Here is a 90,000-nt window from a genome sequence, read left to right on the forward strand (position 1 = left end):
GAGTACTTAGCCTTACGCGGTGGACCGCGCAGATTCACCCAGGGCTCCACGAACCCCAGGCTACTCGGGTACCCTCGCCTAGCCACCAGCCTTTCGCCTACGGGGCTTTCACCCTCTCCGGCCCCCCTTCCCAGAAGGGTTCGGCTAGACCTGGGCTTCGGCATTCGAGGGCCCCACAACCCCGCCGGGCATGCCCGACGGTTTAGGCTCGTCCCCTTTCGCTCGCCGCTACTCAGGGAGTCGATTTCTCTTTCCTCTCCTGTGGGTACTAAGATGTTTCAGTTCCCCACGTTCCCCTCCACACGCACCAGCGCGTGGATGACCCGCGTTCACACGGGCCGGGTTCCCCCATTCGGACATCCCGGGATCAACGCCCGCTACCGGCTCCCCCAGGCTTATCGCAGGTAGCCACGTCCTTCATCGGCTCGGGTGCCGAGGCATCCACCGTGCGCCCTTACTATCTTGACCCTCAAGGACGCTATCCAAACCACCCCACCTTTCAAGATCCCCCGCCGCTCAGGGAACCAACCCCCTCGCAGCGCAAGCATGAGCATAACAAACACACCCAAACCTGTCAAGCCCCTTTTGCGAACCCGGACGAGCCTGGTGAAAAGGCGCTCGCTCTTGCTCTTGGCTCAGGTGATGCCGGTGCTTTTGGCAGCGAGGATTGAAGAAAGGCCTTGGCTCCACCGCTTGGTCGCCCATCCGAAGCGGCAGCGTCTCTTCACCTTGGGGCCTCTGGCTTCGGCCCAGCCTCCTCCTGAGTTAAAAGGGGATCATCCTCAGGCTCTTCTATCGGGTGCTGGCAGAGCTGGCCGGGGGCAGGAGAGGAGGGCGAAAGTGATGAGAGGTCAGGCGAAGCTCCGCTTGACCCCCTCCTCCTACTTTCTAGAATAGATCCAGGAAGAATCCCCTCGCTTTGTGGAGGTAAGCACATGAAGAAAGAACTCGTAACGATTCTGGTCTGCGGGCTCCTCCTGCTCGGCACCACACCCACCCTGGCCGCGGAACAGCGCCCGAGCGCCGCGGTGCTCGGGCGGGGAGAGGCTGTAAACATTGTGCTGCCAGAAGGTGTTGTGCTAGATAGTGAAGATTTGGATGACGTGCAGGGGGCGCTTGGGCCATTGGGTTGGTTCGCTGTGCGCGGACTGGTTGGTGCCGCTATCGGCGCAACAGTTGCGGCTATCGACAGTTACCGCCGAAAGGGTTATGTCGACGCCAGAGATACCGCAGCGGGTGCGCTTGCCGGAATGGTGACGGCTTACGGCGGTAAGATTTTGAACAAGATTCCTTAACTCAAAACTTGCACCTCCCGCATATCCCGCATAAACCTTCACCCCCTCCCCCCGGCGGCCAGAGACCCAGGGCATAGAGCTCCCGCAGGGCGACCTGCACCACGAGCTCAGGCAAGAGAACCCGCGCCGCCCGCTCCCTGGCCTCCCGCCAGCTTCCTTCCCCCTCCATGCCCACCCAGTGGGCCAACAGGTAGGCCAGAAGGGAAAGCACCAGAAAACGGTGCACCCCCAAAGCCGTCCGCTGCCCAAACTGCCCCAGGGAGAACTCGCTTTTCGCGGCGCGGAAGAAGTGCTCTATGGCAAACCGCCTCTTTCCCCAAGTGAGCGCCGTCCGGGGCGTGGCGGGAAAGGTGGCCACCACGTACCGCCACTCCCAGCCCCCTTGGGGCAGGGGGTAGCGGTACCAGGCCACCCAGACCGGGAAGGAAAGCCCCCAAAGGTAGACCCGGCTCCCCTGCCGCCTGAGGTCCCCAAGCCTCCCCCCTCCCCGCAGCCTCCGGTCCCGCCGCATCCCCACCACCGCTTCAAAACCCAACCGCTTCACCCCGAAAAGGAACCAGGTGGTGCCAAAGGCCGCATCCGCGGCCACCCGTATCCGGAAGGCCCGGCGCATCCAGGGGGGCAGAGAGGCCAGGAGGCTTAGGGCCAGGCGGGAGAGGGCCTTCTCCCCCTTGCCCCGCCAGAGGCGGTAGGCCCAAGGGGATGCGGAGGTCTCCGTAGACGAGGTAGAGGACCACCAGATGGAGTCCCCACTTGCCGTTGAAAAAAGGAAAGGGGCAGGGCCTTGAAAACGGCCCCGCTTCTCCAGAGTGACTAGGTCCAGGACCACCAGGAGACGGGGCTTGGGGCCTTTTTTCTTTCTGGCCCGGTCCAGGGCTTTCTCGGCCTCTTTTCTTGCCAGGCGGATGAGAGCGCGGGTGGGCCAGGGGTAGCGGTTGAGGAAGCGAGAGAGGGCGGAGGGGGACTTGACCTGGCTGTGCTGGGGTCTGGCCTTGCCGTGGCCGTGGAGGAGGAGCAAGAGCAGGGCCTTGAGGGATTCCTGGAGGTGGGGGCTTGGCAAAAGGGCCAGGAGGGTCCAAAGTAGGGACAGGGCCGCTTGGGTCATGGCACCCGTCATCAGACGGGAAACCAGCGGCCCCTTTCAAGTGGTCCTGGCGCATAGGTATCCCCAGGGTGCATAAGTGCAAGTTTTGAGTTAAACTATTCGTCACCATTTCGATCTCCTCTAGAAGGATTTCAAAGGCTTCGTTAACCTCATTCCTTCGTGTGCTACTTGATCTGGACCCCCAAGATGTGAAAGAAGGGGGGTGCTATGGACTCCAACCGGGAGCACCCCCTTTACTATCTTGACGCGGAAACCCTTCTGGTGGATACCTACATCTGGGTGGATGACGAACTCAAGGCCTTGCAAGCTCAGGGCTTCAACCCCCCCCAAAGCAAAAGCACCAGAAGGCCACCCTGGCCGAGCTCCTGACCCTCGCCATCTTTTTGCTCCTCCAGGGCCAGGACCTCGCCAAAGGCTACCTGGCCGCCAAAACCACCCTGAAGGCTTACTTCCCCTCCCTCCCCCACCTCTCCCGCTTCTACCGGGTCCTTCAGAAGGCCCAGGGGCTGTTGGCCTGCCTCGCTACGCGCCTTGCTGGCGGAGAAGGACTTTTGCAGGTGGTGGACCTCAAGCCTATCCCCCTGGCCCACGGCCACCGCATCCACGGCCTCTCTCTTCCCGAGGCCGCGATGGGGGTAGGACCTCTGGGGGCTTTTGGAGGCTACGTCCTCATGCCGGTGATGAACGAGCGGGGTCTCTTCTTTCGTTGGGCCATTCTCCCCGGTAATGCCCGGAATACCTGGGGAAGGGACCTCCTGGACGGTTTACCCGCGGTCCTCGGGGACCGGGGTCTTCGCTGGGTCCAGGGGGTCAAGACGCCACCCTATCGGGTCAGGGGAGGAACGGTGGTGGAGACGGGGTGGAGAGGGTGGATGGAAAGGGTACGGAACTGGATTGAGACGCGGTTTAGCGTGATGGTGCGGTCTTTGGGGCTTCATCGGATAGAGGCCCGGTCCTACTGGGGTCTGGTGGCCCGGGTGAACCTCATCCTGCTCGTTCACAACCTCATACGTAGCCGGGTGCTTCTCAGGATGGCCGGGGTGGAGCTATGAGGTAGCATACGAAGGAATATCCTCCTAGACATCCTGGCTACGAGTTTGATCTTTGGCATTATTTATGTGCCCGTTGTTTACTGGCTTGAACGCAAGCTGCTTAGTATCCCCAGGAAATCAGCCAAAATCCTGGTTGCCGAGGTGTTGTTAATGGGACTTGTGTTCGGAATGTCATACACTTTCGTTTCCATCACACTACGCAGACTTGTTCCATAGGTGATATGGGTTATCGATAAACGTTACACAAACGATGTTTCAGGCATAACCGCAGGGATCAGTGCAGGTATCGATGTCGTCGATACCGTCAACTGTTACGCATTCGGCAACTGTAAGTGACAGGCGAACATAGCCGTTGAGAAATGCGCTTCCCTCTACCTCCTAATCCAAAAGGCGGATAGGGGAAAATCGGTGAAAAGGGCGTGATCCATGAGGAGAGAAGAGCGCATCGCCTACTCCTTCACAATCGCAGCCACAACACTGGCCCTAATAGGACTGGCCGGGGATTTGTTAGATGGCGTGCAGGCAAGGCCTATCGTCTGGCCCCTGGCCATAGCCTTCGCTCTATTGTCCCCTTTGCTTCATCGCCTACACAAGAAACCTCATCCTTAAGCTTTGTGTGTCGAAATAAAACCTTATGAAAAATGGCAGTTCCAAAGACGAAGGCCCCTAGGGCATTCTAGGCCAGGGAATCCCATCGTGGCTTGGCCAAGCACCGCCGGCGGGCCCTAGACGGGCTGGACCCGGAGTGCCCCTAATCACGCAAATCGAGTGGGTGGAGGCCACCCCCTGCCTGGCGCACTAACGCTCGACTACCGGGAGCCCAGCCCGCCAGGATGACCGGGTCGGGGGGTACCGACAACCCAGCCTCTCCAGTACAGGCGGGGATGTGGGGATGTAGGGATCGCATATCCCTCAAGCTTCTTGACGTTAGGATAATCTTACGTTTACGTTAAGGTAAATCATGCGCGAACACAAAACCGCTCGGACCTACACCATTACGGAGCTATGCGAACGCTTCGACGTCACCCCCCGCACCCTCCGCTACTACGAGGAGATCGGCCTCCTCACCCCCCAGCGCCGAGGCACCCACCGCATCTACAACGAACGGGACCGGGTTCGCCTCCAACTCAATCCTCCGCGGGCGGCGGCTGGGGTTCAGCCTCGAGGAGATCCGCGAAATCCTCGAGCTCTATGACCGGGACAAGACTGGCCGCACCCAGCTCAAGGAGGCCCTCCGTAAAGGAGAGGAAAAGCTTCGGGTCATCGAGGCTCAGATCGCCGAGCTCGAGGCCATGCGTCGCGAGCTCCAGGAACGCGCCGCTGAGATCCGGCGGATGCTCGAGGAGGAAGCATGAAGGACGTCTCGTACGCTTACGGCACGAACCATTACCGGCTGGATCCCGACCTGCGGAACGTGCTGCGCCACTACTGGCGAGAGGCTCCTCAGCACGAGGCCGAGCTCGAGCGCTGGGGGGCCTACATGGGGCGCGAGGCTTACGAGGTGGCCTACCACGTCGACCAGGACGCTCCTCCGGTCCTGGTGATGCACGACCTGTACGGGAACCGCGTGGACCGCGCGCGCCTCTCCCCCGCCCAGCGGACGGTCCTCGAGGAGCTGCGCCCGATCACGCGCCCGCCCTACGAGGGGGGGAGCTGGCACCACCACTACGCCCTCGGGTACCTCCTGGCCGACCCCGGCCTGTACTGCATCCTCACGATCACCCACCAGGTGGCCTACGCCATCCACAAGTACGCCCCTCAGTACGAGGACTGGAAACACCGGTTGCTGTATGGCGAGGCTTATGGCGCCACCTGGATGACCGAGATCCAGGGCGGGAGCGACCTCGGCGCGAACCGCACCCTCGCCCGCAAGGAGGACGGGGCCTGGCGGTTATTTGGGGGGGACAAGTACTTCGCGAGCGGCGCCGGGCTGGCCGACGTGGCCCTCGTCACTGCCCGGCCTGAAGGCGCGCCCCCCGGCCCGAAGGGCTTGGCCCTCTTCCTCGTGCCGCGCCTCAACCGGAAAGGCACGCTGAACTACCGGGTGCGCCGCCTCAAACACAAAAGCGGCACCCGCGCCGTCCCCTCCGGGGAGGTGGAGCTCGAGGGCAGTGAGGCCTACCCGATCGGTCGGCTCGAGGAGGGTATCTACTACACCCTGGAGACCCTGACCGTCTCCCGCCTCGCGAACGCGGTCGCTGCTATGGGGATCGCGCAGAAGGCGCAGCTGGAGGCGCGCTTTAGGGTGCGGGCCCGCCACGCCTTCGGGAAGCGCCTCCTCGAGCAGCCCCTCGTCCGTTATGACCTTACCGACCTCGCGGTGCGCCAGGCGGGCGGGCTGGCCCTCGCCTTCCACGCGGTCGCGGCCTTCGACGCGGCCTGGCGGGACCGCCCCCCGTACACGCCCGCTTACCACTACGCGCGCTTCCTCTCCCACCTGGCCAAGAACCGCACCGCCGACCACGCCGCGGCGATCACCCAGCGGGCCATGGAGTTGTTCGGGGGGCTGGGGTTTTTGGAGGAGTACGCGGTGGCCCGCTGGCACCGCGAGGCCCTCATCACCCCCATCTGGGAAGGGCCGAGCAACATCCAGGCCCTGGACATGCTCGAGGCCATGCAGAAAAAACACGCGCACCGGCCCTTCCTCGAGGAGGTCACGGCTACCCTAGGCGCCCAGCCGGATCCGGAGGCCCAAGCCACCCTGAAGGTCCTCGAGGCCACCCTGTCCCGCCTGAACGGCGCCCGCCCCGAGGCCGCGGCCTGGCTGGCGAAGGCGGCCCTCGAGCGGCTGGCGGACGCGGCGACCGTCGCGGCCTTGTACGCCCTGGCCGGGAGCGCCGGCGAGCGGTACGCCGTCCTCGCCCGGCTGTACGCGACCCGGTTCCTTTTGGGGGAGCCCTACCCCGAGTGGGCGCTCGCCGCCCCGGAGGTTCTCGCGCTCGAGGAGGACGCCTGATGCCATGCCTCGAGGCGCGGCGTGCGATACTGGGGGTGGAGGTGGTGCAATGGGCGTCCTTGACCGGCTCAGCCGGCTGATCCGGGCCAACCTCAACGACCTCCTGCGGCGTGCGGAGGACCCGGAGAAGATCCTCAACCAGGCCCTCGAGGACATGCGCCAGGCCCTTAAGGAGGCGCGGCTGGAGGTTGCGGGGGCCGGGGCGGAACTCAAGAAGCTCGAGCGCGAACGGCAGCGTTACGCGGAACAAGCCGCCGCCTGGAAGGCTAAGGCCGCGGAGGCCCTCAAGATCGGCCGCGAGGACCTGGCCCGCGAGGCCTTAAAGCGCAAGCAACAGGCAGAAGCCCTGGCGGAAGGCTTTCACGAACCCATCGAGGCCCAGCAACAGGTGGTGGCGCGGCTCAAGACCCAACTGCGCGCCCTCGAGGCCAAGATCGCGGAGGCGGAACGCCGCCGGAAACTCCTGCTAGCGCGCAAGAAAGGCGTGGAGGCCGCGGAGGCCGTGCGCCGCATGGAGTCCAAGGTGGACGCGCACCCGGCCCTCGAGGTCTTCGAGGAGATGGAGGCTCGCCTGCTCGAGATGGAGGACCGGCACGAGGCGCTCGCGAGCATGGACCGGGAGGTGGACCTGGAGGCGGAACTCGCGCAGCTCGGCGCGGAGCGCGAGGTGGACGAGGAACTCGCGGCCCTTAAGCGTGAGCTGGGCCTGAACCCCTAGCCTGCCCGGCGCATTGGGTACAATCAGGGCGATGGTCCTCCTGGAGGTTGTCGTCATCCTGGGGCTCGTGGGGGCGGTCCTCGCCCTTATCACCGCGCGCCCCGCGCACCCCTCGGCGCCGTACCGGGAGGAGCTCGAGCGGATCCAGCGGGCGCTCGCCGAGATTCAAAAACGCGGCCGGACCCCCTCTCCTACCTTGCGTGCGCACGTAACGGAGGCCCGGCGGATGGCGCGCACCCTCGAGCGCCTGGCCCGCAAGGGCCGGGAGGTGCGCCGTTTCCTGGCGCGAGGGCGGCTGGATCCCGAGGCGAAAGCGCGGCTCGAGGCCTATCAGCACGAGATCGAACGCAAGCTCCAGGAGGGGGTGCGGATCCTGGAGCGGCTCGCGGCCGAGCTGTTGATCTGGGAGGGGCCGGAGGCGCCCGAGGGGTTCGCGGGCCTCGAGGACTTCCGCGTCAGCCTCAGCGAGGTGTTGAAGGAGCGGCCCCGTTAGGGGCCTGAACGTATGGGGGTTCGCTGAATGAAACGCGCGTTACTGGCTTTATTCGTGCTGCTCGCGGCCTGTGCACCCGCCCCGACCACCGCGCCGGAGGCCACGCTGCGGGTGGAGGGCCCGGTCGGGTTCTACCCGGCCCGCGCCGGGCTCGAGTGGGTGTACCTCCCCCAAGGGGACCGCCTGGACGACCCGCCCTACCGCCTACAGGTGCTGGGCCCGACCGCGTGGAACGGCGTGAACGCGGTGCAGTACCGGTTCAGCGGGCGCGGGCAGGAACGCCTCTACTACCGTCAGGTCTCCGCGGACGGGGTGCGGCTTTTGGGGTTTGAGGAGGTCATCAGCGCAAGCCGCGTCACCTTCGACCCGCCCCTGCTCGAGTACCCCCCTCAGGCCTTGCTCGAGGTCGGGTATCGTTGGGGGGGGCGGACGCGGGTGCGGAGCGTGTTCGTGCTGCCGAGCGGCGTGGAGGAGCAGGCCCGGTTCGACCTGGAGTACACGTTCACCGTGATCGGGAAGGGGGAGGTCCGCGTGCCCGCGGGGGTGTTCGAGGCGTACATGATCCGTTTCAGCGGCCGGAGTTCGGACGGCGAAACGAGCGAGTACGAGGCGTGGTTCGTGCCGCACCTCGGGGAGGTGCGCACCCGCGAGGGGTTGTTGCTCGTCCGGCGTAACTTCTAGGGGAGGGGAGGCACCGGGTTTATGGGGTCGGTTCTGGATCAAGTGGATACACCGGAGGACCTGAAGCGGCTGAGCGAAGCCGAGCTGCTGCAGCTGGCCGAGGAGTTGCGCAGCGAGATCATCCGCGTTACGGCGCAGAACGGGGGGCACCTGGCCTCCAGCCTGGGGGCGGTGGAGCTCATCGTCGCGCTGCACCGCGTGTTCAACTCCCCCACTGACCGGATCCTGTTCGACGTGGGGCACCAGGCCTACGCGCACAAGCTCCTCACGGGCCGCAAGGACCGGTTCCACACCATCCGTAAGGAGGGGGGGCTTTCCGGGTTCACCAAGGTCAGCGAGTCCCCGCACGACGCGATCACGGTCGGGCACGCCTCCACCTCCCTCGCGAACGCCCTGGGGATGGCCCTCGCCCGCGACCTTCGGGGCGAAACGTACAAGATCGTGGCCGTGATCGGGGACGGGGCCCTCACCGGCGGGATGGCCCTCGCCGCCCTCAACAAGATCGGGGAGCTGCAGAAAGACCTCCTCATCATCCTGAACGACAACGAGATGTCCATCTCCCAGAACGTCGGGGCCCTGAACCGGCATTTCCGCACCCTCCAGGTGCAGAAGTGGGTGCAGGACGCCGAGCGGTTCGGCCGGGGCGTGCTGGAGCGCATCTCCCCCAAGCTCTACGAGATGGCCGACCGCGCCAAGGAAGCCGCGAAGCTGGTCCTGCACCAGGAGAACCCCTTCTACGCCTGGGGGCTCCGCTACGTGGGGCCCGTGGACGGGCACGACCTGAAGAGCCTGATCTACCTGCTCGAGCACCTCAAATCCCTCAAGGGCCCCACGATCCTGCACGTCGTCACGAAGAAAGGCAAGGGGTACAAGGTCGCCGAGTCCGACCCCGTCTACTGGCACGGCCCGCCCGGCTTCGACCCCCAAAACCCCCAGAAGATCAAGAAAGGGTACTCCTGGTCCCAAGCCTTCGGGGACGCGGTGACCGAGCTCGCGCACCTCGAGCCCCGCCTGTTCGTGATCACCCCCGCGATGCGGGAGGGCTCGGGCCTCGTCAAGTACTCCCAAACCCACCCGGACCGGTACCTCGACGTGGGAATCTGCGAGGACGTGGCGGTCACCACCGGCGCGGGTCTCGCGCTAAGGGGCATGAAGCCCGTAGTCGCGATCTACTCCACCTTCCTGCAGCGCGCCTACGACCAGGTGATCCACGACGTCGCCATCGAGAACCTGGACGTGATCCTCGCCATCGACCGCGCGGGCCTCGTGGGCGCGGACGGCCCCACGCACCACGGGGTGTTCGACATCGCGTACCTGCGTACCGTGCCGAACCTCACGATCGCCGCGCCCAAAGACGCCCTCGAGCTGCGCGCCATGCTGAAAAAAGCCCTCGAGGTCGGCGGCCCGATCGCGATCCGCTACCCGAGGGATACGGTGGACCCCGCCCCGGAAGGCGTGTGGCCCGAGATCGCCTGGGGCACGTGGGAGGTCTTGAAGGAGGGCCGCGAAGCGTACATCCTCGCCTTCGGCAAAACCCTACGCTACGCCCTCGAGGCCGCCGGAGAGGACCCGCGGGTGGGCGTGGTGAACGCCCGGTTCATCAAACCCCTGGACGAGGCGATGCTCGCCCGGCTCGCCCGGGGGTTCAAGCTCGTCACCGTCGAGGACCACCAGGCGATGGGCGGGTTCGGTTCGGCTGTGCTGGAGGCCCTCGCCCGGCTCGAGCTGAAGCCGGAAATCCGCGTGCTGGGCCTGCCCGACCGGTTCATCGAGCACGGCGGGATCCCGAGCCTGCACGCCAAGGCCGGGATCGACGCGGCGGGGATCCGCCGGGCTCTGGCCGCGCTGGGCGTGACGCTCACGGCGTCGGAACCCGCGTGAACCGCGCGCGGTGTAGAATGGGGGATCGTGACCCAAGCGGCCGTCCCCCTCCCGGAAAGCGCGTACCCTGAGCTGGCCGCGCTCACCCACCGGACCGACCCGGACCACCCCCTCGCCCCAGAGACGCTGCGCGTCGAGAAGGCGCGGTTGCGCGAAGGGGAGCGCCTCGAGTACCTGGGCGTCCGCGCAGAGGAGCGCCTGCGGGCCGCGGCCCAGGTGCGCGTTGAGCCCTCCGGCCGCGCCCAGTTCAAGCTGTACCTGCCCGAGGTCGCGTTCGGGCAGGGCCTCGAGGACGCGCTCTGGACGGCGGCCCGCCAGATCCTCGCGCGCGCAGGCGCCCGCCAGGTGGTCACCGCCCTCCCCAGCACGCGCACGGCAGCGCTCGAGTACCTCACGCGCCTCGGGTTCCGCGAAGCGGACCGCATGCACGAGTCCCGGCTGGACCTCACCCGATTCAACCCCACGGCGTTCGCGGCGGTCCTCGAGCGCGCCCAAACCCACGGGCACGCCCTCCGTTCCCTCGCGGAGTACGGGCGCGGCGAAGCGCACGAGCGCGCCCTGTACGCCCTCACCCTCCGCCTGTTGCGGGACGTGCCCTCCCGGGAACCCCTCGACCCGTGGCCGTTCGAGGTCTGGCGAAGCCGCGCCCTCGCCCCCGAAATCCTCCTGCCCGAGCTCTGGATGCTCGCGCAAACCGGCGAGCGGCTCGTGGGGCTCAGCCAGCTCCTCGCCGACCCCGCCCAACCCCAGCTCCTCCGCACCGGCCTGACCGGCGTCCTTCCCGAAGCGCGCCGCCAGGGCCTCGCCACCGCTCTCAAGGTCGCCGCGCTCACGCGCGCCAAAGCGCGCGGCTACCGCGAGGTCCGCACCATGAATCACGCGGTGAACGCCCGCATGCTCGGGATCAACCAACGGCTCGGCTTTACGCGCTGCCCCCCCACCCTCCTCCTCGCCTTGGAAGGGCCCTTCACGTGAACCTCCCGTACCTGCGGCTCGAGGGCCCCCCGCCCGCCCAAGGGCGCGCGCACGGGGAAGCCCTGAAGGACCGGATTCACCACAACCTCGAGGTCTACCGCGAGCGCTTCGCTCTGGAGGGCGCCGCGTGGCCCGGGGTGCTCGAGCGGGCCGCCCTTTACCTCCCGTACCTCGAGCGCTGCCACCCGGGGTACGCGACGGGCATGCGGGCCATCGCCACGGCGAGCGGCGCCCCGCTCGAGGCGATCGCCGCGCTGAACCTGCGCTACGAGATCCTGTACTACCAGTTCACCCGCAACCTGCTTCGCGAGGGGTGCACGAGCTTCGCGGTCCGCCCCGAAGCCACCCGGGACGGGCACCTCCTCATGGGGCAGAACTGGGACTGGTTCCCCGAGGTGGCGGGCGCGGTAGTGCGCACCACTGAACCGGACGGCCTCGAGACCCTGGGGTACACCGAGGCCGGCATCCTGGGCGCCAAGATCGGCCTCAACAGCGCCGGGGTGGGGGTGGGGGTGAACGGCCTCACCTCCACCGCGGACGCTTGGGACCGCCGCACCACCCCGTTTCACGTGCGGCTTTGGCGCGTGCTGCGCGCCCGCACCTTCAACGCCGCCGTAGCGGTCGTGACGGACAAGCCCCGCGCCTGCTCGATGAACCTCCTCATCGGGCAGGCCCCCGACCGGGTCGTAAGCCTCGAGGCGGCCCCCGACGGGATGTACCGCCTCACCTGCCGGGACGGGTGCCTCACGCACGCGAACCACTTCACCCACCCCGAAGCCCTGGGAGTCACGGAGCCGCCCGACCCCCACCGGCCGCACTCCGTCGCCCGCGAGGCGCGCCTGCACGCGCTGCTCCGCGCCGCGCGTCCCCTCACGGTGGAGAAGATCCAGCGCATCCTGCAGGACGGGGAGGGCCAGCCGTGGGATCTGTGCCGCCACGCCCTCCCAGACCTCCCCCCGGACGAGCGGTACGCCACGGTCGTCAGCGTGGTGATGGACCTCACCGCACGCACCCTGCACCTCGCGGACGGCCCCCCGTGCACCCACGCCTTCCAGACCTTCGCCCTATAGACCCCTCATGAGCCCGTGCTAGAGTGGCGGTGGATGTCGGGACGGTGGGGTGTCGCATGCATCGAGGGTTGCGTGTTCTCGCGTGGATGATCCTGATGATCTTGGCGATCGGGGCAGCCGCCCCGTTGGGGCTCGCGCAGGATAACCCGGGCAACGAGCCCCCCCCGCGCACGCGGGTCGCGGTGATGGAGTTCGCGGTCCTCACCGACGACGGGCACCTGGTCAGCGCGGAAGCCGCGCCCGCCCCGGACCTCGCCCGCCTCGCGCGGCTCCTGCCGAGCGGGATCACGGCCCGGCTGGTACAGTCCGGGCGGTTCGACGTCCTCGAGCTCGTGCCCTGGCCCGCCCCCTTCACGATCGGTCCGGACCGCGTGCCCGAGGAGGTCCGCGCCCTGATCACCAGCGGGCAGGCCGACCAGGTCATCACGGGCACCGTGAGCACGCTGCAATCCAGCGTGGTGGTGACCGCCCAGCGCTACGCGATGCGGGACGGGCGGGTCGCGCTCGTGGGCGCCGCCGCCGCGCCCGCCGCGCGCGTCACGGAAGCCATCGAGCTGGTGGACGCGCTCGTCGCCCAGCTCTTCCCCCCCGAGGCGGGCATCCTCGAGGTCGCGATTGAGCAGGTCTTCGTGGTGCCGGAAACCCTGCGCCTCGCGATCGGGGAGTCCCGCACGCTCGAGGCCTTCGCGGTGGACGCGTTCGGACGGCCGGTGGGGCAGGTGCAGTTCCTCTACCAGGCCGACAACCCCGCCCGCATCGCGGTGGACGAGACGGGCCGGGTGACGGGCCTCACGCCAGGACAAGCCACGGTCACGGTCCGCGCGGTGGGCCGCCCCACGCGCGGCACCCCCACCGCACGCACCACCGTGACCGTCGTGCCCCCGAGCTTCGGGATCCGCGCCGGCGCGCTCGTGGGTGGCACGGACGTGCACGCCCTCGAGCAGTTCCGCCTCGGCCTGCGCCTCACCCCCACCCTCGGCGCACCCCCGCCCCTCCGGCCCACACGGCAGGTTACGCAGGACATCACGAGCGCCGCCAACGACCCCCTCTCCTTCCTCAGCAACGTCTTCGCCTCCTTCTTCGGTGAGGGGCTCGTCACCTTCGAGCTCGACTTCGAGCCCGGCCACGCCCTCCTCTTCACGCTGGACGCGGTGCAACGCACGCAGAACGGGTACCTGGGGACCGGCGTGGGGTTCTCCACCCCCCTGCAGGCCGGCGGGGACCAGGGCGTGCACCTCCGCCTCACGCTGGGCACGTACGCCTTCGGGCGGCCCACCTTCCCCCTCGAACTGAACGCGGACCTGATCTTCCCCACCGCGAGCGAAGGCGGCCCCAGCGTCCGCCTCCTCCTCCTGGGCGGGGTGGACCTGTTCCGCTAAGCCGCCCCCCGCGTAGACTGAGAGGTATGGCACGCATCAAGGTCGCGCAAGGGGACATCACCACCTACGAGGGGGACGCGATCGTCAACGCGGCGAACAACTACCTCAAGCTCGGCGCGGGCGTGGCCGGCGCGATCGCGAGAAGAGGCGGCCCCAGCATCCAGGCCGAGTGCGACCGGATCGGCCGGATCGAGGTGGGCGAAGCCGCCCTCACCGGCGCCGGGAACCTCCCGGTCCGCTACGTGATCCACGCCGCGGTCCTGGGGGACCAACCCGCGAGCCTCGAGACCGTGCGCGCCGCGACCCGCGCGGCCCTCGAGCTCGCCCAACGTCACGGGATCCGCACCCTGGCCTTTCCCCTCCTCGGGACTGGCGTGGGGGGCCTCGAGGTGGAGGCGGTCGCGCGCGTGATGCTCGAGGAGATCAAGGCCGCGCCGGACACGCTCGAGGTCACGCTCTACGGGTACACCGAGGCCGACGCCGAGGCCATCCGCAAGGCCCTTTAACCCCGGAGGTCGTGCAGCACCGTGCGGTTGCTCCGCTTTCGCCAGCGCCACTTTCGTAACCTCCGCTCCAGCGAACTCACCCTAGCGGGCGGGCCCCTCGCGGTGGTGGGCGCGAACGCGCAAGGCAAGACCAACCTGCTCGAGGCCCTCTACCTCGCGCTCGGCGGGGAGGTCCGGGGCGCGTTAAGCGAACGCGTGCGGTTCGGGGAACGCGAAGCGCAGCTCTTCGCCGAAGCGGAAACCGAGCTGGGGCGGGTGCGGTTCGAGCACCGCTTCGGCCCCGCGGGCCGCGAGGTCAAGGTGAACGAAGCCCCCGCAAGCCTCCGCGAACTCGCGGAGTACCCCGGCGCGGTCTGGGTGCGGCCCGAGGACACCGCCCTCGTCCTGGGCGGCCCCGAGGAACGCCGGCGCTGGATGGACCTCCTCCTCACCCGCTTCTCCGCCCGCTACCGCTCCCTCCTCTCCGCGTACGAGCGCGCCTTACGCCAGCGCAACGCGCTCCTCAAAGGCCAAGGGCGCCTCGCGGGCCTCGCGGCGTGGAACCAAAAACTCGCCACCTACGGCAGCGAGATCCTCCAGCTCCGCCGCCGCCTCCTCACCCGCCTCGAGCCCCTCGCGCAGGAAGCGTACCGCGAACTCGCGCCCGGCACGCTCGAGCTCGCCCTGCGCGAAACCGTGACGCCCGAAGGGTACCTGGAGGCGCTGGAAACCCACCTCCAGGAGGAGCTCGAGCGCGGCGCGACCCTGTTCGGGCCGCACCGGGACGACCTCAAGCTCCTCCTGAACGGGCTCGAAGCCCCCCAGTTCGCCAGCCGGGGCGAGGCCCGCGCCATCGCGCTCGCGCTGCGCCTCGCGGAGCACCGGCTACTCTGGACGCACCACGGGGAGGCCCCCGTCCTTCTGGTGGACGACTTCACCGCGGAGCTGGACGCCCGGCGGCGCACCGCCCTCCTCGCGTACGCCCAAGCCCTACCGCAAGCGATCCTCACCGGAACCGATCCTCCCGAGGGCCTCCCGGTGGTGCACATCGAGGGGGGCGTATGGCATACCTAAGGCAAGGGAACGGAGGCAGGGCATGAACCGGCACAAACGCACGGCTCGCCCCAGCGAGCTCCTCGCCACGCTCCTCCGCAAGTACCGCCTCGAGGCCGGGTTCAAGCGGGGCCGGGTGCTTCACCTCTGGCCCCAGGTCGCGGGCCCGGTCCTCGCGGGCATCACCGAACCCCTCCGTTTCGCGGACGGCACGCTCGTCGTGCGGGTGCAGGACGCGGTCGCCGCGCACCACCTGACCTACCAGCGCCAGGCCTTCCTCGAGCGGTACGCCCACCACCTCGGGGAGGACGTGGTGCGCGAGATCCGCTTCGTCACCGGCCCGGTACGCTCCGCGCCTCCCCCCGCCCCACCCCCGCCCGAACCCCCGCCGCCCCTCCCCCTCGAGGCCGCCCGCAAACTAGAGGACCTCGCGGCTCGAGTACCGGAAGAACTCCGGCCCAAAGTGCAAGCGGCCGGCGCGCGCCTGCTCGCCCACCTCGAGGCCGCCCCCTCCCCCCCGTGCCCGGTGTGCGGCGTACCCGCGGGGCCCCAGCCGTGCCGACACTGCCAGCGGCTCCTCGCGGACCCCGTGGTGCAGCGTGAAGCGGAGCGCCTGACCCGCCGGCCGCTCGCCTCCCGGCTCGAGGGGGACCTCGAGGCCGCCGCGCGGTACCTGGCCACGGCGCAGCTCGAGGCACAACTCAACGAGCTCCTGCCCCAAGCGACGCAGCAGCCGGAGCTGCTCCCGATGCTCGCGGACATCGCGCGCCGGTACCTGCAGCTCCGCACCGGGCAAGAGAATGTAACGCCTTACCGTCACCTGCTCCCTAAACCGGCACAACACCTGCTCAAGGAAGTATGATAGGGGGGCAAGGAGGGTCATCATGGCGACCGAAACCAAGAGCAAAGGCGGCGGCGACGTTCACATCAAGGCCGGGCTGATCTGGCTCAATGGGGAGTTCGTCCCCCAAGAGGAAGCTCGGGTCAGCGTGCTCTCGCACGCCCTGCACTACGGCACCAGCGTCTTTGAAGGGATCCGCGCGTACGAGACCCCCAAAGGCCCGGCGATCTTTCGGTTAGACGAGCACGTCGAGCGCCTCTTCCACTCGGCGAAGGTGCTCCGCATGGAGATTCCCTTCACCTTCGACGAGGTGAAGCAGGCCATCGTCGAGACCGTCAAGCGCAACGGGTACAAGGCCTGCTACATCCGCCCCCTCGTCTGGATGGGGGCCCGCACCCTCGGCGTGAACCCCCTGCCCAACAACCCTGCCGAGGTCATGGTCGCGGCGTGGGAGTGGGGCGCGTACCTGGGTGAGGAAGCCATCAAGAAAGGCGCGAAGCTCATCACCGCCAGCTGGGCGCGCTTCCCCGCGCACGTCATGCCCGGCAAGGCTAAGGCCGGCGGGAACTACATCAACTCGGCCCTCGCCAAGATGGACGCCCTCTCCGCCGGGGCGGACGAGGCCCTGCTGCTGGACGACCAGGGGTTCGTCGCGGAAGGCTCGGGCGAGAACATCTTCTTCGTGCGGAAAGGGGTCGTGTACGCGATCGAGCACTCCGTGAACCTGATGGGCATCACCCGCGACTCCGTCATCCAGATCGCGCGCGACCTCGGGTACGAGGTGAAGGAGGTGCGCGCCACCCGCGAGCAGCTCTGGATGGCGGACGAGGTCTTCATGGTGGGCACCGCAGCCGAGGTCACCCCCGTCTCCTCGATCGACTGGCGACCCATCGGCACGGGCACCGCGGGCGAGATCACCCTCAAAATCCGCAAGGCGTACCTCGAGGCCGTGACCGGTCAGCGCCCCGAGTACGAGCACTGGCTCACGTACGTGCAGTAACCGCGCGTCGGCGCGTCACGCTTCCCGCACCCCCGGAGCCCCCCCGGGGGTGCGTTGGGTTCTCTTGGGTCGCGCCTCACCCCCAGACCCGCCGTCCGCCCACGTAAACCGCGCGGATGGGCGTCTCCCCCCAGCGGTAGAGCGGCTCGAGGGCCGCCGGGGCCTCCACCACCACGAAGTCCGCGGCGCTGCCCGGCTCGAGCCGGCCGAGTTCGGGGTGGCCGAGGGCCTGGGCGGCGTTCGCGGTGCCCGCCTGGAGCGCCTCCTCGAGGGCGAGGCCGCCCAACGCGATCGTAAGTTGAAGGGCGAGCCACAGGTTGTAGAAGGGGCTCGAGCCGGGGTTGTGGTCGGTCGCGACCGCGAGCGTGACCCCGGCGTCCCAGATGCTCCGCGCGTCGGGGAAGGGCTGCTTAAGGAGGAGGGTCGCGCCGGGGAGGAGGGTGGCGACGGTGCCGTGCGCGGCGAGGGCCGCCCAGTCCTCGGGGGTGGCGGCCTCCAGGTGGTCCGCGGAGAGGCCGCCGAGCTCGGCCACGCGCCGCGCGGCCCCGGTGCGGGTGAGTTGCTCGGCGTGCGCCTTGACCTTGAGGCCGTGCGCGAGCGCTGCCTCCCAGATGCGTTCAGCTTCGGCGAGGGTGTAGGCCCCGCGGTCCACGAAGACGTCCACCGCCTCGGCGAGGCCTTCGCGGGCGACCTCGGGGATCAGCTCGGTGGTGAACACCTCGAGGTACGCCGCGCGGTCCCACCCCGCGGGGATGACGTGCGCGAGCAGGGTGGGCACGACCCGCTGGGGCCCAGCCTCGGCCAGACGGCGCGCCACGCGGAGCATCTTGAGCTCGTGCGTCACCTCGAGGCCGTACCCGGACTTGACCTCGAGGGTGGTCACGCCCGTGCGCAAAAAGGTCCGGGCGCGGGCCTGGGCCAGCGCGAAGAGCTCGTCCTCGCTCGCGGCTTGGGTGGCGCGGGTGGTGTGGTGGATCCCCCCGCCGGCCTCGAGGATCTCCGCGTAGCTCGCGCCCCTAGCGCGCAGCGCGTACTCCTCGAGGCGGCTGCCCGCCCAGATGAGGTGCGTGTGGCTGTCCACGAGGCCGGGCACGACGCCGCGCCCGCCGAGGTCCTCGTGGGGCCAGGCGCGGTAGGGTTCGGGCAGCTGGGCCGCGGGCCCAACCCAGGCCACCCGGCCCTCCCGCACCGCGAGGGCCGCGCGTTCCACGCGGGTGAAGGGCGTGTACAGGTCGGTGATCCCGGTGAAGACCCGCACGGCGCTACCCCGTCTGGCTGGGGAGGTCCAGCCCCCGCTCCCGCGCGACCCGCTGGGCTTTCTCGTACCCGGCCTCGGCGTGGCGCATCACGCCAGTTCCCGGGTCGTTCAGCAACACCCGCTCCAGGCGCTGAGCGGCCTCCGGGGTGCCGTCCGCGACCGTGACCTGCCCCGCGTGGAGGGAGTACCCCATGCCCACGCCGCCGCCGTGGTGGAAGCTGACCCAGCCCGCGCCGCTCACGGCGTTCAAGGCGAAGTTCAAGAGGGGCCAGTCGGCGATCGCGTCCGAGCCGTCCTTCATGGCTTCGGTCTCGCGGTAGGGGCTGGCGACGGACCCGGCGTCCAGGTGGTCCCGGCCGATCACGATGGGGGCCTCGAGCTCCCCGCGGCGCACCATCTCGTTGAAGCGCAGCCCGGCCTTGTCCCGCTCCCCGTACCCCAGCCAGCAGATGCGCGCGGGCAGGCCTTGGAACTTGAACTTCTTCGTGCCTCGCTCGATCCAGCGGCGGAGCCCCTCGTCCTCGGGGAAGAGCTCGAGGATCGCCTGGTCGGTCTTGTAGATGTCCTCCGCCTTCCCGGAGAGCGCCACCCAGCGGAAGGGGCCGCGCCCCTCGCAGAACTGGTCGCGGATAAACGCGGGCACGAACCCCGGGTAGCTAAACGCGTCCGCGAACCCGCCCTCCTTGGCGAAGGCCCGCAGGTTGTTGCCGTAATCGAAGGCCACCGCGCCCGCGCGTTGCATCTCCACGATGGCCTGACAGTGGGTGGCCATGGCCTCGAGGACGCGCGCCCGGTACCCTTGGGGGTCCTGCTCGCGGAGGGTGTCGGGGTCCTCGTCCGCGGCGAGGGGCGGGACGTACCCGTACATGGGGTCGTGCGCGGAGGTCTGGTCCGTCACGAGTTCAGGGATGAAGCCGCGCCGCACCATCTCCGGCAGGACCACCGCGGCGTTCCCCAGCAGCCCGATCGAGAGGGGTTCGCCGCGCCGCTTGGCCGCCTCGGCCATCTTGAGGGCCTGGTCCAGGTCGTCCGTCCAGGTGTCGAGGTAGGCGGTCTCGAGGCGGCGCTGGATGCGGCGGGGGTCCACCTCGACCACGATCGCCACGCCTTCGTTCAGCGTGACCGCGAGGGGCTGCGCGCCCCCCATCCCGCCGAGCCCCGCGGTGACGGTGATCGTGCCTTTGAGGGAGCCGCCGAAGTGCTTGCGGGCCGCGGCGAGGAAGGTCTCGTAGGTGCCCTGGAGGATGCCTTGGGTGCCGATATAGATCCAGGAGCCCGCGGTCATCTGGCCGTACATGATGAGGCCCTGCCGCTCCAGGTCGTCGAACACCTCCCAGCTGGCCCAGCGCGGCACGAGGTTGGAATTCGCGATGATCACGCGGGGAGCCTGGGGGAAGGTGCGGAACACGCCGACCGGCCGGCCGGACTGCACGAGGAGGGTCTCGTCGTTCTCGAGGCGGTCGAGGACCTCGATGATCCGCCAGAAGTCCTTCCAGCTGCGGGCCGCCCGGCCCCGCCCCCCGTAGACGATGAGTTCCTCGGGGCGTTCGGCCACCTCGGGGTCGAGGTTGTTCATGAGCATGCGCTTCGCGGCCTCTTGGATCCAGCCTTTCGCGGTTCGTTGGGGCCCGCGCGGGGCCCGCACGGGTTTGTACGCCTGCACGTTACCGACCTCCTTTCCGGGTGGGGCCCGGTGTGGGTTCACCCTGGTTTTACCTCACGCGGGGCGGGGTTGTATAGACAGGTTCACCCCACGTAGCTCTCGAGGACCCGCGGGTCCTGCGCCACGCGAGCGGCGGGCCCCTCCAGCACCACCCGCCCGGCCTCCATCACGTAGGCCCGCTGGGCGTGCGCCAGGGCGCGGCGCGCGTTCTGCTCCACCAAAAGGATCGCGCGCCCCTCCCGGTGGATTCGGGCGAGCGTCTGGAAGACGAGGTCCACCGCGAGGGGCATCAGGCCCCACGAGGCCTCGTCCACCAGCAACAGCCGCGGCCGACCCATCAAGGCCCGCCCCAAGGCCACCATCTGCTGCTCCCCGCCCGAGAGGGTCCCCGCGAGCTGCCGCCGCCGCTCGGCCAGGCGGGGGAAGAGGGCGTAGACCTCCTCGAGGCCCGCGCGCACCTCCGCCTCGGGCCGGGTGTACGCCCCCGCCCGCAGGTTCTCCTCCACGGTGAGCTTCGGGAAGAGCCGGCGGCCTTCCGGCACGTACCCGAGCCCCGCGCGCGCCCGGTCCCAGGGGGGGCGGCGCGACAGGTCCCGCCCTAGAAACCGCACCGCACCCCGGTGCGGCACGAGGCCCAGCAGGGCCTTGATCAGGCTTGTCTTCCCCGCCCCGTTCGGCCCGATGAGGGCCACCCACTCCCCCTCCCGCACGGCGAGGGAAACCCCCCGCACCGCGAGGGCCTCCCCGTACCGCACCTCGAGGTCCTGCACCTCAAGCATCCGCTTCCTCCCCCAGGTACGCCCGGATCACCCGGGGGTCGCGCTTCACGGCCTCCGGAGGACCCGCAGCGATCACGCGCCCCGCGTCCATCACCACCGCGCGGTCGCACACCCCCAGCGCCAGGCGCACGTTGTGCTCCACCAGCACGACGCCGATCCCTTCCCTTAACCCCGCGATCAACTCCAAAATCCCTTCCGCCTCGCGCAGGGTCAAGCCCGCGAGCGGTTCGTCCAACAGCAGTAGCCGGGGCTCGAGGGCCAACGCCCGCGCCACCTCCAGGCGCTTCTTCATCCCGAGGGGCAGCCGGCCAGCGGGTTGTTCCGCGTGCGCCTCGAGGCCCACCCGCACCAGCAGTTCACGGGCCCGCGCGATCCGCTCGGGGCGGCGGTACGGGCCGAGCGGCAGCACACGCCGAAGCGCGGCCCGCGCGAGGGGCACCAGGACGTTCTCCAGCACCGAGAGTTCCGCCAGGGGCTGGGGGATCTGGAAGGTCCGCGCGATCCCCAGGTGGGCCCGGCGGTGCGCGGGCCAGCGCGTCACGTCCCGCCCCAGGAACCGCACGCTGCCCTCGTCCGGCAAAAGCGCGCCCGCGATGAGGTTGAAGGTCGTGGTCTTGCCCGCGCCGTTCGGCCCGATCAGGCCCACCACCTCCCCCGCGCGCACCTCGAGGTCCACGCCCGCCACGGCCTGCACGCCGCCGAAGCGTTTCTTGAGGTTCCGGGCCTCGAGGAGGGTCACGGCCGCCTCCCCAACAGCCCCTGGGGCCGGTAGCGCATGGTGAGCGCGAGGAGGAGCCCGTAGAGGAAGAGCTGGTAGTTCTGCACGAAGGCGAAGGCCTGGGCGAACCCCCCGAGGAGCACCGCGCCCGCGATCGGCCCCCAGAGGGTGCCCATCCCGCCCACCGCGACCATCGCGAGGAGGGTGACGGAGAGGGGGAAGCCGAAGTCCTCGGGGTGGATGACGCGGATGTAGCTGGCGTAAAGCCCCCCGGCGAGCCCGGCGAGGGCGCACCCCAGGGCGAACGCGGTCACCTTGAAGCGCCGCACGTCCACCCCGAGCGCGGCCGCGGCCGCCTCGGACTCCCTCAAGGCGAGGAGGGCCAGGCCGAGGTCCGAGGCGCGCACGCGCTCGTGCAGCCAGGCGGTGAAGGCGAAGGCGAGCAGGACCAGCCCGAAGAACCCGAGGGGCCCCGCGGGCCGGGGGATGTCGCTGATCCCGAAGGCTCCGCCGAAGTAGGGCAGGTAGAGGAAGGCCGCGACCGCGACGAAGTTCACCCCGATGGTGGCGATGGCGAGGAAGTCCTCCCGCAGCCGGAGGCTGACCGCGCCCAGCGCGAGCCCCACCACGCCCGCGGCGAGCACGCTGGCCGCGAGGGCCGGCCCGAACCCCACCCCGGCCTCGGTGGTGAGGTAGGCCAGGGTGTACGCCCCGACCCCGAAGAAGGCCGCGTGCCCCAGCGTGACCTGGCCGGCCACCCCGGTGATCAGGTTCAGGCTGAGCGCGAGGATCGCGAAGAGAAGCAATAGGGTCAGGACCGTTACCGCGTACACGCTACCTCCCGAACAACCCCTGCGGACGCACGAGGAGCACCACGATCAACGCTAAAAACGCCACCCCCTCCGGGGGGAAGGCGTTCCCCAGGAACGCCAGCGCCAGCGACTCCACCAGCCCGAGCAGCACCCCAGCCGCGACCGTGCCCCACACGCTCCCCAACCCGCCGAGCACCACCACCGCCAGGGCCTTGTACGCGGGCACGTCCCCCATCGTGGGGTAGACCTGGTTGTAGTACACCCCGATCAGCACCCCCGCGACCCCCGCGAGGGCCGAGGCCAACGCGAAGGCCAGCGCCGTGTGCCGCGGCGGGTGGATCCCCAACGCGCTCGCAACCTCCAGGTCCTGCGCGAGCGCGCGCCAAGCGAGCCCCAACCGGGTCCGGGCCGTAACCCCGTACACCCCCAAAAGGAGCAGGGCCGTGCCGAGAAGGACCGCGACCTGCGGGGCGGTCACCCCCACCGCCCCCAAAAAGAGGACCGGGCGCGGCTCGAGGGCCGGGAGGCTTTGCTGGTAGGGGCCGAACAGGATGCGCAAGAGATCCCCCGTGGCGAGGAACAACCCGATCGAGCCGATCAGGGGGATCAGGGGCGGCTTGCCTGCGAGGGGACGGTAGAACCACCACTCGAGGAAAAGGCCGAAGAGGGTGGCCGCGAGCGCACCCGCCGCGAGCGCGAAGCCCAGGTGCTCCGTGGCGCTATACGCGAGCCACCCCCCGTACGCCCCCACCGCGTACACCCCGGCGTGCGCCACGTGCAGCACGCGGAGCAGGCCGTAGACCAGGGTGAGGCCCAGGGCGGTGAGGGCGTAGACGCTCCCCACCGCCAGGCCGTCCACCGCGAGGTACCCGAACGTCACCCAGTCCACGCCGCCCCCTTTAGGGCTTGAGCACCTCGATCCGGTCGAACTTCATGAAGCGCCGGAACCGGCCCTCCCGCACCTCCTGCACCGTCGCGGTCTTCACCGGGTCGCCGTCCTCCGTCCAGTAGAAGACGTGCCCCACCACGGTCTCGACCTCCTCGAGCTGGGCGAGGGCCTCGCGGAGGGCCTCACCGTCGAGGCCCCCGGCGCGCTGGGCGGCCAGAGCCATCACCTGCATCGCGGCGTACCCCGAGGCCCCCACCATGTCCGCGGGGATGCCCGCCCGCTCGCGGTAAGCCTCGAGGAACCGCTGGACCGCGGGGTCCGTGCTGTCCCGGTCCAGGGTGGTCGTGATCAACACGCCTTCCGCCGCGTCCCCCGCGAGCTCGATGAACTTCGGGGAGTCGTACCCCTCCTGCCCGATCACCCGCACCTCCATCCCCAAGGAACGCACCTGCCGCACCAGGTTCGCGGCCTCGGAGAAGTACGCGCTCGCGTACAGCACCTCCGGCCGCGCGGCGCGCAGCCGGGCCAGGATCGGGGTGAAGTTCTTGTTCCCCAAGGGGTAGGTGTCGCGGTAGACGATCTCGAGACCCAGCACCTGGGCCCGCTCGCGGAACCCGGCCTCGAGGGCCCGCCCGAAGTCGTTCTGGATCGTGAGGATCGCAACGCGTTTCGCGCCGAGCTCGTGGGCGAGCTCGGCGCCCACCCGGCCCTGGACGGTGCCGAGCAGGCCCATGCGGAAGACGTACGGCTTGTCCCGGGTGATGTCCGGGGCCACCGCGTACGCGGCGATGAAGGGAATGCCCGCCTCGTTCACCACCGGCGCCGCCGCGAGCGACGCGCCGGAGTACGAGGCACCGATCACGAACGCGACCTTATCCAGCTCCACGAGGCGCCGCGCGAAGTTCACGGCTTGCTTAGGGTCGGCCTGGTCGTCGTACACCACGAGCTCAACCGGCCGCCCCAAGAGCCCCCCTTGGGCGTTGATCTCCTCCACCGCGAGCTCGATCCCGGTGAGGGCGCTCCGCCCGTCCGCCGCGGCGAACCCGGAGAGCGGCGCGAGCACCCCGACCTTCACCGGCGCCTGCGCCAGCGCCACCCCCAACAGAACCGCCAGTGCCATGAACACCTGCCGCATCACACCACCTCCCTCATTCGGCACGCTCCCCCACCCCGGCGGCCTCCGCCTGGGGGGAGAACGTGTCCTCAAACACGTACCGGTCCCCCCGCATGAAGTACTCCACCCACGTCACGGGCGTCTCGAAGGTGAAGGTCACCCGCTCCATGCGGAAGGCCGGGAAGCCCGAGGGCAACCCGAACCAACGCGCGAGCTCCCCCACGAGCTCGCTGGCCTCGAGCCGCTGCCAGACCCGCGTGAGGGGCAGCCCCAGCTTCTGCACGAGCAGCTCGTGCAGCGACTCGGCCTCGAGGTCCTCCTCGAGGACCGCGGCGCACAGGTCGCGGCGGAGGTAGCGCGTCTCGAAGAGGACGGGCGTGCCGTCCAGGTACCGCATCCGGCGAACGCACACCGCCTCGCGCGTGCCGAGCTTTTGGGCGACGGGCTCGGGGGCCTCGGCGAAGCCTGCCGAGACCAGGCGGGTGGCGGGGCGGGCGCCTTGGGCCGCGGCGTACGCGTAGAAGGGCCGCACCCGGAAGAACCCCTGGCTGAACCGCCGCTCGGCGAGGAAGGTGCCCTTGCCCGGGACGCGCAGGGCGTACCCTTCGCGCACGAGCTCCTCGAGGGCCCGGCGGGCGGTCATGCGGCTCACGCCGTACTGGCGGGCGAGCGCGGGCTCCGAGGGCAGCGCGTGCGTGTACCGGCCCGCGCGAATGGCTTGTAAGAGCTGGTCCTTGATCCGCTTGTACTTCAACGCCGCCCCCACTTGTCTATACAGGTTTCCCCCATTCTGGCCGCGCCGCCGCCCGCGTGTCAAGCACCCCCACAGGCATGGGTAGGGACGCGCCCCCGCGCTCGAGGTGGGGTGTGCAATATGCACCTGCCTCAAGCTCCTCCATTTGTAGGATGAAACCGTGGTGCATCAAGTCACCGTGTGGCTGAGGCCTTCGGAGCCCGTCCTCCTGCCGTTCACCTACCGGGAGGAGCTGCAAGGCCTGGTCTACCGCCGCCTCCCCGAGAAGCTCAGCCGCTGGCTGCACGACGAGGGTCTCCCCACCCAACGGGGACGGTTCAAGCCGTTCGTCTTCTCCCGCCTCACCGGAAAGCTGCGCCCCCAGCCAGCGTTCAAAGCCCTCCTCGCGACCGGCCCCGTCGCGTTCCACCTGGCCTCGCCGCTGCCCGAGGTGGCCCAGGGGTTCGCTCAGGGGCTGCTCACCCAACCCAGGGTGCGGCTCCACAAGGCCCGCTTCACCCTGGAGGAACTCACCCTATCCGAGGTGCCCCTCCCCCAAACCCCCGCCCTCCTCGAGGCCCGCGCCCCCATCACGGTGTACCGCAAGGAGAACGGGCAGCGCAGGTACTACACCCCCTTCGAGCCCGAGTTCGCCGCGCTCGTCCTGGAAAACCTGCGCGCCAAAGCCCAGGCCCTAAACCGCGAAACGTCGGGCACGCTGCACCTCGAGCCCGTGGGGGTGACCCCCCGCCACAAGAAGATCGAGCGGTTCCGGCGGATGATCATCGAGGGATGGATGGGCCGGTACCGGCTCACGGCCCCGCCCGAGATCCTCTGGGTCGCGCTCACCGCGGGGCTCGGCGCGCTGGGCAGCCAAGGCTTCGGGTACGTGGAGGTGGTCTCGTGATTCGGGAACTCACGCGTTTAGGCGAAGCAGTGCTCGCCAACGACGAGGCTGGGGTGCTCGAGGCGCTCATCGAGGACATTGGAAACCTGAAACCCAAGCGGGGAAACGCCCCGCACCTGGTGGTCCTCAACCTAAGCTCGGAAGGCCGCCTGGAGTGGCGCACGGAGGTGCTGGACCCCCCGCGGGCCGAAGCGTACCTGTGGCTGGGTAACCCCCGCGCGAACGCCCCCAAGGTGCGCGTGACCACCTCCAATCTGGCGTACCTCCTGGGCCAGACCTTCTACGCCCTCACCGAGGACGCGGACACGCCCCCCGAGCTCCGCGCGTACCTGGAGCGCGTCTTCCCCAAGCTGTTCTGGCACGACCCCGAGGCTCGAGGCGGGAAGCGCAAGTACGCCTACCTGCTGGACGCCCAGAAGCTCGGGTTGGACGTGGATTGGCCCGCGCTCCGCGACCTTCCCCCCAAACAACGCCCCGCGCAGCTCGCGAAAGCCCTCACCGCCCTTTTCGACCTGCCTAAACAAGGGGTGCTCTACACCCTCGCCATCGACGGCACTCCCCTGGCTCAGCTGCCCGCGTACCGCGCGTACATGCTGCGCAAACTCGTCGGGGAGCTCTTCGAGGACGCCAAAGACGGGGTGTGCCACGCCTGCGGCGCGCGTACCGCGGTCAATGCTAAATTCACGCACTTCAAGATCAAGCTCTTCATCAACGACAAACTCAGCTTCGCCTACGGCCTCGACGCGGAGAACTGGACGAAGAACCACGCCCTGTGCCAACGGTGCTACACGCGCGCCCTGAGCGGCGAACGCTACCTGGAGCGCCACCTCTCCACCCGCGTGCTGGGGACGGAAACCCTGATCGTGCCGCACCTAGACCCCACGCCCCTCTCCCAAGAAACGCTCGACGCCCTCAGCGCGCTGCTGCGGGAGACCACCTCGAGCCTGGAACGGCTCGAGAGCGTACCCGAGCTCCTGGATCGTCTCGAGCCCCACACCCGCCTCCCCCAGCTCACCCTCCTCTTCATCCGGCGCGCCCAGTCCGCGGTGAAGCTCATCGAGGCTGTGCCTGAGGTCGAACCCTCCCGCATCGAAGCGGTCCTGCGAGCCATCGGCGAGGCCAACCGGCACGCGAACACCCTCTTCGGCGCGCCGCGCACCGGAGCGTGGCTGCCCGGCCTCGCGGCGCTCCTCGACGTGCTGCCCCTCAAGCACGAGCAGGGCGCTCCGCACGCCGCGCCTGCCCTGCGCGTGCTCCGCCAGATCCTCCTGGGGGAACCCCTGTCCCGCCCACGACTCCTGCGGGAGTTCCTCCAGGTTCTCCGGTACATCCACCGGAACAACCCCGGGATCTACGCCACCCGATCCTGCCGCGCGCCAGGCGGCTACTGCCCCGAGATCGAGGACGCAATCCCCAGGATGACGGCTTTCCTGCACTTCCTGGAAGCCCTCGAGATGCTGGAGGTGAACCCGATGGAGCTCGACACCAAACTACCCGGCTACACGGAACCCATCCAAACACTCGGGCTGGACGCCCCCCGCACGGCCCTCTTCCTCCTGGGCGTGCTGCTTGCCCGCGTCGCCAGCGAGCAGTACAAGCGGGGCAAGAGCAAACCGGTCCTGGAAAAGGTCGGGTACCAGGGGATGCCCCTGGAAAAAGTGCGGCGCTTCGCCCTTGAGCTCTTCGAGAAGCTCACGGAGTACCGCCGGCTCGACGCTTCCAGCGAGGTGGTCTTCGCCACCGCCACCGAACTCCTCGCGCAACCCCGCCCCTGGCCCCTCTCGGACGAGGAAAACGCCTTTTACATCCTGCTGGGTTACGGCTTCGAGACCCGCCGCATCCTGAACGCGGGCAGGAAGGAGAAGGAGGACGACCATGAAGCTGCTTGACGGCGAGATCCTGTTCCTCTACGACGCGAAGATGACGAACCCCAACGGCGACCCGGACGAGGAGAACAAACCGCGCATGGACTACGCCACCTCGCGAGCCCTGGTCTCCGACGTGCGCCTGAAGCGCTACCTCCGGGACTACTGGCTGAGCCAAGGCCGGGACGTCTGGGTGCGCACCCTGAACGAACGCACCGTCAGCGCCGACCAGCGGCTCAGAGACCTCCAAGAAACCCACCAGCGTGAAGCCAAGGACCGCGAGTTCGTGCCGTGGCTGCTCGACCGCCTGATCGACGTGCGCCTCTTCGGGGCCACCATGCCGATCAAAGCCCGGGAGAACGAAAGCCGGGGGAGCGGCCTCACCTTCACGGGACCGGTGCAGTTCACGTGGGGGTACTCCCTCCACCCCGTGGAGATCATGGACTCCTCCACCATCTCCTCGACCTTCGCCGGACGAGAAAACGAGCACGGCACCTTCGGCAAGGACTGGCGGATCTACTACGGGCTCATCGCCTTCATGGGACGGGTCTCAACCCGCCGCGGCCAAACCACCCACTTACAGGAAACCGACCTGGACGCCCTCGAGGAAGCCCTCCTCAAAGCCATCCCCGCCGAAGCAGTAACGCGCAGCAAGTTCGGCCAGACGCCCCGCCTCTACCTCCACGTCCGCTACCGCGAAGGCGCGTACCCCTTCCCGCCCGTGGGGGACCTCCGCGACCAGGTGCGCTTCCTCCCGAGCGAAGGCCTCGAGCCCCGCAAGGTACGCGCGGTAGGGGATTACCGTCTGGACCTCACCCCCCTGACCGAAGCGTTACGGCCGCACGCGTCCCGGATCGAAGAGGTCCGGCTCTGGGTGCACCCCGAACTCCGCGTGCAGGGCCTCGAGGGCCTGCCCCACCTGCACACGCTCTAGGAGGCGCCCATGCGGGCGTTGCGCTTCGTGGTGGCGGGAAAACTCGCGCACTTCCGCCGCTTCTACACCAACTCCTCCTCCCTCACCTACCCCATCCCCCCGCCCCCCACGCTCCGGGGGCTCCTGGGCGCCGCGGCGGGGCTCGGCCCCGAGTACGCCGAGCGCTTCGCCGAGATGCGCTTCGCTGTGCGCCCCGCCGCCCCCTGGCGGTTCCTCATCCAGACCCTGAACCACCTCAAGGTCAAGCAAGGGGAAAACCACGCCGCCGGCGGGGAGCACACCCAGGTCCCCGTGCAGTTCCTGGTCCCGCAGGACCCCGCGGGACGGCTGCGCTACGAGGTGCTCGGCGGTAGGCGCCGGCGCGGAAACCCTGCTCGACGCCCTCCACGCCCCCCAATACCCCCTCGCGCTCGGGCCCGCCTTCGCCCTCGCCTTCATCGAGGAAGCCGAACTCGTGGACGGCCAACTCGAGCCCGGCCTACACGGTCCGCTCTGGGGCGCGTTCATGATCGAGGCGCTCGAGGAACTCCGCGGCCCAGGCCGGATCCTGCACGACCGTTATCCCCTGCGCCTAGCCCCGGACCGCACCCTCGTGCTGGCGAAGGACCTGGGCCTCGAGGCGGAAGGCCGCCCCGTGGAGATGCGCTACAACGGCCCGGTCTTCGTGAGCGGAGAGCGGGCCTTCGCCCTCGTGGGGTGAGGCATGCTCGAGGCCCGGCCCGGCGAACCCCTCTTGGAGCACCTGGTGCGGGTGGCCGAGCTCGCGGAGCGCTGGGCGCCCCCCCAGCTCAAGGCGGAAGCCCGGATCGCCGGGCGGGTGCACGACCTCTTCAAGGCCACCCCGTGGTTCCAGCGGTACCTGCACGCCCCCCCAAAGGAACAAGCCCAACTCAAGGCCCAGTACGGGGAACGGCTCCACCACGCCTGGGCCGGCGCGGTCTTCGGAGCGTTCGTGAGCGCGCAGCGCGGGCACGACGCCCTCGCGGTCTTCCTCGCGGTGGCGTGCCACCACGGGCACCTCAAAACCCCCACCGCCCTCCTCCCCAACAAACGCGACCTCCTCACCGGCCGCTTCACCCGCCTGGACGCCCTCGAGGCCCAGATCCAAGCGGTATTGGGGTGGGAAGAAGGCGCAAAGCTCCTGGAAGCGCTCGACCTAAAAGCGGCCTTCCTCGAGTTCGCCCGCACCGACAAGCCGCGCTTCCTCAACGACCTCCGGCAGCGCTTCGCGGTCACGCGCGGACGGTACTGGGCAGTCACCTGGTTGTTCTCCGCCCTGATCGACGCGGACAAGCACCTAGCCGCCGGAACCCCCTCCCCCGAGCGCGTCCCGCTCCCCGAGCGCGTACCGGAACCCTTCCTGAACGAGGTCAAGCGAGGCGCCCCGATCGACCCCCTACGGGAACGGCTTTACCGCGCGGTCCAGCAACGCATCCGGGAAGCGCCCCTAGACCACCTCTTCCCCGCCGCCCTCACCCTCACCGCCCCAACCGGCGCGGGCAAGACGCTCACCCTCCTCAACGCCGCGCTCGAGCTCCGCACCCGGGTACAAGCAGAACGCGGGCACACGCCCCGCATCGTGTACGCCCTGCCCTACATCAACCTCATCGAACAAAACCACGCCGTCTTCGAGGCGGCCATGCGGCATGCGGGCATCCCCGCGGAACACGCCCTGCTCGCCCACCACCACCTGAGCGAAGCCCGGGATGAGGACGACCTCACCGAAACCGAGCACCGCCTCCTCCTCACCGAGTCCTGGGAGGCCGAACTCATCGTCACCACCTTCGTGCAGGTCATCGAGACGCTCTACGGGACGCATAACCGCACCCTCAAAAAACTCCACCGCCTCCTCAACCACACCATCCTCATCCTGGACGAAGTGCAAGCCCTGCCCGCCGAGCACTGGCCGCTCCTACGCCGCCTCCTCACGGAGTTCGTCAAGCACGGAAACACCGTCATCCTCGCGACCGCCACCCAACCCGCCCTGCTCCAGGACGCCCTGGAGCTCGCGCCCCACCTCCCGGACTGGCCCACCCGCGTGCACATCCGCCGCGCCGAAACGCCCCCCACCACCCCCCCCAACCGCTCCCGCCTCATCGTGGCGAACACCGTCGCCCGCTCCCTCGAGCTTTACGCCCAACAAAAAGCCCTCGGCGGAGAGGTGCACTACCTCTCCACGAACCTCACCCCCCACGACCGCGCCCAACGCATCGCGCTCCTCAAGCAAAAACTCCCCCACACCCCCCTCACCCTCGTCGCCACCCCCATCGTGGAGGCCGGCCTCGACCTGGACTTCAGGGAAGGCTGGCGTGAACTCGGCCCGGTCGACGCCGTCATCCAAGTCGCGGGGCGCATCAACCGCTCCGGCAACCGTCCCCCCGAACCCCTCTACCTCCTCCCCGAAACCAACATGGCGCGCGTCTACGGACGGGTCCTCGCCGAACTCGCCCGAAGCTTCTTCAACACCTTCACCGAAGGCAGCGACCACGCGCTCACCGCACACCTCCCCCCGTACTTCGCGGCCCTCGAGGCCCGCCTGGCCTCCGCGCAAGCCACGGGGTTCATCGAGGCCATGACCCACCACCGCTTCTGCCGCAGCGGCTACCCCCGGCGCTGCCGGGACGGGTGCGGCCCCACAAACCCCGAAGGGTGCGACGTCTGCTGCTTCTCCCTCATCCAAGAGGAGATGATCCGCATCCCGATCTTCATCGAGCAAAACGACGAAGCGAGCGAAGCCCTCGCCGAGCTCGAGGCCGCCCTCAAGGAACCCGACCCCACCCGGAAACGCGCCCGGCTACGCCGGGTCCGCCCGAAACTCGCCCGCTACACCATCAACCCCATCGCGCGCATCGCGGCCAAGAACCTTCCCAGCCCGCTCTTCGGACGCGAGGACTACCGCCTGGTGCGCCGCGAGGAGCTCGAGGCCTACTACGACGAGGAAACCGGGTTCGTATGGGAGCTCAAGGACCAGTTCCTGTAAGCGGCACCCTGATCTGGTACTACGCCATCTGCCCCCGGGAAGCCTGGCTCATGGGGCACGCCATCGAACCCTGGCAGGACCATGAACGGCTCGCCCTCGGCCGGCTCCTCCACGAGACCGCCTACCCCAAGGCACGCCGCGAGATCACCCTGCCCGGCATGCGGATCGACCTCATCCGCCAGGAGGGAACCGCCCTCGTGATCGGCGAGGTCAAGCTCTCCCGGGGCGCGCACCACGCCCACCGGCTACAACTCGGGTACTACCTGATGCGCCTCGAGGCGGAAGGACTGCAAGCTAAGGGCGAGCTCCGCTACCCGCACGAGCGCCGCGTTCAGTCCCTCACGCTGGACGACACCCTCCGGCAAGACGTCCAAGCTGCTCTCGAAGGACTGCACCAACTCCTCACCCAACCCCAGCCGCCCGCGCTCGAGCGAAACCCCTACTGCGCTTCCTGCGCGTACTACGGGTTTTGCTGGGTGGAGGAAGCATGAAACCCATCTACATCTTCAGTTCAGGACGCCTCACCCGCCGGCAACACACCCTCTTCCTCGAAACCGAGGAAGGCAAACGCCCCATCCCCATCCAGCAGGTCTCGGAGATCTACGCTTTCGGCGAGCTGGAGTTGAATAAGCGCCTGCTCGAGTTCCTCACGCAACACCGCGTCCCCATGCACTTCTTCAACCGCTACGGTTACTACGTCGGCACCTACTACCCGCGCGAGTTCTTGAGTTCCGGGCACCTCACCCTGAAACAAGCCGAGCACTACCTTAACCCCCAGCTTCGGCTGGACCTGGCGCGCCGCTTCGTGCGCGGAGCGTTATGGAACCTCGTGCGGGTCCTGGCCTACTACGCGCGCCGCGACGCGGAGCTCGAGGCGCCCATCCGCACGATCGAGGACCTCCAGGAGGCCGTCATGGAAACCAACAGCATCCCTGAGCTCATGGCGCTCGAGGGGAACGCCCGCGAGGTTTACTACCACGCTTGGGAACACATTCTTCCGGACTCGTTCACCCTGACCACGCGGACGCGCCGCCCTCCCACCACGCCCGCCAACGCCCTGGTGAGCTTCCTGAACAGCCTGCTCTACACAGCCACCCTAGCGCAGATCTACCAAACGCACCTGGACCCCCGCATCGGGTACCTGCACGAAACCAATTACCGCCGGCACACCCTCAACCTGGACGTGGCGGAGGTCTTCAAACCCACTTACGTGGACCGTTTAATCTTTCGTCTCGTTAACCGTAAACAACTCTCCCAAAAGCACTTCCTTAAGGAAGGAGGCGGGGTATTCCTTAATGACGCGGGACGCAAAACGGTACTTAAGGAGTGGGAAGACTTCCTGCAAAGCACGTACAAGCACCCCAAGCTGGGCCGCCATGTCTCGTGGCGCACCACGCTAAGGCTGGAGCTCTACAAGCTGGAGAAGCACCTGCTCGGCGACCGGCCCTACGAGCCTTTCAAGCACAGGGGGTGAGTCATGTACGTCATCATGGCTTATGACGTGAACGTGGAACGCGTAGTGAAGGTCTTGCACACGGGAAGGCGCTACCTGACCTGGGTGCAGAACTCGGTGCTCGAAGGGGAACTCACGCCCGCTCTTTTTGAGCGCTTGAAGGCGGATATCGCTAAGATCATCGATCCTAACCAGGATGCGGTGCGTTTTTACGTCATTAAGCGCACCGCGTGCTTTGAGAAGGAGTTCTTGGGGCACAGCAAGAACGAACCCGGACAAATACTTTGACTAAGTACAATATTCCTCGACCTCCGGTCGTGCTATAATCCCAGTAGGTTGATGCAAGCAACGCGCTATCAACACTTCCCTTCCTTATCGCGCATCCTTTCCCAGATTGTGTGCTGGGTTGGTCTTTGACAACTAAGGCACCAATCCGTAAGAGCCCTTCCTTAGGGGATGTTATGGGTTTTCACCGTTCCTTCTGGGATTTGAAACACGCGCTCCGCCAACTCTCCCTGATGCTCCGTGAGGGGTTTTCACCGTTCCTTCTGGGATTTGAAACTACAACACGCAACCCCTGATTTGCAACCCCCACCACAATAGTTTTCACCGTTCCTTCTGGGATTTGAAACCCCCAAACCCCTGGTTTTGCGCTACGAAAAACGCCGTTTTCACCGTTCCTTCTGGGATTTGAAACAGGATATCCACAATCGCGTCCTCAGCGCGTTCGGGGTGGTTTTCACCGTTCCTTCTGGGATTTGAAACAAAGAATCAAAAGCGCGAAACCCGGAACCCGCAACAACAGTTTTCACCGTTCCTTCTGGGATTTGAAACCGCCGTCAACGTAGCGGATGACTGCCCACGCGGGGAGTTTTCACCGTTCCTTCTGGGATTTGAAACGCGTGGGAATTAGCGTGGGAAAACCAGGACGGGTTCAGTTTTCACCGTTCCTTCTGGGATTTGAAACAAATGAGGTCCCCCCACTGTCGGATCAAAGGGCGGGGTTTTCACCGTTCCTTCTGGGATTTGAAACTCTCGTGGGCTTTGCCAAGGAGAAAAAGGCCGCCTTGGGTTTTCACCGTTCCTTCTGGGATTTGAAACCCTCGAGGCTTACAGTAACCTAGACGGTGTACAAGTTTTCACCGTTCCTTCTGGGATTTGAAACTAGTAACAACCTCAAACGCCTTGTTAGCGATGCCTTGTTTTCACCGTTCCTTCTGGGATTTGAAACCCCCAACGCAACATTATACACCGTCACTGAAACGCAGGTTTTCACCGTTCCTTCTGGGATTTGAAACGCCTCATCCACAATGAATAATAGGTTAGCTCCAGAAGTTTTCACCGTTCCTTCTGGGATTTGAAACCTCGATCCGGCGATCCCCTCGGGGCGGCATGGGCGCCGTTTTCACCGTTCCTTCTGGGATTTGAAACGGCGTGGCTGGCCGAGCGCGGCATGGACATAGAGAGTTTTCACCGTTCCTTCTGGGATTTGAAACTCAAATGGTCCATATTGCGCCGTTCCCGTCCTGGACGTTTTCACCGTTCCTTCTGGGATTTGAAACCTTTCTAGCCGGACGCAGGCGCGGCGGGTCCTGGAAGTTTTCACCGTTCCTTCTGGGATTTGAAACCTGGAGGGACGCATGGAGCGCATGGAGGAACGAGTGGGTTTTCACCGTTCCTTCTGGGATTTGAAACCACTCTAGCCCCCGCTTACCTGAGGAACACCCCCCAGTTTTCACCGTTCCTTCTGGGATTTGAAACAAAGAATCAAAAGCGCGAAACCCGGAACCCGCAACAAGTTTTCACCGTTCCTTCTGGGATTTGAAACCATGGAGTGGGTAGAACAAAACGACAACCTATCCAAAGTTTTCACCGTTCCTTCTGGGATTTGAAACTGGCTTCCGTGGTCATCTTCACTACCTCCCTTACACCTGGTTTTCACCGTTCCTTCTGGGATTTGAAACTATACCCCCACCCGGTAGGGTGGGGGGTGGGTTAGCGTGTTTTCACCGTTCCTTCTGGGATTTGAAACCCCAGTCCTCTAATTCACGGTAACTAATGACGTGTTCGTTTTCACCGTTCCTTCTGGGATTTGAAACAAGCGGCTCCTCAGTTACGAAACCACTCTAGCCCCCGCGTTTTCACCGTTCCTTCTGGGATTTGAAACACAGGTTCTCCTTCCCTCTGGTACTCACGGATCTTCTCGTTTTCACCGTTCCTTCTGGGATTTGAAACCCTCACCGCGAAACTCATCATCCAGGAACTAAAAAGTTTTCACCGTTCCTTCTGGGATTTGAAACGAAGACTCAAAGCAAACTCCGCCTCCCGGAGCATCCTCTTCGCACGTACCCGCAACCCAAAAGCAAGGCGGGCCGTATGCCCGCCTTAACGCGAGGAATGCACACTACCTTGCTCCGCTCAAGCCCCCGGGTGCTCCTCGAGCGCCTGGCGCACGCGCGGGTTCACGGCAAGGAGGAAAAGCGCCAGGCCTAGGAGGCTCGCGCTGAAAACGTACGGGTACTCGGGCCGGAACTCGTACAGTCCCGTTCCCGCGACCGGGCCCAGCATCCGCCCGAGGGCCTGAGCGGCGCTGCCGAGGCCCGCGACGCTCCCTTGCTCGCCCTCCCCGACCGCCAGGGAAAGCGCCGCGGTCACACCGGGCATGGCGAGACCCTGCCCGAACCCCTGCAGCACCAAAGCCAGCGTCAGCACAGCGAACCCATGCGCAAAGATGAAAAGCACGAACCCCGCGAGGGCCGCCGGCACCCCCACCCAAAGCAGCACCCGGGGCGGCCACTGGTACTTTCGCACCAGGACCCCCTGCACGAAAACCGCCACCAAGCCGTACACCACGAGAGCCGTGCCGACCGCGCGTGCGGTGCCGGTGGCGTCCAGGCCCAACCGGTCCTGGAAGTAAAAAGCCACGGTCTGCTCCAGGGCCACCGAGGCCAGGCTGACCGCGAACCCCAAGACGAGAAGCGGCTGGATCCGCGGGTCGGTGGGGCGCAGCGCCCCGGCGGCCTCTGCACCCACGCGCCGCTGAGGCTCGGGCAGTTTCCACCACACGAACCAAGCGTTAAGCAGCGCGAGGGAAGCCGAGAAGTAAATGGGCGCGAGAAGGCTGATCCCCGCGAGGCCCGCGCCGATCGCCGGACCGAAGATCACTCCAAGCCCGAAAGCCGCGCCGATCAACGCCATGCCCGCGGTGCGTTCGTTGCGGCCGGTCACGTCCGCCACGTAAGCCTGTGCGGTGGGAAGCGTGGCGGAGGAGAAGGTACCGCCCAGCACGCGAGCCGCGAGCAGCAACCCGAAAAGCACCCCCGGCCCCAACCGCCCCGCGAAGCCCAACTGCGCGACGATAGCGAACAAGTAGAAGGACAGGGCGAACCCCAGGATGCCCACGAGGAGGACCGGCTTACGCCCCACGCGCTCGCTTTGGCGCCCCCAGTACGGGCTCATCACGAACTGCATCAGGGCGTACCCGGTGGAGAACAACCCCACCTGCACCTCGCTCAGGCCGAGCTCGCGAGCCAACGGCGCCAGGATGGGGAACAGAACGGAAAGCCCCAGGATGCTGTTAAACAGGGAGAGGAACAGCAGCGCGAGCGGCCCCATGCTCCCTAGTTTACGGGGTGCGCAACGCGAGCTGACCGCACGCTGCCCCCACATCACGCCCGCGGCTCCAACGCACCGAGACCGGGATGCCGGCCGCCTCGAGAACCGCGGCGAACCGCCGGATCTGCTCGCGGCTCGAGCCCTCGTGCGGCGCGCCCTCCCAGGGGTTGAAGGGGATGAGGTTCACGTGCGCGGTCAGGCCGCGCGTGTGCTTAGCGAGCATCTTAGCCTGCCACAGGTGGTCGTTCACGCCGCGGAGCAGGGTGTACTCGAGGGTCACGCGGCGTTTGGTGCGGCGGTAGTAGTGCCGCACCGCGTCCATGATCTCCTCGATCGCGTAGCGGTGCGCCGTGGGGATGATGCGGCGGCGGGTCTCGTCGTCCGGGGCGTGCAGGCTGAGGGCCAGCTTGACGCCCACGTCCTCCTCCGCGAGGCGGTAGATGCCGCGGGGGATGCCGACGGTGGAGAGGGTGATGCGGCGCGGGCTCATCGCGAGGGCTTGCTTGTGGATCATGCGGCGCACGGCCTTGAGGACGTTCGTGAGGTTCAACAGGGGCTCGCCCATCCCCATCAGGACCACGTTGCGGATCTCGCGCGGGCTGATCCCCTGGTGGTAGGCCGCGGCAAGCAGCTGGTCCAGGATCTCCGGGGCGGTCAGGTTCCGGCCGAAGCGCATCTGGCCCGTGGCGCAGAAGGTGCACCCTGCGGGGCAGCCCACCATGCTCGAGATGCAGATCGTCCGGCGGTCCTTATACGGCATGTAGACCGCTTCGGTCTGGCGGCCGTCGTGCAGCGTGTAGAGGTACTTGGTCGAGCCGTCCGCGCTGGGGAAGGCCTGCACGAGGGAGAACTCGCTTATGCGCCAGGTGTGCGCGAGCTCGGCGCGCAACGCGCGGGGCAGGTCGGTCATCTCGTCGAACTCGCGCACGCCCCACGCGTACAGCCAGTGCGCGATCTGGCGCTTGCGGTACCCTTCCCCGGGCAGGTCCTCGGGCTCGGGTTCCAGGATCGGGCGTCGCTCATCCCCCAGCGCGAGGGGCAGGTGAGCATTCCATTCAGCAGGTTCCCTCATGGTTCTCCCCTACACCTTCAGGTGCACTACGGTCACGCCGTGCCCGCCCTCGTAAGGCATCGCGTCGTGGAAGGAAGCCACGCGCTTGTCGCGCTTTAGGGCGTCGCGGATCGCGCGCCGGAGGGCGCCGGTGCCTTTGCCGTGCAGGATGCGGACGGGGGTTTCCTTGAGGGCCAGGGCCTCGCTGATGAAGTCGTGCACCGCCTCTACCGCCTCCACGGCGGTCAAGCCCCGCACGTTGAGTTCCGGCTCGAACCCGGACTTCACCACCACGGCCTGTTTGGGGCGGGGCGCGTCCTCACCGCGTGGCCTGAGCTCGGCGGTCGGCACGCTCACCTTCAGCACCCCGATCTGCACCACGGCCTCCTCCCCGTCCACCCGCACCACGGTTCCCGTCTTGCGGTACGAAGGCACCTCCACCGTCATGCCGGGCTTGAGGCCCTCCAGGCGCGGGCGCTTGGGTTCCGGCCGGCCCTTTTGGCGCAGCTGCATCACCGTCCGGAGCGCGTCGCGCTTGGCCGACTCCCCCTTGCGCGCCTGCTCCCGGAGGGAACGGATGCGCTCGTGCACCTCCTTGAGGAGCCGGTCCGCCTCGGCCCGCGCGGCCTCGAGGCGCTCCTGGCGTTCCGCCTCGATGCGCGCCAGGCGCGCCTCCAGCTCGGCACGCAGGGCCTCGGCCTCGGCCCGCGCGGCGCGGGCCTGCGCGAGTTCGGCCTCCAAGGCGCGGCGTTCCGCCTCGATCCGCTCCAGGAGGAGCTCGAGCTCGCGGCCCTCGGGGCCGAGGAGGGCTTCCGCTCGTTTAAGGACCGCTTCCGGGAAGCCCAGTTGCCGCGCGACCGCGAGGGCGTAACTGCGGCCGGGCACCCCGAGGACGAGGCGGTAGGTGGGCTCGAGGCGCTCCAGGTCGAAGGCCATCGAGGCGTTCAGGACCCCTTCGCGCTCCATGGCGAAGGCCTTGAGGGGGGTGAGGTGCGTGGTGATCACGCCGCGCGCGCCGCGCTCCAGCAGGGCCTCGAGGACCGCTTGGGAGAGCGCGGCGCCCTCCATGGGGTCGGTGCCGGAGCCGAGCTCGTCGATCAGGACGAGGGCGCGGGGGGAAGCGTGCTGCAGCACGGCCTCGAGGCGCACGAGGTGCGCGGCGAAGGTGGAGAGGCTGTGCTCGAGGGACTGCTCGTCCCCGATGTCCACCAGCAGGGCGTCCACCCACGGGAGTTCTGCGGCCCGAGCCGGGACGAAGAGGCCGGACTGCGCCATCAGGACCGCGAGGCCGAGGGATTTCAGGAGGACGGTCTTCCCCCCCATGTTCGGGCCCGTGATGAGCAGGAGGCGGCGGTCCGCGTCGAGCTCGAGGTCGTTCGGCACGCAGTTCACGATGAGGGGGTGGAAGAGGCCCTCTAGGCGGTAGGTGCCCGCCTCGCCCCACCGGGGCCGCACGAGGCGCCAGTCCTCCGCGAGGCTGGCCGCGGCGCGCACCAGATCCAGCGCGGCGAGGGCCTCGAGGGTGCGGTCCACCTCGGGGTCCGCGGCGAGGGCCTGGGTGAGTTCGAAGAGGACGCGCTGCACCTCGGCCTCCTCCTCGAGGCGCAGCTTGGCGAGCTCGTTATTGAGGGGCACGACCGAGGCCGGCTCGAGGAAGACCGTGGCGCCCGAGGCGGACTGGTCCAGCACGATGCCCGTCACCTGGTGCTGGAGGTGCGCCTTGATGGGGATGACGTACCGGTCGCGGCGCAGGGTGATGAAGCGTTCCTGCACCGCCTCCGGGTGCGCGTCCATCACCGCGTAGAGCCGATCCTGGATCTGGGCCCGCAGGGGCTCCATGCGCCGGCGGATCTGGCGCAGCTTGGGGGTGGCGTGGTCCTTAACGCGCCCGTCCTCCTCCAAGGCCTCCGCCACGCGCCGGCGGAAAAGGAGGTGCTCCCCCACACGCGCGGCGAGCCCGGCGAGGTGCTCGGTCTCGGCCTCGAGGAGGTGCCGCTTGAGCTCCGCAGCAGCGGAGAGGGTGTGGGCGGCCTCCACGAGCTCGAGGCCCTCGAGCCGCCGGCCCTCGCGCGCGCGTTGGAGGAGGGGCCGGAGGTCCCGGATCCCCCCCAGGCGGTAGGGCACGAGAAGGGCCTCAGCCACCGCGGCTTGGAAGGCCTGGGCCTCGGCCGGGGTAGGGTACGGCTCGAGGGCCTGGGCGCGCTCCACGCCCAAAGCGGTCGCGGCGCGCTCGGCTAAAGCCGCGCGCACCCGGTCGAACTCGAGGGCGGTTCGTGCGTCTCGCATCATCCCGTCGCCCCGCTCAAGCCGCGGGGCACCCAAAGCCGCAGTATACACGCCTGGAGGGGGGAAGAAGGTAAGGGGTTACTCCCCCACCTCGACCACCGACTTGTCCCCCAGCACGAGCTTGTGCGCCTTGGGCAGGCCTTTGCGCGTGGTGACCTTGGAGCCCACACCCAGGATGCACTCCTGTATCCGGAGGTTCACGTCCTCCACCACGGCCTTGTCCTCGAGGATGGAGAACTCCACCTCGGCGCGGCGCACCTGCGCGCCGGGGCCGACCGAGGTGAAGGGACCGATGAAGGCGCTTTCCACCACGGCGCCGCTCGCGATCAAAGCCGGGCCCAGGATCGTGGAGTCGAGGACGCTCGCGCCCGGCTCGATCACCACGCGGCCCGTGACGCGGCTACCCGAAACCAGGCCCTCCACGCGAGGCTCGAGGCCTTCGAGGAGGAGGCGGTTCGCGTCGAGGAGGTCGTGGGGTCGTCCGGTGTCCTTCCACCATCCCTCCACGGTCACGCCGCGCACCGCGCGCCCCCGGTCGATCAGGCCTTGGATGGCGTCGGTGATCTCGTACTCGCCGCGCGCGCTGGGCTCGAGGCCCGCGATGATCTCGTGGATCTCCGGGGTGAAGACGTACACGCCCGCGACCGCGAGGTTCGTGGGGGGGTTCTGGGGTTTTTCCAGGAGGCGGACGATCCGGCCTCCCTCCACGACCGCCACGCCGAACTGCTGGGGGTTCTCGACGGGCACGAGGGCGATGACCGCGTCGGCCTCGTCCTGCTGGAAGGCCTTGACGAAGCGCGCCACCCCGTGCTCGAACAGGTTGTCCCCCAGGTACATCACGAAGGGGCTGTCCCCCAGCCACTCGCGCGCCACCCGCACCGCGTGCGCGAGCCCTTGGGACTCCTCCTGCACGATGTAGGTGAGGCGCGCGTCCTTGAACCCGTTGAGCGCGAGGCGGATGTCCTTGGCCGTGTCGGGCGAGACGACCACTCCGATCTCGGTGATGCCTGAGCGGGTTAGGTTCTCGACCGCGTAGTGAATGATGGGCCGGCCAGCCACCCGGATCGCCGGCTTGGGTCGCGTGTGGGTCAGGGGCCGCAGCCGGGTGCCGCGGCCTGCCGCGAGGATGAGGCCCTTCATGCTCATGCCTTCATTGTATGGGAGGCGTTTGCGCCCTCCGGGGCAGGCTGCAAGGCGTCCGCGACGAAGGCCCAAACGAGCGCTAGCATCCCTCCCAGTACGAGGGCGAGCGCCAGGATCAGGGCCGTTTTCGGCGCGACGGGATCAAACATGGGGTAGGCAGGGGCCAGGACCTGCGCCAGGCTCCGCTGCACGGAAGCCGCTTCGATCCGGAGGTCGTTGCGTTTTTGGGCCAGGGCGATGTACTCGCTGCGGGCCAGGTCCAGCTGCTCCTGAACCTGCTGGGCGCGTACCTGCGCCTCCGCGACGCGCGCCTTCAGGTCCGCGATGCGGGCCTCCAGCTCCTCGAGCCGTTCCTGGAGCGCCGCCTCACGTGCCGTGAGGCGAGCCTCCTCCGTCCGGGCGTCTACCAGCGTCTGCTGCAACCGGACGTACACCGGGTTGAGTTCCTGGTCCACCAGCCGCAGCTCGGCCGCTTCCTGAACCCCCCGCTGCCCTAGGAGCGTGGTCGCGAGGGGGTCCGCGAAGACGCTGCGCTCCAGGGAGAGCCGTTCAGGCTCGCCCTCCAACTGGGCTTGCACGGCCTGGATCCGCGCGCGTATGGCGGCGAGGTTCTGGCGCAGTTGCGCCAGCTCACCCTCGAGCCGTACCCGTTCGTTCGTGAAGGCGCTCAACGCCGCCTGGTCCTGCTCGAGGGTCGAGGTCCGCTGGAAGGCTTCCCACGCCTGCTGGGCCTTCCGGTACCGGGCCTCGCTCTCGCTCAATCGTTCCTCAAGGACCTCGAGGACGGCGCGCGTGCGTTCCACGGGCACCGCGTTCACCCGCCTAAGCGTGGCGTCTACCCAGAGGTTCGCGATCTCTGCGGCTAGACGCGGGTCCCCTTCCCTGGCCCGGTGCTCCACGATCAGCCCGGCTTGCGCGTTCTTGGGCGAGAGGTCCTTGAGCTTCAGGCTGTCCGCGAGGGACTCCAGAAGCTCGCCGTCCTCCCGGTCACGCCACGCTTCCGGCATCGAATCCTGCTGCCGGAGCCCCGCGAGCACCTCGCGCAACACCGGTTCCGAGTACGCGATAGAGCGGTACCCTGAAAACCCGATGAACGGCTGGTCCTCAACCTGGATCTTTTCCTCGAGGCGCGCCTGTACCTGCAGTGGGCTTATGCTCACGGTTGCTGCCGCCTCATATGCGGGCTTGGCCCAGAGGATCAGGTAGGCGGCCGCGGCAGCCACCGCGAGGGCCGGCACGGCCACCAACAATCTCCAACGCCGTTTCAATACCTCCACCAAATCCCGCAGCGTGATCTCGTCTGGATAGGACGTAGCCTCCGGCATAAGGCAATTGTAGCAAGCGCGGGCGGGCACGGCGTTCACGCGCGTCCCAGCCGCTGGGGTATAACCGAAGCATGCGCCTGCTCGTTACGGGATCCACAGGACGGATGGGTCGCACGCTCTTGCCGCTACTGCCCACGGAGTGGGAGGTCATCGCGCCGCGGCGGCCGGCGGTGGACCTGACGCGTCCCGAGACCCTGGACGCCCTTTTCGCAGCGCACCAGCCGGAGGTGGTGCTGCACCTCGCGGCGTACACGGACGTGGCGCGGGCCGAGCGGGAGCGGGAGGTGTGCTGGCGGGTGAACGTGGAGGGCACGCGCGCGCTCGCCCGCAGGGCCCCAGGGTGGTTCGTGCACCTCTCCACGGATTACGTGTTTGACGGGGAGCGCGGCATGTACCGCGAGGAGGACCTGCCGAACCCTAAGAACTTCTACGCCCTCAGCAAGACCGTGGGGGAGGAGGCCGCGCGCCAGGCCCCCCGTCCCTTGATCGTGCGGACCAGCTTCAAGACCGCCCCGTGGCCGTACCCGCGGGCCTTCGTGGATCAGTTCACCTCGGCGGATTACGTGGACGTGATCGCGCGGGAGCTCCTCGTGCTGCTCCGGAACCTCGAGCGCCTCCCTCGGGCGGTGGAGGTGCTGCACATCGCGACCGAGCGCAAGTCCGTCTACGACCTCGCGCGGCGGCGCACCCCGAGCGTGCAGCCCATGCAGCGCGCGGAGGCGCCGGTCTACATCCCGCCGGACGTTTCGCTGGACACCACGCGCTGGCAGCAGCTCAAGGCCGGGTGGGGCAGTTAAGGCCTCCTTGTCGCGTCAAGCCGGGTTAGCGGAGCACCTCTCCCGGCTTGACCCGTAGCGCCCGCCGCAAGGGGAGGAGCGACGCGAGCAGCACGGTACCAAACGCGAGCGCTGAGACCCAGGCGAAGTCCAGGGCGCGGATCTCGACGGGCAGCCGGGTGATGAAGTACAGCTCGCCGGGGATCTCGAGGGGCCGGAGGCGGAAGTAGTGCGAAAGCCCCAGGCCGAGGAGGTCCCCCAAAACCACTCCCAGCCCGCCGAGGAGGACCCCCTCCAGGGCGAAGACCGCCGCGACCTGCGCGGCGCTCGCGCCCAGGACGCGCAGGATCGCGATGTCCGCGGTCTTCTCCACCACCACGAGGACCAGGACGTTCGCGATGCCCAAGGCGGCCACCACCACGATCAGGAAGACCACGATCCCGATCACGCGCTTTTGCAGGGCGAGCTGCTCGATCAGGGTGCGGTTCGCGTCCTGCCAGGTCTGGGCCCAGAACACGCCGCTTTGCGTCAAGGCTCGAGCCACCGCCCGCGCGCGCTCGGGGTCCTCCAGGCGCAGGTGGTACCCGCCGATCGCGCCGGGCAACTCCAACAGGGTTCGCACGTCCTCCAGGGTGGTGAAGGCGAAGCTCGAGTCGATCAGGTAGTTCCCGGTGGTGAAGGTGCCCGCCACGACGAGCTCGTGCCGGCGCTGGTTCACCGAGACCGCGAAGAGCCGGTCCCCCGGCAGGGCCCCGAGCGCCTCGGCGAGCGCCGCGCCGAGCACGACCCGGCCGGGCTCGAGGGCCTCGAGGCCGAGCCCGGGGTAGACGGCGGGCGCGTCCTCACCGACGCCGAGGAGGGTGGCGAAGTCCGCGCCTGCGTTGCGTCCGGCTTGGGCGCGGCGGGTGAGGAGGACCTTGGCGGGCAGGAAGGGGGTTTGGGCTTGGATCTCCGGGTGGTGGGGCGGGGGGGCGTCTTGGGGGTCGAAGGCGAAGAGGGTGATGTGGGGGATGGCGCGGAGGGTGGCGTGGAGCAAGGCGCTGGTGAAGCCGTTCGTGAGGGAGAGGGCGGTGGTGAGGACCATCACGCCCGCGGCCACCCCGAGCACGGTGATGAGGCTCTGGGTGCGGCGGTAGGTGAGGTGTTTGCGCGCGAGGAAGAGGACGAGGCGCACGCGTTTAGTTTATCGCCCGTACCGCACGATGGTGAGTTTGACGCGGCGCACGCCCCACTTGAGGGCCAGGGCACGGTCCGGCATCCAGATGTCGATCTGCTGGCGTTTGCGCCGGTTCATGGTGTCCTCGACGACGAAGAGGATGCCTTCGAGCATGGGGTTGTACTTGCCTTTTTCGGCCCCGTCCTCCCAGCGGCCCAGGTCCTCGAGCTTGACGAGGGAGCCGTAGGGGAGGTCGGTCTGGAGGAGGTCGCGGCTCACGGCGATGATGCCGTAGCGCGTGCGGGCGCCGGTGGCGGTGATGAAGGGGGTGGCGTCGGTCTCCCGCACGCTGGAGGTGTACGCGGTGGCTTTGAGGATGAGGACCTTGGGGCCTTCGGCCTTGGCCGGCAGGATCAGGAGGCTCAATCCGAGAAGGATCGCGAACCGTCGCAGGATGGGGTGTGCCGTGTGAATCATCTTCGTAAATGCCTTGGAGAACCTGGGTGCTTGTTTCCTAAACCGAATCCAGAAACCTCGCGACGGAGCAACCCTCATACGCGCTTATCGTATAATGGAAAGTGGCTGAGGAAAGTAAGCATGCTGCCGAGGCTGGGTTAACCGTTACCTTAATGGTTTGCTCCCTTGGGAACGGACTTCATTATACTGGAACCCGCGCCCTAATGCAAGGAGGATCGCCATGCCGCAACGTACGCTAGGCATCGTATTGGCCAGCGCCGGCCTCGTGTACCTCACCCTGCTCAACCCCTGGACGCCCGGCTGGCCCTGGGGTCTCGCCGGAGGGTTGGGCTTCCTCGTCCTGTACCGGCGGAGCAAGGTGCGGGACGCCCTGCTCGCCGGAGCGCTCTTTTTCGGCTGGGGCGTGGGCGCGGCGTTCGCGGACTGGCTGGACTACCAGGCCCTCAAACTCCTGGGGCTTGGCCTGGGGTTCGGGTTGTACGGCTGGCTCGAGAACGCCGCGTGGGGCCTGTGGACCGCGGCGGGCCTCGCGGGGATCGGGGCGCTGGTCTTCCTTTGGGAGATCGGCACCGCGGTCTGGCTCGCCCTGGCGCTTGTGGGGGCGGGCGCGTGGTTCGTCCTCAAGGGGGAGGCCGCCCCACCGACGCTGCCTCCGGCCCGGGAGGCCCTCTACAAGCACCTGTACGCCTGGCGGGTCGCGCAGGCCCGGCGGGAGGAGCGCAGCAGCGCGGAGGTGCTGCCGAACCGGCTCGTGGCTCGCATCGTACAAGAGAACCCGCAGGACCCGGAGGCCCTGCGAGAGATTTTAGGCGAGGAGCGCGCCGCGTACACGGAGGCGATCTGGGAGCTGCTCAAGGCACGGGACAGCTCCCCAACAGGCTGAGGGTGTACTGCCCGCTCCCGGGCTCGTCGAACCCCGCGCGGGCCCCGGGCCCCTCCACCGTGCTGCCGCTCGAGCGGTCCCGCACCAGTACGAACGTCCCGGCCTGGACAGGCACGCAGTTGTTCTTCTGGGGTTCCAGCACCGCGAGGGGCGGCTCCCCGGTGTCCGTGCTGGCGAAGACGAAAGCCACCAGGTCGATGGGCCCGCTGTAGTCGAGGTGCAAGAAGCGGCCGGAGGGCAGGTTCGGGTCGATCGTGTAGGTGTCGAACTCCCCCAGGAACTCGATGGCCCCGGTGACGGGCACCCCGTCGCGGAGGGTTCCGCCGTCGCTCCTGTCGCTCCTAGGGGTGAAGCTCGCCACGCTCACCTCCACCCGCTCGGCGAGCGTGCCCCGGTTGGCGACGCGCACGAAGAACACGTCCCCCGCCTGGACCTTCAGGTTAATCCGGTAGGCGTCGATGGGCGTCGGGGTGATCCCCAGCAGCGTCACCTGCGGAATCCCAAACCAGTAACGGCTCACGGCCTTCGCCAACGGTACGAAGTCCCGGTTGAACACGGTCAGCTCGAGCTGGCTGGCCTGCGGCACGGCCTCTGGCACCGCCTGCACCCGGATCGTTCCGGTTTGCTCCACGTCGATCCGGTACTGCCGCATCTCCCCCGGCGGCAGGTTATCGATGGTGATTGCGGCGCCGTCCACGCTCAAGACCCCGTCGATCGGCGGGCTGAGCTGCACCGTGCACGCGGCGAGCAGCAACGCCAACGCCCCCAAGATCCACCCACGCACCACCGCACCTCCCTTCCCAAACAGTCTACGCCCTCAGGCCGGGACGCGCGCCCCGAATTAACAAACGCTTAAGCGCCCCCACCTCCCGGCGGGGTCACTCGAGGGTCACCACGTAATCGTACAGGTCCGGCCCGCCCGCGTGCAGCTCGAACTCCAGGTCCGGGTACAGCGCCTCGAGCTCCGCCACCACGGCGCGGGCCGTTTCGGGGTCGGTCTGGGCGTTGTGGAAGATGGTCGCGATCTCGAAGGCCGCCTCGGGGGTCACCGCGAGGCGGAACAAAGCCTTCAAGCCCTCCGCGGGAGTTTCGGTCACCACGGCCAGCTGGCCGTCCCGCAACCCGATCACCTGGCCCTCCTGGATCTCGCCCACCGCCTCGAGGTTCGCGTTGCGGCTCGCGCGGGTGATCTCGAGGGTCACCACCTGCGCCGCCGCTTCCCGCATCGCCTCGAGGAGCCCGTCTGCGGGGGTGTTCGGGTCGAAGAGGACCGCCGCGGCGATCCCCTGGCCGAGGGTGCGCGTGGGCAGGACGTGCACCTGCTTGCCGTGCTCTTTCTGGGCGAGTTCCGCGGCCTTCTCGGCGGCGAGGATCACGTTCTTGTTGTTGGGCAGCACGATCACCTCGGGGTTCGGGAGGCTCCGCACCGCGTCGAGGATGTCCTGCACGCTGGGGTTTTGCGTCTGCCCGCCGGCCACGACCCGCGCGCCGAAGGCGCGGAAGGCCTTTACGATCCCGTATCCGGCGGCGACCGCGACCAGCCCCGAGGGCGGGGGGGCTTCGTCCGCCGCGCCCACCATCGCCAGGATCTCCGAGTGCTGCTCGGACATGTCCTCCACCTTGGTGCGCCGCATCTTCCCGTACCGGGCCACCGCGGCGAGCAGCGCGTCGGGCTCGTTCGTGTGGATGTGGCCCTTCACGAACCCCTCGGCGCCCACCACGAGCAGCGAGTCCCCAAAGGGCGCGACCACCTCGCGGATCTTTTCGATGGGGACCTCCACCCCCTCCATGAGGAACTCGGTGCAGTACCCGTACTCCTCCTCCTCGAAGACCTCCTGCGCGTACCGCTCGACCTTGGGCGGCTCGGGTAAGGCGCGGTCCTCGAGGTACCCCAGGATCCCCTCCAGGAAGTGGAGGTACCCCTGCCCGCCCGCGTCCACCACGCCGGCCTGCTTCAAGACCGGGAGGAGCTCCGGGGTTTTTTGGAGGGCCTCGCCTCCCTTGGCGAGCGCTCCGTTTAGGACCTCCGCGAGGGTCTTCGCGCCCTGCTCCAGCGCCGCGCGCCCCCCCTCGGCCGCGGCGCGCGCCACGGTCAGGATCGTGCCCTCCACCGGCTTCATGACCGCGCGGTACGCCGCCTCCGCGCCGGCCTCGAGCAACGCGACCAGGGTGCGGGGCGTGACCGCGGACGCGCCGCGCACGGCCTCCGCGTACCCTTTGAGGATCTGGGAGAGGATCACGCCAGAGTTGCCCCGCGCGCCGAGCAAACTACCGTAACTCAAGGCGCGAGCCACCTCGGGCATCCGGCGGGTGTCGGCTAGGTCCAGCTCCCGGCGCACCGCCTGGAGGGTGAGGTGCATGTTCGTGCCGGTGTCCCCGTCCGGCACCGGGTAGACGTTCAGGGCGTTGACCTCCTCCACGTAGACCGCGAACCAGTCCACGGCGTACCGGATCGCGGCGGCCAGCCGCTCCGCCCCCAGCTTATCCACGGCTCACCCCCACCACGTGCACGAAGACACGCTCGAGCTCGAGGCCCGCCAGGTGCTTCGCCGCCCACCGGGCGCGCTCGGCGATCAGCTCCACGACCGCGGGGATGTTCACCCCGAACGCGACCACGACGTACACGTCCGCCTGGTACGTCCCGGGCCGGGCGGGGTCCGCCTTCACGACCACGCCCTCGCTGGCCTCGTTCCGGCCGAGGATCCGGCTGAGCCCGTCGCGGATCCCTACGGGGCTCATCCCCACCACGCCGGGCACCTCGTGCGCCGCGAGTCCCACGACCGCGGCCAGCGCCTGTTCCGTTACGGTCACGCTTCCCTTCAACGTTCACCTCCGAATCTCGATCAAGCGGGCCTCCACCGTACCGAACCCCTGGCCGTACACCAGGTACACCGGGAAGCGGCCCGCGTCCTGAGAGAACCACACCTCCACCCGGACCCCGCCCTCCGTGAACCGGTACCCTCGAGCCTCGAACACCCCCGCCGGGACCGCCACGCGCCGCACGGGCAGGTGCTCGAGCTCGCCTTGGATCAGGCCGACGAAGTCCACGAACTGGAGCGTGCGGGTCTCCGGATGCACCCGGATATGATACAAGACCGATAGGTCATCCAGCACGTTCACCTCAGGGGAGCGGTACCGGTATCGCGCCCCTGAAACCTCCACCACGGTCGCGGTGAGTGCACCGTCCACGACGGCGATGATGCGTTTGGTTCCCTGCATGGGAACGACCAGTTCCTTCTCGAAACGCACGCTGTAGAGGGCGCCGTTCGCCCAGCTTTCGGCCTTCAGGGCGTACCCCAGCGCGCGTCCCACCCCGTCCGGCTCGATGCGGCCCACCAGGTGCCACAACGCCCCCTCGCGGCGCGCCTCGAGGACCTGCCGCCCGACCGGGATCCCCTTCCAGCGCACCTGGTAGACGAGGCGTTCCCCGTCCGTCCAGGGAACCGGAGGCGCCGCGAGGCCCCAGCCGAGGGCGAGCAGCGCAAGGCCCAACAGCACAACGCGCACGCCCCTAGCCTACCCTCTAGCCGCCGGGGGTCACACCGCCTCCCCTTTGAAGACCCGCTTGATCTTCAGTTTGAACCCGTCGCCTTCCGCCACCGCGACGAGCCGCCCCTGCTTGTTCGTCAGGGCAACCAAGCCCCGCGCAGGAATCGGCAAGGGCACCCCCTCGATCACCCGGCGCACCTCAGCGTGCGCGAGCTCCACCACCGGGTAGGGCAGCACCTCGGTCTCCCGCAGCGCGGCCTGCGGGGAGAGCGCGTCCAGCCGCACGGTCTCCTCCAGGCTCACCCGCCCCACCCGGGTGCGGACCAGGCCGGAGAGGAAAGCCTTCGTGCCCAGCATCGCCCCCAAATCCCGCGCGAACGCGCGCACGTACGTTCCGGAACCCACGGCGAGCCGCACCACCGCGGTGGGGTACCGCCCGAGCGGCTTGGGCAAAGTCACGCGTCGCCCGCGGGCGTCCAGCCGCCACCCAGAAGGCCCCGGCGCGATCCGGTGCGCGCGCACCTCAGGGTCGAAGCTCAAGAGCGCCACCTCGCGGTACGCGACCGGGCGCGGCTCGAGCACAAGCCGTTTCCCCTGCCGCGCCGCCTCGTAGGCCCGCACCCCCCCCACCTTGACCGCGGAGTACGCGGGCGGCACCTGCTCCTTAAGGGTGAGGAAGTGCTGAAGGGCCTGCTCGAGATCGCGCGGGGTGAAGGTGGGAGGCGGCCCCTCCTCCAAAGGGCCCTCCGCGTCGAGGGTGGGGGTGGTGGCCCCGAAGCTCACCCAGGCGATGTACTCCTTGTCCTCCCCGGTCAGGAAGGAGACCAGCTTGGTCGAGGGACCGGAGGCCAGGACCAGCACCCCGGTGGCGAGCGGGTCGAGCGTTCCGGTATGCCCGACCTTCCGGGTGCCGAGCCGCTCACGCGCTCGATCCACCACGTCGTGCGAGGTCAGGCCCAGCGGCTTATCGACGGCGTACAGGGCCATGCTGAGTGAATTCTATCACCTCAGCAACCCGCGCGCCGCACCGGGGTCTTAGACTAGAATAAGCCAAAGCGTTCGGAAGGGAACGGCATGCCGCTCAGCGAAGTGCGCAAAACCCTGATCGCCGCCATCCGGGCGGGGGAGCCCCACAGCGCCCGTAAGCTGCTCCGCGCCCACCCTGAGCTCGCGGCGGACGGGCGCCTCATCCTGGAGGCGGCGCACCGCGGTCGCCCGGAGGTCGTGGAGGCGCTGCTCGAGGCGGGCGCCGATCCGAACGCCCGCTCGAGCTCGGAGAACCGGTACCGCCCCCTGCACCGGGCCCTCGAGTACCGCCCCAACGCCCCCAAGGACGCGGACTACCTCGGGGTGGTGCGCGCGCTGCTCGAGGGCGGCGCGGATCCCGACGCGCGGGGGTGCTGGCACCAGTCCACGCCCCTCGTAATCGCGGCTCAAGCCGGAAACCAGATGGCGATCGACCTCCTGCTCGCGCACGGCGCCACCCTCGACGTTTACGCGGCCGCCGCGCTGGGCGAGGCTGCCTGGGTCCGGGCCTTTCTCACCCGCGCCCCGCACCTCGCCCACCGCCCCGACACCAACGGCCTCCCGCCCCTCTTCTACACCCTCTCCTCCCGCATGCCCGAGGACCGGCTTATGGAGGTGTTCGACCTCCTGCTCGAGCACGGCGCGAACCCCGCCCACACCGCTCGGGTGGGCCGCCACCGCCTGGCCCTCCTGGCCTTCGCCGCGCCCGAGAACCTCCAGCTCCTGCGCCAGGCGCTCGAGGCCGGCGCCGACCCCACCCCGGGCCTCGAGCACGCCCTGTGGAGCCGCGCGTACGCCGCGGCGGACCTCCTGGTGGCCCGTGGCGCGGACCTCGAGGCCCGCACCGCGAAGGGCCGGTCCCTCCTCGCCGAGTTCACCCGGTGGGGGCACGTCACGACCGTGCAGTGGCTCTTAGAGCGCGGCGCGAACCCCAACGCGCGGGACGCGTCCGGGGAAACCCCCCTGCACGCCGCGGCCTCGCGGGGCCAGGCGCGGCTGGTGCGGCTGCTGCTCGAGCACGGCGCGGACCCCCGAGCCGAGGACGAGCGCGGCCGCACCCCGCTCGACGTGGCGCGGGGCCGGGGCCGGGACCGGGCGGCGCGGGTCCTCGAGGCCGGTTCGATATAGTGGACCCATGGACACCGCGAAGTACCAGGCCTTAAAGTTCCAGCACCCCGCGGAGGGCGTGCTGGAGATCGTGCTCGAGCAGCCGGAGCGCCTGAACGCCGTGGATCAAATCGGGCACCGCGAGCTCGCGTACGTGTGGCGCGACGTGGACGAGGACCCCAGCGTCCGCGCGGTCCTCATACGCGGCAGCGGCAAGGGGTTTTCCGCCGGGGGGGATTTCGCGCTTATCGAGGAGATGATGGCGGACTACCGGACCCTGGTGCGGGTGTGGAAGGAGGCCCGGGACCTCGTCTACAACGTGATCAACTGCTCCAAGCCCATCGTCTCCGCGATTCACGGGCCCGCGGTCGGCGCAGGACTCGCGGTCGCGCTGCTCGCGGACGTCTCGATCGCGGCGAAAAGCGCGAAGATCCTCGACGGGCACACGCGGCTCGGCGTGGCCGCGGGCGACCACGCGGCCATCGTCTGGCCGCTTTTGGTCGGCATGGCCAAGGCCAAGTACTACCTCCTCACGAACGAGCCGCTGAATGGCGCGGAGGCCGAACGGATCGGGCTGGTCTCCCTCGCGGTGGAGGACGACGCGCTTTACGAGACGGCCCTAAGCGTCGCGAAACGCCTCGCGGCGGGCAGCCCCACCGCGCTTCGCTGGACCAAGTACGCCCTCAACAACTGGTTGCGCCTCGCCGGCCCCACCTTCGACACCTCCCTCGCCCTGGAGTTCCTGGGCTTTTTGGGGCCGGACGCGAAGGAAGGGCTCGCCGCCATCAAGGAACGGCGCCGCCCGGAGTTCGAGAAGGACGTACCCCTATAGGATGGAGGCTATTCGGCTCCAGAAATACCTCGCGCAAGCCGGCGTCGCCTCGAGCCGCCGGAAGGCCGAGGCGTTGATCCGCGCGGGGCGGGTCACGATCAACGGCCAGGTCGCCGCCCTGGGCGCCAAGGTCACCCCGGGGGACGAGGTATGCGTGGATGGCCGGCCGGTCGCGCCCACGGCGCGGCGGGTGGTGCTCGCCCTCCACAAACCCCCCGGGGTCACCACCACCCGCCGCGACCGTTTCGCCGAACGGACCGTCTTCGAGCTGGTACCCGCGATCCCAGGGCTGCACACGGTGGGGCGGCTCGACCGGGACTCGGAGGGATTGTTGCTCCTTACGAACGACGGCCGGCTCACGCAGCGCCTCACCCACCCCCGCTACGGGGTACCCAAGGTGTACCGCGTCTGGACCGCGAAGGGCGAGGTGCCCCCCTTTATCCTCAAGCGGCTCGAGAAGGGCGTGCGCCTCGAGGACGGGCCCGCCCGGGCCCTCAAGGCCCGCCCCAAGGTGGGTGGGTGCGTCCTCACCCTCGCGGAGGGGCGCAAGCGCGAGGTGCGCCGCATGCTGCGGGCCGTGGGGTACCCGGTCGTGCGGCTGCTGCGGGTCAAGATCGGACCGATCCGACTCGGAGGGCTCAAGCCCGGCGCGTGGCGCGAGATCGAAGGGGAGGAGCTCGAGGGGCTCTACCGCGCGGCTGGGCTTTCCGTCCCCCCGCGCTGAAGTGGTATCATCCGGGCGATGAAGACGATCTTCACGACCGGTGACGGCCCCGTCCAGCTCACGGAGGAGCAGATCCAAAAGCGCATCCGCGAGCTCGGGGCCGCGATCACCCGGGACTACCAGGGCAAGACCCCCCACCTGATCTGCGTGCTGAACGGCGCCTTCATCTTCATGGCCGACCTGGTGCGGGCCATCGACCTGCCCCTCACCATGGACTTCCTGGCCCTCTCCAGCTACGGGAACGCGATGCGTTCCAGCGGCGAGGTCGAGCTGATCAAGGACCTGCGCCTCCCCATCTCGGACAAGGACGTGATCGTCGTCGAGGACATCGTCGACACCGGCCTCACCCTCTCCTACCTCCTCGACTACCTCGAGGCGCGCCGGCCGGCCTCGGTGCGCGTCGCGGCCCTACTCAGCAAGCCCTCCCGCCGCAAGGTGGAGGTGCCGATCCACTACCTGGGCTTCGAGATCGAGGACGCGTACGTGTACGGGTACGGCCTGGACCGGGCTCAGTTCGACCGCAACCTGCCCTTCATCACCTCCATCCAGCCCGAGGAAGAATGAACCTCCGCGAGCAGATCCGCACCTGGCTGCTAGAGGACGTGGGGCACGGGGACCTCACCACCCAGCTCACCGTGCCCCAGGACGCCCAGGGCCAAGGCGTGATCCTCGCCAAGGAAGCCGGGGTCCTCGCGGGGATCGAGGCCGCCCGGCTCGTCTTCCACGAGGTGGACCCCACGCTGCGCTTCACCGCGCTCAAGGCCGACGGGGACCGGCTCGAGCCCGTCCAGGCCGTGGCCCGCATCGAGGGGCGCTTGGCCAGCATCCTGACCGCGGAACGCCTCGCGCTCAACCTCCTCCAGCGCCTCTCGGGGATCGCCACGCTCACCCGGAAGTACGTGGAGGCCGTGGCCGGCACCCAAGCCCGCATCCTCGACACGCGCAAGACCACCCCGGGCCTGCGGGCCCTCGAGAAGTACGCGGTGCGCGTGGGCGGCGGGCACAACCACCGGTTCGGCCTGTTCGACGGCATCCTGATCAAGGACAACCACATCGCGGCCGCGGGCGGCGTGCGCGCCGCGGTCACCCGCGCCCGGGCGCGCGCCCCGCACGGGCTGCGCGTCGAGGTGGAGGTCACCACCCTCGCCGAGCTCGAGGAGGCCCTCGAGGCCGGAGCGGACGTGATCCTGCTGGACAACATGGACCTTCCCACCCTCCGCCAGGCGGTGGCCCGCACAGCGGGCCGGGCGCGGCTCGAGGCCTCGGGCGGCATGACCCTGGAGCGGGTGCGCGCGGTGGCCGAGACCGGGGTGGACTTCATCTCGGTGGGGGCCTTGACGCACTCCGCGAAGGCCCTGGACCTGAGCCTGGAAATCGAGGCCACCCCCGCCGGCACCCCCCTGGGGTAAACTAACTAATCAGCATGGAACGCACCGAGCTCATCCGTGAGGTAGAGCGGCTCAAGGCCGAACGGAACGCGGTCATCCTCGCCCATAACTACCAGCTCCCCGAGGTGCAGGAGGTCGCGGACTACGTGGGGGACTCCCTGGGCCTCGCGCGAAGAGCCGCCGAGACCGACGCCCGCGTGATCGTCTTCGCCGGGGTGCACTTCATGGCGGAGACCGCCGCGATCCTGAACCCGGACAAGACCGTCCTCCTCCCGGACCTCGAGGCGGGGTGCTCCCTCGCGGACACGATCACCCCAGAGGACGTGCGCCGCTGGAAGGACGAGCACCCGGACGGGATCGTGGTGGCCTACGTGAACACCACCGCCGAGGTGAAGGCCCTCGCGGACGTGTGCGTGACCAGCTCGAACGCGGTCGAGGTCGTGGCGCAGCTCCCCAAGGACCGGCCGATCTTCTTCCTGCCGGACATGTTCCTGGGGGCGCACGTCGAGCGGGAGACCGGGCGCAAGATGGACGTGTGGATGGGCGAGTGCCACGTGCACGCCGGCATCCGCACCGAGGACATCGAGCGGGCCCTCGCCGCGCACCCGGGCGCGGAGTTCTTGATCCACCCCGAGTGCGGCTGCTCGACGAACTGCCTCTTCATGAAACCCGACGCCAAGATGCTCTCCACCAGCCAGATGGTGGCGCACGCCAAGGAAAGCCCCGCGCAGGAGTTCGTCATCGCGACCGAGGTCGGGATCCTGCACCAGCTTGCCAAGCAAGCCCCGGGCAAGACCTTCATCCCCGTGCGTGAGGACGCGATCTGCGAGTACATGAAGAAGATCACCCTCGAGAAGGTCTACGAAAGCCTCCGCGACCTCAAGCACGTGATCACCGTGCCCGAACCGACCCGCCAGGCCGCCCAGCGCGCGATCGAAGGCATGATCGCGGTCGGGTAACGCCGCCCCCAGGATGCACGCCGACCTCCTCATCATCGGTAGCGGCGTCGCCGGGACCTACGCCGCCCTCACCGCCCTAAAAGCCGGCGCGCGCGTGGTGCTCGCCACCAAAGGCGCGCTCGCCTCCGGGTCCACCCGCTGGGCCCAAGGCGGCATCGCCTTCCCTCAAGGCCCCACCGACCTCCCCCACCACCTCGAGGACACCCTCACCGCGGGGCGCGGCCTCAGCGAACCCCAGGTCGTCCAGAGCCTCCTGGAGGAGGCCCTCCTCCACAAGGAACGCCTCCTCGAGCTCGGCGTGCCCTTCGACCCCACCCCCACCCGCGAGGGGGGGCACCGCCGCCCTCGCGTCCTGCACGCCTGGGGGGACGCCACGGGGCACGCTTTGCTCTCCACCCTCCTCAAGCACCTCCACGGGGAGGGGCTCGAGGTCCTGGAGCACCACGCCGCCCTCGCCCTGGTGCAGGACGGCGCGCGCGTCGTGGGGGCGGTGTTCTGGACGCCGGGCGGCGGGCGGCGAACGATTCGGGCTGGGGCGGTCCTCCTCGCGACCGGCGGGCTCGGGCGGATCTACCCAGTGACCACGAACCCCCACGAGGCCACCGGGGACGGGTTCGCCCTCGCCTACCGGGCGGGCGCGGTGCTGCGCGACATGGAGTTCATCCAGTTCCACCCCACCGCTCTCCCCACGGGCGGGCTCATCACCGAAGCCGCGCGCGGTGAGGGCGCGCTGCTCGTGAACGCGCGCGGGGAGCGGTTCATGCCCCGCTACGCCCCCGCGGCCGAGCTCGCCCCCCGGGACGTCGTGGCCCGCGCGATCTATCTCGAGGCGAAACGCACGGGCGGGGTCTTCCTGGACCTGCGCCCCATCCCGAACCTCCCCCGGCGCTTCCCCACCGTCTGGCAGAACTGCCTCGAGGCCGGGCACGACCCCACCCGCGCCCCGGTGCCGGTGCATCCCGCGGCGCACTACGCGATCGGCGGCGTGAAGACCGACCTCTGGGGGCGCACCACCCTGCCCGGTCTGTTCGCCGTGGGGGAGGTGGCCAGCAGCGGGCTGCACGGCGCGAACCGCCTGGCCTCGAACAGCCTCCTGGAGGGCCTCGTGATGGGGGCGCGCGCGGCCCAGGCGGCGCTCGAGGAAAGCGTCTCGCCCCGCGGAGGCGAAGCGACCGAGGTGCCCGGCCTGGACCCCCACGCCCTTCCCGAGCTGCGGCGCATCGCGCACGCCTCGGCGGGCATCGTGCGCGAGCGGCGCGAGCTCGAGGAAGGCCTCGAGCGGCTCGCCCGCTACCGCCCCCGGCCCGCCGAAACCCTCCTCGAGGCCGAGGCCGCGAACCTCCGTACCGCCCTCGAACTCATCCTCAAAGGCGCGCTCTTCCGTGAAGAAAGCCGGGGTGCGCACTACCGGTTGGACCACCCTCAGGAAGCCCCGCGCCCGTACCACCTGGAGCAGGCGCGGGGTGCCGTGCCGCGGCGAGTTCCGCTCTAAACCCTAAAGGGAGTTTACCGGGTGGGCGGGCGCCTAGCGCCCCGAGCCGACCTCCACCCCCGGCTTCCACTCCTCCACCGTGAAGGGTTCCGCGGCGCGCCGCACGCCGGTCACCTGCCAGGAGACCTTGAGGCCCGGCGTGCCTCCCGCGATCTTGAAGCGGTTGTCGCGGATCTCCTCCGCCACGTACACCGGCGCGTACCCCCCGACGGTCGTGAGCTGGTACCGGTACTCCGCGTTCAGGGCCTCAAAATACGCGGGCAGCGTCACGACCGCCTCGCCGCGCGCGTCGAGCGTCACGTTCCCGCTATAAACGTTCAGCCGCTGGGGCGCCTCGATCGCGGCGTGGTACAGGTACTTGCGCTCGGGATCCAGGGGGTGGTCGATCCGGAAGTTCTTGGTGCCGGTCACGCTCAGGTTCCCGTCCACGACGACCCCCCCGACGAAGAACCCCGCGCTGCCGCCCCCCTGGTTCGAGACGAGCAGCGTGGAAGCGTTCGCGTTCCGGTTCGTAAGTGAAAGCGCGGGCAGGAGGTTGCTCGGGTCGGTGACGCTGATCGTCGCCCCGAACCCCGTTCCCGTGTTGGTCACGGCAAGCGCGGCTCCGCCCCCCGCCGACCGGGCCTCGAGGGCCGGGCTCGAGTTCCCGCTGTTCGTCACCTCAAAAAACCCCGCGCGTCCCTGGCCGGTGTGCACGGCCTCGAGGGCGTTGCTGGTGTTCCCGTTGTTGTCCACCCGGAACAACCCGCCCCGCCCCGTGCCGAAGGTACGGGCGAAGAAGGCGTCCCCCGTGCCGTTCGTGGTGGCGAACAGCGCCGTGTTGAAGTTCGCGATGTTCTCGATCTTGAACTCGGCCGCCGCGTTCGCGCCGGTGTTCGTCACCCGAACGATCGGGTTGTTCAACGCCGCCTCGATCTCCAAGGGCAGCGCGATCCCCAAGGGATCGGCCAGCGTGCCGTTCCCGGCCAGGGTGGCGTCGCGCTCGACCTGCGTGAGGCCCGCCCCGCCCCCCACGGCCACGCAGCTCAGCCGCCCGTCCGCCGCGACCGCGTTCACCGCCTCCCCCACGCCGCACGGTGTGCCGGTCACCTGCTGCCGGAAGACCTCGAGCGGCGTCACGGCGTTCACGAGATCCGCAAAATTTTGGTTTACCTCGCTAGCTCGGATCGTCTCCCCCGCCTGGAACTCGTGCGTGACGGTCACCGCCGCCCCCCAAAACCCCAGCACGACCACGAACGCCCCCAACAAAAAGTACCGTAATCGAATCCCCCGCATGCCCTTACCTCCCTTCCCTCCTCTACGGCCCCCAAACGGCCTGGCCCCACCTCGAGTGGTCCCACACGCCGGTGTTCTCCACCGGCCCACCGGTCGCGCACCCGCCCAGCACCAGAAGGACCACCAGCCCCACCCACACCCATCCCCTACCTCGCCAAAACCGCACCGTCCTCACCCCCTAGCTCACCACGCCCCCCACTCCCAAGGCCTTTCCAAAGCGCTCGGGAGAACACCGCGGGTTCGCGTTGTGAGTGCAGAAAATATTCGGTAGCTTGCCGCTACCCGACCAAAGGCGCGGGATAACCCCTACTCTGGTTGTTCGGACGCGCCTTGCCTCGAAGTATACATCCCTGGAGGCATGGGATGATGTGAGCCGCCGCGGCACGTTCTCCTGGGGCTCGAGCGGCTCAGGATCCTTTTTTCGAGGACCAACCCCCAAGGCAAGCCCTCGGTTCGCACACGCCTATCCCGAAGCGCGTTCCCCCGCGAACAACACCAGCACCGCGAGGTGCCAGAACTCATAGGACCCCAACACCCCCGACCAGGGGTTGGGGCGCCGGGTCGCGTAGATCAGCACGGCCAGCCCCCACACGAACGCCAGCACCGGTACGCGAAACCCCGGGTCGAGCCCGGCGAGCACCACCGGCGTGTACATCCCTGCGATGAAGAGGAAGATCGCCGCGTGATCCAGTTGGCGCAGCCGCTCGAGCACCCTCGCGGGGGCCACGACCCCGTGGTAGAGGCTCGAGGTCGCGTACATGAGGAGCATCGAGAGGCCGAACACCAGCCCCCCGACGATCTTGTAGGGCTTTCCCCCGCTCACGGCGAGCAGAACGCCCGTGCCGAGTACGGCGAGGGCTGCGCCCGCCACGTGCGTCCAGGTGTTGATGGTTCGCGTATCGCCATTCTTTAGCCTACCCTGTCCCTCCGCGCCATGCGTGCTCATCGTGCCTATAATATTGACACTATGTTACTTTCAATATACACTCCGTAAACAGAAGTGGCGCGTCCCAGGAGGAGGGACCTTGATGGAACGCTTGAGCCGATTCGCAACACGCCATCCGTGGATCGTACTCGGGACGTTTCTCGTCCTGAGCGTCATCCTAGGGCTGGGCCTGCCGCGCCTCGAGTTCGACAACTCCCCCGAGGCGATGGTGCCCCCGGATCTGCCCGCCAAGCGGCTGCTCGACGAGGTTGAGGAGACCTTCGGCACCGGATCCTTGGCCGTCGCTGCCCTCGAGGGCGAGATCTACACCCCCGAGGCCCTCACTCAGCTTCGCGAAGCCACCCAGGCCCTCGAGGAGGTGCCCGGCGTCCTCCGGGTCACGAGCCTCGCCACCGCGAAGCGCATGGAGGAGGACGCGGGCTTCCTCCTCATCGAGGACCTGGTGCCCGAAGCCCCCCTGACCCCGGAGGATGTCCAGGCCATCCGCGCCTATGTTGCCTCCAGCCCACTCTACCAGGGCAAGCTAGTCAGCGAGGACGCGCGTTACGCCGCGGTGCTGATCAGCGTGGAGCGGGGCGCGGACATGCGAGCGCTCGAGCGCGCCCTCCGCGACACGCTCGAGGCCCACTGGGACGGGCCCGTCTACCTCGCGGGCATCCCGGTGATGAGCGGCGCGATCCTCGACACCCTCCAGCGGGACCTCCCCCTGCAGGTGAGCGGCGCCGCCCTCATCATCGGGCTGGTCCTCTTCCTGAACTTCCGCAGCCTGCGCGGGGTCTTCCTGCCCCTCGTGACCGTCGGGGTGGCCCTCGTCTGGGCGCTGGGAGCTGGCGGGTGGCTCGGGTTTAAGCTCGGTATGATCAGCTCGATCCTGCCCGTGGTCGTGCTCGCCGTGGGCAGCTCCTTCACGCTGCACATCCTCAACCGCTACTATCACGAACTGGCCGAGGGAAGGCCCAAAACCGAGGCCATCCGGCTCGCGGTGCGGGAAACCGGACTCGGCGTGCTGATCTCCGCGCTGGCCGCAGGCGCAGGGCTCGCCGCACTCTATACCGCCTCCCTGCCCCAGATCCAGGCCTTCGGTCTGCTCTCGGCCTTCGGCGTACTCGTAGCCTTCATCGGCTCGACCCTCATCGTGCCCGCCATCCTGAGCTTCCTGAGGCCGCCCCGCCGGGTCTTCAACCCCGAGCGCCCCGACACCACGAGCCGCACGATGGTGGGACTGGCCCGCTGGGTCATCCCCCGGCGCAAGGGACTGCTCGTCGGCGCCGGGGGGTTCGTGCTGACCATGCTCCTTGGCGCCAGCCAGATCCAGGTCGAGACCAGCTTCACCAGCTACTTCCCCCCCACCTCCCCCGCCCGCGTGGGCACCGACCTGATCGACCGCGTGTTCCGCGGCTCCGACACCCTCACCGTCGTGGTCGAGGGGGACCTCAAGAACCCCGCGCTGCTCCGGGGCATCCTGGCCTTTGAGGAAGCAGCCCAGGCCCTACCGGAGGTCGGGGCGGTCCTTTCGGTCGCCGACGTGATCCAGGAGATCCACAAGGCCCTCACCGGCGAGCGAGGCATTCCCGACACCTCCGAGGGCGTCGCCCAGGAGATCCTCCTCTACCAGATGTCGGGGAATCCCGAGGAGATCACCCAGCTGATGGACGAGGGCGCCACCATCGCGCAGATCACCGTGCAGCTTCCCTCGCTACCCTCCAGCGAGATGGAGCGCACAATCAACGAGCTGCAGACGCTCGCCCAGACCTACATCGCCCCCCACGCCGGCACGGTGGAGTTCACCGGGAGCACGGTGCTCATGCTCGAGATCATGCGGCTCATCCTGCGAGACCAGCTCATCAGCCTCGCCCTCGCCCTCATCCTCGTCGCGCTGTTCAACACGCTTCTGCTCCGCTCCGCCGTGGTGGGCGCGGTGAGCGTACTGCCCCTCGCCCTTACCATTGCAGGGCAGTTCGGCCTCATGGGCATCGCTGGAATCCCGCTGGACACCGCCACCGCGCTCCTTGCGGCCATCGCGATCGGGGTCGGTGATTACTCGGTTCACGTCATCGTCCGCTACCTCGAGGAGCGCCGCAAGCAGGCTGCGCCCGAGATGGCGGTGCGGACCGCGCTCTTCGTCTCCGGCCGCGCCGTGGTCTTCACCGCTTTAGCCATCGGCGGTGGGTTCAGCGCGCTGCTGTGGAGCGGGTTCGTCCCCATCCAAACCTTTGGCAAGCTCATGGGCTTCACCGTAGGCGCGACAGCGCTGTTCGCCCTGAGCGTGCTCCCCGCAGCGCTGCTTGCGTTCGTGCGCAAGAACAACGCTAGGGAGGTGACGCAGCATGCGTAAAGGAATTCTGGCCACAGCGGTACTCGGACTGGGCCTCACGCTGGCCGTCAGCGGCGAAGAGGTCATGCAGCAGGTGGACGCCCGCCCCACGCCGACCACGCTCCACGGCACCATGACCATGGAGCTCGTGGACAAGCGGGGCAAGAGCCTCACTCGCCAGATCGAGCTCTGGGCGAAGGACGACGAGAAGATGCTCATCAAGTTCCAAGCGCCGGCGGATGTGAAGGGCACCGCCTTCCTCGCGCTCAAGCGTCCCGACGGCAGCGACGAGATGAAGCTCTACCTGCCCGCCCTCAAGAAGGTGCGCCGCATCGCGGGCAGCCAGAGAAAAGGCGCTTTCATGGGCTCGGACTTCACCTACGACGACATCTCCCGGCTGGGCAGCCTCGACATAGAGGATTACACCCACACCCTCCTCCGCGAAGAAAGCAGCGAGGAAGGCACGATCTACGTGGTGGAGTCGACGCCCAAGCCCGGGGTGAACTCGAGCTACGAGAAGCTGATCGTGTGGGTGCCCGAGACCACCTACGTCCCGGTGAAGATCGAGTTCTACAAGAAGGGCAGGCTCTACAAGGTGCTCACCGCCGACCGGATCCAGCCCTTCGCAAACGGAAGGTACCAGATCCCCACGCGACTGGTGATGGAAAACGTGCAGGCCAAGCACAAGACCGTCCTCACCCTCTCCGACCTCGAGGTGGACGCCGAGATCCCCGACACGGTCTTTACCGAGCGGTTCATGAAGCGCTAGCGGAGGTACGGCATGCGGCAAGCAACGGTGTTGACCCTTGCCCTGGCCCTCGCGGGCGGCGCCCTGGCCCAGAGCCTCGAGTGGAGCGGCTCGCTCAAGACCGGACTCGGCTACCGCTTCAGTGACCAGGGCCTCACCGCGAACCAGAGCACCCTGGACCTCGAGCTCAGTACCGGTCTGGAGGACGCGGACCTCACCGCCCGGTTCCGGTTCACCTACGATGCCCTCACAGGGCAGGCGACCTTCGCCCTGCACGACGCCTACGCCACAGTGTACCTGGAAGGGCTGGACCTCGCCGTGGGCCAGCAGGTCGTCTCCTGGGGCTCGACCGACGGGATCAACCCGGTGGACGCGCTGAACCCGCGCGACCTTCGGATGCCCTTCGCCGATCCCCAAGCCCAGAAGCTCGCGGTGCCCATGGTCAGAGCGACCTTCTACCCCGATGAAGAGGGGCGGTACCAGCTCGAGGCGGTGCTGGTGCCTACCTTCACCCCCTCCACCCCTCCCGCCCCCGAGTGGGCCCCGGCCCAGCCCCTCCCGCCGCTCGCACCAGGGGTGGTGGGCGTGAACCCCCCCGAAACGCTCCTGCCTGAACCTGAGCTGGAGAACGTGCAGTTCGGGCTGCGGGCCACTGGGAACTTCGATGTCCTGGAGGGGTTTGACGCGAGCGTGGTCCTTTACCGCGGCTTCCGGCACACCCCCACCGCGAAAGCCCCTGAGCGCCTCTACCTCGCAGACCAGGACCCCGACGGCGACCCCACGAACGGGCCGTTCGTGCTCCAGCCCAGGCTCGGTTACGACCGGATCCACCTGATCGGCCTGGACTTCTCCGCCGGCCTGTCCTTCCTCGAGGTCGAGGGGGTCGTGGTGCGGGGCGAGGCCGCCTACGCCTTCACCGAGGACCCCGAGGGCACCGACCCCTACGTCGCAAACCCCTACGCCCAGGCCGTTCTAGGCGCGGAGTACACCTGGGAGAACGGGCTGTACACCGAGCTACAGCTCATCGAGGACTACCAAAAGGGCGACCAAGGCCAGGACGACACCTGGAGCACCCGGCTCATGCTCGTGAGCCGGTACGAGCTCGACGAGCGCTGGCGCGCAGAAGGCGTCTGGCTGCACAGCCTTAAGGACGGGAGCGGCCTCGTCGCTCCGAGCGTGCGGTACACCTTCGCCGATGGGGTGACGGGAACCGCCACACTGCTCGCCCTCTACGGGGCGGAAGGCAGCGAGCTCGGCTCATTCCGCGATAACACGCAGCTCCGCTTCGATCTGGAGTACGCCTTTTAAGCCACCGTCACGACCGCGCCTCCTCCCCGGCCGGGGAGGAGGCTGTGATCCGTTCGGCATCCCTAATGTCTGTCATACTGGAGAAGGCATGACGAGCAAAGGGGCCGTACTCAGGGAGAAACGGCGGGCCCGACGCGTCCGGGAGATCCTCGAGGCCGCCCTCGAGGTCTTCAACGAGAAGGGGTACCACAAGGCCACCATGGAGGAGATCGCCGAACGGGCCCTGCTCACCCGCGTGGCGCTCTACAAGTACTTCCGCGACAAGCTGACGATCCTCAAAGCCCTGCTCGAGTGGAAGCTCGATGAGCTCACCGAGGCGGTAGAAACGGCGCTCGCCCGAAGCCCGGACTTCCCCGGCAAGATACGCCAGATCATCCGGGAGACCCTCACCTTCCAGGAAAATAACCGCGGCTTCTTCCGCGCGCTGATCACCGCAAGCGTCCTCCCCGACCTCATCCAGGACCGCACCCTCTACCGCCTCATCCAGCGCTACATCGAGCTGGTCACGCGCGTCATCGAGGAAGGCATTCAGCGGGGCGAGGTCCACCCCGCCCCCGCCGACGAGCTCGCGGAGCTACTCGCGAGCATGGTCTTCAAAGCCACGGCCAAGTGGAACCTGGACCCGGATCACGCCTCCGCCCCTGCGGATCACCCCGAGTTGATCGAGCAGATCTTCCTGCGCGGCGTGCTGCGATCCACCTAACCCCACCCGCGCGCCTGCAGGCGGGCCGCAACCGCACCGCAACCTGCACTCCTTACCCTTACGAACGGGAAAGGAGGTGAGGACGGTGCGGCGAACGGTGTACAGGCTGAACCTGGGCGTGATCGTCATCACGTACCGCAGCGCCGACGGCCGGTGGACCGTCACCCTCAACTGAGCCCCCTAGCGAAGGCCCGCCTCGAGTCCGGGGCTCGAGGCGGGCGCTACCCCCCCCACTCCGCGCGCAAGCGCTGTACCTGCGCGGCCGCCAGCGCCGCCTGGGGGTCCCGCCGATCCATGGCCCTCAGCACCGCCTCCCACAGCTCCAGGTCGTCCCCAAGCCGCACGGCCACCTCCAGCGCCGCCGGATCCCCAGGATGGGCTAGCGCCGTCTGCCGCAGCAGCTCCTCCAGTACCCCCCGCTGCTCCATCACCACCGGCGCCGTGGAGCGCGGCAGCAACGGACCCCGGTACAGGGCCACCGCCTCCCGCAACCGGCCGGCTGCCAACAGGCGCTCCACCTCCAGGAAGTCTGCCCAGACGGGAACGGCCAACGCGTAGGGCCTGGAGCGCAGCGGAACCGACGCGCGCAGCTTCGCGACCGCCACCTTGAGCCGGTTCAGGTTCCCCGCATCCCCGTACACGTCCAGCATCAACGCCTCCCCCGAACGGGGGCCGCGCAGGACCAGTGCGACGAGCAGCTCGAGGGAACGCAAGGAAAGCCTGAGCGGCCGTCCCCGCCACAACACCCGGGGGGCGTCCCCGAGCAGGTGGAGCTCGAGCCGCTCCCCGGACCCCGCCCCCGCCACCACCTCGGCGAACGCCGCGGCCTTGCCCAGCACGAAGGCCAGCCCGGCCGGGACCGCCAGGTCCTGGAGGTACGGCCGGGCCCGGCGCAAGGCCCGACCGGCCGCCTCCCCCTCCCCTAACCGGGTCCGGGCGGCGGCCGCGCTCAACCACAGGCGCAGCCCCCACCCAGCGCAAAACCCGGGTTGCTTCAGGGCGGGCTCGAGGTCCTGCACCACCTCTAGCGCCCTTTGCGGCTCCTGTTCCGAGAGGAGGGCCGCGAGCGCGGTGTGGCTGAAGAGGTCGCGCCGCCGCACCAGCGGCCGGGCCAGCGCCGCCGCCCGCTCCGCCTCAACCTGGGCCGCCGCATCCTCACCGGCGGCCCAAAGCGCCAAGGCGTAACCGCCCCCGTAGCGGGCCCGGTGGGGCAGGTCCGGCCACTCCCGGAAGAACGCTTCCCAAAGTGCCACCGCCCGCCCCGCCTCCCCGATGGCCAGGTAGAGGTGCGCAAGGGTCTCGCAGAAGCGCCGCTTGAGCTTGGGACTCGCGCCCCCCACCCAGGCCCGCGCCCGTTCGAGCCTCGAGGTCACCCCTTCGGTCTTCCCTAGCAGCGCACGAGCCTGGGCCCAGGCGCTGAGGGCGTTCAGCCGTTCGTTGGCCCCGTACACGCCGTGGGTTTCCATCCCCTCTAGGGCCCACTCGGCCCAAAAGAGGGCCTCCCGGTAGCGCCCCTGGGCGAGCAAAAGGCGCGCCGTTCGCGTAGCGGCGACGACCGCCAGCCGCCCCTTGCCCCGCTCGGCGGCGAGCCGCGCAGCTCGAGCGGTCGAGGGGGCGCACTCCCCCGCCCCAGCCCGCGAACGGCGCCACTCCACCACGCCCTTGGCCAGCAGGGTGTAGGGGGTGGCGGCCCGCTCCCAGGGCGTGCGCGCCTCCCCGGAGAAGAGGGCGAGCAACGCCTCCAAGTCGGGGTCCTCGCGCTGTTCCAGGAAGACCCGCACCCGCGCGGCGGCGAGCTCTGACCGGCCCAGGCCGACCTGGGCCTCGTACCAACCCCGCAGCAGCACCGCCTCCTCCGGGTAACGCGCCATTAACTCCTCTAAAAGCACGGCGAGCTGCGCGTACTCTCCGCGCTTCAAGAAGGCCTCCACCGCTGCTTCGGCGATCGCGAGCGCGGTCTCGGGGGCGTGCTTCACGGCTAGGGCAAACGCCTCCGTCAGGCGGTCCTGCCGCAACAGAAGGGTGAGCCACCTCTGGGGCTCGAGCCGTCCGGCTGAGGCGGGGGACGGTCTCGGCCCGTCCGGGTAGGGCCTGAGGAGGGGCGGGTACCCGAGCGCCTCATGGAGACGCTGACGGAAGGGCTCATAGGCACCTTCGGCTTCCTCCCAGAAACTCCGCACCTGCCCCTCGGGCAGTTCCCCCAACTCCTGGGCCCCCTGTCGGGCCTCCGGCCAGGTGAGGGCGAGTTCCGCGGCACCCACCCGGGCGGACACTTCGAGGGCCAGGCCGGCCCCGGCCAGGATCGTGCTCGAGTACCCCCAAACCCTCCCGAGGCGAAGGGCAAGCTCTGGGTTGTGCTCCGCGCCGCTCACCACGAGCGTGACCCGGGGTGGGCCTTCCGCCTCCAGCGTGGCTAAAAGCGCCCGAGCGGGATGGCCCAGGTCGTACAACCGCGTCCCCGCGTAGCGGTTCAGGGCCTCGGCCAAGCGGTTCCCCGTGGCTACCCGGTCCAGGTCGTCCCCCTCCCACAGGTGCACCCAGACCACCCGGCCCGCCGCCGCGAGTTCCGCCAGCACGTAGGGCAGGCCGAACCGCTCGTCGGCCACAACGGCCAGGGGCTTGGCGGCGCTGGTGAGGATTGCCTGCACCCGTTCCAGCCAGGACCAGAACATGTAATCATTCTATATAAACCCCAATGAGGGACCGGTTCATTTCAGTCCGGCCCCTGCGAGCTGGGCCCGCGCAACGGGGACGATCACGCCCGAGGCGCGCAGTTCCTCCAACGCTTCAACCAGCCTTGGCTCAGGGCCAACGCGTCCCAAGGCCTCCGCAATCCATTGCGGGTTACGCCCGGCAAGCACCGCCTGAACCAATGATTCCTCCAGATAAGCCCTGACCTCCTCCGCAAAAGGGCTGCGTGCTCCTGGCAAGAAAGGACCCCGGTAGTGTTCCAGCGCCTCGGCCACCCTACCCTGACTCAGCAATTGGTCCACACGCAGCACGTCCAGTTCAACCCTAGAAACCAGCCGGTACCCACCGTCCTCCTCCACCACCGTAAACCCCAGTTGTCTCGTCCGGGACACCAGGCTGGCCAAAGAGGAACGCGCAGCCCCTTCCCCAAAGAGCGCAGCTTGCATGGCGTCGCGTAGCGCCCATCCGTCGTGAAACGCCAGCAGCGTCACCACCTCGATCGAGCGGATACGGCGCGTGCGGCGTCCGTTCACCGAAACCCGCCCCAGCGTGGTCACACCAATCATACGTTTAGAAAACATCCAACCAGGTAAGCCAAGGGAAAACCGCAAACCGCTAACCTTCTTCTTACCTACGCCAAGGTTTCATAACCACGTGGCAACGGAATCCCCGAGGCACGAGCAACCCGCCAACTCCAGCGAGGTCGTGCGCGTCCAGGACGTCCAGGTCGTCTACCGCCCGCCGTTCGCCCCCCCCAAAACCGCCCTCACCCGGGCCAACCTGCGGCTCGCGCGCGGCCAGTCCCTCGGCATCGTGGGCCCCAACGGCGCCGGAAAAACCACCCTCCTGCGCACCATAGCCGGACTGATCCGCCCAGCCGCGGGCAAGATACGGGTGCTGGGCCTCGACCCGGTACGCGACCGGCCCGCCCTAATGCGCCGCGTGGGCGTGCTCCTCAACGGCGCGCGGCACTTCCCCGAACGCTGGAGCGTACACGACGCCCTCCGCTTCACCGCCACCATGTACGGCGTCCCCACCAGCGCCTCGCTCGAGCCCCTCCTGGAGGTGTTCGGACTGGCCGACAAAGCCCACGCTCCGATCAGCACCCTCTCCCTAGGGAACCGGCAGCGGCTCAGCCTGGTCGCGGTCTTCGTCCACGAGCCCGAGCTTGTCCTTTTGGACGAACCCACCCTAGCGCTCGACATCGCTACCGTGGAACGCTTCGCCGCCTTCCTACACGAACGCCTACAGCGCGGAATAAGCGCCATCATCACCTCCCACGATCACGCCGCGCTGGGCAAGCTGGTGCACGAAGCGCTCCTGATCGAAAACGGCGCCACCCGCGCCCCGGATCATCCCCTCGCGCACTACGCCCGATTGATCATCCGGACCGACCGGCGGGCCACGCTCCCCCCGGATCCCCAGGTTCAAGTCTTCGACGATCGGCTGGAACTTCCCAACGACCCTCGGCTGGTCGCCCGCGTGCTCGAGCAGCTCGACGCTCAAGGCGTCCGGGTGTTGGAGATGCGCACGCAAAGCGGCGTGGAGACCGTGGCTCGAGGTCAGCTCGGAGGTGAATCGTGAAGCAACTCCTGGCGGCTGCGTGGCTGAAGGTGTGGGCCGACCTGGCGGAGCAGCGGCGCTACCCGATCCAGTTCTTTTTTGGCTGGGTGACCACCGGGGCGGTGCTTTGGGGGTTGGGCCTGGCCGCCGCGCGGACCAGCGGCCAGGAGGCGAGTACCGGCGCCCTGGCCACCTACGTGGCCATGGGGGCCGTCTCGCTCTTCTACCTGATCCCCCGCCTGCTCACCGTGGGTCAGGACCACCCCCCGGAGGAGGTTATGCTCTATCCCTACCCGCTCTCCCGCCTGGTAGCGGTGCTGACCGCCGTCAGCGCGCTCCAGATCGGGGTGGGCCTGGTGGGCATCTACGTCCTTGCGGCGCTGGCGGTCACCCGGCACCTTCCCGACCTAGGGTATGTGGCGGGCGCCATGGCCCTGGCGCTCTTCAGCGTCGCCGGGGTGGGGTTCATAGTCTTCGCCTTAAAGCTCGTCTTCCGCAAGGTGGACAGTCTCGCCACCCTGGTGCAGGTGGGGTTGTTCGCCCTGGCCTTCACCCCCACGCTGGCGTACGGGTGGGCGGCGGCCGTACCGCTGGCCGGCGCGATCCGCTGGCTGCGCGACCCCAGCACCCCAGCATTGCCGGTCCTGGTCTTTTCTCTCCTCTGGCTGGCCGTAGGGCTTTGGGCCGTCTCCCGCGCCGAACGCGTGGTGGTGAACCGGGGGGTGGCGGCCTATGAGTAGCGCCGTCGCGGTCCGCAACCTCGTGAAGCGCTATGGCGCGCGCGAGGTCCTTCGGGGCGTTTCCTTCGAGGTTCCCGTAGGCGCGATCAGCCTTTACCTGGGGCCAAACGGCGCGGGAAAGACCACCACCTTCAGGGTGCTGGCAGGACTGGAGCGCCCCGACGCCGGCGAGGTGCACCTGCTGGGGCGGCCCTGGCGGCCCGAGGTCCGTCGGGCGGTGGGGGTAACCCTGGAAGAACCCCGCTTCTACCCCTGGCTTACCGGAGTGGAGAACGTAGAGATCGCCTTTCGTTACCGGGGGGTGCCTGCCCCAAGAAACACCGCCCGGGAAGCCCTGGAGCGGGTGGGGCTCGGCGCGGCAGCCGGCCTCCGTTTCAGCAAATACTCCCTGGGCATGCGGCAACGGCTGTATCTGGCCGCCCAGCTCTTCCCCGGAGTTCAGCTCCTACTGCTGGACGAACCGACCAACGGCCTCGATGTGGAAGGACGCCAGCAGGTGTGGCGGCTGCTCCTGGACCTCGCCCAGCAAGGGGTTAGCCTCTTCATCGCCACCCACCAGATCCTGGAAGCCGAACGCTACGCCGAACACCTGGTCATCCTGCACGAGGGGCGGATCGCCTACCAAGGGCGCTACCACGACCTGGCCGCCCGTCGCCGGCTGGTCCTCCGAGTGGACCGCCTCGAGGCCGCACGAAGCACACTGCACGCCCTCGGCTACTCCACCCAAACAGGACGGCGTACGGACGAGCTCTACGTGGAAGCCTCCCCCGAACACGAGCCGCGGGTCCTCGAGGCCCTCACCGCGGCAGGCATACGGGTTCAGGAGCGCCGCCTCGAGGATCTGGAGGAGCTCTACTGGAGGATCAAGGATGGTATGCAGCGAGCTGCTGAAGCTCAAGCGTAACCCCCAGGGTCTAGCGCTTGCCGCTCTAGGGTTTCTGTTTCCCACGGTGGTCTTCCTCGCCGACCGATTGGCCGGAGAGCGCGTGGAGGTCAGCGCTACCGTCCAGCCCTGGTTGCAAACCCCGCTCGTGGTCATCGCGCTGCTCGGCCCGTACCTACTGACCCTGGAGCCCGCCGTAGGCACCGAGAAGTGGATCTTCACCACTCCAATGCGTCCCGCGCAGCTAGCGGCGGCCAAGGCCCTCGCAGTGGGCGGGGTGGCCGCGGCCTCGTTTCTCTTCGCCGCGGGGCTGTTCGGCTCCATCCCGTCGGGGCGGGAACTCATTCACGGCGTGCTCGTCGCACTCTCCAGCCTCCTAACCATGGTGTGGATTAGCGGCCTCCTGCGCAACTTCGCCGGGGTCCTGGTCGTCAGCCTGCTCTGGATGCAGGTCGCACCGCCCCTCCTACAGCTCCTGCCTGCACAGGTCCAACCCTGGGTTTGGAGCCTTCTGCCCGGCCTCGGGCTCACTCACTTCGAGGACAGCGCGCATAACGGCCTGCGCGTGGCCGCACACGCCTTCTACCTCCTATTGGCCTACGGAATCTGGAGGCGGGGGGCGCAATGGTAAAGCAAGCGGCGATCGTGCTCGCCCTCACAGGCGGAGTGGCCCTGGCCGACGGGTGCGCGCTGGTGCTCCAGGCCCTCAACCCACCATCTCCCCAGTACACCCGCGTGGCCCAGGCCTGGATTGGCGACAAGGAGGTTTTCTTCGAACAGGTGCGTGTCGCGCAGGGTACGGCGCACCTCGTCGCACGGCGGGAATACCCTGGGGTCACCATCGCCTTTGGTGCGGACCCCACCCCGCCTCCGCCCAGTTGCCGTGCGCTCGAGCCGGAAGGACCGCAGACCTGGGTGGTGCGCGAGGCGCTCCCCGAGATCTCAGGAACCCGCACACTCACCTACGTTTTCCACGGAAAGCGGTTGGTCCGGGTCCAGGTGGAGGAGGTCGGATCGATAGGGTTCCTCTTCTTCCGTAAAGCGTTCCGCTTCGAGGTGGTCTACGACCTAAGCGAGGAGTAGGGCAAGTGGAAGCGGCGGCTATCCAAAACGCGCTCGCAACCTTGCTGGTTGTTTTATTCCTGGCTTCCTTGGCCGCGCGGAAGGGCGAGGTGGAGATCAATCACCTCCTTGCTGTGGGACTGGTGCTTTTCCTGCCCACAGCTTTCTTCGTCCCTGCTCCCTGGCCTAAGGCGTTGCAGGGTCCTGTGCTGCTCTACCTGCTTGCTTTTTTCGTTTCTCTCCTGGCCATCCTCAGCGGCCCGCATCCGAAACGCCCCCTGGAGCGCCCCCTAGGGGTTCGTCTGGCCGATCAGTTTGGTCGGGTCGTCCACGAGGAGGCGTTATTTAGGGGTGTCGGTTTCCTGCTACCCTTCTCCCTCTGGGGTGGGTCCATCCATTGGATCTGGTGGGCGCTCCCTCAAGCCCTTGTCTTTGCCTTGGCCCACTTTCTTCCCGTCTACACCGCCTTGGCACCTCCCCTTCGCTTCACGCGTGCCTTCCTCGGGGGTTTTCTCTTCCCCTTCGTCGGCGCCATGGTCATGGCGTACGCGAGCCTGCTCACCGGCAGCCTTTTACCCCCCATCCTCCTCCACTACCTGACCAACCTCTTGGTCGAGCTCGGCTTCCAGACCGCGGGATGGCGGGCGGCATTCGAACTGGAAGTCGGGTGAGGGTGGGGAGGCGCCTGGCCCTGGCTCCTGCGGAGCTGAGCCAGTGGAGGCGGGTGGGACGGGTGAGGGGGAAGCCCAGGCTCTTAGCGAGGTCGCTTTGACGGCTGCCGAGCTGCGTACCCACCAATGGCGTGGCCTCGACGGCGACCACGCCCAGGGGGGCACGGCCTGGGCCTGGAAGAAGCACCACGAGCGCCCGGACTACGTCGTGCTGCGTTCCTGGGCCTTGCCGGGCTCTTGCCGCACGAAGCTCGCCGACTACCTCGCGGTGCGGCTAAAGGACGGTCATAGCCGCGCCTTCTACGTCAAGCCGCTCTGGAGGGCGGCGCGACTGGAACGCAAGCCCGGGGTCCTGGTCGCGCGGGTCGAGCGCGTGGAGGCCGACCTGCGGGAGGGCTGGACGCAAAATCCGAGGGCGCTTCTGGCCTACCGCCTTTCGGGCTGAGGAGCGCCCCGGGGTCCCGGGCGGGGTGTGCAATTTCGCTTGACTTTTTCACCTTCTATGTTTTAGGAATAGTTCCCGGAAGACCTTCCATCCCTCTTCTTAGCCTCAGGAAAGGTTGGGTATGAAGAAAGAACTTGCGATTCTCCTGGTCTTCGGGCTCCTGCTCATGGGGGTGATCCCCGTTCTGGCCGCGGGGGAGCAGGTGAAGGCAGCGCACCTGCGCAGCAGGGTGAGGTCGTGCAGGTGGCGCTGCCGGAGGGGGTAACCCTTAAAGAAAGTGAACTTCAAAATACGCAAGGTGAGTTGTGGTGGGTTGCAGCAGGCGCGATTGGTGGAGCCTTGGCTGGAGCTCTGGAGAGCTACGTTGCCACCGGGAAGGTCGATGCATGGGCCGTAGCTCAAAACTTGCACCTCCCGCATATCCCGCATAAACCTTCACCCCCTCCCCCCGGCGGCCAGAGACCCAGGGCATAGAGCTCCCGCAGGGCGACCTGCACCACGAGCTCAGGCAAGAGAACCCGCGCCGCCCGCTCCCTGGCCTCCCGCCAGCTTCCTTCCCCCTCCATGCCCACCCAGTGGGCCAACAGGTAGGCCAGAAGGGAAAGCACCAGAAAACGGTGCACCCCCAAAGCCGTCCGCTGCCCAAACTGCCCCAGGGAGAACTCGCTTTTCGCGGCGCGGAAGAAGTGCTCTATGGCAAACCGCCTCTTTCCCCAAGTGAGCGCCGTCCGGGGCGTGGCGGGAAAGGTGGCCACCACGTACCGCCACTCCCAGCCCCCTTGGGGCAGGGGGTAGCGGTACCAGGCCACCCAGACCGGGAAGGAAAGCCCCCAAAGGTAGACCCCGGCTCCCCTGCCCGCCTGAGGTCCCCAAGCCTCCCCCCTCCCCGCAGCCTCCGGTCCCGCCGCATCCCCACCACCGCTTCAAAACCCAACCGCTTCACCCCGAAAAGGAACCAGGTGGTGCCAAAGGCCGCATCCGCGGCCACCCGTATCCGGAAGGCCCGGCGCATCCAGGGGGGGCAGAGAGGCCAGGAGGCTTAGGGGCCAGGCGGGAGAGGGCCTTCTCCCCCTTGCCCCGCCAGAGGCGGTAGGCCCAAGGGATGCGGAGGTCTCCGTAGACGAGGTAGAGGACCACCAGATGGAGTCCCCACTTGCCGTGAAAAAGGAGAGGGGCAGGGCCTGGAAACGGCCCCGCTTCTCCAGAGTGACTAGGTCCAGGACCACCAGGAGACGGGGCTTGGGGCCTTTTTCTTTCTGGCCCGGTCCAGGGCTTTCTCGGCCTCTTTTCTTGCCAGGCGGATGAGAGCGCGGGTGGGCCAGGGGTAGCGGTTGAGGAAGCGAGAGAGGGCGGAGGGGGACTTGACCTGGCTGTGCTGGGGTCTGGCCTTGCCGTGGCCGTGGAGGAGGAGCAAGAGCAGGGCCTTGAGGGATTCCTGGAGGTGGGGGCTTGGCAAAAGGGCCAGGAGGGTCCAAAGTAGGGACAGGGCCGCTTGGGTCATGGCACCCGTCATCAGACGGGAAACCAGCGGCCCCTTTCAAGTGGTCCTGGCGCATAGGTATCCCCAGGGTGCATAAGTGCAAGTTTTGAGTCAACCGACTTTTTTACATGAGTCCTTCGGGGGCTAGCCCTTCCTTTTCCGGGCCCCCTGTGCTATAACAGAGGAGTATGCCCGAACGGGCAATTCCGCCATGCCAGAGCCAGCGATGCGTTAACGGGTGATGACGTCTTGGGAGGGAATGCCCTCCTCTTCTTGGCGTGGCGGCAGCTACAGTACTGTAGCTAGGGAGGATACAGGCGGATGGAGGATAAGGACACCCAGACCCCGGCCCCGGAGGCCGGAAACCAGGCCCACGAGAACCAGACCCCAAGCGAACCCGTGACCATGGAGCAGGCCCTCGAGGAGGCGAGCGCCCGCCTCGAGCGAGAGATTCGCCGCGGGCAGCTCATAAAGGGCACCGTGGTCTTCGTGGGCAACGAAGGCGTGGCAGTGGATGTCGGCGCGAAGGTCGAAGGCATCATCCCCTTCAACCAGCTCACCGACGAGCCCCTTTCCGAGGAGGAGCTTAAGAACCTCCTCCAGCCGGGGGATGAGGTCGAGGTCTACGTGGTGCGGGTAGACCTCTCCGAGAACGCCATCGTGCTCTCCAAAAAGCGCGCCGACGCGGACAAGGCTTGGCGTAAGGTCGTCGAGCTGTACGAGAACGGCGAACCGGTCGAGGTAACGATCCGGGAGAAGGTGCGCGGGGGCCTCGTGACCTACATTGAGGGGCTGCGCGCCTTTTTGCCCGCCTCCCAGGTCGACATCAAGCGCGTGAACGACCTGGACGGCTTCGTCGGGCAGACCCTCCCGGTTAAAATCATCGAGCTTTCGCGCAAGAAGGGGCGGATCATCCTCTCCCGCCGCGTGCTCCTCGAGGAAGAGCAGAAGCGGCTGCGCCAGCAGGTCTTGCAGAGCCTCGAGCCCGGCCAGGAGGTCGAGGGCGCGGTCGTGGAGGTCACCGAGTTCGGCGTGTTCGTGAACCTCGGGCACATCGACGGCCTGGTGCACCGCAGCGAGCTCACCTGGGGCCGGTTCGAGCACCCCCGCGAGGTGGTCCAGGTCGGCGATCAGGTCCGCGCCCGGGTCCTGTCCGTGGACCCCGAGCGCGAGCGGGTGAACCTCTCGATCAAGGCCCTCACCCCCGACCCGTGGGAGACCGTGAGCGAGCGGTACGAGGTCGGCCAGCGCGTCCGGGGGAAGGTCGTGGGCCTCACCCCCTTCGGGGCCTTCCTCGAGGTGGAGCCCGGCCTGGAAGGCCTGATCCACGTCTCGGAGATGAGCTGGACCAAGCGGCCCAAGCACCCCTCCGAGGTCCTGAAGGAAGGCGAGGAGGTCGAGGCGGTCGTGCTGCGCATCGACCCTGAGGCGCGCCGCCTTTCGCTGGGCCTGCGCCAGACCATGCCCGACCCCTGGAAAGAGCTGCCCGAGAAGTACCCGCCGGGCACGGTCATCAAGGGCAAGATCACCGGCGTGACCGAGTTCGGGGTGTTCGTGGAGCTCGAGCCCGGCATCGAGGGGTTGGTGCACATCTCCGAGCTGGACTACGCCCGCATCGAGAACCCCGCGGAGCAGTTCAAGAAGGGGGAGGAGCTCGAGGTCGTCATTCTGCAGATCGACCCGGTCGAGCAGCGCATCTCCCTCTCGCGCAAGCGCCTGTTGCCGCCCCCGGTGCCGACCGAGAAAGAGGAGGAGCGGCCCAAGCGCGCGAAGGGCAAGCGCGCCGCGAAGAAGGGCCGGCCGGCGGAGCGCCGTCCGCGCCCCGAGTACGCGGTGGGGGCCGAGCCCGCGTACACCCAGTACGACTCGAGCGTCGCGCCGAGCGGGCAGGCCAGCGTCAAGCTGGGCGACCTGTACGGCGATCTGCTCGCGAACCTGGGCTTGGAAGAGGAAGGCGCCGAGGAAGCCCAGTCGTAACGCGGAAAACGCCGCGCGCCCCCGGAACCTCCGGGGGCGCGCCGTGTGTTTGGAGCTACACCCAGCTCACCGAGCCGAAGGTGTCCTCGCGCCGCGGGGAGGTGGAGAACATCACCACCGGGGTCTCGGTGAGCTCCTCGATGCGCTCGATGAAGGCGAGGAGCGTCTTGGGCAGGTCCTCGCGCCGCGTGATGCCCGCAAGCTCGCCCCAGCCCGGCATCTCCTCGTACTCCACGCGCCCGTCCCCCGTGTACGCCACCCCGATCTTGACCGTCTCGAGGCCTGAGAGGACGTCGAGCTTGGTTAGGACGAGCCCGTCGAACCCGTTCACCTCGCACGCGTACCGCAACGCCACCGCGTCCAGCCACCCCACGCGCCGCGGTCGTCCGGTCGTGACGCCGAACTCATGCCCCTTGTTGCGCAGGTACTCCGCGAGCGGGCCCTCGAGCTCGGTGGGGAAGGGCCCGTTTCCCACGCGGGTGGTGTAGGCCTTGGCCACGCCGTACACCTTCGCGATGGCCTTGTGGTTCAAGCCCGTGCCCACCAGGATGCCGCCCACCGTGGGGTGCGAGCTCGTCACGAAGGGGTAGGTCCCGTAGTTCAGGTCGAGCAACGTTCCCTGCGCGCCCTCAAAAAGGAGCTTCTTCCCGTGCCGTAAAGCCTCGCGCAGCACCGCTCCGGTGTCGGCCACGTAGGGCTCGAGGATCTCGCGCATGGGCTTGAGGTCCTCGAGGGCCTGCTCCACCGAGGTCCACCCCACGGCGCGGGTGCTGTTGGGTTTGGCCTCGAGGAGGTGCGCCACGCGCTCGCGCAGCACCGTTTCGTCGAGGAGGTCCCCCACCCGGATGCCGATGCGGCGCGCCCGGTCGGCGTAGGCCGGGCCGATGCCGCGACCGGTGGTGCCCACGAAGTTTTTGCGGGACTCGACGTGCTTGTGATGGGGCAGGACCAGGTGGGCTTTTTCGGAGACGAGCACCTTGGGTTGGAAGCCCTCGGCTTGGATGGCTTGGATCTCCTGCGCGAAGGCGTGCGCGTCGATCACCATGCCGTCCGCGAGGACGTTGGTGGCGTGCGGGTGAATAACGCCCGTGGGTAGCAGGTGCAGCTTGAAGGTTTGGCCGTGCGCTACCACGGTGTGCCCGGCGTTCGCGCCGCCCTGGTACCGCACCACGAAATCCGCGTCGGGGACGAGAGCGTCCGCGACCTTGCCCTTGCCCTCGTCTCCCCATTGTGCTCCGATGATCGCGATCCCCGGCATACGAGGTTAGCTTACCCCGAAAAGCCGGGGCGCCGCCGCGCGGAGCTTGGGCTGGGTTCTTGCATCCCCGCGAGGCGGCTGAACTCCTTGGGATCCACTGCGCGGGCGAGGCCGACCTCGTAGGTGATGAGCTTGCGGCGGTACAGGTCCGCGAGGTGCGCGTCCATGGTGATCATGCCGTACTGGCCGCCGGTCTGGATGACGGAGGGCAGCTGGTGGGTCTTGCCCTCGCGGATCAGGGCCCGCACCGCGGGCGTGGCGATCATGAGCTCGTAGGCGAGGACGCGGCCGTCGCCGTGCGCTTTGGGCAGGAGTTGTTGCGTCAGGACCGCGACCAGGTTGTTCGCGAGCTGGACGCGCACCTGCTCCTGTTGCTCCTCGGGGAAGACGTCCACGATGCGGTCGATGGTTTCCGGCGCGGAGTTGGTGTGCAGCGTGCCCATCACCAAATGCCCGGTCTCCGCCGCGGTGATCGCCGCGCGGATCGTTTCGTAGTCGCGCATCTCCCCCACGAGGATCACGTCCGGGGCTTGGCGCAGCACGCTGCGCAGCGCCCGGGAGAAGTCGTGGGTGTCGGTCCCCACCTCGCGCTGGTTGACGATGGCCATCTTGTGCTTGTGGAAGAACTCGATGGGGTCCTCGATCGTCACGATGTGCACCCGGCGGTTCTCGTTGATGTAGTCCACCATCGCGGCGAGGGTGGTGGACTTACCCGAGCCGGTGGGGCCCGTGACCAGGACCAGGCCGCGCGGGCTCAAGGCGATCTCCGCGATGTTCTTGGGCAGGCCCAGCTCGTCGAACCCCTTGATCACCGCGGGGATGGCGCGGAGCACCCCGCCGACCGAGCCCCGCTGAAAGAAGACGTTCACCCGGAACCAGCCCTTGCCCGGCAGGCTGAACGAGAAGTCCAGCTCCTTGTTCTCCTCGAACTGGCGCTGCTGCTTCTCGTCCATCATGGCGTACATCAACCGCCGCGTGTCCTGCGGGGTCAAGGGCTCGAACTCCGTGGGGTGAAACTCCCCGTCCACCTTGAGCATGGGCGGCACTCCTACCGTCAAGACCAGGTCCGAAGCGCCCCGTTGAACCGTAAGCTCCAGCAGTTTCACGATGTCCGGCGTTTTTTCCATGCTGCCCTCCCCGTTACTCGAGGGTCCGTGCCATGACCTCTTCCAGGGTGGTGATGCCCTCGAGGGCCTTGTAGATCCCGTCCTCCCGCAGCGTTCGCATGCCGCGCTCGCGCGCGAGGGCCTTGATCTCGGTGGCGGATTTGCCCGCGACGATCGCCTGGCGGATCGCGTCGTCCACCACCAAAAGCTCGTGGATCGCGTACCGGCCCCGGTACCCGGTGCCGCCGCAGCGCTCGCACCCCACGCCGCGGTAGAGGGTTTTGCCCTCGAGGTCCCGCTCGCTGAGCTCGAGGCTCTTGAGGACCGCGGGGTCGGGGTCTACCTCGACCCGGCAGTGGTCGCAGACCCGGCGCACGAGGCGCTGGGCGAGCACCCCGATGAGGGAGGCGGAGATGTTGAAGAGCTCGATCCCCATCTCCTCCAGCCGGGTGATCGCGCCGGCCGCGTCGTTGGTGTGCAGCGTGGCGATGACCAGGTGGCCGGTGAGTGCGGCCTCGGTAGCGATCTGCGCGGTTTCTTGGTCGCGGATCTCGCCCACCATGATGATGTCCGGGTCCTGGCGCAGAAAGGCGCGCAACGCCCGGGCGAAGGTGAGGCCCGCCTGGGGGTTGACCTGGGTCTGGTTGATCCCGGGAATCTCGTACTCGACCGGGTCCTCGACCGTGGTGGTGTTCTTGTCGGGGGTGGCGATGCGCTTGAGGATGGAGAAGGTGGTGAACGACTTGCCCGAACCGGTCGGGCCGGTGATTAGGAAGATCCCGTAGGGTTTTTGGATGACCTCCTGGAAGCGTTCGAAGACGCTGGGGGCGAAGCCGAGCTGCTCGATCTCGGGGATGTCCGCTGCGCGGCGCAAGAGGCGCATCACGATCTTCTCGCCGTACACGGTGGGCAGCGTGGAGAGGCGCAGGTCCAGGTCGATCGAGTGGTCCCGGTACCGCACGCGCCCGTCCTGGGGCAGGCGCCGCTCGGCGATGTCCAGGTGCCCCATGATCTTGACGCGGCTGGCGATGGCTGGGCCCGTGCCTTTGGGCAGGCGGGTGTACTCCCGGAGCGCGCCGTCCACGCGGATGCGCACCAGGACGTGGTCCTGGCGCGGCTCGATGTGGATGTCCGAGGCTTCCTGCAGGTACGCCTCGCGGATGATGGTGTTCACCAGCCGGACGATCGCGTTGTCGTCCAGGTTCGAGGCCTCGAGCTGCTCCTCCTCGGGACGTTCCCGCGCGAACTCCTTCGCGAGCTCGTCCAGCTCCCCGGTGTGACCGTAGAAGCGCTCGATGAGCTTGAGGATCGCGTCCTCGGTGGCGACGGCGGGCTTGATCTCCCGCTTGGTGAACATCCTCAGGTCGTCGATGGCGAAGATGTTCCGCGGGTCCTTCATCAACACCACCAAGGCGTCGCCCTCGAGGTGGTGGGGGAAGACCGTGTACCGGCGCGCCGTGGCCTCGGGCACCAGCATCACGACCCCAGGGTCCGGCGGGGTTTCCTGCGGATCGATGTACGGGTAGCCTTGCTGGATCGCGATGCTTTTCGCGAGCATCTCGGGGTTGATCTTGCCCGACTGGACCAGGGTGTCCTCCAGCCGCCCGCCGCCCGCGCGTTGTTTTTGCAGCGCCTCCTCGATGTCCTCGGGGGTGACGTACCCCAGCTCGACCAGCACCTCGCCGATGGACCGGCTGCGGCCCAGGCGCTGCTGCACCTTAAGGGCCTGCTGGAGGTCCTCGCGCTCCAGCTTCCCCTCCTGCACCAGGATCTCACCCAGCCGGGCGTGCTCGGGGTAGGTGCGCTTGAAGAGCTGCTCCCACGCCGTAGGGGTCGTGAGGAAGAAGCGGACGGGACGGTTCAGGATGCGGCGCACCTCCTCCTGGTGCCGCGTCTCCCCGAGGATGACCGTGACCTCACCCCCTTCCTCCGCCACGGGAATCGCGCGGTAGCGCAGGGCGTCCGTGCGTAGGAATAAGCTCGCGATCTCGGGGTCGGCCTCGATCCCCGCGGTGTCCTCGAGGAAGGCGATCCCGGCTTGTTCCGCGAGCGCGCGGTACAGGTCCGCCTCCGTGATCTTCCCGGCCTGGATCAGGATCTTGCCGAGCAGCTCCCCGGTTTTTTCCTGCTGCACCAAGGCTTGCTCTAACGTCTCGCGGGTGATGAGGCCCTTATGCACCAGCAGCTCACCGAGCTTCAGCTCGCTGGGGTTCGTGTGCTTGGGGGGCGGCGGAAGGGGCAGGCCCAGCTCAGGGTAGTTCTTAGCGAGGGCGTACTGGAACGAGGCCCTTAGCGTCTGGTACGGCTCCACGATGTGCTCGGTGATCTCCTCGACCTCGTCGATCTTGAGGTTGTCGAGCGGGTCGGTGAAGGCCACGCGCAGGGTCTTGTCCTCGAGGGCGAAGGGGATCGCCTCGAGCTCCTGGGCCTTCTCCGCCGGCAGGAGCGCCCGGACCTCCGGGGGGATCTCGAGGGTGTGCAGGTCCACGAGGGGGATGCCGAACGCGGCCTCGATGGCCTGGGCGATGCGGCGCTCTGAGAGGAGGCCCAGGTCCACGATGACGTCGGCCAGCCGCCCTCCGATCTCTCGGTGCTGCTCCAAAGCGCGCTGGAGGTCCTCATCCGTGAGGTACCCGAGCTCGATAAGGGCGGCACCCAACCGCTTGTCGCCGATCGTTAAGACGCTCATTTTTCCTCCCGAATACGGGTCAAACGCGAAGCATTAGGGCGCACGGGGATATCCTTTAGTATCTCCATTCGCTCCGGCGTGGGGCTACCCCCGAATGGGGGGGTTAGGGGCGCGCGGTGGTGCGCAGGATGCAGCGCTCGAGGCGGCGGATGAGGCGGGTGTGCGGCAGGCCTTTTTCGCTCAAGGGGGGGACGAGCACGGTGTACGCGCCGACCAGGTTGCCGCCCAATACGTCGGTGAAGAGCTGGTCCCCCACCACCGCCACCTCTCGCGGGGTGAGGCCCATGCGACGGATGGTGCGCCGGAACCCTTTCCAGGGCTTGCCCGCGAGCGCGCGGACCTCGAGGCCGAGCCGTTCCCCCCAGTGCCGGGCCCGGCCGGGCAGGGCGTTCGTGACGATCGCGACCTTGATGCCCGCCGCTTTGAGGCTGGCGAGCCACTCGAGGAGCGCTTCGGGGACCGGGCCTTCCTCGCCGTAGGGCACCAGGGTGTTGTCCAGGTCGAGCACCACGCCTTTCAAGCCCCGGGCGCGGAGCCACTCGGGGGTAAGCTCGGAAAGCGCGGTGATTTGGGCGTTGGGCCTGAGCATCGCTGACCGCTCCTAATTTACCACGCGCGGATCACGCCCCACATGCGGCCGGTGCGCCCCGCGTCGCGGCGGTGCGAGTAGAACCGAGGGTCGCAATGGGTGCAGGCCCCGAGGCTCCAGTAGTGCTCGGGCCGAACCCCGGCGGTCCGGGCTTGCCACCGGAGGGCGGCCTCGAGGTCCAGGCGGTACCGGCCGGGGGCGTGGGGGTCGGGCCAGAAGACATGGTCGGGAAACCCGGCGTTGGCGAAGTGCTCGATGACCTCGGGACCCACCTGGTAGCACGCGCCTTGGATGCCCGGACCGACGGCGACGCGCACCTCCTCCACGCGGCTGCCCCAGCGCCCGTGCATGGCTTCGAGGGCCTGGGGGAGGATGCCGCCCAGCACGCCGCGCCACCCGGCGTGCAGCGCGCCCACCACGCGCTGGGTGGGGTCCTCCAGCAGCACGGGGTAGCAGTCCGCAACGGCGACGCGCAGGGCGAGGCCGGGGGTTTGGGTGAGGAGGCCGTCCCCCTCCCAGGTGCCGGGGCCCGTGACCGCGTGGATGTGGGTGCCGTGTACCTGGCGGAGCTCGGCAAGGGGCGGGGTTCCCAGGGCTTCAAGGACCCGCCGGCGGTTTTCCCGTACGGCCTCAGGAGCGTCGCCCACGGCCGTGGAGAGGTTCAGGGTGTCGAAGGGCGGGGCGGAGACGCCGCCCAGACGGGTGGTGAACCCGTGGGGAGCGGAAAGGAGGGGAGAGGTGAGGAGCATGACTCCAGTTTACCTGGAGCTTTGTGGGGCGCATTACCCATGAGTATATAGATATCAAGGGTATACTGGCGGGTATGAGGACGGACCGGAACCAGCTATTGTTCAACCAGACCCTGATCGTCGTGGGTGTGCTGCTCAGCCTCCTCACGGGCCGCGCGGAGGGGGTCTACCTCCTCGCGGCGTTGATGGCCTCGCAGCACCTGGGCCTGGACTTCATGGTCGCCTTAAAGCGTGGGCTCCGGATCCCCGCCCGGCCCGTGGACGAGGACCCGCGCCCCCACCGGTTCGCCCGCAGCGTCGGCGCGGCCTTCCTGATCGCAGCCGCCCTGGCCTTCTCCCTCGGCGCGCCCCTTGTGGGGTGGGGCCTCGCCTTGGTGGTGGCCCTGCTGGCCTTCATCAACCTGGCCTTCGGCTTTTGCCTGGGGTGCTTTATGTACTACCAGTTCCGCCTGCTGCGCCACAGGCTGGGCCTAAACTGACCCCCCCAGCTCCCCGGTGGTCCGCAGGAAATCCGGCTCGAGCTCGGCCCCCAGCCCCATCACCACGCGGTTCACGAAGTTAAAGTACCCCACGATCAGGGTCAGGTCGAGGATCGCCCGGTCGTCCCAGCCCGCCGCGCGCAACGCCTCGAGGTCCGCCTCCTGCACGGCCTCCGGTGTTCGCGTGAGTTTTTCCGCGTGCCGGAGCGCGGCCTGCCACGCCTCGGGGAAGCCGGTGGCCGCAACCTCCCCCCGCGCGAGGGCCTCGAGGGCCGCCTCGCTCACCTTGTACCGCTTAAGGGGCGCGCTGTGGTGCGCCCAGCAGTACCGGCAGGCATTCAAGGCGCTTACGTACGCCCCCACCGCCTCGCGCAGGGGCCGCGGCAGCGGGGAGCGGCCGAACATGATCTCGAGGTAGAGCTCGAGGTGGGCCGCCATGGCCTCCGGGTGGAGGCTGTGCACCTTCATGACCTCCGAGACCCCGCCGCGCGCCCGCACAAGCCGCGCGTACACCTCCTGGAGCTTCCCGGTCGCCTGGTCCTCGGGAACCGTCTCAATCCAAGCCACCTCGCACCTCCTAAGCGTTTGTTTCCCGGTAGCGCGTGAGCAGGTCGTGCACGATATTCCCGGTCACGCCCCAGATGTCGTACCCCCGCCAGGGGTAGTGCCAGACCTGGCGTTTCCGGCCCGCGTGCTCCCGGACCTCGGCCCAGGCGGGGGCTCCGAGGAGCTCCGCGAAGGGCACGCGCAGGATCCGGGCGACCTCCGCGGGGTTGGGGGAGAGGTCCGGGAGGTGAGGGATCCACCCCACCACCGGAGTGATGCGGAATCCGAAGGGGGAGGTGGTCTGGTCCAGCCGCCCCAGCACCTCCACCGCCTCCGGGGGCAGGGCGACCTCTTCCCACGCCTCGCGCAGCGCAGCGGCCTCGGGGGTCTCGCCCGGCTCCTGCATCCCCCCGGGAAAGCTGATCTGGCCGCCGTGGTGGGGCAGCGTCGCGCTGCGCACCGTGAAGAGCACCTCGCCCGAGGCGAGCACCGGCACGAGGACCGCCGCGTCGCGGAACCCGTCCCCCAGCTCGAGGCGTTTGGGCGGCCGGGTTACGAGTTCTCGGAGCAGATCGCGTCCAGGGTTTCGCGTAAGCGCACCTCGGGGTTCACGTTTTCCTTGCGGCACAGCGCCACCACCTCGAACAACAACCGGCCCAGGTCCCCCGCCTCGAGCGCCTCCCGTACCCGTTCCGGGGAGCCTTGAGGGTAGTTCAGCTTCTCCTGCAGCGCCTGGGCCCGCATCAGCGCGGGCAGGGCCCGAGGCACCTGCTCGCACGGGGGTTTGGGGCCGCGCTCTTGTTCCTTTTGCCGCTCCCAGTTGGCCAGGACCTCCGCCGCCGTGCGCGCTTCGCGGTCCCCGAAGACGTGCGGGTGCCGCCGGATCAGCTTCTCCACGATCGCGCGCTCCACGTCCGCGTAGCGGAAGGTGCCCTCTTGTTCCCCGATCACGCTGTGGAACGCGACCTGGAGCAGGACGTCCCCCAGCTCCTCCACCATCTTGGGCACGCTGCCCTCCCCGATCGCGTCCACCGCCTCGGCCGCCTCTTCCAGCAGGTAGGGCCGGAGGCTCTGGTGGGTCTGCTGCTTGTCCCAGGGGCAGCCGTTCGGACCGCGCAGGGCGCGCATGACCTCGAGCAGTCGCTCCATACCCTTAACTTACCCCCAACCACCCGAGGTAAGCCCGAATGAGGGCCTCTCCCCAAAACAGCGCCGCGGCCCCGCCGAGGGCGAGGTACGGCCCGAACGGCAGGCGCCGCTGCCGGAGGAGCACGCCGAGGACGGCCCCCGCGAGGACCGCGAGGAACAACCCCACGACGAACGGCCAGAACCCCAGCCACGCCCCGAGCATCCCCGCGAGCTTCACGTCACCGAACCCCATCACCACGACCTCCTCCTCGTCCTCCTCCGCCTCGTCCTGGGGTTGCACCGCCCAGTACAGCCCGCCTAAGAGCGCCACGGCTCCCGCGGAGAGGAGGAGGCTTTTGAGGCTTTCCACCGGCCCGAGGGGCAGCGCCGGCCAGAGCGCGGCGAGCAAGGGACCGAGCAGCGCAGCCGAGAGGGGCAGTAGGTCCGGCAGGGGCCAGGTGCGCCGCGTCACCCAGTTCCACCCCCAGCGGCTCAGCCCCGCCGCCACCCCCCACACCGGCCCGAGGAAGGCCCCTACGGCCGCGGCGAAGTGCACCTCCGGAAACCCCACCGGCCAGCTCGGCCGGCCGTTCGCGCCGCGCCGCGCGACGAGCGCGCCGTACTCCCCGATCAGCACCAGGAGGCCGCTCGCGAGCAGCGCGCCCTCGAGGGCTTCCCGTGCTTCTTGTGGCACCTCGAAGGCCAGCGCCCCCCCGAGGGCCACGGCCAGCCCGCCGTAGGTGAGCGCATCGGGCAGGATGAGGTGGTCGGCGTCGATGAAGGCCAGCGCGATGAGGAGGGCGAGGAAGACCCAGACCAAGGGGAGGTCCGGCCACCGTGGGAAGAACCCCGCCGCTAAGGCGAACGCCCCCCCGGTCAGGGCCTCCACGAAAGGGTACCGCGCTGAGATCCGCGCACCGCAGTGCCGGCACCGCCCGCCCTGCGCGAGCCACGAGAGGATGGGGATGAGCTCCAAAGGGCTCAGCCGGTGCCCGCAGGCGGGGCAGCTCGAGGGGGGCGCCACCACGGACTGGCCGCGCGGCAAGCGGTGGATCACCACGTTGAGGAACGAACCGATGACGGTACCGAGGACGAAGGCCCACGCGAACAGCATGGCCCTATTCTATGCGGCGGGAGCCTTCGCGCGCCGGTGGAGCCATCCCCCATTTGAGGGTTCCCTAAGGGCGTTGAAGCTTCTAGGCTGATCCTGAGGTAAGCGGGCCCTTGGAGGCGATGAACCCTGCCCGTGAACTGGGCGCCTGGGGCGGGGGGAGCCAGTGGCGCAACCGGCCAAGGGAGGGAAGAATGTCCAAGCAATGGATGGAAGCCTTTGAGGCGCGGATCTACACGGACACCTACCGCATCTACGGGATGATTCACCTGGCCCCGGCGGGCCGGGTGGGGCGCGCGCAGGCGACGGCCGACCTCCTGAACCTCGAGGCGCGCCCCACCCTGGCGGTGAGCGGCGCGCGGTTGTACGCGCCCGGGTACGCGCACCCGCCGGAGGCGCGGGAGGCGTTGGGTACCGTCACCTCGATCGCGGTGCCGAAGGAGCAGATCCTCTGGGTGGTGGGGGGGCGGCCCGCGACCCCGAGTGCGCAAGGGCTGGTCAAGGCGCGCCGGCTGGCCCTGATCTTTCCGGGGTTCTTCCTGGTGGGGAAGCTGTTCGGCCCGGGGGATTTGCGTTTCCCCGAGTGGCTCGCCGTCACGAAGCCCTTCCAGACCCTGTTTGAGGCGGAGCTCTACTTGCTGGGGATGGAGCACCCCTTGAGCGCTCCCAAGCCGGTGGACACCTTCGAGTTCGTGACGGTGAACCTGCGGCGGGTTCAGGGGTTTACGGACGTGCCGCAGCAGCAAGAAGCGGCGCTCACGGTGTTCGGTTGAGCGTGGGGCTGGCGTGTCCCGCGGGGGTTTGTTACACTGTGAACAAAAGCACGGCCCCCGGGGATGCGCCTAGTTTTGGTTGTGTGTTGCGGGAGGGAGTACCGGGGGCCGTTTCATACCGAGGGGTCCCCTCGCGTACCTTTTAGTCTATACCCCCCCGCGCTCGGGACACGGTTACGTGCGCTACAACCTGCCCCTTATCGGTCGTTCACCAGCGGGACGGTCCGCTCAGGCCGGCACGCCCCCACCGCCCCCCGCGTCGGCCAGCCCTTCGCGGATGGCGTACAGGGCGGCCTGGGTGCGGTTGTTGAGGTGCAGCTTCGCGAAGATCTCGGAGAGCCGGTTGCGCACCGTCTTCTCCGAAAGCCCCAGCTCGTCCGCGATCTCCTGGTTCGTCGCCCCCTGCGCCAACAGCCGCAGGATCTGCACCTCCCGCTCCGTCAACTCCGCCGCCGGCGCCGTCGTCAGGGCCTCCCGCTTCGCCCGAAAATCCTGGATGATCTGCTCCGCCAGCTCCCCGTCCAAGAGCACCTCCCCCTGGTGCACCCGGCGGATCGCGTCGATCAGCTCCTCGGCCTGCGCGTCCTTGAGCAAATACCCCCGCGCCCCGGCCTTGACCGCCTCGAACACGTACGCGTCCTGCCGGTACATGGTGAGCATGATCACCCGGGCCTCCGGGAACTCCCGCAGGATCTCCTGCGTGGCCTGCACCCCGTCCAGCTCCGGCATCTGGATGTCCATCAGAATCACGTCGGGACGCGTGGCGAGCGCCGTGCGCAGCGCCTCCCGCCCGTTCCCCGCCTCCCCGATCACCCGGAACTCCGGCTCGGCCTCCAGCAGCGTCCTGAGCCCCTGCCGGAACAGGGCGTGATCGTCCGCAAGCAGAATCCGGATCATGCGTTTCCACCTCCCCCGCTTTGTTGTAGCCCTTTGGAGGGCGGGAAGGGATTCGGAAAACGCCCACGCTTTGTCCGGAGTTTTCCTACACGCGGGTACGGGGGAGGCCCTGCCCCCTTGCCTGGGGCACGCCCACGGTAAGCTCAGGGTGTGAGCGCGATCTGGGTGGTGCACGTAGCCACGTACTTTTTCTTCCTCGCGTACGGTTTAACCCTCCCGGTCTTACCCCTGTACCTGCATGCCTTGGGGGTGGCGCCCGGCTGGGTGGGATGGGTCGTGGCCTTGATGCCGCTCGCGGGGATCTTGCTGCGGCCTTGGGGCGGGTGGGCGGCGGACGGGTGGAGCCGCAAGTGGCCCACCGTGATCGGGATGGCCCTGGGGAGCGCGGCGGGGGTGTTCTATTTAGGGCCGTTTGGAGCCGTGCTTTTCGGCCGGTTTTTGCAAGGGGCGGCCATGGCGCTGTTCGCGCCCTCGAGCCTGGCCATCACCAGCGACCTCGCGCCGGAAGGCCGGGTGGGCACGGTCATGGGGACGCGCAACCTGCTGATCGGCCTCGGCGTGATGAGCGGCAGCGCGCTCGGCGGGGTGCTGGCGGACGGGCTGGGGTTTAGTGGGGTGTTCCTCGCGGTGGTGGGGGTGCAGGCGGTGTTCGTGCCGGTGCTCTTGCGCCTTTCCGAAACCCTCACTCGGCCCGTGCGTCGCCGCTGGTGGGAAGGGTTCGCGCAGGTCGTGCGGATCCGCCCCATTCTGGCCGCGACGGTCGCGAACATGGGGTTCGCGGCGGTCTTCGCCCTCATCCAAACCTTCTACCCCCTCCTGCTCGCCGAGGCGGGGTACTCCGCGGCCTGGGTGGGGGCGTTCTTGGGGTTTTACAGCCTGGTCTCGGTGCTCTTCCGGCTACCGGCCGGGCGGCTCGCGGACCGCGTGGCGGCCGGGCGCGTGGCGCTTTGGGGGTTCGTGGGCGCGTCGGTGGGGCTGGGGGTGCTGTGGGCCTTCCCGGTACCCCCGTGGGCCTTTGCCGCCGCGTTGGTGATGGGGGCGGGCGCGGGGTTTTACCTGCCGGCGAACATCGTCGCGGTCACCAAGGCCGCGCCGCTCGAGCTGCGCGGCAGCGCGTTCAGCCTCTTCACCGCGAGCTGGGACCTGGGCGGCTTGATCGGCCCGCCCCTCGGGGGGGTGCTGGTGGCGGGGTTCGGGGTGGGGGTGGTCCTGCCCCTGGCGGTTCTCCTCGCCCTGGGCGTGACCCTGCTGTACGTGCGCCTCACCGCGCCAAAACCCCGCGTCGGCCTGCGGTAGTATCATGGGCGGAGTATGGCGAAGGACAAGGGCATCACGCCGCAGTCAGTGGACTTTAGCGAGTGGTACCTCGAGGTAATCCAGCGGGCCGAGCTCGCGGACTACGGTCCCGTCCGGGGCACGACCGTGCTGCGCCCCTACGGGTACGCGCTTTGGGAGAACATCCAGCGAACCCTGGACGAGATGTTCAAGGCCACCGGCCACCAGAACGTCTACTTCCCCTTGTTTATCCCCATGAGCTTTTTCGAGCGGGAGGCGGAGCACGTCGAGGGGTTCTCGCCCGAGCTCGCGGTGGTGACCCACGCGGGCGGAGACGCCCTCGAGGAGCCCCTCGCGGTGCGGCCCACCTCGGAGACGATCATCGGGCACATGTGGGCCAAGTGGATCCGGAGTTACCGCGACCTGCCGCAGCTGTTGAACCAGTGGGGGAACGTGGTGCGTTGGGAGATGCGCACCCGGCCCTTCCTCCGCACGAGCGAGTTCTTGTGGCAGGAGGGGCACACCGCGCACGCCACCCAGGAGGAGGCCGAGGCGGAGACCCGCCGCATGCTGGGGGTATACGCCACGCTGGCGCGTGAGTACGCGGCGATTCCCGTGTGGGAGGGGATGAAGACCGAGTCCGAGAAGTTCGCCGGGGCGGTGTACACCACCACCATCGAGGCGATGATGCGCGACGGGAAGGCCCTCCAGGCGGGCACCTCGCACTACCTCGGCACGAACTTCGCGAAGGCCTTCGACATCAAGTTCCAGGACCGGGACCTCGAGACGAAGTACGTGCACACCACGAGCTGGGGCTTGTCCTGGCGATTCATCGGCGCGATCATCATGACGCACGGGGACGACAAGGGCTTGATCCTCCCCCCCAAGCTCGCCCCGATCCAGGTGGTGATCGTCCCCATCTACAAGGAGGCCACCCGCGCGCGGGTCCTGGAGGCGGCCCAGGCCCTCGAGCAGCGCCTCAAGGCCCAGGGGGTACGGGTGCACCTGGACGATCGCGACCAGTACACGCCCGGGTACAAGTTCAACGACTGGGAGCTGAGGGGCGTACCGTACCGCGTCGAGCTCGGGCCGCGCGACGTGGAGTCGGGCACCGCGGTCCTCGCGAGCCGCTTGGGCGGCAAGGAGACCCTGCCGCTCGAGGGCCTTGCTGAGGCGGTCCCGCAGCGGCTTGCGGCCTTCCACGAGCAGCTCTTCCGCCGGGCGCTCGAGTTCCGCGAGGCGCACACGGTGACCGCCGACGATTACGAGACCTTCAAGGCGAGCGTGGAGGGGCATTTCGTGCGGGCCTTCCACTGCGGGGACGCGCAGTGCGAGAAGGAGATCCAGGAGGAGACCAAGGCCACGACGCGCTGCATCCCGTTCGACGCGCCGGAGGAGACGGGGCTGTGCGTGCGTTGCGGTCGGCCGAGCGCGTACGGGAAGCGGGTGCTGTTCGCGAAGGCCTACTAATCGGGTAGGAATGAGCGGTCCCGGGGTTAGGTGCGCCTCGGGCCGCTCGCCGTGTGGACTGACTCGCGGGTCAGTTTCTGGGTATAATCGCGGCGGTCGGGAGGAAGGATGGCGCGACCCGAGTGTCCCAAGGAATCCCTAAAAACCAAGCGCGCGCGCGCCGCGCGCATCCTCGAGCGCCTCGAGGCCGCCTACCCCAACGCGCGTACCGAGCTCCGGCACGAGACCCCGTTCCAGCTCCTCGTCGCCACGGTCCTCTCCGCGCAAGCCACGGACAAGTCCGTGAACGCGGCCACCCCCGCCCTG

General features: G+C 68.3%; 84 protein-coding genes, 1 rRNA gene, 4 pseudogenes, 1 CRISPR repeat array and 1 riboswitch (2 of these 91 only partly in view). Of the genes and pseudogenes, 51 read left to right on the plus strand and 38 right to left on the minus strand.

Features of this window, described 5'->3' with window-relative positions; genetic code table 11:
• A 23S ribosomal RNA gene (locus MARKY_RS10265) occupies nucleotides 1–468 on the minus strand; it reaches 2,451 nt to the left of the window's first position.
• A gap of 467 nt (nucleotides 469–935) precedes the next feature.
• Here MARKY_RS10265 and MARKY_RS10270 point away from each other — a divergent pair.
• Nucleotides 936–1,295, plus strand: coding sequence for a hypothetical protein (locus MARKY_RS10270; protein WP_013704811.1), 360 nt, complete (start codon nucleotides 936–938; stop codon nucleotides 1,293–1,295).
• Between the two features lies 1 nt (nucleotide 1,296).
• On the opposite strand, the pseudogene MARKY_RS10275 reads toward MARKY_RS10270, so the two are convergent.
• Nucleotides 1,297–2,400 (minus strand): annotated as a pseudogene (locus tag MARKY_RS10275) (transposase).
• Between the two features lie 207 nt (nucleotides 2,401–2,607).
• Here MARKY_RS10275 and MARKY_RS10280 point away from each other — a divergent pair.
• The 15 genes and pseudogenes from MARKY_RS10280 (at nucleotide 2,608) to MARKY_RS10345 (ending at nucleotide 16,984) form a co-directional block, all read left to right on the plus strand.
• Nucleotides 2,608–3,452, plus strand: a pseudogene (locus MARKY_RS10280) (transposase family protein).
• Nucleotides 3,453–4,413: 961 nt separating this feature from the next.
• A complete protein-coding gene (locus MARKY_RS11965) occupies nucleotides 4,414–4,647 on the plus strand; it encodes a MerR family DNA-binding transcriptional regulator (protein ID WP_218916175.1) in 234 nt (77 codons plus the stop codon).
• Complete coding sequence (locus MARKY_RS12305) at nucleotides 4,631–4,807, plus strand: MerR family DNA-binding protein (RefSeq protein ID WP_425357344.1); 177 nt, start codon at nucleotides 4,631–4,633, stop codon at nucleotides 4,805–4,807. Before MARKY_RS11965 ends, MARKY_RS12305 begins: the two co-directional genes overlap by 17 nt.
• On the plus strand, nucleotides 4,804–6,408 hold the full coding sequence (locus MARKY_RS10290) for an acyl-CoA dehydrogenase family protein (RefSeq protein ID WP_013704815.1): 1,605 nt from the start codon (nucleotides 4,804–4,806) through the stop codon (nucleotides 6,406–6,408). The genes MARKY_RS12305 and MARKY_RS10290 overlap by 4 nt, the downstream gene beginning before the upstream one ends.
• Before the next feature lie 49 nt (nucleotides 6,409–6,457).
• Nucleotides 6,458–7,126, plus strand: a complete 669-nt coding sequence (locus MARKY_RS10295; protein WP_013704816.1) for a PspA/IM30 family protein — start codon at nucleotides 6,458–6,460, stop codon at nucleotides 7,124–7,126.
• Between the two features lie 31 nt (nucleotides 7,127–7,157).
• Complete coding sequence (locus MARKY_RS10300) at nucleotides 7,158–7,619, plus strand: hypothetical protein (protein WP_013704817.1); 462 nt, start codon at nucleotides 7,158–7,160, stop codon at nucleotides 7,617–7,619.
• Between the two features lie 27 nt (nucleotides 7,620–7,646).
• The gene (locus MARKY_RS10305; protein WP_013704818.1) at nucleotides 7,647–8,300 is read left to right on the plus strand and encodes a hypothetical protein; all 654 of its coding nucleotides are present in this window, start codon (nucleotides 7,647–7,649) and stop codon (nucleotides 8,298–8,300) included.
• A 21-nt stretch (nucleotides 8,301–8,321) separates the two neighbouring features.
• The gene (gene dxs / locus MARKY_RS10310) at nucleotides 8,322–10,181 is read left to right on the plus strand and encodes a 1-deoxy-D-xylulose-5-phosphate synthase (RefSeq protein ID WP_013704819.1); all 1,860 of its coding nucleotides are present in this window, start codon (nucleotides 8,322–8,324) and stop codon (nucleotides 10,179–10,181) included.
• Nucleotides 10,182–10,208: 27 nt separating this feature from the next.
• The gene (locus tag MARKY_RS11485) at nucleotides 10,209–11,156 is read left to right on the plus strand and encodes a GNAT family N-acetyltransferase (protein ID WP_013704820.1); all 948 of its coding nucleotides are present in this window, start codon (nucleotides 10,209–10,211) and stop codon (nucleotides 11,154–11,156) included.
• Nucleotides 11,153–12,226 (plus strand): C45 family autoproteolytic acyltransferase/hydrolase, encoded by a 1,074-nt coding sequence (locus tag MARKY_RS10320; protein ID WP_013704821.1) that lies wholly within the window; start codon nucleotides 11,153–11,155, stop codon nucleotides 12,224–12,226. The genes MARKY_RS11485 and MARKY_RS10320 overlap by 4 nt, the downstream gene beginning before the upstream one ends.
• An 86-nt stretch (nucleotides 12,227–12,312) precedes the next feature.
• On the plus strand, nucleotides 12,313–13,605 hold the full coding sequence (locus MARKY_RS10325; RefSeq protein ID WP_148230429.1) for an Ig-like domain-containing protein: 1,293 nt from the start codon (nucleotides 12,313–12,315) through the stop codon (nucleotides 13,603–13,605).
• Nucleotides 13,606–13,631: 26 nt separating this feature from the next.
• Complete coding sequence (locus MARKY_RS10330) at nucleotides 13,632–14,111, plus strand: macro domain-containing protein (protein WP_013704823.1); 480 nt, start codon at nucleotides 13,632–13,634, stop codon at nucleotides 14,109–14,111.
• Between the two features lie 21 nt (nucleotides 14,112–14,132).
• Nucleotides 14,133–15,164 carry a DNA replication/repair protein RecF gene (gene recF / locus MARKY_RS10335; protein ID WP_013704824.1) on the plus strand — a complete coding sequence of 344 codons (1,032 nt, stop codon included), beginning with the start codon at nucleotides 14,133–14,135 and terminating at the stop codon, nucleotides 15,162–15,164.
• A 22-nt stretch (nucleotides 15,165–15,186) separates the two neighbouring features.
• Nucleotides 15,187–16,005, plus strand: coding sequence for a DciA family protein (locus tag MARKY_RS12240; protein WP_013704825.1), 819 nt, complete (start codon nucleotides 15,187–15,189; stop codon nucleotides 16,003–16,005).
• A 22-nt stretch (nucleotides 16,006–16,027) separates the two neighbouring features.
• A complete protein-coding gene (locus tag MARKY_RS10345) occupies nucleotides 16,028–16,984 on the plus strand; it encodes a branched-chain amino acid transaminase (protein WP_013704826.1) in 957 nt (318 codons plus the stop codon).
• A 76-nt stretch (nucleotides 16,985–17,060) separates the two neighbouring features.
• Here MARKY_RS10345 and hutI read toward each other — a convergent pair whose 3' ends face one another.
• The 8 genes from hutI to MARKY_RS10385 all read right to left on the minus strand — a co-directional run bounded on the left by hutI (nucleotide 17,061) and on the right by MARKY_RS10385 (nucleotide 24,971).
• A complete protein-coding gene (gene hutI / locus MARKY_RS10350) occupies nucleotides 17,061–18,242 on the minus strand; it encodes an imidazolonepropionase (RefSeq protein WP_013704827.1) in 1,182 nt (393 codons plus the stop codon).
• Between the two features lie 4 nt (nucleotides 18,243–18,246).
• Nucleotides 18,247–19,905: a urocanate hydratase gene (gene hutU / locus MARKY_RS10355; protein WP_013704828.1), complete on the minus strand. Its 1,659-nt coding sequence runs from the start codon at nucleotides 19,903–19,905 to the stop codon at nucleotides 18,247–18,249.
• 83 nt (nucleotides 19,906–19,988) lie between these two features.
• The gene (locus MARKY_RS10360) at nucleotides 19,989–20,684 is read right to left on the minus strand and encodes an ABC transporter ATP-binding protein (RefSeq protein WP_013704829.1); all 696 of its coding nucleotides are present in this window, start codon (nucleotides 20,682–20,684) and stop codon (nucleotides 19,989–19,991) included.
• Nucleotides 20,677–21,423, minus strand: a complete 747-nt coding sequence (locus tag MARKY_RS10365) for an ABC transporter ATP-binding protein (RefSeq protein ID WP_013704830.1) — start codon at nucleotides 21,421–21,423, stop codon at nucleotides 20,677–20,679. The genes MARKY_RS10360 and MARKY_RS10365 overlap by 8 nt, the downstream gene beginning before the upstream one ends.
• Complete coding sequence (locus MARKY_RS10370) at nucleotides 21,420–22,235, minus strand: branched-chain amino acid ABC transporter permease (protein ID WP_013704831.1); 816 nt, start codon at nucleotides 22,233–22,235, stop codon at nucleotides 21,420–21,422. The genes MARKY_RS10365 and MARKY_RS10370 overlap by 4 nt, the downstream gene beginning before the upstream one ends.
• A gap of 1 nt (nucleotide 22,236) precedes the next feature.
• A complete protein-coding gene (locus tag MARKY_RS10375; protein WP_013704832.1) occupies nucleotides 22,237–23,103 on the minus strand; it encodes a branched-chain amino acid ABC transporter permease in 867 nt (288 codons plus the stop codon).
• Nucleotides 23,104–23,113: 10 nt separating this feature from the next.
• On the minus strand, nucleotides 23,114–24,238 hold the full coding sequence (locus tag MARKY_RS10380; protein ID WP_013704833.1) for an ABC transporter substrate-binding protein: 1,125 nt from the start codon (nucleotides 24,236–24,238) through the stop codon (nucleotides 23,114–23,116).
• A 13-nt stretch (nucleotides 24,239–24,251) separates the two neighbouring features.
• Complete coding sequence (locus MARKY_RS10385) at nucleotides 24,252–24,971, minus strand: GntR family transcriptional regulator (protein ID WP_013704834.1); 720 nt, start codon at nucleotides 24,969–24,971, stop codon at nucleotides 24,252–24,254.
• Nucleotides 24,972–25,134: 163 nt separating this feature from the next.
• On the opposite strand from MARKY_RS10385, the gene cas6 reads away from it, so the two are divergent.
• From cas6 to cas2, 9 genes and pseudogenes are all read left to right on the plus strand, one after another.
• Entirely contained in the window at nucleotides 25,135–25,857 is a 723-nt protein-coding gene (cas6, locus tag MARKY_RS10390; protein ID WP_169311739.1) for a CRISPR-associated endoribonuclease Cas6, read from the plus strand.
• On the plus strand, nucleotides 25,854–27,746 hold the full coding sequence (cas8b, locus tag MARKY_RS10395) for a type I-B CRISPR-associated protein Cas8b/Csh1 (protein ID WP_013704836.1): 1,893 nt from the start codon (nucleotides 25,854–25,856) through the stop codon (nucleotides 27,744–27,746). The genes cas6 and cas8b overlap by 4 nt, the downstream gene beginning before the upstream one ends.
• Nucleotides 27,733–28,656 (plus strand): type I-B CRISPR-associated protein Cas7/Csh2, encoded by a 924-nt coding sequence (cas7b, locus tag MARKY_RS10400; protein ID WP_013704837.1) that lies wholly within the window; start codon nucleotides 27,733–27,735, stop codon nucleotides 28,654–28,656. The genes cas8b and cas7b overlap by 14 nt, the downstream gene beginning before the upstream one ends.
• A 9-nt stretch (nucleotides 28,657–28,665) precedes the next feature.
• Nucleotides 28,666–28,899: pseudogene (cas5, locus tag MARKY_RS12310) on the plus strand (CRISPR-associated protein Cas5); the annotation flags it as partial.
• A gap of 211 nt (nucleotides 28,900–29,110) precedes the next feature.
• The gene (locus tag MARKY_RS10405) at nucleotides 29,111–29,356 is read left to right on the plus strand and encodes a hypothetical protein (protein WP_041658076.1); all 246 of its coding nucleotides are present in this window, start codon (nucleotides 29,111–29,113) and stop codon (nucleotides 29,354–29,356) included.
• Nucleotides 29,357–29,359: 3 nt separating this feature from the next.
• Nucleotides 29,360–31,636 carry a CRISPR-associated endonuclease Cas3'' gene (locus MARKY_RS10410; RefSeq protein WP_013704838.1) on the plus strand — a complete coding sequence of 759 codons (2,277 nt, stop codon included), beginning with the start codon at nucleotides 29,360–29,362 and terminating at the stop codon, nucleotides 31,634–31,636.
• Nucleotides 31,609–32,127 (plus strand): CRISPR-associated protein Cas4, encoded by a 519-nt coding sequence (cas4, locus tag MARKY_RS10415; RefSeq protein WP_013704839.1) that lies wholly within the window; start codon nucleotides 31,609–31,611, stop codon nucleotides 32,125–32,127. Before MARKY_RS10410 ends, cas4 begins: the two co-directional genes overlap by 28 nt.
• Nucleotides 32,124–33,110, plus strand: coding sequence for a type I-B CRISPR-associated endonuclease Cas1b (gene cas1b, locus MARKY_RS10420; protein ID WP_013704840.1), 987 nt, complete (start codon nucleotides 32,124–32,126; stop codon nucleotides 33,108–33,110). Before cas4 ends, cas1b begins: the two co-directional genes overlap by 4 nt.
• Nucleotides 33,111–33,113: 3 nt before the next feature.
• Nucleotides 33,114–33,377, plus strand: coding sequence for a CRISPR-associated endonuclease Cas2 (gene cas2 / locus MARKY_RS10425; RefSeq protein ID WP_013704841.1), 264 nt, complete (start codon nucleotides 33,114–33,116; stop codon nucleotides 33,375–33,377).
• Between the two features lie 177 nt (nucleotides 33,378–33,554).
• Nucleotides 33,555–35,389: a CRISPR direct-repeat array (repeat unit 30 nt; unit sequence GTTTTCACCGTTCCTTCTGGGATTTGAAAC).
• 118 nt (nucleotides 35,390–35,507) lie between these two features.
• Here cas2 and MARKY_RS10430 read toward each other — a convergent pair.
• From MARKY_RS10430 to MARKY_RS11490, 5 genes are all read right to left on the minus strand, one after another.
• Nucleotides 35,508–36,704: an MFS transporter gene (locus MARKY_RS10430; RefSeq protein WP_013704842.1), complete on the minus strand. Its 1,197-nt coding sequence runs from the start codon at nucleotides 36,702–36,704 to the stop codon at nucleotides 35,508–35,510.
• 10 nt (nucleotides 36,705–36,714) lie between these two features.
• Nucleotides 36,715–37,776: a dual-specificity RNA methyltransferase RlmN gene (rlmN, locus tag MARKY_RS10435; protein ID WP_013704843.1), complete on the minus strand. Its 1,062-nt coding sequence runs from the start codon at nucleotides 37,774–37,776 to the stop codon at nucleotides 36,715–36,717.
• A gap of 9 nt (nucleotides 37,777–37,785) precedes the next feature.
• Nucleotides 37,786–40,044 carry an endonuclease MutS2 gene (locus tag MARKY_RS10440; RefSeq protein WP_013704844.1) on the minus strand — a complete coding sequence of 753 codons (2,259 nt, stop codon included), beginning with the start codon at nucleotides 40,042–40,044 and terminating at the stop codon, nucleotides 37,786–37,788.
• 75 nt (nucleotides 40,045–40,119) lie between these two features.
• The gene (locus MARKY_RS10445) at nucleotides 40,120–41,181 is read right to left on the minus strand and encodes a glucose-1-phosphate thymidylyltransferase (RefSeq protein WP_041658495.1); all 1,062 of its coding nucleotides are present in this window, start codon (nucleotides 41,179–41,181) and stop codon (nucleotides 40,120–40,122) included.
• 2 nt (nucleotides 41,182–41,183) lie between these two features.
• A complete protein-coding gene (locus MARKY_RS11490; protein ID WP_052297179.1) occupies nucleotides 41,184–42,509 on the minus strand; it encodes a Wzz/FepE/Etk N-terminal domain-containing protein in 1,326 nt (441 codons plus the stop codon).
• 71 nt (nucleotides 42,510–42,580) lie between these two features.
• Here MARKY_RS11490 and MARKY_RS10455 point away from each other — a divergent pair, with 71 nt between their 5' ends.
• Nucleotides 42,581–43,306, plus strand: coding sequence for an SDR family oxidoreductase (locus tag MARKY_RS10455; protein ID WP_013704847.1), 726 nt, complete (start codon nucleotides 42,581–42,583; stop codon nucleotides 43,304–43,306).
• Between the two features lie 25 nt (nucleotides 43,307–43,331).
• On the opposite strand, the gene MARKY_RS10460 is transcribed toward MARKY_RS10455, so the two are convergent.
• Both MARKY_RS10460 and MARKY_RS10465 read right to left on the minus strand, forming a co-directional pair.
• Entirely contained in the window at nucleotides 43,332–44,459 is a 1,128-nt protein-coding gene (locus MARKY_RS10460) for an FtsX-like permease family protein (RefSeq protein WP_013704848.1), read from the minus strand.
• Nucleotides 44,460–44,468: 9 nt separating this feature from the next.
• Entirely contained in the window at nucleotides 44,469–44,918 is a 450-nt protein-coding gene (locus MARKY_RS10465; protein WP_013704849.1) for a 3D domain-containing protein, read from the minus strand.
• Nucleotides 44,919–45,138: 220 nt separating this feature from the next.
• Between MARKY_RS10465 and MARKY_RS10470 the strand changes: the two genes are divergently transcribed.
• Nucleotides 45,139–45,801, plus strand: coding sequence for an HRDC domain-containing protein (locus tag MARKY_RS10470; protein WP_013704850.1), 663 nt, complete (start codon nucleotides 45,139–45,141; stop codon nucleotides 45,799–45,801).
• Here MARKY_RS10470 and MARKY_RS10475 read toward each other — a convergent pair.
• The 5 genes from MARKY_RS10475 to truB form a co-directional block, all read right to left on the minus strand.
• Nucleotides 45,770–46,585: a hypothetical protein gene (locus MARKY_RS10475; protein ID WP_148230430.1), complete on the minus strand. Its 816-nt coding sequence runs from the start codon at nucleotides 46,583–46,585 to the stop codon at nucleotides 45,770–45,772. The genes MARKY_RS10470 and MARKY_RS10475 overlap by 32 nt on opposite strands.
• A 94-nt stretch (nucleotides 46,586–46,679) precedes the next feature.
• A complete protein-coding gene (locus MARKY_RS10480; protein WP_013704852.1) occupies nucleotides 46,680–48,290 on the minus strand; it encodes a DAK2 domain-containing protein in 1,611 nt (536 codons plus the stop codon).
• Nucleotides 48,283–48,624 carry an Asp23/Gls24 family envelope stress response protein gene (locus MARKY_RS10485; RefSeq protein WP_013704853.1) on the minus strand — a complete coding sequence of 114 codons (342 nt, stop codon included), beginning with the start codon at nucleotides 48,622–48,624 and terminating at the stop codon, nucleotides 48,283–48,285. The genes MARKY_RS10480 and MARKY_RS10485 overlap by 8 nt, the downstream gene beginning before the upstream one ends.
• Nucleotides 48,625–48,627: 3 nt before the next feature.
• Nucleotides 48,628–49,308: a DUF3108 domain-containing protein gene (locus MARKY_RS10490; RefSeq protein ID WP_013704854.1), complete on the minus strand. Its 681-nt coding sequence runs from the start codon at nucleotides 49,306–49,308 to the stop codon at nucleotides 48,628–48,630.
• 30 nt (nucleotides 49,309–49,338) lie between these two features.
• Nucleotides 49,339–50,277, minus strand: a complete 939-nt coding sequence (gene truB / locus MARKY_RS10495) for a tRNA pseudouridine(55) synthase TruB (RefSeq protein WP_013704855.1) — start codon at nucleotides 50,275–50,277, stop codon at nucleotides 49,339–49,341.
• A gap of 87 nt (nucleotides 50,278–50,364) precedes the next feature.
• Here truB and MARKY_RS11495 point away from each other — a divergent pair, with 87 nt between their 5' ends.
• From MARKY_RS11495 to nadB, 7 genes are read left to right on the plus strand one after another with little or no spacing between them, the layout of a single operon-like run.
• Nucleotides 50,365–51,444, plus strand: coding sequence for an ankyrin repeat domain-containing protein (locus MARKY_RS11495; RefSeq protein WP_013704856.1), 1,080 nt, complete (start codon nucleotides 50,365–50,367; stop codon nucleotides 51,442–51,444).
• 7 nt (nucleotides 51,445–51,451) lie between these two features.
• Nucleotides 51,452–52,255 (plus strand): enoyl-CoA hydratase/isomerase family protein, encoded by an 804-nt coding sequence (locus MARKY_RS10505; protein ID WP_013704857.1) that lies wholly within the window; start codon nucleotides 51,452–51,454, stop codon nucleotides 52,253–52,255.
• Between the two features lies 1 nt (nucleotide 52,256).
• A complete protein-coding gene (locus tag MARKY_RS10510; RefSeq protein ID WP_013704858.1) occupies nucleotides 52,257–52,979 on the plus strand; it encodes a pseudouridine synthase in 723 nt (240 codons plus the stop codon).
• A gap of 18 nt (nucleotides 52,980–52,997) precedes the next feature.
• Entirely contained in the window at nucleotides 52,998–53,543 is a 546-nt protein-coding gene (gene hpt, locus MARKY_RS10515; protein WP_013704859.1) for a hypoxanthine phosphoribosyltransferase, read from the plus strand.
• Nucleotides 53,540–54,388, plus strand: coding sequence for a carboxylating nicotinate-nucleotide diphosphorylase (gene nadC, locus MARKY_RS10520; RefSeq protein ID WP_013704860.1), 849 nt, complete (start codon nucleotides 53,540–53,542; stop codon nucleotides 54,386–54,388). Before hpt ends, nadC begins: the two co-directional genes overlap by 4 nt.
• Nucleotides 54,389–54,402: 14 nt before the next feature.
• Entirely contained in the window at nucleotides 54,403–55,326 is a 924-nt protein-coding gene (nadA, locus tag MARKY_RS10525) for a quinolinate synthase NadA (protein WP_013704861.1), read from the plus strand.
• A gap of 13 nt (nucleotides 55,327–55,339) precedes the next feature.
• Nucleotides 55,340–56,818: an L-aspartate oxidase gene (gene nadB / locus MARKY_RS10530; protein WP_013704862.1), complete on the plus strand. Its 1,479-nt coding sequence runs from the start codon at nucleotides 55,340–55,342 to the stop codon at nucleotides 56,816–56,818.
• 33 nt (nucleotides 56,819–56,851) lie between these two features.
• Here the strand turns inward: nadB and MARKY_RS10535 are convergent, their stop codons facing one another.
• The 3 genes from MARKY_RS10535 to trhA all read right to left on the minus strand — a co-directional run bounded on the left by MARKY_RS10535 (nucleotide 56,852) and on the right by trhA (nucleotide 59,039).
• Nucleotides 56,852–58,093, minus strand: coding sequence for a hypothetical protein (locus MARKY_RS10535; RefSeq protein ID WP_013704863.1), 1,242 nt, complete (start codon nucleotides 58,091–58,093; stop codon nucleotides 56,852–56,854).
• A 22-nt stretch (nucleotides 58,094–58,115) separates the two neighbouring features.
• Nucleotides 58,116–58,259, minus strand: coding sequence for a hypothetical protein (locus tag MARKY_RS11940; protein WP_169311740.1), 144 nt, complete (start codon nucleotides 58,257–58,259; stop codon nucleotides 58,116–58,118).
• Nucleotides 58,260–58,556: 297 nt separating this feature from the next.
• Nucleotides 58,557–59,039, minus strand: a complete 483-nt coding sequence (trhA, locus tag MARKY_RS10540; protein ID WP_013704864.1) for a PAQR family membrane homeostasis protein TrhA — start codon at nucleotides 59,037–59,039, stop codon at nucleotides 58,557–58,559.
• An 82-nt stretch (nucleotides 59,040–59,121) separates the two neighbouring features.
• Here trhA and MARKY_RS10545 point away from each other — a divergent pair, with 82 nt between their 5' ends.
• From MARKY_RS10545 to MARKY_RS10560, 4 genes are all read left to right on the plus strand, one after another.
• Nucleotides 59,122–61,374, plus strand: a complete 2,253-nt coding sequence (locus tag MARKY_RS10545) for an efflux RND transporter permease subunit (RefSeq protein ID WP_013704865.1) — start codon at nucleotides 59,122–59,124, stop codon at nucleotides 61,372–61,374.
• A complete protein-coding gene (locus MARKY_RS10550) occupies nucleotides 61,367–62,122 on the plus strand; it encodes an outer membrane lipoprotein-sorting protein (RefSeq protein ID WP_013704866.1) in 756 nt (251 codons plus the stop codon). Before MARKY_RS10545 ends, MARKY_RS10550 begins: the two co-directional genes overlap by 8 nt.
• A gap of 12 nt (nucleotides 62,123–62,134) precedes the next feature.
• The gene (locus MARKY_RS12140; RefSeq protein WP_013704867.1) at nucleotides 62,135–63,409 is read left to right on the plus strand and encodes a DUF1302 family protein; all 1,275 of its coding nucleotides are present in this window, start codon (nucleotides 62,135–62,137) and stop codon (nucleotides 63,407–63,409) included.
• An 88-nt stretch (nucleotides 63,410–63,497) separates the two neighbouring features.
• A complete protein-coding gene (locus tag MARKY_RS10560) occupies nucleotides 63,498–64,112 on the plus strand; it encodes a TetR/AcrR family transcriptional regulator (protein WP_013704868.1) in 615 nt (204 codons plus the stop codon).
• A 221-nt stretch (nucleotides 64,113–64,333) separates the two neighbouring features.
• Here MARKY_RS10560 and MARKY_RS11500 read toward each other — a convergent pair whose 3' ends face one another.
• On the minus strand, nucleotides 64,334–66,784 hold the full coding sequence (locus MARKY_RS11500) for a hypothetical protein (protein ID WP_013704869.1): 2,451 nt from the start codon (nucleotides 66,782–66,784) through the stop codon (nucleotides 64,334–64,336).
• A gap of 36 nt (nucleotides 66,785–66,820) precedes the next feature.
• Complete coding sequence (locus tag MARKY_RS10570; RefSeq protein ID WP_013704870.1) at nucleotides 66,821–67,369, minus strand: AfsR/SARP family transcriptional regulator; 549 nt, start codon at nucleotides 67,367–67,369, stop codon at nucleotides 66,821–66,823.
• An 88-nt stretch (nucleotides 67,370–67,457) separates the two neighbouring features.
• Here MARKY_RS10570 and MARKY_RS11505 point away from each other — a divergent pair, with 88 nt between their 5' ends.
• The 7 genes from MARKY_RS11505 (at nucleotide 67,458) to MARKY_RS10605 (ending at nucleotide 72,167) form a co-directional block, all read left to right on the plus strand.
• Nucleotides 67,458–68,387 (plus strand): ABC transporter ATP-binding protein, encoded by a 930-nt coding sequence (locus MARKY_RS11505; protein WP_013704871.1) that lies wholly within the window; start codon nucleotides 67,458–67,460, stop codon nucleotides 68,385–68,387.
• The gene (locus MARKY_RS10580) at nucleotides 68,384–69,106 is read left to right on the plus strand and encodes a hypothetical protein (protein ID WP_013704872.1); all 723 of its coding nucleotides are present in this window, start codon (nucleotides 68,384–68,386) and stop codon (nucleotides 69,104–69,106) included. The genes MARKY_RS11505 and MARKY_RS10580 overlap by 4 nt, the downstream gene beginning before the upstream one ends.
• Nucleotides 69,099–70,010: an ABC transporter ATP-binding protein gene (locus MARKY_RS10585; RefSeq protein WP_013704873.1), complete on the plus strand. Its 912-nt coding sequence runs from the start codon at nucleotides 69,099–69,101 to the stop codon at nucleotides 70,008–70,010. Before MARKY_RS10580 ends, MARKY_RS10585 begins: the two co-directional genes overlap by 8 nt.
• Nucleotides 69,976–70,620: an ABC transporter permease gene (locus MARKY_RS11945; RefSeq protein WP_013704874.1), complete on the plus strand. Its 645-nt coding sequence runs from the start codon at nucleotides 69,976–69,978 to the stop codon at nucleotides 70,618–70,620. Before MARKY_RS10585 ends, MARKY_RS11945 begins: the two co-directional genes overlap by 35 nt.
• The gene (locus MARKY_RS10595) at nucleotides 70,614–71,072 is read left to right on the plus strand and encodes a hypothetical protein (protein ID WP_013704875.1); all 459 of its coding nucleotides are present in this window, start codon (nucleotides 70,614–70,616) and stop codon (nucleotides 71,070–71,072) included. The genes MARKY_RS11945 and MARKY_RS10595 overlap by 7 nt, the downstream gene beginning before the upstream one ends.
• Nucleotides 71,073–71,257: 185 nt before the next feature.
• Nucleotides 71,258–71,722, plus strand: coding sequence for a CPBP family intramembrane glutamic endopeptidase (locus MARKY_RS10600; RefSeq protein WP_169311741.1), 465 nt, complete (start codon nucleotides 71,258–71,260; stop codon nucleotides 71,720–71,722).
• A gap of 97 nt (nucleotides 71,723–71,819) precedes the next feature.
• Nucleotides 71,820–72,167 (plus strand): hypothetical protein, encoded by a 348-nt coding sequence (locus MARKY_RS10605; protein ID WP_148230432.1) that lies wholly within the window; start codon nucleotides 71,820–71,822, stop codon nucleotides 72,165–72,167.
• A gap of 398 nt (nucleotides 72,168–72,565) precedes the next feature.
• On the opposite strand, the pseudogene MARKY_RS10610 reads toward MARKY_RS10605, so the two are convergent.
• A pseudogene (locus MARKY_RS10610) lies at nucleotides 72,566–73,668 on the minus strand (transposase).
• A gap of 300 nt (nucleotides 73,669–73,968) precedes the next feature.
• Here MARKY_RS10610 and MARKY_RS10615 point away from each other — a divergent pair.
• The gene (locus MARKY_RS10615; protein ID WP_013704879.1) at nucleotides 73,969–75,624 is read left to right on the plus strand and encodes a 30S ribosomal protein S1; all 1,656 of its coding nucleotides are present in this window, start codon (nucleotides 73,969–73,971) and stop codon (nucleotides 75,622–75,624) included.
• A 55-nt stretch (nucleotides 75,625–75,679) separates the two neighbouring features.
• Here the strand turns inward: MARKY_RS10615 and MARKY_RS10620 are convergent, their stop codons facing one another.
• The 5 genes from MARKY_RS10620 to pgeF all read right to left on the minus strand — a co-directional run bounded on the left by MARKY_RS10620 (nucleotide 75,680) and on the right by pgeF (nucleotide 82,015).
• Nucleotides 75,680–76,882, minus strand: coding sequence for an adenylosuccinate synthase (locus MARKY_RS10620; RefSeq protein ID WP_013704880.1), 1,203 nt, complete (start codon nucleotides 76,880–76,882; stop codon nucleotides 75,680–75,682).
• 11 nt (nucleotides 76,883–76,893) lie between these two features.
• Nucleotides 76,894–78,009, minus strand: coding sequence for a type IV pilus twitching motility protein PilT (locus tag MARKY_RS10625; RefSeq protein ID WP_013704881.1), 1,116 nt, complete (start codon nucleotides 78,007–78,009; stop codon nucleotides 76,894–76,896).
• A gap of 13 nt (nucleotides 78,010–78,022) precedes the next feature.
• Nucleotides 78,023–80,677, minus strand: a complete 2,655-nt coding sequence (locus MARKY_RS10630; protein ID WP_013704882.1) for a type II/IV secretion system protein — start codon at nucleotides 80,675–80,677, stop codon at nucleotides 78,023–78,025.
• Nucleotides 80,678–80,780: 103 nt separating this feature from the next.
• Nucleotides 80,781–81,266, minus strand: a complete 486-nt coding sequence (locus MARKY_RS10635) for a YqeG family HAD IIIA-type phosphatase (protein WP_013704883.1) — start codon at nucleotides 81,264–81,266, stop codon at nucleotides 80,781–80,783.
• Between the two features lie 17 nt (nucleotides 81,267–81,283).
• The gene (gene pgeF / locus MARKY_RS10640; protein WP_013704884.1) at nucleotides 81,284–82,015 is read right to left on the minus strand and encodes a peptidoglycan editing factor PgeF; all 732 of its coding nucleotides are present in this window, start codon (nucleotides 82,013–82,015) and stop codon (nucleotides 81,284–81,286) included.
• A gap of 74 nt (nucleotides 82,016–82,089) precedes the next feature.
• On the opposite strand from pgeF, the gene MARKY_RS10645 reads away from it, so the two are divergent.
• On the plus strand, nucleotides 82,090–82,494 hold the full coding sequence (locus MARKY_RS10645) for a DUF4395 domain-containing protein (protein ID WP_013704885.1): 405 nt from the start codon (nucleotides 82,090–82,092) through the stop codon (nucleotides 82,492–82,494).
• Here MARKY_RS10645 and MARKY_RS10650 read toward each other — a convergent pair.
• From MARKY_RS10650 to MARKY_RS10665, 4 genes are read right to left on the minus strand one after another with little or no spacing between them, the layout of a single operon-like run.
• Nucleotides 82,486–83,061, minus strand: coding sequence for a carboxymuconolactone decarboxylase family protein (locus tag MARKY_RS10650; RefSeq protein ID WP_013704886.1), 576 nt, complete (start codon nucleotides 83,059–83,061; stop codon nucleotides 82,486–82,488). The two genes, MARKY_RS10645 and MARKY_RS10650, sit on opposite strands and share 9 nt — an antisense overlap.
• 10 nt (nucleotides 83,062–83,071) lie before the next feature.
• Nucleotides 83,072–83,536, minus strand: coding sequence for an NUDIX hydrolase (locus MARKY_RS10655; RefSeq protein ID WP_013704887.1), 465 nt, complete (start codon nucleotides 83,534–83,536; stop codon nucleotides 83,072–83,074).
• A gap of 56 nt (nucleotides 83,537–83,592) precedes the next feature.
• The gene (locus MARKY_RS10660) at nucleotides 83,593–84,189 is read right to left on the minus strand and encodes a MazG family protein (protein WP_013704888.1); all 597 of its coding nucleotides are present in this window, start codon (nucleotides 84,187–84,189) and stop codon (nucleotides 83,593–83,595) included.
• 4 nt (nucleotides 84,190–84,193) lie between these two features.
• Nucleotides 84,194–85,282, minus strand: coding sequence for a prepilin peptidase (locus MARKY_RS10665; RefSeq protein ID WP_013704889.1), 1,089 nt, complete (start codon nucleotides 85,280–85,282; stop codon nucleotides 84,194–84,196).
• A 103-nt stretch (nucleotides 85,283–85,385) separates the two neighbouring features.
• Nucleotides 85,386–85,469, plus strand: a riboswitch (cyclic di-GMP riboswitch).
• 19 nt (nucleotides 85,470–85,488) lie between these two features.
• Between MARKY_RS10665 and MARKY_RS10670 the strand changes: the two genes are divergently transcribed.
• Nucleotides 85,489–86,052, plus strand: coding sequence for a DUF6812 domain-containing protein (locus MARKY_RS10670; RefSeq protein WP_052297181.1), 564 nt, complete (start codon nucleotides 85,489–85,491; stop codon nucleotides 86,050–86,052).
• 228 nt (nucleotides 86,053–86,280) lie between these two features.
• On the opposite strand, the gene MARKY_RS10675 is transcribed toward MARKY_RS10670, so the two are convergent.
• A complete protein-coding gene (locus tag MARKY_RS10675) occupies nucleotides 86,281–86,949 on the minus strand; it encodes a response regulator (RefSeq protein ID WP_013704891.1) in 669 nt (222 codons plus the stop codon).
• Nucleotides 86,950–87,099: 150 nt separating this feature from the next.
• Here MARKY_RS10675 and MARKY_RS10680 point away from each other — a divergent pair, with 150 nt between their 5' ends.
• From MARKY_RS10680 to nth, 3 genes are all read left to right on the plus strand, one after another.
• Nucleotides 87,100–88,245 carry an MFS transporter gene (locus MARKY_RS10680; protein WP_148230433.1) on the plus strand — a complete coding sequence of 382 codons (1,146 nt, stop codon included), beginning with the start codon at nucleotides 87,100–87,102 and terminating at the stop codon, nucleotides 88,243–88,245.
• Nucleotides 88,246–88,260: 15 nt separating this feature from the next.
• Nucleotides 88,261–89,694 (plus strand): proline--tRNA ligase, encoded by a 1,434-nt coding sequence (proS, locus tag MARKY_RS10685; RefSeq protein WP_013704893.1) that lies wholly within the window; start codon nucleotides 88,261–88,263, stop codon nucleotides 89,692–89,694.
• A 108-nt stretch (nucleotides 89,695–89,802) separates the two neighbouring features.
• On the plus strand, nucleotides 89,803–90,000 hold the 5' portion of the coding sequence (nth, locus tag MARKY_RS10690; RefSeq protein ID WP_013704894.1) for an endonuclease III. It continues 468 nt past the right edge of the window; only the first 198 of its 666 coding nucleotides appear in the window; the start codon lies at nucleotides 89,803–89,805; its stop codon lies beyond the right edge, outside the window.

This window comes from Marinithermus hydrothermalis DSM 14884, from assembly GCF_000195335.1.
Classification (GTDB): domain Bacteria; phylum Deinococcota; class Deinococci; order Deinococcales; family Marinithermaceae; genus Marinithermus; species Marinithermus hydrothermalis.

Coding starts and splice junctions, on each gene's coding strand:
- truB (WP_013704855.1), bottom strand. CDS start 50,277: ATGGCCCTGTACGCCGTCGATAAGCCGCTGGGCCTGACCTCGCACGAC.
- MARKY_RS10440 (WP_013704844.1), bottom strand. CDS start 40,044: ATGATGCGAGACGCACGAACCGCCCTCGAGTTCGACCGGGTGCGCGCG.
- MARKY_RS10445 (WP_041658495.1), bottom strand. CDS start 41,181: ATGAAGGGCCTCATCCTCGCGGCAGGCCGCGGCACCCGGCTGCGGCCC.
- MARKY_RS10345 (WP_013704826.1), top strand. CDS start 16,028: ATGGCGACCGAAACCAAGAGCAAAGGCGGCGGCGACGTTCACATCAAG.
- MARKY_RS10620 (WP_013704880.1), bottom strand. CDS start 76,882: ATGCCGGGGATCGCGATCATCGGAGCACAATGGGGAGACGAGGGCAAG.
- MARKY_RS10360 (WP_013704829.1), bottom strand. CDS start 20,684: ATGCTTGAGGTGCAGGACCTCGAGGTGCGGTACGGGGAGGCCCTCGCG.
- MARKY_RS10645 (WP_013704885.1), top strand. CDS start 82,090: ATGAGGACGGACCGGAACCAGCTATTGTTCAACCAGACCCTGATCGTC.
- MARKY_RS11490 (WP_052297179.1), bottom strand. CDS start 42,509: ATGCCGGAGGCTACGTCCTATCCAGACGAGATCACGCTGCGGGATTTG.
- nadA (WP_013704861.1), top strand. CDS start 54,403: ATGGAACGCACCGAGCTCATCCGTGAGGTAGAGCGGCTCAAGGCCGAA.
- cas2 (WP_013704841.1), top strand. CDS start 33,114: ATGTACGTCATCATGGCTTATGACGTGAACGTGGAACGCGTAGTGAAG.
- cas1b (WP_013704840.1), top strand. CDS start 32,124: ATGAAACCCATCTACATCTTCAGTTCAGGACGCCTCACCCGCCGGCAA.
- dxs (WP_013704819.1), top strand. CDS start 8,322: ATGGGGTCGGTTCTGGATCAAGTGGATACACCGGAGGACCTGAAGCGG.
- MARKY_RS10665 (WP_013704889.1), bottom strand. CDS start 85,282: ATGCTGTTCGCGTGGGCCTTCGTCCTCGGTACCGTCATCGGTTCGTTC.
- cas7b (WP_013704837.1), top strand. CDS start 27,733: ATGAAGCTGCTTGACGGCGAGATCCTGTTCCTCTACGACGCGAAGATG.
- MARKY_RS10535 (WP_013704863.1), bottom strand. CDS start 58,093: ATGCGGGGGATTCGATTACGGTACTTTTTGTTGGGGGCGTTCGTGGTC.
- trhA (WP_013704864.1), bottom strand. CDS start 59,039: ATGAGCACGCATGGCGCGGAGGGACAGGGTAGGCTAAAGAATGGCGAT.
- MARKY_RS10510 (WP_013704858.1), top strand. CDS start 52,257: ATGGAGGCTATTCGGCTCCAGAAATACCTCGCGCAAGCCGGCGTCGCC.
- MARKY_RS10560 (WP_013704868.1), top strand. CDS start 63,498: ATGACGAGCAAAGGGGCCGTACTCAGGGAGAAACGGCGGGCCCGACGC.
- MARKY_RS10545 (WP_013704865.1), top strand. CDS start 59,122: ATGGAACGCTTGAGCCGATTCGCAACACGCCATCCGTGGATCGTACTC.
- MARKY_RS10330 (WP_013704823.1), top strand. CDS start 13,632: ATGGCACGCATCAAGGTCGCGCAAGGGGACATCACCACCTACGAGGGG.
- MARKY_RS10630 (WP_013704882.1), bottom strand. CDS start 80,677: ATGAGCGTCTTAACGATCGGCGACAAGCGGTTGGGTGCCGCCCTTATC.
- MARKY_RS10675 (WP_013704891.1), bottom strand. CDS start 86,949: ATGATCCGGATTCTGCTTGCGGACGATCACGCCCTGTTCCGGCAGGGG.
- MARKY_RS10410 (WP_013704838.1), top strand. CDS start 29,360: ATGCTCGAGGCCCGGCCCGGCGAACCCCTCTTGGAGCACCTGGTGCGG.
- MARKY_RS10325 (WP_148230429.1), top strand. CDS start 12,313: ATGATCCTGATGATCTTGGCGATCGGGGCAGCCGCCCCGTTGGGGCTC.
- MARKY_RS12240 (WP_013704825.1), top strand. CDS start 15,187: ATGAACCGGCACAAACGCACGGCTCGCCCCAGCGAGCTCCTCGCCACG.
- MARKY_RS10595 (WP_013704875.1), top strand. CDS start 70,614: ATGGTAAAGCAAGCGGCGATCGTGCTCGCCCTCACAGGCGGAGTGGCC.
- MARKY_RS10430 (WP_013704842.1), bottom strand. CDS start 36,704: ATGGGGCCGCTCGCGCTGCTGTTCCTCTCCCTGTTTAACAGCATCCTG.
- MARKY_RS11495 (WP_013704856.1), top strand. CDS start 50,365: ATGCCGCTCAGCGAAGTGCGCAAAACCCTGATCGCCGCCATCCGGGCG.
- MARKY_RS10550 (WP_013704866.1), top strand. CDS start 61,367: ATGCGTAAAGGAATTCTGGCCACAGCGGTACTCGGACTGGGCCTCACG.
- MARKY_RS10635 (WP_013704883.1), bottom strand. CDS start 81,266: ATGCTCAGGCCCAACGCCCAAATCACCGCGCTTTCCGAGCTTACCCCC.
- MARKY_RS10465 (WP_013704849.1), bottom strand. CDS start 44,918: ATGATTCACACGGCACACCCCATCCTGCGACGGTTCGCGATCCTTCTC.
- MARKY_RS11965 (WP_218916175.1), top strand. CDS start 4,414: ATGCGCGAACACAAAACCGCTCGGACCTACACCATTACGGAGCTATGC.
- MARKY_RS10570 (WP_013704870.1), bottom strand. CDS start 67,369: ATGATTGGTGTGACCACGCTGGGGCGGGTTTCGGTGAACGGACGCCGC.
- cas4 (WP_013704839.1), top strand. CDS start 31,609: ATGGGAGCTCAAGGACCAGTTCCTGTAAGCGGCACCCTGATCTGGTAC.
- MARKY_RS10470 (WP_013704850.1), top strand. CDS start 45,139: ATGCCGCAACGTACGCTAGGCATCGTATTGGCCAGCGCCGGCCTCGTG.
- pgeF (WP_013704884.1), bottom strand. CDS start 82,015: ATGCTCCTCACCTCTCCCCTCCTTTCCGCTCCCCACGGGTTCACCACC.
- MARKY_RS10305 (WP_013704818.1), top strand. CDS start 7,647: ATGAAACGCGCGTTACTGGCTTTATTCGTGCTGCTCGCGGCCTGTGCA.
- MARKY_RS10670 (WP_052297181.1), top strand. CDS start 85,489: ATGGAAGCCTTTGAGGCGCGGATCTACACGGACACCTACCGCATCTAC.
- MARKY_RS11945 (WP_013704874.1), top strand. CDS start 69,976: ATGGTATGCAGCGAGCTGCTGAAGCTCAAGCGTAACCCCCAGGGTCTA.
- MARKY_RS10300 (WP_013704817.1), top strand. CDS start 7,158: ATGGTCCTCCTGGAGGTTGTCGTCATCCTGGGGCTCGTGGGGGCGGTC.
- MARKY_RS10615 (WP_013704879.1), top strand. CDS start 73,969: ATGGAGGATAAGGACACCCAGACCCCGGCCCCGGAGGCCGGAAACCAG.
- MARKY_RS10270 (WP_013704811.1), top strand. CDS start 936: ATGAAGAAAGAACTCGTAACGATTCTGGTCTGCGGGCTCCTCCTGCTC.
- hpt (WP_013704859.1), top strand. CDS start 52,998: ATGAAGACGATCTTCACGACCGGTGACGGCCCCGTCCAGCTCACGGAG.
- MARKY_RS10290 (WP_013704815.1), top strand. CDS start 4,804: ATGAAGGACGTCTCGTACGCTTACGGCACGAACCATTACCGGCTGGAT.
- MARKY_RS10295 (WP_013704816.1), top strand. CDS start 6,458: ATGGGCGTCCTTGACCGGCTCAGCCGGCTGATCCGGGCCAACCTCAAC.
- MARKY_RS11500 (WP_013704869.1), bottom strand. CDS start 66,784: ATGTTCTGGTCCTGGCTGGAACGGGTGCAGGCAATCCTCACCAGCGCC.
- MARKY_RS10585 (WP_013704873.1), top strand. CDS start 69,099: ATGAGTAGCGCCGTCGCGGTCCGCAACCTCGTGAAGCGCTATGGCGCG.
- nadB (WP_013704862.1), top strand. CDS start 55,340: ATGCACGCCGACCTCCTCATCATCGGTAGCGGCGTCGCCGGGACCTAC.
- MARKY_RS10380 (WP_013704833.1), bottom strand. CDS start 24,238: ATGCGGCAGGTGTTCATGGCACTGGCGGTTCTGTTGGGGGTGGCGCTG.
- MARKY_RS10660 (WP_013704888.1), bottom strand. CDS start 84,189: ATGGAGCGACTGCTCGAGGTCATGCGCGCCCTGCGCGGTCCGAACGGC.
- proS (WP_013704893.1), top strand. CDS start 88,261: ATGGCGAAGGACAAGGGCATCACGCCGCAGTCAGTGGACTTTAGCGAG.
- nadC (WP_013704860.1), top strand. CDS start 53,540: ATGAACCTCCGCGAGCAGATCCGCACCTGGCTGCTAGAGGACGTGGGG.
- MARKY_RS10455 (WP_013704847.1), top strand. CDS start 42,581: ATGCGCCTGCTCGTTACGGGATCCACAGGACGGATGGGTCGCACGCTC.
- rlmN (WP_013704843.1), bottom strand. CDS start 37,776: ATGAGGGAACCTGCTGAATGGAATGCTCACCTGCCCCTCGCGCTGGGG.
- MARKY_RS10625 (WP_013704881.1), bottom strand. CDS start 78,009: ATGGAAAAAACGCCGGACATCGTGAAACTGCTGGAGCTTACGGTTCAA.
- MARKY_RS12140 (WP_013704867.1), top strand. CDS start 62,135: ATGCGGCAAGCAACGGTGTTGACCCTTGCCCTGGCCCTCGCGGGCGGC.
- MARKY_RS10505 (WP_013704857.1), top strand. CDS start 51,452: ATGGACACCGCGAAGTACCAGGCCTTAAAGTTCCAGCACCCCGCGGAG.